The sequence below is a fragment of the Methylophilus sp. Leaf416 genome, from assembly GCF_001424665.1.
Classification (GTDB): Bacteria; Pseudomonadota; Gammaproteobacteria; order Burkholderiales; family Methylophilaceae; genus Methylophilus.
On sequence record NZ_LMQS01000002.1, the window covers coordinates 115,344 to 229,775 of the forward strand.

Here is a 114,432-nt window from a genome sequence, read left to right on the forward strand (position 1 = left end):
GCCTGCAGTCACGCTGCAGGCGTCTGGTAAAAAAACTTTTACCTCCACCTAAAGTTTTAAGCCAACCTGCCGTTAATCAAGTTAACTCCTGGTGTGTCTTTTTTTAGCATGGCCTGAGATTCAGTGCCGATAAGGGTTTACCAGGCCATCATTTGCAAATACAGATTGATTGGTATGGATAACCCACTCAAGAAAATCATTCAAACAATGTTGCTCAGCGCTATGCCATTCACCGGTCAGGCGACAGCAGCTACCCTTGCACCAGAAACGTCAGCCACCAACCCGGGGTTGTTTAGTCAGTTGGCAGTTGAAGCTGGCATAACAATACTTGCCCTGGCATGCATGCTGCTGGTGCATCAGCTCTGGCGTTTCTACCAGCGCGCGCAACGGCGTGAAGCCGAGGTACGTCAACAGATCTGACGGCAAGCCAATTATGATTACCTGACACAATTACCTAATCGTTATTTACTACAGGATTGCCTGGAGAAATCGATTCAGGAATGTCAGCAATCACAACAACAATTGGGCTTACTGCTGATTGACCTGGATGGATTCAAGGATGTGAATGATATTGCCGGACATGCAGTGGGTGACCGCCTGTTGCAGAATGCAGCATTACGCATTCAATCCTGCGTACGAGATGGCGACACCACCGCCAAATTGGGTGGCGATGAGTTTGTGGTGGTGATTCCCAAACTCAAAGATATCAAGGTGCTGCACGACATCGGCGCCAAAATTGTAGAGACTGTGCGCTCGCCTTTTCATATCGATGATAACCAGTATTTTGTCACCGCCAGTATTGGTATTGCGGTGTTCCCTGACCATAGCGACTCTGCCGAAACCCTGATGATGTACGCCGACCAGGCTTTGTACGCGGCCAAGCGTGCCGGTAAAAACCAATACCAGTTCTTTACCCAAACCATGCAGCAGGAAATCAGGGAACGCATTTCCCTGACGCATGACCTGCGTTCAGCCATTGAAAATAACGAGTTGCATCTGGTGTACCAGCCTATTTATCGCCTGCAGGATATTTCGCTGATTAAAGCCGAGGCGCTAATCCGCTGGCAACATCCAACGCGTGGCAACATTCCGCCAAGTGTGTTTATTCCAATTGCGGAAGAATCGGGCATTATTATCGAGATCGGCAAATGGATATTTAATGAAGTGCTGCATGACTTGTCGACCATAGACCCAATGCGTTTGCAGGGTATCCAGATCAGCCTCAACATTTCACCGATACAGTTTGCGCATCCGCAGCATTTAATGCCGTTTATCAAACGCCTTGAACGTTCGAGTATTCCTTGCGAACTGTTCTGTTTTGAAATTACAGAAGGGTTGTTGCTCGAGCCTTCAAAAGTGATTCAGGACACTTTAAAAACGCTTAAACAGGCGGGCATTAAATTATCGATTGATGACTTCGGCACCGGTTATTCTGCACTGGGTTACCTTAAAAAATACCATATTGATTACGTTAAGATTGATAAGTCCTTTATCAATAATCTGGGCGTGGATAACTATGACTTTATCCTGTGCCGCTCCATCATCCAGATGGCACATGAACTGAATATGCAACTGATTGCCGAAGGCGTGGAAAATGCGCAGCAGGAGAGCATACTCAAAGTTATCAATTGCGATTTTATACAGGGTTTTTTACATGGAAAACCGGCCATGTTCAGCTCATTACTCGAGCAGCTGGATTTGCAGATGCTGCAAGAAAAGGCATATCCTATGCTGGGCGCTGAAACAAAAATGGCAGCATTGCAACATGCTGCCACCAAAGCTAACTAACCACTTCAGGATTTAAACCAAATAGTGATCCAGCAATAGCGCCGCAAATATCAGGCTCAGGTAAAGAATAGAATATTTGAAAGTGGTTTTGGCCAGATCGTCAGAATAGCGACGATAGAGGCTGACTACATAGTAAAGAAATACCGCATTCAGGCATGCTGCCGACGCCAGATACAGCCAGCCACTCATGCCTAAGCCATAAGGCATTAAAGACACGACAATCAGGATCACGGTATATAGCAAAATATGCAGCAGCGTAAATTTCTCACCATGGGTTACCGGTAACATAGGCATGCCCACTTTGGCATATTCTTCTCGGCGATATAAAGCCAGTGCCCAGAAGTGTGGTGGCGTCCAGGCAAAAATAATCAGGAACATGACCAAAGCTTCTGGCGACACGGTGTTATTCACTGCTGCCCAGCCAAGTATTGGAGGCATTGCACCAGATGCGCCACCAATGACAATATTCATAGGCGTTGCCGGTTTCAGAAACACCGTGTAAATAACGGCATAACCGACAAACGTCCCCAGTGTCAGCCACATGGTCAGCGGGTTCACCCAGTAATACAAAATACTCAGGCCTATGCCACCGAGCACACTGGCGAATAACAGGGTTTCCATCTGCGATAACTGGCCGGTAGGAATAGGACGCGCACGCGTGCGGGCCATCATGGCATCGATCTTGTGTTCGATTAAACAGTTAAACGCCGCTGCAGCACCTGAGGCAAACGCAATACCCACAGTTGCCGCTAATAATATCTGTAAGGGCACCATGCCAGGCGTGGCCATAAACATGCCGATGATTGCGGTAAAAACAATTAATGCCGTGACGCGCGGTTTGCACAGCGCATAAAAATTGCGCAAGCTCATTTTTGCCGATGTCAGTTGTGTAACCCAAATACTTTGCATGACTAATCCCCCAACTTTTCTAATAAGACGTATTCATTAATCTCGCATTGACTGTCACCAGGCAGATGCCCAGCAACGCTGCGCCGGCGTTATGCAATACAGCCAGCACTAATGGCAGTTGCAGTAACAGATTGCCGATACCGACACCGATTTGTAACAGCAAAACCAGCAGTAGTGTCCACGCCAAGGTTCTGGCGTTTTGACGCTGTAACAAAATCTTGACGCTGACGATGCCCCAACCCAGCACGACCAGCGCGCCCAGTCTGTGTATCCATTGAATAGCGGTCAAAGCATCCAGGTGCAATTGCCCGCCATCCCGGCTTTCTCCCAGTGCCCGCGTCAGGTGGAATGCATCGTGCAAATCCATATCGGGCCACCACAACCCATGACAGGTGGGAAAGTCGGTACAAGCGAGCGCCGCATAATTACTGCTGGTCCAGCCACCCAGCATCACCTGCAAAAACCATACCACCAGCGCAAGGCGTAACCACCATTGCTGTGCTGATGGCAAAGCGATGGATGGTTGCGCATTATTGCGTACGGCGATCCAGCATAATAGTGCCAGGGTGGTCATCCCGCCCAGTAAATGTAAGGTCACAATTACCGGCTTAAGTAACAGTGTCACAGTCCACATACCCAGCAGTGCCTGTAAAAAAACCAGCACGACCAGGGCAACCGATAACTGCCATGAGGTTTTTATTTTTAGCCTGTTCACATACGCTAGCCAGGCAAGGCCTAAAATAACCAGGCCCAGACTTCCGGCCAGATAACGATGGGCCATTTCTTTCCAGGCTTTAGCGTGTTCTAGCGGCTTATCCGGAAATGCCTGCTGCGCAGAATGGATAGCTGACTCACTTTGCGGCACGGATAAGGCGCCATAACAGCCAGGCCAGTCTGGGCAACCCAATCCTGCATCAGATAATCGTACATATGACCCTAATACCACGACACAAAACGCCAGCAGCACAGCCACAACACTTAAAGACCTGAACATACTCAACCCGCCCACGAAGCCTTCAGCAGCTTCGTCAAATCTTTGCGTATCCATTTGGCTTCCTGCTCAAGCGGATACTGCATCATGATATTGCCTAGCGGATCAATGAAATATACCCGCTGCGCATCCAGTGTGTTCTGCCCGCCACCACTCAGCATGCGACCCAAGGCGGTTACCTGTGCAGACTCGCCATTGATAATCAACAGATCAGGGTACCGTTCACGAATCTTGCTGGTATCAGCCTGTTGTGTGATAAGCACGCGCTGCACACGGATCATGTCTTTATACAGCGATACATACACTTGTCTTAAGTCATGCAACCGCTGCATACAACGTGTATCGCATTCGCCTGCAATGAGGACAATATTCCATTTATCTTGCCAGAATGTTGGCATGGCCTGCTGTTGATCATTTACCCAATGCGTGCTGGAAGCCAGCGACACTGGCGGTTGAATCAACTGGCCATAACTTTTACCGCTAGGTCGCCAGTCAAATTTGATCATCGCCACGACTACCACCAATGGCACGGTAAAAAATACTGCCAACAGTAGAAAAATCATGCGCCCTTTGCGCTGTTGGGCGGCATTTACTGAAACTTTTGACTGTGAATTTTCTTGCACTACCGGGTTACCTTTTTCCTGACCGTTTACTGCCGTTTTTCCAGCATTTGATACACACCAATCAGTATGCTTGCCAAAGCAAATCCAAACCATTGATAGGCATAACTTAAGTGTTTTTCGACCTGCCCGGCCGGGACATCCCAATGGCGGATAAATCCATCTTGCGCTACGTCATGGTCCAGTTTGAGGATAGCATGCGGCACCATTGGGTAAGGCAAATGTTTTTGTAAATATTCAAAATCTATCACTTGCTGTACTTTATTCCATTGCTCATCTGTCTGGCCCAGTTGAAAGCCGGTTTTCTTTTGATGCCATAGCATCCCTGCCACAGTTTGCTGCCCTACAGTCGTCTTTATCACTGGCAATTGCTGGTGATCAGAAAATCCGGCTACCCACCCTCGATTCACCAAAATTACTGTCCGCTGATCACTGAGTAAAAATGGCGTTAACACGTGAAATCCAGCCTGCCCCTGCTCCACCTGATTATCCAGAAAGAAAGCGTATGCTGGCAGGTAATGTCCGGTGAGTTTTACAGCTCGGGTATGTAAAGCTTCTATGCCGTTCTCATCCAGCTTGGCATCAGTTACTAGCTCAACCACATTGAGTTTGCCCTCAGCCAGGGCAAGGGTAATCGCCTGCTTTTGTTCGGCTTTGTGCCACTGCCACATGCCTAATTTCAAACAGCCAAAAACCATGAGCGCCACCACCATCATTACCACTGGCCGCAGCCTCAAAACATAAGATCCCAAAGGTATTTGCATTTTCTTACTTACAGCCCATAATGTGCCTTCACTATTTACTTACACTTAGCGCAGGATCACACCATGCTTATAAAAATTGCTACTGTTCTTGTACTGCTAGTCATCATCGGCAGTTTGTTTTCTGCCCTGGTTTTTTTATTGAAAGACAAGCGTGGCTCAGATCGTACGGTAAAGGCATTAACCATGCGTATTGGCCTGTCTATCGTCCTGTTTCTGCTGTTGATTCTTGCTGCACACTTCGGCTATATCGGCCATACGCTGTAATAAATCCGATTGTTAAAAAGGGCGCTCCTGGCGCCCTTTTTTGATGCTAGAGCATGTAGACGAAAATATACAAACCCAACCACACCACATCCACAAAGTGCCAGTACCAGGCAACGCCTTCAAAACCAAAATGATGTTCCGGTGTGAAGTGACCTTTCATACTGCGCAGTAAAATCACAATCAGCATCAATGTACCAATCGTCACATGGAAACCGTGAAAGCCGGTCAACATAAAGAAGGTTGCGCCATAAGCACCTGACTTCAGCGTCAAACCCATTTCAGTGTAGGCATGATGATACTCAGCTGCCTGACAGATCAGGAAAGTAATACCTAAAGCCACTGTTAATGCCAACCCCACAATCAGTTGCTTGCGATTGTTTTTAATCAATCCCCAGTGCGCCCAGGTAATGGTTGCGCCTGAGCTCAGTAATAGCAGCGTGTTGATTAACGGCAAGCCACTCCAGGTCATCGGGTGGAAGTCTGGATTAGGTTTGAAAGTCTCACCGAGCACTACCCCACCCGGGCCTTGTGTCGGCCAGGTACTCAGGAAGTCTTTGTAGGGCGTGATATCCGGCGCATAAGAAGCAAGGTCAGGCACTGACAGTACCCGCATATAGAACAAGGCGCCAAAGAAAGCTGCAAAAAAAGCGACCTCTGAGCAGATAAACACAATCATGCCAATACGGAAAGATTTGTCCTCCCACTTTTTGTACTGGCCTGTCAGGCTTTCAGTGACTACGTCGCTCAACCATTTGAACATCATGAACAGAATGATGGCCAGGCCTAGATACATCATGTATTTGCCGGGTGTCGCCAGAAAGTCCAGGGAAGGATTCTTAAGTGAGCCATCACCACGGAGATCAGAGCCGGTGACATTAAACACAAACCCGCTGGCCATAGATAGCAGACCAACAGAAATCAGTGCAGGATAAATACTGCCGTGTGGTACGAAATAATGGTTATCTGAATGACTTGCCATGCCTAACTCCCAATCATTTGATTTTTATAATTTAAATCACAATCAATCATTAATTTGAATCATTTGCTTGCCGGAAAGAATGAGTAGGATAAGGTGAGCTCATTCACTTCTGGCGGTAGATCAGTACTAATAAAAAACCTGAGCGGCAGCTGTTTTACCTGGCCGGGATTAAGCGATTGCTTAACAAAGCAAAAACACTCAATCTTTTTCAAGTGAGCAGACGCCTTACCTGGTGTCACACTTGGAATAGCCTGCCCGGCAACTACTTCACTCGTTGTATTCTTTGCTTCAAACATCACTACGGTAACCTGGCCTGGATGGACCTTGATGCTATTTTGTTTGGCATAAAAATTCCAACCTAGACCAGGCATCACGGAAGAAACGAACTGCACAGTCACTTCACGCGATAAATCTACTTTCTGCTTTGCCGCGGTTTGCGCAACATTGCTTGTTTTGCCATTCAGGCCAGTCACAGAACAAATCACGTCATACAGAGGCACCAGTGCAAATGCAAATACCAGCGCACCTGCAAGAATCCACGCCAACTTGAATGCCAACTTTTTGTTGGCTTCTGATTTATCCTGGTTCAACATGACCTGGGTTCAACACTAGATACCTTCAAAAACTATTTCCACATGGTGAACATTGAGATTACGTACCATGCGATTGCCAGTCCAGCCAAAATCCAGGCAATCTTTTTATTGTTACTCTGCTTCGGTTTACTCAAAATCTTTTTCCTGTCACTTTCATGCCTGCATGAGGTTTATCACTGACCATCCATAGTTAAAATGGATGGCCGGTGATAACGATTACTTCACGACATGTTTATTTCACTACAGGTTGCTCAGTGAAACTGTGATATGGCGGTGGAGAAGGTAATGTCCACTCAAGACCAATCGCGCCTTCCCATACCTTGTCTGTCGCTTTTTGGCCGCCTCTGGCACAACTAATGATGTTGTAAACCAGCAGCAATTGTGACAAACCAAGGACGAACGCACCAATGGTAGAAATCATGTTGAATTCCGCAAATTGCAGTGCATAGTCAGGGATACGACGTGGCATACCTGCCAGACCGACAAAGAACTGTGGAATAAAGGTGACATTGAATGAAATGGCCGTTAACCAGAAGTGCAATTTACCCAATTTCTCGTTATACATATGGCCAGTCATTTTTGGCAGCCAGTAATAGACGCCCGCCATGATGCCCATAATGCCACCTGCAAACAGTGTGTAGTGGAAGTGTGCAACCACAAAATAGCTATTGTGGTATTGCGCATCGGCTGCCACATCGGCCAGTACCAGACCAGTCAAACCACCTACACCAAACAGGATAATCCAGCCTACGCTAAACAGCATAGGCGTTTCAAACGTCATTGCGCCTTTCCACATGGTGCGGATCCAGCAATAGAATAAAACGGCAAGCGGCAGAGAAATCGCCATGGTGCTATACATAAAGTACAGCAAGGCAGGCACTGGCATACCAGCTGTAAAGAAATGGTGCGCCCACACAACGACAGACAGAGCACCGATAGACCATAATGAATAAACTTGTGCTTTATAGCCATACATAGGTTTACGGCTGAATGTCTGCAAAATTTGTGGGATGAAACCCCAAACAGGCAACAGCAAAATATACACTTCAGGGTGACCAAAGAACCAGAATAAATGCTGGAACATGATCGGGTCACCACCACCGGCAGCATCAAAGAAATGGGTACCGAAATGGCGGTCTGTCAGCAACATGGTGACTGCTCCAGCCAATACAGGAATCGTCGCAATCAGCAGGAAAGCAGTGATCAGCCAGCCCCATGCAAACAATGGCATTTTCATCAGGGTCATACCTGGCGCACGCATATTGAAAATGGTGACGATGATGTTGATAGAACCCAATACTGAAGAAATACCCAGTAAGTGAACCGCGAAAATGGCGAAGTCTACGCCGATACCACCTTGCACCGAGAGTGGTGGGTAGAAGGTCCAGCCGGTTGCCAACGCGCCATCACCAATACCGAATAATGCCAAGGTAAATGGCAGTGTCAGCAGGATGGCAGAAGGTGGCAGAATCCAGAAACCCCAGTTATTTAACCGCGGTAATGCCATATCCGGCGCGCCCAGTTGTAACGGCAACATCCAGTTGGCGAAGCCGGTAGCAGCAGGCATCAGCGCCGCGAAAATCATGATCAGCGCATGCACGCCAATCAGCTGGTTAAAGAATTCCGGATTCATCAATTGCAAACCCGGCTTGAACAGCTCGGCACGGATGCCAAGAATCATACAGCCACCGACCAGAAACATGACCAGTGAAAATGTCAGGTACATGGTACCGATATCTTTATGGTTGGTGGTCGTCAACCAACGCATAATGCCGGTTGGATGTTCCTCATGCTCGTCGTGATGTGCTACGGAGGTGGTACTCATCGTTGCTCTCCTAAAAATCTTACAAAGTTATTCGCGTGCTGCTTTGACTTGTGGTGGCTGCACCAGCGCATCCACCGACGCTGTATTACCCAGGGCATTACGCTCATAAGTAATCACAGCAGCAATTTCAGTGTCATTCAGGGTCGCTTTCCATGCAGGCATAACTCCTTTGCCGTTCAGTACGCGATCCAGATGACTGTCTTTTTGGTATTTACCATCGGCACCGAAAATCGGGCCTGTCGCAATCTTACTGCCTGTCAACGCCGGGAAGGCTGGTGGCAAACCTGCACCACTCACCTGGTGGCAAACCGCACAGTTTTTCTCGTAAACAGTTTTACCTTGTGCCAGCAACTCTTCTTTGGTTAACTCTTTGACATCACCAGCGGCTTTTTGCTCCGCCTGTTTTTTACCAGCCCAGGCAGCAAACTCTTCTTTGGAGACTGCATTGACGACAACAGGCATGTAACCATGGCCCTTGCCGCATAATTCTTTACATTGACCACGATAGACACCGGCTTTTTCGACCTGTACCCATGTTTCACGAATAAAGCCAGGAACGGCCACACGTGAAGAACCGAATTGCGGCACCCACCAGTTGTGCAACACGTCAGAAGCAGTCATCAGAATACGGACTTTTTCACCGACCGGTAACACCAATGGATTATCGACTTCCAGCAGGTAGTGCTCGCCTTTTTCTTCTTTATTATTCAGCTGGTCATTGGTTGTGGCAAGGTTGCTGACGAACTTGATTCCCTGAGCATCGCCATCGAGATACTCATATTGCCAGCGCCATTGTGAACCTGTGATTTTGATGACCATGGTGGACTGGTCACGCGTATCCTCCATCATCACCACACTGTGATAAGCCGGAATACCCATGATCACAAAGTCAATCAACAGCAGGATCGCAAACGGGATCAGCGTCCAGAAAATCTCCATCGTGGTAGATGGTGGTTTATCAACAACGGCTTTGTAACCCTTATCGTGACGATGTTTGACGATGGAATAAATCATGATTGCCAGTACCACCACAAAAATCACGGCGGTAATCAGCATGAATTTATTATGTACATGCAGTGTATCCAGCGCCATCGGTGTGACCGGGTCTGGGAAATTGAAAGTGTAGTCAGCGCGTGCGCTTAATGAATAAAACAGTGCAAACGCACTAGCCCCAAGCTTCTTCATTCCTTGCATCTAATCTGCTCCAAAATCTAGTTATTTAGTTTTTTAGAAGTGTTCGTTTCAGATGCGATACCAGTTCAGCGCGTTGCGCGTTGTTCATGGTGTCGCGACCAAACTCAACTTCTTGATTACGGGACCCGATCCAAAGTGATGTTTTGCCATTCTCACTTTCCCTGAGCGTTATCCGGGTCCAATAGCGTTGAAAGCGGACGTGTTTTATTTTGCCTAAGACACTTTGCTCAATTTCAACATGATCCTCGACGATTGTGATTTTTTCGTAATCATCACTGTGCTTTAACACCCACACAAAAGCCAGAACCACTAACACTAATTCCAAACCAGCAAATGGCAATACCATCCAGGCACCGATATGCACAAAAGCCAGGGCGATCAGTCCAGTCAAAATGCCCAAACTCAGCAACAATCTGCAGACACTTTCAGCGGAAGCGGAAGCGTTTGGCTTTGCAATGCATTGCGTTTCGTATATGGATAACATGTTTGCCAACCCAGAACTGAATCTGTAGCAACTAAATTACGTTTAGTTACAAATTTGTTACACATTGAACGGTAGCATAAGACGACCTCAGTGACAAGAAAAAAGAATTTTGCTGAGGATTTAAATGTAGTTTTTTATGAACAAGGCTAAATTAAGGGATGACGTAAACAAAGGCTTGCGAGCCAGTAGGGAGGGCTGAAAAATTAAAATAAATCAATGAGATGTGTCATGAATATTTCATTTATTCAACGTAGCTTTCAATGACATTCACCATAGCTAAAATATACAAAATTTAATCAATATCGCGAGATGATTTCATTGAAAATCTTAATATAAAACTGCGGTCACACCCTGATGCGCAAATCTGGACCATGTAAATATGTTTGCTAGCGTTACAACTCCAGCAAACAATAAACATTACTTAAAACATCTCATCAAGAGATCTGCGAATATAAAACAGGTGAATAGCGAATTTTTATCGCTTTTATTTTGTACAAAAAAATCCCCTGTACTTACCGGAGGAATATGGCAAGCACAGGGGTTGGAGAGCAGAACTATCGTTAATGAAAGTGAGGGATAGCCTTTCCGATAATCCTGCCGCATGACACTGTTGTCATTGTTTTTATTCCAATTTAAAAGACACTGGGATAGTGATCTTAAAAGTCTTCTTCCTGAGGCTATCTTTCACACCTAGCTGGCCGATGGCTTTTTTCACCATACGCAATGCTTCGTCATCCAGTGGCGCATGCTTGCTACTATCCGCCAGCGATACTTGCACCAGTTCGCCGCGTACAAACTGTGCCAGGATAGTCACTTCACCCTCGAGATGCCTGCGTATCGCGATTGTTGGATACTGTTTGCTCTTGTTCACCAGCGAGCGCAACTGATCGCCGTAATCACCCCAGGCATCATTGTCACTGGGTGTTAACTCATCCGACTCACTGCTGACTGGTGCACTGACTGCGGGTGCAGCACGCGATTCCTTCGCAGGTGACTCAGCAGGTACATGGCTGGGAGCATCACTTGTACTTGCTGACGCTGGCGGACTCAACGTGGGCGCCGGCTCTGCTCGCGCAGGTAAAGCCTGCTCAGGTACCTGGTAACTCGCATCATTGCTGGCAGGTGCCGCGATAACCGATTTTTGGTTTTCGACTGGCGATGCTGTTTGCGGCTTGACAGTCGTCGGCGTTTTTTGTGGCTCAGGCGGAACTGAAGCAACCACTGCTGGCGCAACTTGCTGCTCACTGGGCTTGGAAGCCGGCATTTTCATGGTGAAGAATTCGATTTCCAGCCGATCCGGAATCTTGGGTAATTCAATATGCTTTAATGTGGGATAAATCGCGATGACTAGCGCATGCAGACTCAGTGACAGGATAACTGCCCGCCAGACCTTGGCCTGACTATCATCATCCATGTATACCAGGGCCGTCATGCTAGCTACTTTGCTTTGCAGAATCCGGTGACATCACAAAACTGAACTTGCTGATACCGGCACGCTGTATCGCCGCCAGCACTTTGGCGACGATGCCATATTCGGCATGCTCATCGGCATAGATCTCAATGGCTGGGTCTTGTTGCGCTTTCAGCGTGCCCAGGTTGCTGGTCAGGGTTTCCAATGCCAGTTTCTGCTGGTCGAGGAAAACATCACCCGCATCGGTGATACTGATATGCGCGGTCTTGGGTACGGTAATGGCGACTTCAGCACTGGCTTTCGGTAGCTTTACTTTCACTGCGTTCATCAGTAAAGGTGCAGTGACGATAAACACGGTCAGTAATACCAGCATGACATCCACCAGTGGCGTGACGTTGATCTCGCTTACCAGGTCTTCCTGTTCTGCATCGCCAAGGATTGCCATGACTTAGCCTTCTACTCCGGACTGGGTGAGTAAAGACTGGAAGCGGCTGGCGACTTGTTCCATATCGGCACGGTGTACTTTTTGCCTGCGCATAAAGTAGTTGTAGGCGAGTACTGCTGGTACAGCAGTGGCAATGCCAATCGCGGTGGCGATCAGCGCTTCGCCGATGGGGCCGGCAACCACATCCAGTCCGGCAGAGCCGGTGGCAGTGATGGTCTTGAGGGCGTTCATGATGCCCCAGACGGTGCCGAACAGGCCGATGAAGGGTGCAGTCGAGCCGATGCTGGCCAGTACCGCAACACCACCATCCATGCGCTTATGTTCGAGGTAGGCTTGTTGCTTGAGCGAGAGCAGGATCACTTCCTGGCGTTCATTGCGGCGTAACACTGAATTGGCCATGACTTCATTCATCGCATTCATACCGGCATTACACAGCCGGGCAAAGCTGCTTTCGCTTTGCGATATCAATTTAGGTAATTCATAGATGCTGCGCATCTGTTGCCATTCGGAGAGGAAATCCGTGGATTCACTTTGGGATTTGTACCAGGACCAGCTTTTGATAATGATGATGGCCCACACCACTACTGAGAGCACGCCCAGCAAATACAGCACTAAATCTACTATGTCAGGTACCAGGTCCACGAAAACACTCCCCAAGAAAAATCAATGCATCAATATAAAACAACATGTCAGGAAAAAACCCCCACCAACATCGGGAATATTTCCTCTTCACGTCCCTACATATATACATCGCTGGGAGCGGAAAAAACCTCATGTTTTTAACTTATTTTTACATTTTAGCTGGGAAATAATATATTCATGTCATATTTTTACGCATTAACTGACTTTTAAAGTCTTGGGGGAAACTTAGATTAAAGTAATCATTAAAGACTTATAGCGGGTTTCTGCCGGAAATAGTTGGCGGCACATAGACAAAATACCATTCGCCGTAATAACGCTTGTTGTTCAGGTGCTGTAGCTCTCCACGGTAGCCTTTGATTTTAAAAGGCGGCTTATCCGACAGACTGTAAATGCCCATGATGCCGCCACTCGGCGCCTCAACAATGCCCCAGCCTTCACGCTGGGTGATCGGGTCCAGATAGGGTTTTCGCAAATGGCGACGCGGCGTTGGAAAGCGTTCATCGCTGAGCAAGGCCTCAAACGTACGCGGAAAAGTTTTCACTACACCCGGTGTCTGGTTGTAATAGCGGCCAATGGCATCTCTGTATGCCAGCCCCACGTGGATCAACTCCTGTTCTCTTTCGCGCAAGACTTGTGTTTGCCAGCGCATGGCGGCCTGGGCCATCACCAGCCCGCTCAGCATCACCAGCATAAACATGCCGATCAGCACGAAACCTGTGCATAGGCGTTTACCAAACGGCATAAGGCGTACCATCACCGGAAACCTGGTTGGATCCGCTATGCACATCAAATACGCTGCCCTGCTCGTCTATATTCGGCGGTAAAGTGATGACCCAGGTATCACTGCGCTCTGTCATCGGGTCAGGCGGAATCGCTTTCAGGTATTGCCGCTCAACCAGCTCTTCGAGTACCTCCGGATAACGGTTTTTATCGCTGTAGAATTTGTCGATGGCATCTCGCATGGTCAGCAAATCATGACGCAACGTGGTCTCTTTAGACCGCTGTAACATATGCATGAATTTTGGTGAGACGATGGTCAGCAACATCGCCAGGATAGCCAGTACCACCAGCATTTCAATCAGGGTAAATCCGCGTTTCATCTGCTACCACTCACTATAAGGTTGCTGGTTGATGCCAAGCGCACCGGAGCGGGATGAAACGTCGTATACATCCTTGGCCATTTCATCCACCTCGCCGTCATATGCACGTATGCGCCAGGTCTGCATATTACTGAGCGTTACATCCGCGGCAAATGGATCACGCGGAATCCGCCGCAGAAAAAACAGCTTTTTCTTTTTCGGATCCTGTGCATTTTCCACTCCGCTGACCAAGATTCTCAGGTTTGGCGGATAGCCACTGCCATCGGCAGTTTTCTTGATCAACCCTTGATCCACCGCATCTTTATAAGCATCTAGCGCATCACGGATTTGCCATAATGCGCGCTTAAGCTCGCGCTCTTTTTCGCGTTTGCTGTTCAACTGCACCACAGGGCTGGCGGAGGTCACCAGCAACGCAAGCAGCGCCAGCGTCACCAGCAATTCCACCAGCGTAAATCCATTTCTGCGATGTGGCACCAACATCATCATGCTTTGCACACGCTTATGGCTGCACAGTGCCAGTATCAGTGCTGTTCATAATTTGTGCACCAAAGCCGCCATCACTCCGTGCATTATTGCTTTGCGTGGATTGCGGCGTCACTGCTTGTGGTGTGACAGGCTCTGCCGCTTGCACCGCACGGGCACCACCTGCACCCACCGGATTGGCAGTCGCCGCCACCCCGGAAGGAATCAGGCTATACACCGCATTGGCCGGGCTGATGTTATGCATGATGCGCGGCGTGATCAGCAGCACGATTTCATTTTTGCGCTTGTCCTGATTGCTGTTGCTGAACAGCTTGCCTATAAACGGCAGGTTACCAAGGCCTGGCACGCGGCGTTGTGTTTTCTGCTCATCATCGCGGAACAGCCCTGCCAGGATCTGCGTTTCGTTATTGCGTAACTGCAAGGTGGTATTGGCGTTGCGACTACCGATGGTATACGCCAGCACGCCGGTACTGGTCGTGACCTGGTCGGTAATGTTGCTGACTTCCATGGCGACCTTGATACTGACCTGGTCCTGCATCTGGATCACCGGCTCTACGTCGAGTTTGATACCCACCTCGATGTAGTTCACATTCTGGCTGACAAAGCCCTGGGCGCTGGCGACACTGGTCAATACCGGTATTTTATCGCCGACATGAATCTTGGCGCGATCACGGTTTTTCACACGTATCTTGGGGCTGGCCAGCAGGTTGGTGTCGGTATCCTGGTGCAGCAGGTTTAACACGATAGCGGGATCACTGATGGTAAATACACCGAGGTTGCCGTTAAAATTACGCAACTCTGAGAGCGTCAGTTCGCCGCCTTGTGGCTGGGTGCCGACATTCCCACGCGCATTGCCCTGTACGCCAACACCGATCTGGCTAGGGTACTGTATCCCCAGATTCTCCAGGTTGCGGCGGTTGATTTCCATCACTTCCACTTCGAGCATCACTTCCGGCTCATTGAGGTCCTGAGAGGAAATCAGTTTCTCGGCGACCTTGATCCTGTCCATGGTGTCGCGGATCACCAGTGTATTGAGTTTTTCATCGATATAGATATCGCTCGCCCGCAATACGGTTTTCATCATATTCAGTGCGCGCTTGGCATCCATATGCGTCAAATAGAAACTGCGCACAAACAGCTCCTCATATTGCGCTGCGCGTGAAATCGGATAAATCAGCAGGGTGTTGTCATTCAGTACTTTCTTGCCTAGCTGGTGACTGCTAAGGATGACGTCCAGCGCCTGTTCTATCGGCGTATCGCGCAAAAATACGCTGACACGTATGCCTTCGTTTAACTCCTGGTCAAACGAAAAATTCAGGTTCCCGGCTTTGCCCAGGTACTCGAATGCATTTTTAATCGGCGTATTTTTCAGTTCCAGCGTCACCTTCTTTTTCAGCGACGATTGCACAGGTCGCACGACGCCGACGCGTTCACTTTTTTTCTGTTCCAGTTGCTCAAACAGTTTGCGGCCTTCCACATGCGCTGGCTGCTCGGCCAGCACATTACGTAACAAGAACTCACCACCGGCAAAATCATCGGCTGCTATGGCGGTTTTGACCAATTCTATTTGTGCCGCATGTTTTTGCATCACTGCCACTTTATGCAAACCATCGCTGGCAGCGCGATTGGTGGGTGAAACCTGCAACACCTGCTGATAGATCACAGAAGCCGCCTCGTACTGTTGTGCATCCAGCAAACTGTCCGCCTGTTGCAGCTGTTTCTGCAGCTTTTTCTCTTGCAACAAAGCCAGCCAGTTCTTGTACTGCGGCTGTCGCGGATTAGCTTCTACCAGCGGTTGTAACAATTTGATCGCTTCATCATCCTGGCCACGCGCGGCATAAATCCGCGCTTGCTCGAGGGTGGCATCGCCGGGTGTAGCGGTGGGGAATACATTGCTACAACTGACCAACAGCACGGGACTCAACAACAGGAAAGGCCTGCTTCTTGCAAAAACGCGTTGCCAAAGATTTTTTCTGTTTTTTATTTGCTTATTCAAAACACCACCCCGTTATCCACCTTATCATCCAGCCTGATCTCGAAACGCTCAGCCGCATGTTGCAAAATGACTTTCTGTTGATCGAGAATTGCCACTTTCCAGCCTTCGGCAAAATGGTCGCCTTCATGTAAAACATACTGTTGCTGGCCGTCGGTCAAAAACACCGTCCAGCGCCCATCTTCCTGCAAACGGCCGGCATAGGTATACGGGCTCACCGGTACCGAAACGGCTTCCACGGCCGTATCCGCAGCCGGCATCACCATTGCACTGAATAAATTCACTCCGCTCGCATCATCGGCAACCACCACATCAGGTGGCACGATCGCAGGCTCATCAGCAATCGGCACCGGCATCACTTGCGCCAAAGGCAGACGCTGTTGCACGCGCGGAGAGTCTGCAGTTACTGTATCTGCAGGCTGTTCAGCCTGCTCTACCCACCAGCAAGCCAGCAAGGTGAGTCCCAGCGCGCCCAGCATTAGCCAACGCCGCATCATGCCGGTCTCCGCTTGCGGGTATACAAACTGAACTCAACATAAGCTTCTATCCCGGTTTGCATCACATCACTGCGCTGCAGTTTGAATTGGCTCAACGCCAGGCTGGGGTAAGTCTGTAATACATTGCTCAGGAAGTGCCGCACTTGTAGATAATCGCCTTTCAGCGGCAGTTTGATACGCTGTATCTGCAAAGTGGAATGTTCAATCGGCAGAGATTGAAACTCAGCCCGCTCGAAAATCATGCCCATGGCATCCGCCTGGGCCAGGATCTCGCCACTGATACGTTCAGCTTCATCTTCTGATGGCCACCGCTGCAGCGACTGGGCAGCATTTGACAATGCATTAGCGGTTGCAGAGGTTGCAGGCACATTGGCCGATTTTGAAGCTACAGGCAGTTGTTGCAGCGCTTTTTGAAGCTGGTGTTGCCTGAAAAATGCATGCCCTATCAGCGCGAAAAATATCAACACCACGACCAGCAAAGCCGTGAGCCATCGTTGACCCAAGGGACCTTGCTGCCAACGGAAAAGCAGGCGTTGTACAGGGTGGTTCAAAACTGCCATCCCGCCTCCAGATGCAAGGTTGTCATGATTAATCCGTTCACATCGGTTGATTCACTGGCATTCAATTTGACATCAGCCAGGCCTGCCTGCCGCTTGAGACGCTCGACCAGCGCCCAGCCTTGCCGGCGATGCGGTGCCAGCACCGTCATGCGTATATGTTTTCGCTTGGCATCCGGCGCCAACTGCATCCAGTACAGCTGCGGCTGCTGCACTTTTTCCAGTGTATTTAACAGCGGAATCCATGGTGTCTGGATTTTCAGTTCAGCTTCGGCCAATTCTGCGGCGAGCGCCTGATTAATGGCTAAAGATTGCGCGGTCTGAGTCTTGACCACTGGCGATGTCACAGCCTGACGCGCTGCCAACGCAAGCTTTAAAGCAGCATTCTCATCGGCCAGCCGGATGTAGAAAGCCAACAGCAGGCCTGACAGCACCAGCAATGCCACTCCCAGCAAGAGTGGGCCTAACCCAGGCGCCTTGCCGTGCGCATGATTCAATACCAACCGCCGCATTACGCCAATCTCCTACGTAATTGCTGGTGAAAAGCTTCACCTAACCAATGCACTGGCGCAACATCAATCAGTGAAAATGGCGCCAGGGATTTGGCGGTGACGCCGCTTAGTTGTGCCTGGGATAAAAATACCGGCAGCGCAGCGCGTTCGGAATGAATTATCTGTTCGCGCAGCAAAAACTGGCTCAGGCTTTCGCGCCAATGCGCATCCACCGGCAAGTAACTTATCTGTTGCCATTCCCCCTGCATCAGGCAACCGATTGTCAGGCTGTTGGATTCGCGACTGATGAACCAACCATCCTCAGCAAGCTTTTGCTGACGTATGGTATGTAGCGCCTGGTTAGCAGACAGCATCCACGCCGGTGCAATCACGCCCGGCGTCAAATTGAATTCTGCAAACACTTTCTCTAACTGTTCCGTGAGTCCCGGAGGCACGGCATTGACCAATGTATTCTGCCCAAAACCGCCAGCCTGTGAGCGCAGTTGCCAACCCTGCATTTCCAGGCCAAATGCCTGCTGCAGCCCATGGCTGTAATAAGCTTGTTTTTCAGCCTCGCTGCGAATTTCGGCTTGCCACGGCAGCACCAGCAAGCGCGTAAACTGGTTGGAAAGCACAATCACCACATGCCAGCGTTGCTCTTTAAACGGTGCAAGGTTGTCGCGTAGGGTTTGCCATAAAGCCTCCGGCGGTAATGTATCCTGAGGTTGTCCCGGCAGAGGAAACTGCTGATGGCTGATTAATACGCGCGACCTGCCCGGCCACCATTGGCGTTCAAACGTGAACAGTTCCAGCGCATCACAAGTCACGACTACCCGCAACTCTGGCGCTGTCATTGCCTGCCACCAGCGGCGGCTATCGGTGTAGCGGCAATCGGACCCGGGGTCAGGATAATGCTGTAACACGGTTAATCTCCTGCAAGGTGGTTTCGCCAGCCTGTACCAAAGCCATGCCCGCTTCACGCATGGAACGGGTGCCGGATTTGGCCGCCAGTGCCTTGATCTGGCTGATGGGTGCTTTGGCCACGATCAACTCGCGCATACCATCATCAAACAACAGCAATTCCGCAATGCCTTTACGCCCTTTATAGCCAGTGCCATGACATTGGCCACAGCCCTGGCCTTTTTTAAATTGGTAGTGAGTACTAGCCTTTGCATCCAAGCCCGACTTTGATAGCAATTCCTGATCAGGCTGATCATCTACTTTGCAAAACGGGCAGATCACCCGTATCAGTCGCTGCGCAAGAATAACGTTCACTGCCGACACAAAACTGTAGGCGTCTACTCCCATATTGGTAAAACGGCCGATCACGTCAAACACGTTATTGGCATGCACGGTAGTGAGCACCAGATGCCCGGTCAGGGCCGACTGCACGGCGATTTGCGCGGTCTCGCCATCACGGATTTCCCCGACCATAATCTTGTCCGGATCATGACGCAAAATTGAGCGCAGACCACGGGCAAAGGTGAGGCCTTTTTTCTCGTTGACCGGAATCTGCAATACGCCTGGCAGTTGATATTCCACCGGGTCTTCAATGGTGACAATCTTGTCCTGGCCGGTATTAATCTCGGAAATCATGCCGTATAAAGTGGTGGTTTTCCCGCTACCGGTGGGGCCGGTGACCAGAAACATGCCATAAGGCGCTTCTGCCTGTGTGCGTATCTGACTTAGCATGGCAGGTGCAAACCCGAGTACTTCCAGGCTGATGCCCTGCGCTTCACTCAGGGCTTTACGGTCCAGCACCCTTAACACTGCATCTTCGCCAATCACGCTCGGCATGATGGATACACGCAGATCAATTTCGCGCCCCAGCGCATGCACTTTGCAACGGCCATCCTGCGGGATTCTGCGCTCGGCAATATCCAGTTCCGACATCACTTTGATCCTGGAGATCGCCTGCTCTGCCTGCATCACGCCACTCAGGGCGCCGACTTCATTCAGCACGCCATCAATCCGGTATTTCACGCGCAAGCCATGTACGGTGGATTCCAGGTGAATATCGCTGGCACCTGCCTTTAAAGCATCATATAAAGTGGAGCGCACAAAACGCACCACCGGGCTGCTATCTTCGCTGATGGATTTGAGAGAAAGCTGTTCAACCGGCACCTCGTCTTCGTTAGCCAGCCCATCTTCGGTATGCATCTGGTCCAGCGCACGCATCTGCGATTCGTGAAACTGCAAACAGGTAGCGATATCATTGCGGTGCGCCAGACACCATTGCACTGGTAAGCGCACACTATTCTGCAAACGTAGTTGCAAGCTGTGATCAAAAGGATCTGCAATCACCAGCTTGACCTGCTGGCCTTCATTGTCATCCTGACGTTGATCGCGCATCAACACTGCCTGCATGGCAACTGCCTCGTTAAAACTCAAGCGGTCAAACAATGGCTGCATGGCATTCAGGTCAAGTGCGCTCACTGAGGGGTAATGCATCAAGCGCGCGAGTGCCTGCACAAATGCATCCGGCGATAATTCAGCCAACTCTTCCAGCACCTCGATCACAGGGCGCCCGCTCTGCGCAGCCAGCGTCCTGGCTTCAGACAACCTCTCGGCTGAAAGCGGCTGCGCCTCTGTTCCGGCCAAAGGTAAATCCTGCATATTCATTCAATGGCTCCTTTGGTGTTAGCTAGCCTCACTCGATGGCGCCTTTGGGTCAGGACAGTCATCATTCAATCGCTCCTGCCAGCTCAAAAATCGGCATATACATCAATACCACCACCAGCCCGACAATCAGGCCAATCAACACCATCAGCGTCGGCTCCAGCAACTTGCTCAGCCATTCGACGCGCCTTGCCGTATCTTCGTCATAAAATATGCCTATGCGGCCCAGCATTTCATCCAGCTGACCGGTACGTTCGCCGACACGCAACATACGGTTGGCAATAGAAGTAGTCAGGCCATGTGTTTCCATCGACGAGGATAATTGTTTGCCTTCACGCACTTCGCTAATAACCTTTTGCAGCACTTGCTGCAACTCTTGCGGTAGCAGAGACTGCACCATGCCCAGTGCGGTGAGCAAGGGAATTCCTCCCTGTAACAACATCCCCAGCGTGCGGTAAAAACGCGCCAGCTGGTATATGCGTAATGCTTCGCCGAGGCTGGGGATACTCCACACACGCTGCATGACCCAGATTTTGCTGGCCGGGCGCGAAAATATCAGCCATAGCAACACACTGATGCCTATGGTGCTCATGAATACCAGTTCACCATGGCCTTGCAGCAATTGGCCCCAGCGCAATAGCATGCGGCTGGCCCAAGGCAGGTTATCGCCGCCACTTTCATAAATGGTGCTGAAACGCGGCACCACATAGCCGAGCAAAAACAGCACCACCATTCCGCCAACTACAATCAGCAATACCGGGTAGATAGAGGCAGAAATGATTTTTTTACGGATGGCTTCCACTTGCGCCTGGTAAGCCACATGCCGCCGTAACGCCTGCGCCATATCGCCGGTGCGCTCACTTGCACGGATCAACGCCACGTACAGCGCACTGAACACTTCCGGCTGTAACGCCAGCGCCTGCGACAACGGCAGGCCTTCGTATAAAGAAGTGCTCAGCCGGGTCAACACATAGCGTGACTGGTCATGCTGTTCTTTCTCGGCCAGGCCTTCGATTGCTTCAATCAGGCTGAGACCGGATTCAAGCAAGGCCAGTAACTCCTGGCTGAACAAGCTCAGGTTAAAACTCTGCTTGTTGAATGGCCATTTCGGTAACCAGCCAGCAGCATCCGCCTGGCGAACCTGCAAAATGCCGTAGCCTTGTGACTGGGCCTGCTGACGTGCAGACTGCTGGTCCGGCGCGTCCAGTGACAGCCAGCTGACCTGTGTCCCTTGCATGACTTTTAACTCAAATTTCATGCCTGTTTAATTCCCTCAACCACACCCTATGATTAGCTATCGCTGCACAATAATTCCGGCAGGATCAGCGATGATCCGAACGCTTATGCCAGACCTGAATGCTTACCAGTTGCCGACATCACTATCCGCATCCTGGCCGCCGGTGACGCCATCACTGCCCAGGCTCCATACGTCATAGTCACCATGCTCACCAGGATAGCGGTATTGATATTGCCTTCCCCACGGGTCAGCCGGTACGCCTTTGGCAAGATAAGGGCCCTGCCATTTGGGCTCGTTGTCTGGGTTACGATTCAGCGCTGCCAGGCCTTGCTCACTGGTGGGGTAATGCCCGACATCCAGGCGATAGGTATCCAGCGCGCGTGACAGCGCTTCAATTTGCGCCTTGGCTGTTTTGGTTTCCGACTTACCGATCTGCGCAAAATACTTGGGACCGACATAGCCGGCCAGCAAACCGATAATCACCATCACCACCAGCAACTCCAGTAAGGTAAAGCCTGATTGTTTAATTATTTTCAACATATTTCCCCTTCTATGAATGCATTATTTCTTAGCGACAAATAACTGGCTGACCCGGCTCAATGCATCCAGCGTCAACAAACCACTGCTAAATTGCAGGTTCACCCAGTCACTGATCAGGCTGTAATAGGCCTTGGTCAGCGACAGTTGATTGGTAAATAATTTCTGCTGCGCATCCAGCACTTCATGATTGGTTTTAAACCCGGCCTGGAAACCTTTCTGCGTGCCATCCAAAGCTACTTTCGCAGATTGCACCGCCTGCTGGTAAGCGGTGATGGATTGTTGTTGCGCGATCATGTTCTGGTAATACTTGCGCACATTGAATTCGATCTCGCGCGACTTGGCAGTCATGGTTTCTTCACTGGCGGTGAGGCGGCTGGCACTCTGGCGCACATTGGCATTGACATAACCGCCGGCAAACAGCGGCACATTCATTTGTAAGGCGATAGTGGAAGTATCAAAGCGGGAACCCAGCGTATTGTTGCTATCGTTCTGGCTGTAAGAGCGCACGCCAACCAGGTCCAGCGTCGGATAATGTCCGGCCAGTTTCTTTTCAACATCTTTTCGGGCGACATCTATATCCAGCGTCGCCGCTAACAATTCCGGGTGATGCTGGCGCGCAGTGTCTATCCAGTGTTCCACGCTGTATTCAGAAGCAGTCAAGGTATTCAAACCACCTACCAGCAACTCAGCCGACAGCGCATGCGTCGCCCCTGTCAATATCTGCATACTTTGCTGATTGGAAAGTAAATCGTTGGCCGCCTGGATTTTCTCGACTTTGGCTATATCCAGATTGGATTGCGCTTCGTTGACTTCCACAATGGTGCCGCTGCCACGCTGATAGCGCTGCTCCGCCTGACGCAGTTGCTGGCCGACCGCATCCAGTTTGTTTTGCTGCAAATTCACGCGGTCCTGTGCATACAGCGTTTCCAGGTATACCGACACCAGTTTGAGGATCAGCTTGGCATTTTCCTGTTCAAGCAATGATTCCTGCGCGCTGACATAAGACTTGGCGCCGCCATAAATGGCAAAGGTTTCCTTGTTGTACAAAGGCTGGCGGACGGTGAGGCTGTAATTTTCCAGCTCATAATTCAGCTCAGAATTCAACGCGCCTATACTGGTCTGCGTGGTGCGGTCAGTGTTGCCGCGGCCGCGCATCAACCCCAGTTGCACTTTGGGGTAAAACAGCGCTTTTGCCTTGGTCAATTCTTCACGCTCGGCTTCGGTATTGGCGAGTGCTGCACGGAAATCCGCATTATGCATCGCAGCCAATTGATACAAACCATTGAGGTCATCTTGCGAATGTGCAGGCAGACAACACAGATACAAACTCCAGACAGCTAAAGCTTTTAATGCATACTTCTTAGGCATTATTCTTCCTTCATCGAAGCAGCCAACCGCTTGCTCAACGGATGCATCCAGTAGTCCCACAACGTGCGTTCACCAGTTTTAATGACGACCTGTACCGGCATACCCGGTTGTAACTGGCGACCTTGCAAGGCCTTGGTACCCTTTTCGGTCAGCACAATTCTGGCTAAATAGTAACTTTGGCTGCCTTCAGCCGTCGCCGCAGGTTTGCTCAGTAAATCTTTCGATACTGATTTCAATTTGCCTTCCGCCAGCAATTGCGGGCTATTGGCAAAAGTGGAGAAACGCACATCCGCTGCCTGTCCGGTATGGATCTTGTCGATTAAATGCGGAGGAATCTGCGCATCGACAATGAGCGATTCGCCGGACGGCACAATATCCATTAGCTTCTGCCCTGGCTGAATGATGGCGCCCAAGGTGTGCACCTGCAAACCCACCACCTGACCCGATGCCGGCGAACGGATTTCGGTACGGCCTAGCTCATCGCGCAACGCCAGTACCTTTTGCGCATCGGCTTCTACCTGCAATTTCACCTGCGCCATCTCGGCATCCATCTCTTTGCGCTCTAACTGGTTGCGCTGGTTGATCTGCTGTTGCAATTCCATGATCGCCCGTTGCGCGCGGATAATATTCGCTTGCGTATTGGCGCGTTCACCGTGCAAAGCCGCCACGCGCTGTTCAAGGTCATTCTGCTGGTTGCGTGGCGCATAGCCTTCGGCCGTCAGCCCGCGCACACCCTGCAACTGGTCTTCAAGCAAAGTGAGTTGTGATTCGTGGCTGGAAAGCATGCCTTTATATCCCTGCACCATGGCTTCGTAACCAGCGATAGATTCCCGTTTACCGGCAATATCAGCGGCTAAAGCTGACGTCCGCGCTGCCAGCAATTGGGACTGGTTACGCATTTGTTGCTGTATCAATGGGTCGTTCTGTTGCTTCAGCAAATCCGGATGGAACTCAATCACACTATGATGCAATTGCTCGGCACGCAGACGGTCTTCCTGGGCACGCAAGCCCGCGTAGCGTTGGCGCACTTCTTCATATCGCGCTTTGCTGGCCATATCATCCAGCTTGAATAACAGGTCGCCGGCTTTCACTTCCTGGCCTTCGTGCACCAGCAAGGCGCTGACGATACCGCCGGTAAAATGCTGCACCACTTTGTGGTTGCTCTCGATGCTGATTTGCCCTTCAGTCGGCACCCCTTCATCGAGCGGCGCATATGCTGCCCAGGCCACGAAACCAATGATGCCAGCAAGCAATATCAGCGCCCCTTTCCTGGTGTGGCATGTATGTTGAGCATAGCTTTCAATCGCATGCACATTATCGGGAACAACGGTGGCCATGGTTACAGACATAGGGTTTCCGGCAGGTAATTAGGGTTTAAAGATATGTGGTGTACATGCATAGCGCTAAACTCAGGCGGATTCCGTCGCAATATTCGTAGCAGCAGATTGCAGTTGATTCAGGTAGGCAATGCCGGCATCGCGCGGGCCATGATGAACCACTTCGCCGCGCTTGAGGATCAGCAGATCGTCAGTGACTTTGAGTACGCCCGAACGATGGGTCACCACCACAATGGTGGTATTGATCGTTTTTAAAGCTTGCAGCAATTCCATCAGCCGCGCTTCACCAAACTCATCCAGGCTGGCATTCGGCTCATCCAGCACTAATAAAGGCGGTTCCTTGTAAATGGCACGGGCCAGCCCCAGCAATTGGCGTTGACCACCGGATAGCGGCAAGCCCTGCTCATCGAGCCGGGTATCGTAACCCTGCGGCAGGCGCAGAATGGCTTCATGCAGGCCAACGCGCTGGCAAGCCAGGAGTATGTGCTGGCTTTCAAGCGCACCAAAACGGGCGACGTTTTCGGCAATCGTGCCTTCCAGCAGGGAGACTTGTTGTGGCAAATAACCTATGCCAGCCAGCAGGGTGCGGGCATTATTCGCCTGTATGGCTGACTGATTGATTTGATATTTCCCGGTATGTGGTGAAACGACCCCCACCAGCAACCGCGCCAAGGTGCTTTTACCGGAACCTGACGGGCCCATGATGCACAATAACCTTCCTGGCAAAATACTCAGGTTAAGGCTATTTAATATGCGCCGTGACTGGAGCTCTACCGTCACCGATTCCAGCTGTAAATGATAAGGGCGCTGTAACGGCTGTGTGGCTGGGAGTGCTCGCAGGTTTTCCTGGCGGCTTTTTAGGATCAAATGCAGATCGCTCGCCGCAGTATTGGCCTGCAACCACTGGCGCCAGCTATGCACAATCACATCAAACGGCTGCAAGGCGCGTGCGATCAGTACATTCGAGGCAATCATGGAACCGACACTGATCTGGCCTTTAATGGTCAACCAGGCGGCAATCGCCAGCATCAGCGATTGCATGGTGTAACGCACCCACTTATTCACAAACTGGCTGCGGTCACTGGCAGCCAGCCATACGCTTTCGGCTTGTGATTGTTCGGCCAGCAGTGCCTGCCAGCGCTCACGCAAAGTTTGCGACATGCCCAGCACATGGCTGGTTTGCAGATGGCGAATTTTCTGCTGGATAAAGTTTTCAGTGAATTGTTTGGTTTGCTGCGCTTGCTGTGCCGGACCGGCAATCACCTTCTGGTTCCAGAATGCTACCAGGCACTGGACCAGGCAAAACACAATCGCTGTCGCCCCAAGCACCGGATGCAGCACAAATAACACCGAGATATATACCACGCTCCACGGCATATCCAGCATGGCAAACAAGCCTTGCCCGGTCATAAACTGCCTGACGGTGGTGAGCTGCTGCAAAGACTGCACCGGCGACTGTGTTTGCGTGGTGCGAGTATCAAAAATGGCAGAGAAAATCTGTTTGCCATAAGTGAGATCAAACTGCACACCGGTTTTAATCGCATACAGGTTACGCAACCAGTCGGCGCCTGCCATCAATATCAGCAAACCGGCGGTCAGCGCAGTCACCGCTACCAGCGTCAAGGTATTCCGGCTCTGCATCACGCGGTCATACAACTGCAGCATATAAAGCGTAGGCACCAGCATCAACACATTGGTCAGCAGGCTGAGCCATGCCATCTGGATAAATTGCGCGCGGAACGGTTTGACCAGCGCCCATACTGAGTTTTTAATCGCCGTCTTCATGGTTGTGCTGCTTTCACTACTTGCGGCTTAGCAGTTTGCGGTTTGACGGCTCTTGCTTTAGCTTTTTCCGCTTTTGCAGCATCTTGTTGAAAACTCGCCATCACATCATGCGGCTTGCCGTAGCGGATCATTTGCCCCTGGCACATCACCAGCATAAAGTCCGCGATATTCAGGATGTGCTGCAAGTGGCTGATAATAATAAAGGTAGTACCCTGCTGTTTCAGGCGCGCAATCGCCTGCTGAAAGGTGCGCTCGGCAGCGGTGTCGAGGTTGGCATTCGGTTCATCCAGTACCACAATACGCGGGTTGCCATATAGCGCACGCGCAAGGCCAAGCAATTGCCGCTCACCGCCGGACAAAGGCACACCGGATTGACCAATCAGCGTATTCAATCCTTCCGGTAACTGGTTGATCCAGTCAGCCAATCGCAGCAGGGCTATCACTTCGGATAATGCCTGTTTGTCCGGGCTCTGGAAGCGACAAATATTATCGATCACCCGGCCATCAAACAGGTCTACCTCCTGTGCCAGGTATCCCACATATGGCCCTAATCTGTTTTTGTCCCAGCCGTGCACATCGACGCCGTCATAACGCACGCGGCCACTGGTTGGCGCGACCAGACCCACCAGTAATTTTGCCAGGGTGGTTTTACCGGATGCCGAAGCACCCGCGACCACTAGCACGTTTCCGGCAGGCAGGTTAAATTGCACCTGGCGGATAAACACTTCTGCCTGGGCTTTACCCGCTTGCGGCTGGGCATAAGCCAGTTGGTCAACGGAAATAGCGCCGGTTGGCGGAGGCAACACCAGCCCTTCGGCTTTTTGCGCAGCACCGGCAAACAGGCTTTCAATCCGCTGCCATGCAGTCCACGCCTGCTCATAGGTTTTCCAGTGACCCACGCATTGCACCAGTGGCGACAGCACCCTGGCTGCGAGAATAGAGGCCACAATCATCATCGCGCCGCCATTGAACAATTGACCTTCAATAAACAGGTAGCAGGCCAGGCCAAGGATCAGGCTGGTTTGCATGGTCTGCAACCAGCGCGAAGCCGCTGAATTTTTGCCTGCCAGCTCGGAAGCCTGTGCCTGTTGCCATAAAAAACCGTGCTGGCTTTGCAACCAGCGCTGCTCTAACGGTGCCATCATTTGCATGGCCTGCATCACGTCTGAATGACGGCTGATACTGGCAAAATAACGGTGGGATTCCATGGCATGCTGATTGGCCTGCTTCATCATGGGCGCAACGCGAGCCTGGTTTTGCACAGTTAACACTAACTGGATAAATAAACCCAAAAGCGTCAGCACGCCCAATGCAGGATGAATCAGGAACACCGCCATCAGGAAAATCAGGCAGAAAGGCGCATCCACCAGACCAAGCAAGGCAGAAGAATGCAATGTACTTTTGAGGGTAGAAAAATCGGAAAACACTTGCTGCGCCGGGAACTCCGGCATGGATAATTTGGCGGTAAACACACGCTCAAATAATCGTTGTTGCAGTGATTTTTCAAAATGATAAGAGGCAGATTGCAGAAGGCGGCGGCGTTGCCACTCCAGCGCTTCCATCACCAGGTAGGCAAATGCGGCCATCAAGGTCAGCATCAATAATGTAGACACATTACGGCTGTTAATGACACGGTCATACACCTCCAGCATATACCAGGAGGGTACTAAAATTAGCAGGTTTGTCACGACGCCAAACAGCCACACTTTGCGCCAGATAGGCCAAAGTGCAGACATGACTTGTTTCATGGTTTCAGATTGCGACAACATGTTCACCAAGTATTTCTATAAACAAAACTACGGACGGCAAGCCGCCCGTAGCTATCGCAATTAAACGATGATGAAGTCCGAAGTAGACAGTGTGTTCACACCAGTCAGAATCGCAATATCTACCTTCGCACCGCTACCATTACCATCAGCGTCATAGCTGAGTGTTTTAGTAGTAGTGTTGTAAACCAGGTAGTCATTGCTATCCTGTGCAGTACCGGTAGAGTTCACGCGCAGCATGCTGGCATTGAAACCTGCCAGGTTGCTGTACTGGTCAAGATGCAGTTCCAGCTTGTCAGTACCACGGGTGAAGTCAGTGATGGTATCCACACCGGTCAGGTTGAATGCAGTGTTGGTGTAAGTCTGCACAGAGGTGGCAGAGCCGGTAACTACTTGCTCATACACTTTACCGAATACAAACTTGTCAGCACCGCCACCACCAGTCAGCGTGTCGTTACCGCCATTGCCGACAAACACGTCAGCCTTGCTGGTACCGATAAATGTCTGCTGGTTGGCATTGCCTTCAAAACGCAGGCCATTGGTCGTCAGGCCGGAAGCATCAACCACTACATTGTTGATGGTGCCGCCGTTGTTACCCAGGGTGTTGGAAAGGTCAGCTACTGTGCCGTTGGCTTTGAAGTAGTAGTGGTCGTTGAGCAATTGCAGGTCTGTATTTTCAACATTCAAACGACCTACTGTACCGCCCACTTGTACGACTTCCATTGATTTGAAGTTGTCGTTGTTGAGCACAACAGTACCATTGGCTTTGGTGTTGGCACCGATACCAGTCGTGATGCGCAATGTATCCACGCCATCACCACCAACGATCACATCGTGTTTAGCGCCAGTAGCGATCCACTCTTTGTTACCGTCATCTGCTTTGGAAGTCGTGCCTTGCACACCGCTACCAAAACCGCCGATCACAAAAATGTCATCGCCTGTACCGCCATCGAGGTAGTCAGCACCGCCATGACCGATCAACAGGTCATTGCCGCCGTTACCGTAAACAGTGTCATCACCCAGACGCATGGTTGCGTAATCAACACCTTCGCTACCCTGTACGATTTCATGCGCGTCGCTGCCTTCGTTGGCACCGTCGATACGAGTGAAGCTACCAGCTACACCTTCAGAAGCGTCGTAAGTGACATCAACGTTGTGGTAAATGTGAGCAACAGAGAAGTCATCCACTTCAAATACCGCTTTATCGTAGGTGACTGGAGAGGCTCCAACGATGGAAGCGGCTGGTACAAACTCTTCTTCTTCAAACTCAAGTTCCACTGTGACGTTTTCAACATCGCCACCAGCTACGCCGTGAATTTGATAACCAGGGTTTATAAATTCGCGACCAAGCGACTCCCCGTTTTCTTCCAGTTGTTCATTAGTTAGGGTTATGCTTACGCCACTTGCAAGCTCAATCCGCTCAATACCTGCAAACTCAATTTCTTCAAACTCGCCTGACTTAGTAAACTCTAATGTATCAACAGCGTTGTAGCCGGCAATCGTTGTGGCAAATGTACTGATAGCTGATGAACCTGGACGCGTAACAATGTTAAGACGTACATCTGTTTCAGTTTCTAACGCTACTTCCAAATCCTCTATTTCGCTTCGAGTATCAGTGACCGTATCATAAACCGTGCCATCATCATCTTCTACGTCGGTATAGCGCGCTTCTTCACCTTGGTTATCTAAGTCAGATACCCCGCCGATAATGGTTACACCAGTGGCATTTTCTTCTTCACCAATTACAAAGGTATCATTACCTTCACCACCAAGAGCGGTATCGCTAGAAGTTACATAGATCAAATTACCAACAACCGTCTCATCTCCAGCGGTGGCACCACCAGCGGAAATCAAATCTTCGCCTTCACCACCATCAATGATATCATCGCCATCGCCGCTATCAATAATGTCATTGCCGGACCCACCAGAGATAATGTCATTACCAGATCCAGTATTTACATAATCATTACCGTCACCAGCGTCAATGTAGTTATTACCATCACCCGCATAAATTTGATCGTCGCCACTGCCACCAGAAATAACATCATTGCCAGACCCAGAGCCAATAAAATCGTTACCATCGCCACCGGACAAAACATTATTGCCTCCACCGGCGTCTATCACATCATCACCGGCACCGCCCGATATCACATCGTTTCCACTACCGGCATAAATTTGATCATTGCCGCCGCCACCAGAAACAATATTGTTACCTTCCCCAGCATCAATAAAATTATCTAAACTGTTACCGACGATATAATCGGAACTGGCCGTACCTGTATATTCGGTTTCTGTTGCATTAAATACTTTATATGCCATTTTTATATCCTTTAAAAAACATTAAATTGCTGAGTTACGCTATCTAACGTTACAATGGACAGGCATTTATGGCTGCCTGTAACACCAATTCACAACATCACCTTTAAGCACCTTAGCCGTCTTGAATGATGATTATTGTTGAATCCAATTGGCAGCTGTAAATGCACCTTCAGCAGGCCAAGTTCCTATCCCAATATTAGAATTTATCTACTGTTCCTTCTACGGGAACTAATCCCGACACAGAGATTTCTTTTGGCTCAAGCCCACTTTGCCCAGTGGTTCTTAATCGTATTGCGCCACTTTTAGGCACCGGATCTTGAGCATCGCAAGGATATTTAGTATAAAAAATTGATGAGTGCTCTCTGGTGACTCCATCTGCATCTTTAAAACTTACATCGGTCGTAAAGTCGACCCAATTCTCACTAAAACTTGCAGTATTTCTTTCGCTGATTGCAGTGTTTGCCGCAGGTGCATCTTTAACGGATGGCAACTGTGTGTTTAGCGGCGTAGTTTTTACGCTAGTAAATGTTCTTCCTGCCCTAAACAAAACTTCTGCGTTACCACCTATATCCGCGTGCGGCTGCTTATGAAAGTAGGCCACGGATATTTTTTTTCCAGCAAATCCCGCGCGTGCAATATCATTTACTTCCAAGTACTTTCCATTTGCCAAAGGTGCGTCCTTCATTTGCAAATGAGCTCCCAATATGCATTCTGTATTTTCTTTATTGCGCCATATAGCATCTGTCAGCACTGCTACATCAGGTCGATCGCCACCTTCGGGTTTTGGTATCTCCACATCGCTTACCATTATTCCCACCAACCTAAATCCATCTATTGGAGCGTAAGTAGGACTTTTTAATAAATCTTCACTACTTACTGCGCATGTATTGCGACTGTCTTCGTTAGGCACTGTAGACGCCGATAAACCGTAATCACCTGTTGGATTACACAATATATAAGCCGACTGAACATTTGCAGCGTTTGGTAATGCAACGAAACCTTTTTCCGCATTAACTCCAGTACTCATTGCAGCATAAAAAAAACCAACAAAGACGCAATCAATTAATCTCATTTATAACTCTCGAATCACAATCAAAACTGAGAAACATGCACAGCGGTAATACCGCTGTGCATCTAAACAATTTAATTGGCTATTTATTTATGGAGCTGTACTTGTACCAGGAGCACGAGAAGTTCCTGTCACAATGATCCATGGTTGTGTTTCTTGACCGGTTTGACGAATCTTGAAATTACCGGATGTTGCAGTTGTAGCACCTGTTGCGCAAGCCTGCTTGATGTACATGTTGGGAGATGATGGGTTGGTTGAACCATCCTCATCTACACCAGCAGTTACATCAGTGGTGAAATCCACCCAGTTGTGGGTTGTGCTAAATGGTGCATCTTGTTGACCTGCGGTAGGAACAACAGTACCTGGGGCTGGGCCAGAAGGTGTACCAGTAGGTCCGGCTGTTTGGCCTACACCGGTAATTTCAGTACCCAATGTTGCACTTGTTGTTGGCAAAGGTTTGAAACCAGTAGCAACAGAAGCGCCGCCAATCACGTTCGGTTGCATTTGCACAGATGTAAACGTACGCCCCGCACGGTACACTGATCCAAAGTTAGTTGCTTGCTTTGCATATGCAACCGACACAGTGCCTGTATAACCACCAAACGCAAAGTCATTTACTTCCAGCTTTTGAGTACCTGAGGCTTGTGGGTTGTAGTCAGTGGTTGATGAATTAGACATCAGCACTTGCTTGCCATAGATACACTCACCGGTAGTACTATTTCTCCACACACGCTCATTTAAAGTAGCTACAGGGTCAGAAAAGTAGCTAATAGAAGAAGTAACTGTACCTGCGGCAAAAACTGCAAAACCTGTTTCTGGCACAGCTGTAAACAAAAGTGTAGTGCCGATACCGTTTGGAGCAGCACATAAGCTATCGGTTGTTGGTGGAACTGAAGAATCCGATTGAGCACCAAAATTACTTGCAGTACGGCAAGTAGTATATGCACTGGTACCTGAAGTTGGCAGTGTCACAAAACCAGCTGCCGCTTGTGTAGAAATCATACCTAAAACGCTTAATACTGCTAAATTCAACTTAACGTTTTTCATGCTAGTTCCTTTTCACGTTACAATTAGCAGGCATTTGTGGCTGCCTGCAGCACCAATTCACCTTAATCTTTCTAGCGCCTTGTAAGTACTAATCTGATTACGGTCGAATGTATTAACTGGGCAGTTGCAAATGCCCAGTATTTTTTTAGCCAACCTTATAAAAAAATTGCCCACTTTGTGATTCTTAAGGGGCAATAGATGTACTTGGTGCCCGTGAGCGGGTCGTCACTACAACCCATGGCTGATAGGCGCGACCCGTTTGACGTAGTTTCATGCTATCCGCCACCAAACTTGTATTTGCATTAGCACAGGCTTGCTTTATATACATGTTAGGTGACGATGGTTTTAGAGGCATTCCTTCTGGGCTAGTACCAGCGCTAGCATAGGTAGTAAAGTCCACCCAATTAGCACTGAGAGGGGCTTCCTGCTGTGAAACAGTTGGTATAACTGAGCAGGGTGTAGCCACCCCTACACCATTGATTTCGGTTCCAGGCGCTCCACCGATGGAAGGCTTCTGCAAAAAACCCGAACATAGCGCACCATTAGGACCATGCTGTCTCTGAACAGAGGTAAAAGTGCGACCTATTCTAATAACCGAAGAATAATTAGAAGATGCTTTAGCATATGCAACGCTTACAGTTCCGGCATAGCCGCCAAAAGCAAAATCATTCACTTCAAGAGCGTCAACGCCTGGATCGTAAGGGTTGTAATCATTTACGGATGAGAGCGACATTAACACTTGCTTTCCATAGATACACTCTCCAGTACTAGAATTTCTCCATACCCGTTCATTTAAAGTAGCTAACGGGTCTGAGAAATAAGAAATAGGGGAGCTAAAGGTTTGTGCGGCAAATAACGAAAAACCTGCTTCTGGAATATTTCCGAATAAAAGTGAAGTATTCACCCCATTAGGCGAAACACATGCACTATCGGCAGCAGGGGGATAGCTGTTTTCCCACATTCCATTTCCCGAGCGGCAACTAACATAAACACTAGCGCCGGAGATAGGTAGCGTTTCAAAACCAGCAGCCTTCAATTCCTGGGTAATCAAACTTGCCAATACCGCTGATAAAACCCACAACAAAGACTTTTCAAATTTCATCTTATTTCTCCGTTTTAATCGCGCAAACCTTCGGTTGACAGCCTACTTCGTCTTTTTTATCTTTTATCCGGCTGGAACTCATAACTCAAAGTGATAAATGCAGACCTAGGTGCACCTATGCCAAGGAAACTAGACCCTTGCCAGTCAGCACTATTGTAGTTAAAGCCACTTTCTCCAATGACCCCTCGAATAGACGGGGAAAATGCGTTTAAGCCTAAACGACCCGCACTGGCATATTCTTTGTCGAATAAGTTATTAATACGCAGCCCTAAAGTCCACTCAGGTGAGATTTTGTAACTGGTTTGAAAATTGAACACGGTATAACCAGCCGTTTCACCAGGTCCAAAACCGGCTCGATCAATAATGCAGGGTTGCCCTGCTGGGGTGATAAGGCATAAATCTAATGGGCTGGCAGCGCCTGCTCTGTGCTGATTGTTCTCGTTACCACGAATAAATGATTTTGAGTGCATCACCATGTTCAGGCCTACGATCCAATTTGGGGTGACTTCATATCTGAAATTGGCATTCAGGTTATGCAGGGGAATTCCAGGCATGCGGTTGCCGGGTTTGATAAAGATTTGCTGGTAATTTCCATCTAGTCCATTTCGCAAGTCATATACATTACCTGCGCTGCTATTATTGGGACTAGCTAGTTTAATATTTGACTGAAAAGTGGCATCCGTTAGAGCATAGTTCAAACCGAAACTGGCTTTCCCATAGCTGCCTTTAATACCCATCTCTAAACCTTGGCGGCGAGTATCACCAATATTCTGGAAAAAACTATCTGTTGCATTCACTGCGACGAAGTAAATGTCATCGGTTAGGTCAGTGCGATAGACAGCAGCATTCCACTCAAGGGTATCGGTTAATTTACCACGGGCACCCACTTCATAACTGGTAGATCGCACTTGCTTTAGATAGGGGTCACCTGACATTGCTCCAGGCAGAGTGCAGGTGCGTTGCTCTTCGATGGAGCGGGGAATGGTACTGCCAGGCAATGGCCTTGGGTCAAATGCACAACCTAATTCAATAACGGTCGGGGTTCGTGCGCCTCGACCAACGTTTCCATAAACATTTAATTCCTCAGTAGCTTGCCATGTAGCACCCAGCGATGGATTGAATGAGCGGTATTTAAATTTGTCTGTTTCTGGTGGCCTGAAATCACCAATATTTTGACCTTGCGCTGTTTGAGGCAGCACCGCTGGATTGAACGGGACTATAGCGCCAGCTAGACCAGAGGGACATTCAGTTGCAGGGTCTATGGTGCCATCATTATTAGTATCGGTGCAGACCCTCACAAGATTGAGGAAATTCAAGATTGAGTTGACATCACCAAATGAAGTCAATGCATTGACTGCAAGTTTATTGTTAACCGCATTATGGTTAAACCGGGCGGCCGCAGTAATACTTAAACTTTTGATAGGTGTCCATGTTTCGCTGGCGTAAATGCTTTTGGTAATTGAGTTTCCACTAAAATCATTTAATCCGACACCATTGGCAGGGCTATTTGTGTAATATTCCCAACCCAATAATTCTGGCGCAACAAAAGCGCGACGATTCGCGTCCAGCAAGCCGAGATATTGTTTACTATCGTAAATGCTGTCGGATTTATCTACTGATGCGCCAACCATGAATTTGTGTTGCTCCAAATTCCAGTTTAGCTGCAAAGCACCGCCAATCCCTTTTTGGTCGATCTGCGTGTCAGTGATTAAAGCGGTAGGCGTTCCTTCGATATATCCTGTATTAGCTAAAACACTTCCATCGGCACCATATCTACCATCACGGGGTATTGATTGACCATTTGCATCAAGAATGACCGGTCCAGTACTACCAGACCCTAATCCTCCAACCGTACCTATAGGATTAGCGGGAGTGCTAATAGGAGGCAACTCAATATATTGGTGAGAAAACCCTGCATCGTCGGTGTAGAAGCCTTGCACCCCACCAACACCCAATGCATTGAAAATATTATAGTTATATGTATCAAATCCTGTACCGGGATGCAGTTTGGTATTTTGAAGGATAGCAGCGAACCCTCCCACTGAACCACTTGCCACCAAAAGGCCGTAGTTGGCTAAAGCATAACGCACGACTTGATCAAATTGTGCAGAAGCAATTGGCTGGTTATAAACCCCTGAAGTGCTAGCAGGGAATGCAGTTGGATCTGGTTCAATGTTAATCCCTGGATTGTAAGTCCAATTTAACACATTACCTGAACCATCCGCTGCAGCGACAGTACCTTGTGCTGCTCTTACAGCTGCACTCAAATCTGCGTTCGAACCAAAATTGGTCCCTACCGCAAGATCATTCAAACAAGGGTCGGTAAAATCTACTGGAGCACAAATTGCGCCACTATTTGTAAGGGGATTGCCATTCGCATCAGCGGCTACATTTACAGCAAAATCATTGTAATCCGGCTTGCCATCTCGATTTACATCAGCAAAACCATACAGGTATTGTTGATTGGGATTAATTCTTGGCGTTGCACGATTGGCTCTTGCATCAGTACCCCCAAAGTTTTCATTGATATCTGAAGTCTTGGCTTTACGTTTACTATTCCGTTTATAAATTTGACCAGTAATATTGAATGTATCCGTCACATCCCAAATACCACTCAGTTGGAACTGGAACAAATCGTTTTTACTTTCATCTGGCGAGGTGTAAACCTGCTTTGGGTTTTGATCTACCATTTGCTGGGGTAATAAGCCATTACCGGTCAATTTATTACCTGCATAAAGCATAGAGAACCCCAACCGAGCACGATCATTCTGCCATTCGGCTTTACCAAACACCTGATTCACCTTACTCGGGGAGTTATCTCGCCAGCCATCTTCAAGAAAGAAGTTACCTGAAAGAAAACCAGCAACAACGCCATTATTATTGCCTGCTGAAATCTGCAGCTGTTTGCGTCCAAATGAACCAGTTAGCACTTCCGCATCAAGGCTTTTACCATCAAAACCACTTTTAGTGCGCATTGACAACGCACCACCTAAAGTTCCAAGACCATAAATCGGGTTTGAGCCTGGAATCATTTCCAATGATGACAAGGCATTCATGGGAATCATGTCCCAGTTCACCACATCACCAAAAGGCTCATTAACACGGATGCCATCCAGAAATACAGAAATACCTTGTGCGGTACCTAATTGAGGGGATGCTGTGAAACCCCGATATTGCAGATCCATTTGGAATGGATTGCTTTGATAGTCATTGACCGTGACCGATTGAAGCTTTTGGTTCATCAGGTCAGTGATGGTCAGGGTATGTGCCTCTTTAATGTCTTTAGCTGAAAGTGATTGCACATTGCCTGGAATTTCTTCTTTGGTAAGTGCCAGCCCTGGCATAGGTCCGACTTCATAGAATTTCTTGGCACGGACTTCAACCTTATCAAGATTCAAACTTGTGTTTTCTTCACGCTTTTGGATACCCGCTTTAGGAGCAGGTTGAATATAAATTGAATTCTCTTCGATTTTTCCTTGCAGCCCGCTACCTTCAAGCACGCGACGTAAAGCTTCTTTACGTGACATGCGACCATGCACCTCTGGTGCATTTTTGCCAGAAACGAGATCGTTCGAGAAAGAGATGCTCATGCCGGTGGCTTTACCTAAGGCATGCAACGAGTTTGCCAATGGCTGTTTTGGAATATCAATATTAACTGGAACACTGAACGTCTCCTCTTGCTGTTTAGGCACTTGTGTATTCAATGCTTCAGCACAGGCAAACTGCACTGAAATTACCCCCCAGACTGCGAACAATGTGTACATTGCACATCGTTCAAATTTGTTGATTCGCATGACCTAAATCTCCCTCTGTATAGACTCATCTTTGGGAGAGATAAAAACCTGACGTCGTTTACCTATCTTTACATTTTCGGTAATTAAAGATCATCTTGGTCGCGGATATACATTCCCAAATTTATTGAGATAGAGAATTGATTAATTAAGATTTAATCAAGAATTGGATGAAGATGTGAGGGATGCAACCGAGAGGTGTATTGCAAATAAAAGCAACCTAACTTACTTGCGCAAATTAATTAAAAAGGAAAGTAATACAGGTGAATGTAGAGGTGTTGCGGAGAAGTGCCCGAAAAGGCACCTGAACTGAATTAATGTTTACTGCTAATCAATGTGTATTGTGGAGTTTCTTTGATAGACACTTTTGCAATATTGGGTAATCCACGCAGGAACTGCTCAATATCCCGGATATTGATATCGGCTGAAATATTACGAATATCCTTGCCGACTGCACGCACAGGTTTTTGTCGGTAGCGTGAAACTGTCGTCGCGATTTCATCGATATCGGCACGATCAAATACCAGCCTGCCATCGAGGAAGGCAAAGGCATCAGATGCCGGGCGGTTAACCAGCACGGTCGCACGATTCGGATAGACTTCGACCACTTGACCATTGGTGATGATGCGGGTTTCGCTGACAACCTCTTGCTCACTTTCTTCTACTTTTGGTTCTACTTTCACAGTGCCGTGATCAACACTCACACGCACCAATTGATCCAGGCGATTCACAGCGAAACGAGTCCCTAATACCGTAACTTTTGCAGTGTCTGTTTCTACAATAAACGGGCGGTCAGGGTCTTTAGTGACTTCAAAGATAGCTTCGCCCTCCCTGAGTAACACATGGCGTTCATGCCGATAGTATGTGACTTCCATATCGCTTTTGGCGCTGAGTGTGACGCGAGTGCCGTCATCCAGTGTTTTATGGGCAATCTGCCCGACCGGGTTTTGTGCAGCTAGCTGCATGACAGGCGTTGCTTGCCAATCAAGGTATTGTTGGTGGAAGACAAAGCTCATGATGCACAGCAAAGCAACCATGAACAACTGGCCTACACGGCGCTGCTTGTTTTTCCGTTTGGCTTCCTGCGCCAGGAAGGCATGCTGCTCTGCTTCATCTGCAAGTGAGGACAATGAGTCTGGCGAACTCATTCTCTGCATGGCACGCGTGATACTTTCATACTCGGAAGCATGCCGAGGATCATCGGCCAGCCATCGCTCAAAGTCTTCACGCTCTGGTGCGCCTTGTGAATGCTCGCGCATCCGCAAGTACCATTGTGCTGCAACTTCGCTGACTGTCATTTGTTTAAGCATTAGGTGAGTATTTAATGTGCCATTTTTTGTTGAAACGCCCGAATGTCGAGCATAGCACGAATAAGATGTTTTTCTACCATGCTAGTGCTGATCCCCAGGTGGGTAGAAATGTCGCTTTGTTTCATTTCATCCACATGGTAAAGCCAGAACACTTGGCGGCATTTTTTTGGCAGCAAATCCACAATGCGTTGCAGGTTGTAAAGCATCTGCCGTGTTTCATAAATATGCTCTGGCGAACACTCCAGGATCAGCGCAGTTTCATCTATCTGGTCTTCTTCAACAAACCGGGTCCTGTAACGGTATTCATCAACCATCAAATGGTTAACAATGCCATTCAGGTAAGCTTGTGGCGACTCATCCCTTGCCGGATGGCTCGAAACGGCAAAATATACTAAAGCATCATGCAATATATCTTTTGCACGTTGTACACAAGCTGTGCGCCTGCCGATGCGCCGCAGCACATCCGTGTATGCCCATTGCAAATCAATCCCAGACCATGCCAACGTATCGCTCATATTTCCACCCACCACAATTTTTATTTCAGTGAATTAAGTGCAAAACACGTGCCATTACATTTGGTTGCATTAAGAGATTGATTCTCAATTAGAAAAATTATTGCTAGGGAATTTTTCCCGATTAAATTCAGGCTGAAAACAACCACATTTATACAAATTGGCTATTTATAACCACAATAAGGCAAAAATGGTTGTTCGGTAAAAAAGATTAACAGACTCCGCCGACACCAATTTAAGCTTTACATTGTAGTAGCTACAAACGTAAAAAAGCCTTAAATCAATGATTTAAGTCTTTCTCAGTGTTGCTTATAAATCTTATGGGGAAGCCTGTACCGAATGTTGCGTTTAACACTAATATTAAAGCCATTCTAGGTAATTAGAAATATTTGTTACCCCCAAAGTTACCCCACTTTAATTAAAGTCACTATCAAAAGCATTATTAAAAAAGCGCTCTATGGCAGACCGGTGAATTCGAAAATAAGAAGGTCTCATGCTCTTTATTTTTAAAGTAAATAAATTAATATCCAATCATTAACCCATTTGGCTATTGCCAAATTATTATTTTTCAATATGATTTCTCAACAATTTCAAATAAACAAACAGGAAAAAATAATGAAAAAAATATCATTACTCTTCGCTCTCATTTTGGTTTCAGTAAATGCAAGCGCAGCAAGTTCAGCTGGGGCTTCTTTAAGTAACTTTAAGCTCGAGATTATCTCTGGGGATGCTGTAATTCCTTATCTTGATACATTAACCATTAGTTTAAATAACAATGTTAGCAATCAATTTTTGACTAGTGCGTATGAACACACTTACTCAGCAGGGCTGCCCTTTTCCTTAAATTTGACTACCAATGACGGGTTAAGCTCAAGTACTAGCGCTGCAGTTGGAACCTCGCAAACACAATCACTTTCAGCAAATGCTTATACACCAGGGGGCAGAGCTTCTTCTGATATTTTTGGCAACATGCAATTGGATTACAAAGCATTCACCTTACTATCCTTTAGTGCTGATGCTAGTGTTTATGGCTCTGCAGATAAAAGCAATGGAATTGATAGCTCCGACGCCTTTGTTCAAATTTTATTATCCTCACTTTCATTTGATGGTGGATTTTCGAGCATTCGCATCTCTTCAGACTTAACCTCAGGAAGCGGATTATTTGACTCAGGAGAGTACTCGGTGTCAAAACGTATTAAATTCTTCTTCTACGATGATAAAGACAGTGTCTTACAGTTGCAGGCCTACGTTAATGCGTCTGCCCTTGCCATACCTGCAATAACTCCAGTTCCTGAACCTGAGAGCATGGCAATGTTGCTTGCTGGCTTAGGCTTATTAGGCATTGCTGTACGCCGCAACAAACTAGCTTAACTGAAGCTTGATAAAACAGAGGCCGGGATAACCGGCCTTTGTTACTTGTAGTTATGAGAGTTAGAGTGTTTCGAGTCAGGTGGATTAATGCCAAAGACGAATTTACTTGTGAAATCAATTGCACAAACTATTCACTCAAACATTCAGCGTTAGGATTTTCGATGTCATAAACACGTCTTTCCAAATCTTCGATGTATCTCGCAAGACCGAATGCGGTATTCAAGATCGGAAATATACTTGATCAGATATAAGCTCAAAATAACAAAACAAATAATTGTTATTGTTTCCATGTCTATCTAACACTATCCCGAATAATATTGTTCAGGTTATCGCCTTCAGCCTTGCACTTCGCAAAGCCGTCATCCCAGCCAGTTTTATAGTTTTGGTTATTCACATACAAATCATCATTCTTTGTGAATGACGTACCCCAGGCGCCACTAGCATTACGGCCGGCGTTGCAGCCCTCTCTAGACCCTAGCTGATATTTTTGTTCGTTTGGGCGCTGATCACGTTGCCGGGCTTCTTGTGCAAGATGCTCACCGCCTTTGCTGCTGCTCTTGAGATATGGGTCGCTTCTAGTGACGCATCCGTTCAACATTAAGGCTAAGATTAGAGTTAATAAGTTATAAGGCATTAAGTGCTTGGTAGAAGTGAATCTGAAATTCCTGCCATAAGACTGTATCACCTCTGAGTCCTTATTTAATGGCAGTGATATTCGCCGGTTTTCTTATTGTGGTGACAGCCGTTTTTATCGGTACCACCCGAATGCGCAAAGCAATTGACTGAAGAAATAAAGATGACAGCAGCGAACAAAAGACACTTCATTTGCCTCTCCTTTCAACCACAATAAATTATAGTCCTAATAAAATATATTGCTTTCCATGTAGCTTACTTTGCAAATGCAAGTTTATCAATCCCATGGAACGATGACTTTGGACTGCTTTGGACACAAAAAAGCCCGTAAATCATTGATTTATGGGCTAAATTTGACTGCTTCGGACTTCTTTGTGCTATTACATGGTGCGGGAGCCTGAACCGAATGTTGCGTTTAACACTAATATCTAAGCCACTCTAATGATTCAAGTAATTTTAGTTATACACAATGTTATACACTTTTCATAAAGTCACCCTCTTTTAGGGACTAAAGAAACTCCTTTTTTATGGACTGAAGAAACTATCGTTCATGAAGTGCAGAAACTTAATGCGCGCCCTTTTGTATGGACTCCGAAAACCCATGCGCTTCATGAGAATGTATTTTCTAGTCTTTCATCGAATCTATTACTTACCACACCTGCAGCGTAATCTACAAGTGCAGCCGCTTTGACTTTACCAATGCCTTTAATTGATAACAGAACACTCAAATCTGTTTTTGATAGTTTATCAGCAGTTGTAATACCTAACTCTCTAAGCTCATCTTTTACTGTAGCGGTTGTGCCTGGCAGAGTATCAATGAAATAAGGAAAGAACTCATTAGTAATCCCATCCATGCCTTGATGCCTTGCTACAAAATCAGCCCACTCTTGCTTTTGTAATTCGATGTGTAGTTTTTCAATGCGCGTGTTTATATCGCCCTCACTCTCAACCTGCTTTCTTACTGCTATCAGAAAAGGCAGATAGGCGCTTCGGTAGGTATAACCAATATTGCTGGCTGATGTTGATTCATTAGCTTCGCTAATGTCGAAACCTAGTTCGCGCCATGACTTCAGGATTGGTACCCATGCACCATGCTTCTCATCCACGCCCAAGTCTTGGGTGGGTAAATTGGGATTGGAATGTATCTTCCCATCAAGCATCAAAACTCTCAATGGGGTTCTAAATTGAAGGGTCGCATGAAACTCCAAACGACTGATTAGACTCTCATTATCTTCAAAAGCTGAAACAGGTTCATTGGATGTGATGATGATTGGGTTCGGTTCCTCGCTTTTATTGGGAGGCGAAAAGAAATCTAATAAGCTTTGCAAAATCCTCATGTCTAAGCGCCCCTTTTATGGACTAAAGCAACTCTTTTTTATGGACTCAAGAAACCCCGCTACAGCCCTTTTACCGAGTCAGAAAACTACATGATGCGCTTTTTTATCGAGTCGGTAAATTATCATCAATTCACACAACAAACCGCCAATTAAGGCGGTTAATAATTTGCGGGATTTCAATCAAAGGTTGGCTCGTAAACACTCATCGACCGATTGAGAAAGATTACCCGTCCAAGCAGCCACGGGCAATGCCTGAAAAACAATAAGCCTATCATCTTCATCAATGTGGTTATTCAGATGATTACGAATTTCTTTCACACTCAAGTTTGATTTGATAAGCCATAAAGATTCAAGCACTTTGCAGCTTGAATAGGTTTCGATTGCATCAGTTAATTTCTGGTAATCCTTATGTTTGATAAGGTCGTAACTCACTATAAAGATGGTCATATATTCATTCCCTGTACAGTTAAAAGAAGCCACCACGAGGGTTCAATTCCATTGGTGACTTCTTAAATTTTTGCACACGATATACAAATCCATGCGATATTACAGTTCGATAGAAGTGCGCGAACCTTAGTGCAATCTTAGTGTGAAACTTGCCGTGATCTTGCCGTTCCAGTAATGCGGACTTACCGTAATCTTACCGTTTAGTTTGATTCAATCTTGTAGTGATCTTGTAGTTCCACCTTAGGGTAATCTTAGGGCGAATATTGATGTAATCTTGATGTAGTAGCCAGCATAATCTTGTTGCAATCTTGTTGTTGTACCTTGCGGTAATCTTGTGGTGATCAAGTAGCTATATCTTAGGCAATCTAAAGGATGTATCACGGCGCGATAAGCCTAACTCCTTGATTCTATTAATCACCAGGTCACTATCTAGCTCAGTCCATTTCCCATCAAGCCACATTTGGAAACACAAGTCTTCCAGAGGTATAGGATCTAGCGACGTAAACCATTTGGTAGCATCGGAGCCAATTTTGCGCTGTTTCTTAACATGAGCCTTTCTGAGCCGGCGTTCTTCCCTGTTCACACCTGCCGCATTGCAAGACTCTTCCCAATTGAGCAGACGGGAATCACATGCTTGTAAACCGAACCTAATTGCACAATCTTGCGCTGCTATTTGTTGCCATGTGTGCCATCTCACGCCTGCAAGCTGAACGGCTGAAAATTCCCAGTTCTGATTTGATGAAAACCATATCATAGGCACAATACTAACCGCACCCCCCTTCCTAGCTCCGATCTTGTTTGATTCAGCTTCTGACTTTGGAATCAATGCACCCGATTCCTTGATAAGTGGCAAATACTCTGCCTTTGTGTAGTGCCAGACATATTTGAGAGTTTCTTTGTCGATTGTCATTTTCAAGCTTTCATTGAAACGCTATACACAGGATAGCGTTTGGTCATTTTTAAGGTTAATTCGCTATATAGCGTTTATGTCAGAAAAGCACCCTTGCCTTTGCTTCGTTTAATGTCCACGAAGTGCCTTTCTTTCTTTGGCGCAGGTGATACAGCAACCCCAAGCATTTGGGCGCATGGCTCTGGATCTTTCATGATTGCATCACGTACCCAAGCCCATATTGCCGATGCTTGCACGCTATCGCCTCTTAAGCGGTTCAAAACACTACGCCCCAACCTTTCCCTTTCGGACTGATTCAAATGCTTCTTATCGCGCCTACTCAGGCCATGTTTTACACCGACTGAACGATGGAACAAATTGATTAAGCGATAAAGATTCCCTGAATTGCCAATCAGGTCCCGCCCTTGCATTTTTCCGTCTATTAAAGGCAGTATGAGAGCGTGGCCATGGGGCGCACTTTCATCCAAGTGAACATCGAAACTAAGCAGCTCTCCTGCAAACGTCTGCTTCGTCCACTCATAACAATCACTGAAAAAAGGCCTTGTGTCTTGGCTGTGTCGGTCTATCGGTAAACTGAAAATAATCTCTACAGCCATTACGCAGTTTGAACGAGGCGTTTCAATACCAGCCTTGAGCATTTGCACTTTTGAATGTGTAGCGATGTCTTGTGCTGTCAAATCACCATGTAAGGCGTAGTTCAAATGTGACCTGGAAGCGATAATATGCGATTGAGTACCGCGCTCATTTTGCAATTCACGCTTGTTATGCTTTAACGCTTCCAGTACACCGTTTTTACCTTTTACCCTGCCAAGTCTTAGTAAATGGCTGCTGGCCATAATTAAGTACCTAGCAAACGTATTAGATAGCTTATTAAGCCAGTTAGCTGCAGACAGTCCATGCCGGCCAAGTCAGGCATGATTTCATAGCGGCCAGATTGTAAGCAGAGGTCATAGCCGCGTTTTTGTAAGCTGGTGATAGTCATACTGCCACCTCGCTATAAATTCACGTCTACTGGTTTTTTTTGCATCAGTACGTAACGAGCTATACGGTGTTTAATCCCATACTCACTGGTCCAGTTATCCCAGACGGTATTTATTTCATACCCTGCAGCTCTCAACTCTAAAATTCGTGGAGCTGGTGACATAACATCCAACATTTCACGCGCCTGGGCGGTGGTAATGCTGTTTTTCTCGAATAACCAATCTAGCAATTTAAGACGTTGATTGTGTGCACTGTTATTAGTAAACTTAGGTTTGTCTGTTCGGCCTGCCTCTGTGTGGGCTGTTTTTTTATCCATGATTAAGCCCCTACTCTGCTAGCGATAAATGCGCGAAGGTCGCCAGCCCGGGTGGAGGTTGTTCTTTCAGTTAGCTTGATAGCCTTAAGTTGTTTCTTAGAAACCAGGCGCCAATATGAGGCAATAGAAATACCTAATAACTGAGCGCAGTCTTTAGGTCGTAGGTGGGCGTTATCTGGAAGATGGTCGAAATTGGCCAGTGAAGGGTTTAGTGCTGTTTTATTCATAATTACCTCATATCAATTAAAGTCGCTAGGCGTCATGCCGTTGCGTATGAGGCAATATAGTTTCCTAGGTTAGTAGGCAGTCAATCTGGGCATCTGTGCAATTTACTGCCTACCCTCTTCCAGAGAATTTATCATGGTCATGCAGTCTAAATAACCCTCGGTCCAACCCTTCTTGCCATGCACGGACAAAACCATTCTCTGTGAATAGTTTGGGGTTGTTCGAGATGCAGTAAGTTTTAGCAGTGGTCTTAGCGCCTAAAGGTAGGTCATGCAACTCCCATTTTTGTTGTGTGATGAAGTTTTGAATGAAGCTAATCTGCTTCTCTCTTCTGCCTTTTTCCTTGTTATACGCCGGCTCAAAGCCGCTCAAATAATTCAACGTCTCGCCATTAATAAACAGGTTATCTTTGGTTATTCTTATGCTTTTAGAAACTCCTTTTAAAAGCGTGAACATTGCATCTTCTTGGAAGTTTGTGAGCATATCCACGTTACAACTTCCATTTGCGACTAATTCAGCGTAGAAACGTGGCAAAGGTACTAACCAACCATAATAATCAATGATTTTCTCTCCGCTATCCCCGATGTGTTGTACCTTGCCGTCATAAAGTACAAGAAGCTTTATCTTTCGATTAAATGCAAGATTTATGAAAATTGACTCAGTTATTTTTTTCCCTGTGATTTGCTCGTATCTTATGCAAGCATCAGGTAGGGATATTTCCGTAAGTTCGATCATAAACGCCCCTTGCGTTACCCTAATTAAGGAAACCACACCAGCCAGGCCAGGGTTGCCCGGTTTTCGCATCAGTTAATTAGGCTGATGCTAGGTGTGGTTAAGACGGTCAATCGTAGAAACTAATACACACTATCGTTTGCTGCTTTATCTAGCCTCCTGGCAGACCAGGTGCGAATCTTAACTAAAGCATTTGCCCACTCTGCAGGCTCGATTTGACGCCATAGTTTTTCAGGTCTTGGCCATAACCTTTTGACCCTGAATTGCGATATGTCTGGCATCAATGGATTTGCTGGGTTTGGATCATTAGCGCAGGTATAGAGAACGCAATAACATGGCAGCCCGGACATTTTTGCAAGGTTCATCACAACAGTAGCGGTCTTATATTGCTGGCCGACATCAATTGCCGTTTCTATGAGTGCCACAGGCCTTTTAGAGCCATCGTCATACTCAATGTATAGCGCACCATCCAAATCAATCATTGCTAGTGATTGAGCCTTCTCAATACCAACAAAACGACGAGTAGAAAGCCGTCGGTGCCAAGCAGAGTAAGTCAAGTCGCGGGTATTAAAGCGTTCTTCTTGCATGTTAATTTCCCAAGAAAATACGATTTACATGCTTAAAGTCTGCAAGTAGGCCATTTTTAACCATATTAAGTGAATTGATGCCTTTAACTCTTTTCCTTACATAGTTTTCAAATGCCGCCTTTTCTTCATCAGTCATAAGCCCGAACTCATAAGCAGTAAAGGCTCGATCCAATAAATTTTCCGCCATAGATACACTTCCTCTATGACCCTCGAAATCATTTAGTCTGCTTAAAACCTCTTCCAGTCCAATGCTTAGCCAGTTTCCTTCGTCGTCAATGACATCCTCACTAATCGGGTAGTCAAAAGCTAGGTTTCCACCTAACCATTTGAGCTTCCCCGCGGATGGTAATCGAATAGTCTTACCTGTAAAAATTGGATGAGGAACTGATGAAATATTATCCATTTGCCACCTCTCCTTCTAATGCATCGCATAGCGCATCAACCATAACGCACAATGTCATATGATTGCTCCGCCTACGCTTTTCATTAACTGAACCATGCGAATAAAGTGAGTCGTAACCATCATCTAAAATCTGGTTACGAAATGAGACTATGCGATTTAATGCTGCTTGCGCCGCAATATTGTTTGATGCTGTAAAATCATTATCAGCCATGATGTAATACTCCTCAATAGTGTTACGTTGTGGTTAGGCTGTGCTGGTGATCCGGCAAGATTGAACCAGCATGGCCGTTATGCCTGGTTAACCCTCAAGGCTGGGCTTACTTCAAAAAATCGATTCTGCGTTGTTTCTGTGCGTCCTATGCTTGTTTAAATGGCAATACCTTTGCACCCGCTTTTAATTCATCCAGATAATCCGCCCAGCGTTGCATCATCACTTTACGGTCTTTCAGGAATTGTGCGCGCTCATAAGCGGTACCAAGTGGATTAGCTACAGAGTGTGCAAGTTGACGCTCAATGTGTTTAGGGTCTAAACCTAACTCCTGCTCACCTAGTGTCTGTGCAATTGCTCTAAAGCCATGGCCGGTGATTTCTGCTTGAGTGTCATACCCCATATTTCGCAGTGCTGCATTGATAGCGTTTTCACTCATTGGGCGTTCATGTGTGCGGCCGCCAGGGAAAACATACATGCCATTGCTTGAGAATGAGCGCATAGCCTCAATGATTGCTAATGCCTGGCGGGATAAAGGCACAATGTGCTGTGTTTTGGTTTTAGTAACCAGATAACGCCACTCGTTATTTTCAAAATCCAGATCCGCCCATTTCATGTGTCTTAACTCACCGATACGTTGAAATAACAAAGGCGCAAGCTTCAGCGCACATTGAACAGTAAGAGTACCGTTGTAACCATCAATATTGCGTAACAGGTCGGCAAAGTCTTTAGGCTCGATCATAGCGGCCATGTTTTTAACTACTGGTGGCGGCAGTGCCCCTTTTAGATCCGGAGCTGGATTGTATGAGGCAAACCCTTTTTGGATTGCATAACGGAAAACTTGGCCGGCTGTTTGTATTACCCGATGCGCAGTTTCTAACTTACCTTGCTTTTGCAATATGCTGGTGGTGTCCAGCACCATAGGCGCAGTTATGCTTGAAACTGCCTTATGCCCGAGGGTTGGGTATAGGTAAAACTCTAACCAGCGTTTAACGCGCTGCTGGTGACGTTCTGATTTACTTTTATTGTGGAGTGCATGCCATTCAGTGGCCACTGCTTGAAATGTATTTAAAGATTCGAGCTTAGCTTTCTGCTTCTGCTCTTTTCTATCCTGCCCGGGATCAATGTCTTTTGCCACCAGCGCACGTGCTTCATCACGTCTTGCTCTCGCTTGCTGCAGTGTAACTTCTGGATAAGTACCAAACGACATTAGCTTGGGTTTGCCAAGATAACGATAGCGAAAACGCCAGCCTTTCGCCCCTTTGCTCGTTATGAGTATGGATAAGCCTTGACCGTCTGTGATTGTGTAATCCTTATCGGCTGGTTTGGCATTGCGGAGCTGCGTATCAGTGAGCGCCATGTGTATAACACTTTCGTGCGTGTAAGAATGTTATACACAAAGTTATACATGAAAAATGTATATGTCAAGCGACGTTATGATATGAAAAAAGGCCTAGATTCTCATCTAAGCCTTTGATTTTTATTCGTTTTGAGTCTTTTTTATACTTCTTGATACTATAACATGGTGCCGGGAGCCGGAATCGAACCGGCACGCCTTGCGGCGCTGGATTTTGAGTCCAGTGCGTCTACCAGTTCCGCCATCCCGGCATGGGATATAATGTTGGACAACAAAGAAGCTATTATAACCATATTTTTGATTTATGAGAACTCTAGATTTCGATTTTCATCTCCCGCAGCACCTGATTGCACAACATCCTTTACCCAATCGTACACAAAGCCGCCTGCTGGAAGTAGACGCAATTGCAAACACCATCCGGGACAATTTTTTTCGCCAGATCAGCGATTATTTTGAAGCTGGCGATGTGTTGGTGCTTAACGATACCAAGGTGATAAAAGCGCGTTTGTTTGGGCAAAAAGCCACCGGCGGAAATATCGAGGTGATGATAGATCGCGTACTCAATACCCAGGAGGCTTACGCGCAAATCAAAGCTTCCCGCTCACCAAAAGCTGGCAGCCTGTTGCATTTGGCTAATGGCTACCAGGCAGAGGTGTTAGGACGTCATGCCGATATGTTTCATATCCGGCTGCTTGGCAATGAATCGTGGTATGACTTTCTGGAGCAGCATGGTCAACTGCCATTACCGCCTTACATTGAACATGCAGCTGATACGGCTGATGACACCCGCTACCAGACGGTATTTGCCAAACATGAAGGCGCAGTAGCTGCGCCAACAGCAGGCCTGCATTTCGATGACGAGATGTTGAGTGCACTGAGCAACAAGGGTGTGCATGTATGCTATGTCACCTTGCATGTAGGCGCAGGCACTTTCCAGCCGGTGAAAGTGGAGAATATTGCCGAGCATCACATGCATAGCGAGATATATCACCTGCCTGAAGAAACCATCGCTGCAATTCTGCAGGCAAGGGAAGCCGGCAAGCGCGTGACTGCAGTTGGCACGACTTCATTACGCACGCTGGAAAGTGCGGCGCGTGCGGATAAACTTTTTGCCCACCATGGCGAAACCGATATTTTCATCACACCTGGATTTGAGTTTCAGTTGGTCGACCGCTTGATCACTAACTTTCACCTGCCGAAAAGCACATTAATGATGCTGGTTTCTGCCTTTGGCGGTTATGATTTACTGCGTCGCGCTTATACGCATGCCATTCAGGAATCTTACCGATTTTTCAGTTATGGCGATGCCATGCTGATTACGCGTGCACCACATAATAAAAAGAAGCGTTAATCAAAGCTGCATTAAACTTGACGCTTAAAATAGCGTCTATCTAACACCCATAAACAGGATCACGGAGATATGCAATTGAATAAAAAATTACTCAGCGGTTTGGCACTGCTATGCCTGTCGCTTATCAGCCAGGCGGAAATTCTGCCTGAAGCAGAAGTCGGTATTAAAATCCCGCTCAGCAAAAAACCAACCACACGCCCGATGACTGTCGCTTATCTGCCCGGCAACCAACACTACTACATTGCGGATGGTGGCCTAGCGCCTATGGGTAGCGAGTTTGAAGCGCCCATTTCAAAATCAGAAGTGCATGCTTATACCGCTAATGGCCAATACGTGAATTCTGCCAAGCCGGGGTTTGATAACCGTTCGCTGTATTACAACGCAAACTCCAACAAGCTTGAAACCATCACTTACAACATCTCCACCGCCGCAGGTTTTTCACCTAACACCGGTATCTTTAGCCTAGACGTGGACGACAAGGGTGAAGTGCTCACGAGCTCTAATGAGCTTTACCAGTTCAATCCTGCGTTTGGTGACGCAGGCACGATGCCGAGCTACGACCCGGCAACCAATCACTATTATGCCAAACAGGAACATGGCAACCTGGTGTTTGTGGTGGATGCGAAGCAGCGCGAGAAGCTAAAAGAAATCAAGCTGGACTACAGCAAAGCGCAGGTGGTTTACGATGACGTCAGCGACCATTATGTTGCGTTTACCGGTGTTGCGGGTAACGAACTGGCCTTGCTTGATGTTGACCATAAAGCAGTGTTGATCTTTGACCTGAATGGGCAGTATGTCGGTAAAAGTGCGTTGCCTAAAACCATGAAGCTGCGTTCACACAACCATTTCAATGGCGCCGGTTACAGCAACGGCATGCTGTTTGTATATCATGAAAACGAAGGCGAGTTTGGCACTTATTACGGATTCAAAGTCGTAAAATAAAAATAGGTAAGTAAAAAAAATGTATATAAAAAACCGCGCACTAGCGCGGTTTTTTAAATCAGTCAGGGCTTTATTGGCTGGCAATATTCATTTTTAGCGGAGAGTCATAATGCCAGTGGTTACGCCAGGCACCTACCACCAGGTTAGGGTATTCCGGTTTGCCCAGGCTGCCGTTGTAACGGCCTAACGCACGGTAATAATCACCGCGCTCTATATCCAGGTAGTGACGTAAAATCGTACAGCCGTAACGCAGGTTCAAGCGCATATCAAACAGATTATGTTCGTTGGCGCCTATGCTTTTCACCCAGAACGGCATCACCTGCATATAGCCACGGGCACCTACGCTGGAAACAGCATATTTCTTGAAACCGCTTTCAACCTGTATCAAGCCCAGCACCAGTTGCGGATCCAGGCCCGCACGCGTTGCTTCATAATGCACAGACTTTAAAAAATCTTCGCGGTATTGTGTATCCGGCATGCGTTTTGTTAACCGCACTGACATTTCCTGCAACCATTGCTGTGCGGTTTGCTCGGTGTCAAACATCAAGCGAGGTGCTGCCACATCGCTGACTGACTTTTGCATCACCGACTTGACACTGTTAGCTAACGGCTCTTCTTTCTGGTTACCGGCCAGCGTGACTGACGACCAGAACAACAGTCCGGTCAATATCATGGCAGCAGGTAAAAAGCGTGGTTTATTCATCTTGCCTATTCTATGCAATAGAGAAGCGATCAAGGCGCAGAACAGAAGCAATAAAGCCTACTAGTTAATGCCCAAGTTTGTCACGTAAAAACGCAACACTGTCAGTCACTTGCAAGTTCTGGGCCTCGGCATCGGTACGGCCTTTGTATTCCACTTTACCTTCGGCCAGGCCACGGTCACCAATCACGATACGATGCGGGACGCCCATCAGGTCACTTTCAGCAAACATCACGCCCGGACGCTCACCGCGGTCATCCAGCAACACATCCATGCCTGCCTGCTGCAATTGCTTATACAAATCAAACGCAGTTTGTTTCACTACATCACTTTTATCCAGGCCAATCGGGCAGATCACCACATCAAACGGCGCCATGCTGCGAGGAAAAATAATGCCTTTGTCATCATGGCCCTGTTCAATCGCTGCGCCGACAATCCGTGACACACCAATACCGTAACAGCCCATTTCCATCACTTGCGACTGACCGTTTTCGTCCAGGTAAGTCGCCTGCATGGCCTCGGAATATTTAGTACGTAACTGGAAAATATGCCCGACTTCAATGCCGCGACACAAACTCAGCGTCCCTTTGCCATCCGGGCTGGCATCACCTTCAACTACATTGCGGATATCAGCCACAATCACCGGTTCTGGCAAATCGCGGCCAAAATTGACACCCGCCAAATGGAATTTAGGCTTATTGGCGCCGCAGACAAAATCGCTTAACACTGCCACTGCCCTGTCGGCAATCACGCGCACATTGCCATTGACGCCGACCGGGCCGATAAAGCCTGGCGGGCAGCTTAAATTAGCGCGAATTTCTTCTTCAGTCGCCAGGCGAAAATTTTGCACGCCCTCCACTTTGCCGAATTTCACTTCGTTCAACTGGTGGTCGCCACGCAGTAAAGCCAGTGTGAATACTTCATCAACCATTAAAGCGACAGACTTGACCGTTTTAGCCACTGGTACTTCCAGCAGTTTAGCCACGTCTTCACAGGTGGTTTGCTTAGGGGTATCGACTTCACACATGGTTTCAGTGGCGGCCGGGCGGCTGGTATCCGATACCGCTTCAGCCATCTCGACGTTAGCCGCATAATCAGAGTCCTCACAGTAAGCCAGGGCATCTTCGCCGCTGTCGGCCAGCACATGAAACTCTTGTGAGCCATCGCCACCAATCGCGCCGGAGTCAGCTTTTACTGCACGAAACTTGAGCCCTAAACGGGTAAATACATTGCTGTAAGCGGTGTGCATGCTGTTATAAGTTTCCACCAGGCAATCAACGCTGGTATGGAAAGAGTAAGCATCTTTCATCAGGAATTCACGGGCACGCATCACGCCGAACCGCGGACGGATCTCGTCACGGAATTTGGTCTGGATCTGGTAGAAATTCAGCGGTAATTGTTTGTAGCTGCTGATTTCCTTACGCGCGATGTCAGTAATCACTTCTTCGTGTGTCGGGCCAAAACAGAAGTCACGTTCGTGCCTGTCCTGGATTTTGAGCATCTGCGGGCCAAACACTGCCCAGCGACCGGTCTCTTCCCATAATTCTTTAGGTTGCACGGCTGGCATCAGCAATTCCAGTGCGCCTGCCTTGTTCATTTCGTCACGCACGATGTTTTCTACTTTACGTAACACGCGCAAACCTAGTGGCATCCAGCTATAGAGACCGCTACCTAACTTTTTGATAAGCCCGGCCCTGACCATCAGTTTATGGCTGATCAGTTCAGCATCTGAAGGTGCTTCTTTTTGGGTAGCAATGAAAAATTGTGATGCGCGCATAAGAATGGAGTTCTAACAGAATTCTAAAGGCCGAATTCTAGCCTTAAATGCGGCGCTAGTCAGCAAGTAAACAAGTCAGCAAATAAGCCGGGTTTATTCTCGATGGTGAATCGGGCTGTCTTCAGGAATATAGCCATCTTTCCATTGCGCCATCGGCACAACGGTCGCGGCATGACCATTATCGTAAAACCAGCTGTCAACCGCAAACTCAGCCTGGGTATCATTCTCGCGAATAACCGCAGTGCTATGTGGCCAGCCGGTAAAGAAGAATTTGCGGGTGCGGGTATCCTGAATGGTATGGAAGCGTATCAAGCCCGCCTGCTGCATCAAGCGCATGTAAGTGGTGCTATTAATGGCCTCATCATTACAGTCTTGCTGGTGCTGGTAATCGCTATTGCCAAAGGTACCGGCGCGATCAGCAGCAGTGCCGGTTTTGGTGCCTACGATATCTTCCAGCATGCCGATGGCTTCGGCTATCTGGATGCGTTCTTGTTCAGCGGTTTCGGGGAAGGGCGAGAAAATTCGTAGTACATGATCCCACTCGGATTCAGCCAGTTTCAATGTATCTGAATGGGTGCAGCCACCTCCCTGGCAGATTTCGAATGCCGTCAGGCTGGGCTGGGTGTGGTAGATGCGATAAATATCTTTTAAGTCAGCCTGCGCTGTGCCTGCCGCAATCAGTAATAAACCGCCCGACAAAATACTAGAGCACCAATACGTGATTGCAAAGCTCGTTGCGCGGAGTCGCTTGAGGCGGGAAGTATTCTGCAAGATGATCGCCAATTGCGGTAATGCCGTGTGTAACGCCTTGTTCAAACTGCCCACTTCTAAACATCCCTTCCATTTGCTGGCAAATATGCTGCCAGCCCTGCGCTTGCACGTGCCTGTGTATGCCACGGTCAGCGATAATCTCTACATCCTTGTCCGCCAGCATCAGGTAAATCAGCACTCCGTTGTTCTGTTCAGTATCCCAGATATTCAGTTGGCCGAACAGTTGTATCGCCCGTTGCCGTGGCGACACGCCTTGCATGATGGCAGAAAGCGGCAGGCCGGACTCAATCACGACACGGATTTCACCGGCATGCAGATGCTCATTCGCTGCAATTGCGTGTTCGATATGTCGCAACGCAGCCTCAGAGAAATGGCGTTTGACCTGCCATGGATGGCTGGTGAGATGACGGAAGAAACGTCTGAATGGATGTACGGGTTTCATTACCAATCTCCTGACGCGCCACCGCCACCAAAACCGCCACCGCCGCCGCTGAATATATCTCGGCCGCCGCCTCCACCGCCGAAGCCGCCCGGGAATCCGCCTATCGGCAAACCACCCTGACCGCCGCCCATGGCCAGCGTGAAGATAAATGCGGCAAGGCCGACCAGCCCCATGACCAAAAGCGTTGCGCCCAAGAAACCAGCGAGTACAGCTAAAGCACCACCAGTGAGGGCACTACCAAAAAACGAGCCAAGCATGCCGCGCAAAATAGCGCCAATAAAAATGGCGGCAAACATCAGGATAGGCAGCCAGTGCATCAAGCCCTGTTGCCCTGCCGCCGCTTGCCCTTTGGCAGGTGCCGGCAATTGTTCGCCCTGGATTAGTTTGATCAGGGTATCTGTCGCCACATGCAGGCCCTGGTAAAATTGGCCTTGTTTGAATGCAGGGCTGAGCTGTTCAGAAACAATGCGCTTGGCGACCGCATCCGGGATAGCGCCTTCAAGCCCATAACCGACCTCAATCCGCATTTTACGGTCTTGTTTGGCGACAATGACGATGACGCCATCATCCTGTTTTTCGCGGCCGATTTTCCAGGCATCAGCCAGGCGGATGCCAAATTGCGCGATATCTTCCGGTTGTGTGGTCGGCAATATCAGCACGGCAATTTGCGAACCGCTCTGTTGAGAAAACTGCGACAGTTTTTCGTTGAGCGCTGTCTGCTCCTCTGCCGACAGCGTCTGCGTCAAATCAGTGACAGCGGCGCTTAGCGGCGGAATGTCGACCAGACCTTTGGCGGCATGTGCGCTGGCACCTGTCAGTAACAGGCTGCAAACCAGCAGCACACGCAACCAAACCGACAGCATCAACTTCACAGCCATCAACAATTACTTATCGCCAAAATCTACTTTTGGTGCAGATGAAATCGCTTTTTCATTCTCTACCGTAAAGGATGGTTTAGGCTGGTAGCCAAACATCATCGCAGTCAGGTTGTTGGGGAAACTACGCACCGTCACATTGTATTGCTTCACCGCCTCAATATAACGGTTGCGCGCCACAGTCACACGGTTTTCGGTACCTTCCAGTTGCGCCTGCAAATCACGGAAGCTGGCATCGGCTTTCAGGTTAGGGTAATTTTCAGATACCACCATCAGGCGTGACAACGCACTTGTTAACTGGCCTTGTGCGGCCTGGAATTTGGCAAACGCTTCCGGGTCATTCAGCAATTCCGGCGTCACCTGCATGCTGCCTACTTTGGCGCGCGCTTCAGTGACTTCAGTCAGCACTTTTTCCTCATGACTGGCGTAGCCTTTCACGGTAGACACCAGGTTAGGCACCAGATCGGCACGGCGCTGATATTGGTTTAATACTTCAGACCAGCTTGCCTTGGTTTCTTCATCCAGCGATTGAAACTGGTTATAACCACAGCCAGAAAGCATTAACACTCCGGCTAACAATACAACCTTAAATATTTGACGCATCGTGATTTTCCTCATTAATAGTTTTGATTTATATGGGGGCCAGATCCCTGGCTACAACTAGCCCGGCCCGGTTTATTTTTTCTGCAAGATTGATTGTGTCTGCTTCGCAACCAGCTTACTTTTCGGCGAGTAGCAGACACAAATCATGCCAGACTTCTTTTTTTAGCAAAGGATTGGCTAGCATGGCATCCGGATGATGCGTAATGACGTAGCGCATATCATCGTGCGTGAATAACTGGCCACGTATAGAAACGAGATCCAAGTGATTGGTTCCCAAAAAGGCATTGGCGGCTTCCAGGCCAAACAAAACAGCAAACCGGCTTTGTACTTGCGCAACTTTAAACGGCTGGTGAGAAACGTGTAATTCTTCAGGAGCCAGCTTCAAGGCACGCACGATATTTTGCAGTAAAGCTTGCGCAGCAGCGTCATCAACTTTTGGGCACATTAAACACCAGGAGGATTGAATCAGTGGCGCAGGCGCAATTTCAGGTTGCTTGTTTTCAGGAATCTCCGCTATCGGCGCAGGCTCACTGTCAGTCCTCAGTTCAATGACTGGATCAGCGCCTATGGTTTCAATCAAAACCTGACTGCTTTGTTCAATGAGCGATTCTGTAGAAACTTCGGGGGAAGCTCTTACTGTAATCGCCGGCAATGCGCTTTCCGCTACTGGCGTGCGCAACCGCCAGACAGGCAACAACTCCAATTCCCGCAATATATCTTCGCGCCCCAGACTCACGGCATGCTCCTGTTTTGAATATCTCTCGTCAACCTTAAGCCCTTATAAGGCGAGCCCCATCAGCACGGCATCTTCACGTCCTGATTTGGTCGGATAATAGTGGCGACGAATGCCCATTTCACAAAAACCCATCGTCTCGTATAAAGCAATCGCTTTGGTATTGCTTTCACGCACTTCAAGAAACATATTAGCCGCAAGCCGATGCCTGGAAATTTCTATCATATGCGCAAGCAATGCTCTCCCCAACCCCTGCCCCTGATGCGTTTGTCCGACACTGATATTTAACAGGTGCGCTTCATCCAGCACCATCATCACCAATGCATAACCTATGATTTCCCCGGACATCTCCATTACCCATGCGCAATAGCCTGAGTCCAGTGAGTCCTTGAAATTACCGTAGGTCCACGGGTGACTGTAAATTGTCGGCTCTATGCGGCAAACCGCGATCAGGTCTTCGTAAGACATGAGCCGGAATTGTGGCTGGTATTGAGGTAATGCACTCATTGATCTACCCTACAGTGTTTGCCCTTGTGCGCGCTCATCAGCGGTTAATGCGACACGGTTACGTATATAAAGCGGTGCGGCCTGTTGCGCAGACTGGGTATCTCCCGCAATAAATCCGGGGGTTGCAATCATTAGCATGGCCTTGGCCGTAGGCATGATTTCCGCGTGAATGTGGCTTATCTGTTGAGTATATTGTGCTGAGAGCACTTCACCAAATACAGCCCAGCCAGAACCTGCCGCCAACCAGCCATCACCCGCAATCGCTGGCACCTCCTGCGGCTTGCACACTACCGGCGGCGAAACTTCTATCCAGCCATGCTGTTGTTTGATTAACGCTGCATGGTATACCTCGCCCATCCGGGCATCCAGACACACCAGCACTTTTTCAGCCCCGGTTTCCAGCCAGGCTGCCTGCGCCACCGCCTGCACAGAGCTCACCCCAACCACAGGCAGGTCAGCCCCAAAAGCCAGACCCTGGGTGACGCCTACCGCTACCCGTACGCCTGTGAAAGCGCCAGGACCGGTGCCATAGACAATACCATCCAGTTCGGCCAGTTTTGCACCGGCTTTTGCCAGCAAGCGCTGAATTTCTGGCAGGATACGTTGTGAAGCTGCAGGACCTGTCGCTTCATGGAAAGAAGTAAGGCCAGCTTCGGTTTGCAAGGCCAGTGAGAGGAATTCGGTAGAAGATTCGATGGCGAGTAATTTCATGATAATGATTGTTGATCAAACACGATTTGACATCATCGGTAGAATCAATGAATTCTTTTAATAGCTATGCTGCACGGCCGGAAACTCACCGCATTTCACAGCTTGAACGTAATTTATGATCGCTTTCTCTATGTTACCAGTCTGGCCCAGGAAATTTTGTGCAAACCTGGGCGCTTTATAATCTTGAGGATTTTTTTCTGCCGGCCCTGTATAAATACCCAATAAATCCTGCAACACCAGCACTTGGCCACTACAGCCTGCACCAGCGCCTATGCCTATAGTAGGGATGGAAATAGTCTCTGTAATGTGGGTTGCCAATGCTGCCGGCACCATTTCAAACAGCACCATGCTTGCTCCAGCCGCCGCCATCTCTTGCGCATCTTTTAATATCACCTGGCCTGCTGCTTCAGTTTTTCCCTGGATTTTATACCCACCGAGTTTTTCTACCGATTGCGGTGTGAATCCCAGGTGCGCACATACAGGCACACCGTTTTCAACCAGGTAGCGGGCGGTTTCCACCATGTGACCACCCCCTTCAATCTTGACGATATGTGCACCAGCCTCAATCAAGGCCTGTGCATTTTGCAGGGCATCTGCGAGGTCATGCTCGTAACTATCAACCGGCATATCGCTCATAATCACGGCACCAGGCGCTCCCTTAGCCACAATACGGGTGTGATACAGCATATCTTGCATGGTGACGCCCAGAGTACTGTCACCCCCTTGTATGACCATCCCTAATGAGTCACCTACCAGCAGCATGTCCACACCGGCCAAATGCATCAACTTGGCAAAAGTAGCGTCATAACATGTCAACATGGCGATTTTCTCGCCGGACATTGCACGTGATAAGAGAGCGTTTAGCATCATTGGAAGAGACTTTTAAATGCTTGTACCGGATAAAATCCAGAACCAGCGGAACATGTATTACATGAGGATGTTGAGCACCGCGCAATACAGGAGTTTGCACGCAGATGCATTTAATTAAAAGTTAGGATTAAAGTATTCGCGGCTGCTCTTGATCTGGTTGATCCGCTCAATCAGCAAATTGAAAGCTTCCGCATCTTTAATAATATTGAGCTTTTCATTGTTGACGATCAGCAAGGGCGAGGCGTCATAGGTATGAAAAAACTCACTGTAGGCTTCTGCCAGCCGGGCAATATATTCGCGCGGCATATCCTGTTCGTAACTGATGTTGCGTTCTTCTATCCGGTCAACCAGCGCATCGATAGGTGTTTGCAAATACACCACGAGATCAGGCTTGGGCGCTTTGAGTTGCAAGTGCTGGTAAATCTGGTGATACAGAGAGTACTCTTCATCATCCAGATTCAGGCGTGCAAACAGCGGGTCTTTTTCGAGGAAGAAATCAGATACGGTTGGCTGGCCAAACATATCACGTTGCGCCATGTCTTCAATCTGGCGTGAACGCTGGAACAGGAAAAACAGCTGCGTCGGTAAGGCGTAACGCTGGGCATCCTGGTAAAAACGGGTCAGGAAAGGATTGGACTCAGCTTTTTCAGATAGTAGTTCTACCGAGAACTTGTCTGCCAGCATGCGTGCCAGCGTAGTCTTGCCACTGCCTATCGGGCCTTCGATTACAACATAAGGAAAACGGGTAAACATTGTTATTGCTCGTTCAGCTAAATTAATCAGTGATCCAGTTTTTGTGCGTCCAGTTTTCGCACATCATCATGCGGGAACTCTGCTGCCCATTCTACAACAGTCTGTCCGTCTGGCAGTACAAAGTCGGGCACAATTTCAGCCAGCGGCAAAATAACAAAGCCACGTTCGTGCATGCGTGGATGTGGCAATGTGAGAAGGAAAGTCTGCATGCGCATACCGGCATAATCGAGCAGATCGAGGTCTAGAATCCGCGGTGCATTGGGGAAAGGCCGCTCACGCCCGAATGTTTGTTCAATCGTTAGCAGTAACTGCATCAGTTCTGGCGCTGGGATTTCGGTAGCCACCTGAATGACTGCATTGATAAAGTCAGGCTGGTTATCGTAGCCTACCGGCGCCGTGGCATACAGGCTGGAAGCTTTCACTAAGCTCAAACCTGGCGTTTGTGATAACACCTGGATGGCGTTGGCTACCTGCACCTGCGGCTGCTGCAAATTGCTGCCGAGCGCAATCAAGGCCAGGGCCATTACGCCGACTCACCATTCGTAGCTGCCGGTTTTTTCTTGCGTGGACGGCGACGGCGCTTTTGCAAGCCGCTGTCAGGTAACAGCATACTGGTGCGCTCTTCGGTGCCGGCGTCGGCAAATCTCGTCCACCATTCACCAAGCTCTTCAGGCAACTCACCAGAGGCACAGCGCAATAACAGGAAGTCGTAACCTGCCCGATATTTCGGGTTGGTCAGCAAGGCATATGGACGTTTGCCGGAGCGCTGTTCAAAGCGTGGCTGCATGGCCCAGATTTCTTTCATGGTGGCAGTGTAGCGATTATGGATCGCCATTTTCTCACCCTGTTTATCAATGATTTCATTCATTGCCAGGTGCAAGGCCGGAATCAAAGGCTCGCCGCGTTTCTGATTTTCCAGCCAGGCTTGCAGCACTTCATGCCATAGCAAGGTCGCAAACAAGAAACTCGGATTGGAAGACTTGCCTGCCAGAATGCGATCATCGGTATTTTTCAGGGCCAGCATGACGAATTTTTCGCCTAGCGGTTGTTCCAGCACCACGTCCAGCAAAGGCAATAATCCATGATGCAAATGCTGCGCCCGTAGCGCACCGATGCTCTCAATCGCATGTCCGGATAAAAACAGCTTCAGCATTTCATCAAACAGGCGGCTAGGCGGTACATCTTCCAGCAAGTCTGCCAGTTTTCGTATCGGGGCTTCGGTGGTGTGCTCGAGTTTTAACCCCAGCTTGGCCGACAGACGAACGGCACGTAACATACGCACCGGATCTTCCTGATAGCGCTTGACCGGGTCGCCAATAATACGCAAGGTTTTGGCACGGATATCCGCCACACCATTGTGGAAGTCCAGCACTTCATGGCGTTTGGGATCGTAGTAAAGCGCGTTGGCGGTAAAATCGCGCCTGACGGCATCTTCTTCAATCGAGCCAAAAATATTGTCACGGATAATGCGGCCACTGTCATTGGTCTCACCATCGCCTTCGCTTTGGTGGTGGCCGCGGAAAGTGGATACTTCTATCGTTTCCTGCCCCCATAACACGTGCACCAGGCGAAAACGGCGGCCAATAATACGCGAACGGCGGAATGTCTTATTCACCTGCTCCGGCGTGGCATTGGTGGCAATATCAAAGTCTTTTGGCGGGTGGTTAAGCAGCAAATCGCGTACAGCACCACCAACGATATAGGCCTCAAATCCGGCTTTTTGCAGGCCGTCACAAGTTTTCAGTGCGGCCTGGCTAATCAGCTTGGGATTGATCTTGTGTTTGCTGGCCGAAATCACCTGCATCGCAGATGATTTACCTTTTTTTGAAGTTTGGCCAGGCTCGGAGATTTGACCTGGTGGCAGACCGCGTTTGCCAAATACTTTTTGCAGAAATTGTTTAATCATTACTCAGTGAACATCAGCGCATCATGCGCATTAAAGTTTATGTTGGTTATTCCAAAGCACATCCGGCACACCGGCATGCCGATTCAAGGTACGACATAATACAAACAACAGGTCCGACAAGCGATTCAGGTATTGCAGATTGACTGCCGTGACTGGTGATTGCGCATGCAAGGCATGCAACACGCGCTCGGCACGGCGGCACACAGTACGTGCCAGATGACACACTGCCGAAGCACGGCTACCACCCGGCAATATAAACTCTTTCAGTGGGCTCAACTCGGCATTCCAGCGATCCAGAACCTGTTCCAGGATAGCAACGCGCCCGGCCTGCATAAAGGTATGTCCAGGCATACTGAGCTCGCCACCCATATCAAACAAATCATGCTGGATCGCTTCCAGCTGCTCGCGGACGTCGGCGTGCAACTCCTCCACCAGCAACATTCCCAGCACGGCATTCAGCTCATCGACTTCGCCCATCGCCTGCACGCGCAGGTCAAACTTGGCAACCCGCGAGCCATCGCCAAGGCCAGTGGTGCCACTGTCTCCGGTACGTGTGTAAATCTTGCTCAGCCGATTGGCCATTCCTGAAACCTGACTAAAATCCTATATAATCCGCTCATTATAAATCAACCCGTGCCATTTCGATGTGCCCAGCGATTGCAGTCAGTGCCCCGGTTGGCGTAATGGATTCAGGCGTGGGCGGACTTACCGTCCTGAAGCACCTGACACGCCAGCTTCCGCACGAGCATTTCATCTATTTTGCCGATAGTGCCTATGCGCCTTATGGCAACCAATCTGCGGTAAAAATTCAACAACGGTGCTTTACCATCGCCGAAACCTTGATTGCTCAAGGTGCCAAAGCCCTGGTTGTCGCCTGCAATACTGCCACCGCCGCAGCCATCACCCCGATGCGTGAGCATTTTCCCTTACCGATTATCGGAATGGAACCCGCGGTCAAACCGGCAGCTGCCGCCAGTAAAAACAATGTCATCGGCGTACTCGCCACCACGGGCACTTTACAGAGCGCACAGTTTGCGGCTTTGCTCGAGCATTACGGACATGGTGTGCAAGTGGTAACACAAGCGTGTGTCGGCCTGGTTGAACGCATAGAACAAGGTTTACTCGACCAGCCTGAAACAATCACCCTGTTAAACACTTATTGCCAGCCCCTGATCAATGCCGGTGCCGATACCATCGTACTGGGCTGTACCCACTATCCCTTTGTGCGTACCCACATTCAAAAAATTGTCGGGCCTGATGTGACATTGATTGATACCGGTGCGGCGGTTGCCAAGCGTTTACAACAGGTATTGGCCCAACAAGATTTACTGAACACAGCCAGTGATCAAGGCCAACTGCAATTTTTAACCAGTGGTAAAGAAGAGACGCAAGCTATCATGCGGCAGCTCTGGCAAATGCTTTAAGTGAAATAAATAAAACCCACGCATTGCGTGGGTTTTGTTTAAGTTAAAGACTCAGTGGTGGTGCACATGTGTGCCAGGTTTAAGCTTGAATCTGGTGCCGCAATAAGGGCAGGCTACTTGCCCTGTTTTCGCCACATCCAGAAACACACGCGGGTGTGAAGCCCACAAAGCGACTTCCTTGGTTGGGCAATGCAGTGGCAAATCGTTACCGTCTACTTCAAACTCTTTTACATCAGACATTCAGCTTCTCCCGCACATAGCCATTTAGTGACTTGAAACCTTTAAGAACTTAAACCAAGGTAAGCCAATGTTCATATTTGGCATTTTTACCTTTAACCACATCAAAGTACAGGCTTTGCAGTTTTTCGGTGATTGGGCCACGTGTGCCTTCACCAATGGCGCGGTTATCCAGTTCACGGATAGGCGTCACTTCAGCTGCCGTACCGGTAAAGAATGCTTCATCAGCACTATAAACCTCATCGCGGGTAATACGTTTTTCAATCACTTCCAGGCCAAGCTCATCTTTAGCCAATGTGATGATGGTGTCGCGGGTGATGCCTTCCAGCGCAGAGGTTAAATCCGGGGTGTACAGCTTGCCGTTACGGATAATGAAAATGTTCTCGCCGGAACCTTCAGCCACAAAACCATCCACGTCCAGCAATAACGCTTCCTGGTAACCATCTTGTGCGGCCTCCTGATGTGCCAGGATGCTGTTCATATAGTTGCCGTTCGCTTTAGCCTTACACATGGTGATATTCACGTGGTGACGTGCAAAAGAAGAAGTCTTCACGCGGATACCTTTGGTAATTGCTTCTTCACCCATATAGGCACCCCAGCTCCAGGCACCGACAATCACGTGGGTCGATAAAGTTTTGGCAGAAATACCCATCGCCTCGGCACCATAAAATGCCATCGGGCGCATATAAGCAGATTCAAGATTGTTTTCGCGCACGGCTGCTCGCTGCGCTTCAATCAGGGTCGCTTTATCAAACGGCATTTTCATGCCCAGGATATGCGCACTGCGGAATAAGCGGTCGGTGTGCTCTTTCAAACGGAAAATAGCCGTGCCTTTATCTGTTTTGTAAGCGCGCACGCCTTCAAACACGCCCATGCCGTAATGCAAAGTGTGGGTTAATACATGGGTAGTGGCATCACGCCAGTTGACCATTTTGCCGTCGTACCAGATAACGCCGTCACGGTCTGCCATCGAACTCGGTATTGCCATTTAAACTCGCCCTTAATCCGTCTATCGTCAAAAACCAGTATTGTAAACCAATCTGCGCGCTTTTCGCCTATGCTAAAATCCATTTCAATGATGATTTACAAGGATTTTTGTATGCGCACTCGTTTCACGTGGCTTTGGTTAATCGCAGCATTAGTGACTGGCCTGCTCGCCGGGTGCCAACCTGACAAAACGGCCACCTTTATCGGCACTGACCTCACCGGCACCCAGTTTGGCAAACCTTTGAGCCTGACTGATCATACCGGCAAGTTACGCAGTATCAATGATTTTAAAGGCAAGATAGTGGTACTGTTTTTCGGCTATACCCACTGTCCGGATGTGTGCCCGACCACCATGAGCGACCTCAAGCAAACCATGAAATTGCTGGGAGACAAGGCTAATGATGTGCAGGTGCTGTTTGTGACTGTAGACCCGGAGCGCGACACACAGGAAGTGCTGGCGCAATTTGTACCCGGCTTTGATGCACGTTTTATTGGCCTGCGGGGCACACCCGAGGAAGTCGCCGCCAACCTGGCCGAATATAAAGTCTATGCTGCTAAAGTGAGTGAGGCAGGCCAGGACGGCTACACCATGGACCATAGTGCAGGGTTATATGTATTTGATAAAACAGGCGCACCGCGCATTTACCTGGGGTATGGGGAAAAACCGGCCAATATCGCGCATGACTTGCAGCTGCTAATCTAGTATTGAGCAGACTTTCGATAATTCTGAGAAATACTGGATCAAGAACGATTTTCATTTATATTAGTGTTTAAAAACTCATTTTAAATCAATAAGTTACATCATATTTTTTATTGCATACTTTTCATTTTCCTGTATCATGCATTTCATTGAAAATGCATACAGGAGCCGGTCATGAAAGGCGATAAAAAAATTATTGATATTCTGAATGATTTACTGGCAGGAGAGCTTACTGCTACCGACCAGTATTTGATTCACGGCGAAATGTATGCCGACATGGGTCTGGGTGTGATTTCCCAACGCATCCTCCACGAATCACTGCATGAACGTGAACATGCCCGCGCGCTGATTCAGCGTATCCTGTTTCTTGAAGGCACCCCTAACCTGACCAAGCGTGACCCAATCCATATTGGGAAAGATGTGAAATCCATGCTGGAATCTGACCTGGATCTGGAATATGCCGTAGTCAAGCACCTGAAAAAAGCCATGCAAGCCTGTGAAGAAGCTCAGGATTTTGTGACGCGTGAAATGTTGCTGGTGCAACTGGAAGATACCGAAATGGATCATGCTTACTGGCTGGAAAAACAGTTAAGCCTGATCAAACTGATCGGCATTGAAAACTATTGCCAAAGCCAGATGGGCGACGGCCCTGCTGTTGCAGTTTAAGGAGCCCGCATGAAAGGCGAAAAACACATTATCAGCACGTTGAACAAAGTGCTTAAAAACCAGCTGACTTCTATCAACCAGTATTTCCTGCATGCGCGCATGTTCAGGAAATGGGGCCTGGAAAGACTCAACGACTACCAATACAAACAATCCATCCGTGTGATGAAAGAAGCGGATGAAGTGATTGAGCGCATCCTGTTTCTGGACGGCCTGCCTAACCTGCAAAACCTTGGTAAATTGCTGATTGGTGAAGAGGTGGTGGAATGCCTGCAAGGTGACCTGAGTTTTGAGAAGGACGTACAGCGCCCGCAGTTGATTGAAGCGATTGCCGAAGCTGAAAAATTGCAAGACTACGTGACGCGTGATTTACTGACTGAGTTACTGGAAGCCTGCGAAGAAGCCATTGACTGGCTGGAAACCCAGCAACGACTGATTGTCGATGTCACTTTACCTAACTATCTGCAAACACAAATAGAATCTGAATAATCACTGATTTTCAGATTTCCTGAATTAAGCCGCTTTTGCGGCTTTTTTCACGCCTTGCCGGAACCAAACTACGCTTGACAAACTCTCAATAAATGATAATAATTATCATTAGTAACCTAATAGAGAACATATGTACGTTTGCGTTTGTAATGCAGTGACCGAGCGCCAGGTTCATCAGGCAGTCAGGGACGGCGCTAAAACCGTTAAGCATTTGAAAGAGCAGCTCGGCGTCGGTGCCGACTGTGGAAAATGTGTCAGTTGCGCAAAAGCCTGCCTGAAAGAGGCACATGCTGAACAACATCCGGGCCTGGTCAAAAAACTGATTCAGTTGACACCAGTGCAATTAGGCGCGGCTTAATTAATACCGGCGTATGATATTCAAAAAAGGGGCTTTCGGCCCCTTTTTGCATGTATGCTTCAGGCTTTGCAGGTATCCCAATGCTCCATACAATTCCAGTATCTTAATCTAGCTTATTTACTCATTGTCAGACAACCAGTCACCAACCTTAAACTGGCGCATTCTATTGTTGCTACTATTGCCGCCTTTATTATGGGCAGGTAACTTTATCGCCGGGCGCGCTATTAACACTTCAGTGCCGCCAGTGACTTTGTCACTTATCCGCTGGAGCATTGCTTTCGCCTGCTTGTTGCCTTTTGCCCTGCGGCCATTTTTGCGTGACCGCATCTATTATTACGCTTACCGCTGGCCTATTTTTGGTACCGCGATCACGGGCGTGGCAGCCTTTAACTTACTGGTGTATTGGGGTTTGCATACGACCAGTGCTACCAACGGCATTATCCTCAATTCGTTTATTCCATTCCTGGTCGCTATCTTCGGCTTTGTGTTTTACCGGAAAAAATTACCAGCCAGCCAGTTAATCGGCTTACTGGTGTCGCTGACTGGGGTATTGATTGTCGTCTCACACGGCGATTTGCAAATACTGCTAACGCTGGCTTTTGCAGAAGGAGATGTGATTATCTTACTTGCGATGGTGTTCTGGGCCTTATATACCCTGTGGCTGAAAGACATTCCGGCATCTATCAACCGAACCGGGCTGATGTTATGCCAGGTGATGATTGCCTTAATTTTCCTGTTACCACTTTGCGTTTGGGAACTGCAGACCACAACCATATACCTGCAAAACCCGCAAACGTTGTGGATACTGGCCTATATCGGCATTTTCCCGTCTGTGATTGCGCTGCTGGCATATTCAAAAGCGGTGACGCTGGTGGGCTCGGTACGCGCGAGTGTCTTTATCCATGCCATGCCGATTTTTGGTTCAGTGCTTTCCACGCTGCTGTTGCACGAAGCTTTTCACTTGTACCAATTCCTGGGGATGCTCACCATCTTCACAGGGATATGGCTTGCGAATAGAATAAACTAATCAGCATCAGGGCGACCAAGAGGTAACCGTTATGCCCAATTGCCAAATTAAAGGAGAGTGCGTATGGCAATAGCAATCAACCCGGAACTGGATTTGGTACTGGAAAAAGAAGTCGATGTATTACCGGAAGAAATTTGGCATGCATGGACGACACCGGAACATCTCAAACAATGGTTCTGTCCACTGCCATGGAAAACGATAGATTGTGAAATTGACCTGAAACCAGGCGGCCTTTTCCGCACCATCATGCAATCACCAGAAGGCCAGCAGTTTCCCAATAGTGGCTGTTACCTTGAAGTCATCTCCGGCAAGAAACTGACATGGACCAATGCGCTGGAACCCGGATTCAGGCCAGCCAAAAGCCCTGAACAGTCTCCCGGCCATGAATGCGCAGAATTCATGATGACGGCCAGTATCGTACTGGAAGCAATCACTAATGGAACTCGCTATACCGCTTATGCCTTGCATGCCGACGCAGCTTCTAAACAGCGGCATGAGGCGATGGGTTTTCAGGAAGGCTGGAGCGCGGTACTTGATCAGTTGGTGGCAGTCATCAAACAGTCGCGCTAGCGGGTTTAGTGCTCACCAAGTTTGATCAGGCCATGCGATGCAAAATGGCAGACAAGGCTTTCAGTTCTTTTTCGGCTTGTACATGATTGGGAAACAGACTAGCCTGCACCGCATAAAACCTTGCCGAATGGTTCATCTCTTTCAGATGCGCCATCTCATGGCAAATCACATATTGGATAATATGCGGCGGCGCTTGTATCAACCGCCAGTTGAGGCGTATCTGCCTGCGGCTATTACAACTCCCCCAGCGTGAGCGGGCATTTGAAAGTGCTACGCCAGTCACCTTTTCACCCATCTGGGCCGCTAGCAGTTCTACCCGCCGTTTAAAGTCCGGCAATGCCTGCTGTGCAAACCATTGCAATACTTTGCGGGCAACAAACGCCTGCTGATCTATTTGTGGCGACCTCACCAGTAACTGGTTGCCTTGCAGCACAACCGCTTTATTCGTCGCGTGATGCTGCAGCGACAGCACGATATCCTGCCCCATAAACATCAGCGGCTCGCCATCAACCCACTGCATCGGGCTCACATGGTTATTTTCACGCAATGCGAGTTTTTGCTGGATCCAGCTGGCTTTTTGCAATAATACTTGCTGTAGCTGGCTGGCGTTAATGCGTTTGGGGGCATGCACTACCAGGCCTTCAGCAGTAATTTTGAGGCCTATGGTTCTGCGCACCCGCAGATCGAGTTGATAAGCAATGGTTTGCCCGTCAGGCAATTGCAACACTTGTTCTATCATGTTGCCGTGATCACAGGGATTGCATTTCGGTTTCTATCCAGTCTTCCACCAGTTTATTCACCGCATCCGGCTTCAGGCCAGTAGTATCAATCGGCTGACCAATCACTACCTGAATGACACCAGGATATTTAAGGATAGAACTCTTGCGCCAAAACCGGCCGGCATTGTGTGCGACCGGAACAACGGTGCTGTTACTGTGCGACGCCAGCCAGGCGCCACCGATATGGTATTTGCCACGTGCACCCGGCGCAGTACGCGTGCCTTCAGGGAAAATAACCACCCATAACCCACGCTTGAGACGGTCTTTGCCATGATTGACCAGTTTCTTCAAAGCCTCACGGCCCGAACTGCGATCAATGGGAATAGAACCTACCGCCCACAGAGCCCAGCCAAGAAATGGCAGCATCAGTAACTCTCTTTTAAGCACCCACACCTGTGGTGGAAAGATAGATTGTAAAGCGATGGTTTCCCAGGCGGATTGATGCTTGCACAAAATCACTGAAGCCGAATCAGGAATATGTTCACGGCCTTTCACTTCATAGCTTAAGTTGCAGGTGATTTTCAGCCACCACAACACGCAGTCCGCCCATCGACTTACCCAGCGCGAGCGCGTGACCGCTGATGGCATGGGGATCAATATCAATGCAAATATTGAAAAAGGAATAGTTAATGCAAACAGCCCGACATAAAACAACAGCGCCCGCATATACAACACGGCATTACCCATTATCTATCCCCTGCAATAATGTCTTGCACGGCAGCGGCCAGGTCAGCCACCACAATGGTATTTGCAGGCACTTCGGCCAGGTTGTAGGTTTCTTCGCCTTTGCCGGTTCTCACCAGATAAGGCTGGCAACCGGCATCAGCAAACGCTTGCAGATCGCGCAAGGCATCCCCAACGCCATAGACTTTACTAAGTTCCAGATTAAAACGCAGCCCGATTTCTTTTATCATGCCAGTTTTTGGTTTGCGGCACGCGCAATTGTCACCGGCAGCATGCGGGCAATAAAACACCGCATCTATCCTGCCACCGGCTTGCGCGACGGCTTTATGCATTTTCTCATGTATGGCATTCAAGGTCGCCATATCAAAATAACCGCGCGCTATTCCTGACTGGTTGGTCGCGACAGCGACGCGGTAACCACGCTGGTTTAATAAGGCAATCGCTTCCAGGCTACCGGGAATCGGGATCCACTCGTTAGGATTTTTAATAAAGGTCGCGCTGTCCTGGTTAATGACACCATCACGATCTAATATAACGAGTTTCATCAACTTTCTCCGGCATTCCTGAACAACAGGAATGTCTTACATTAACTGGCTAATTTCGATAAATCTGCTACGCGGTTCATGGCCTGGTGCAACGTTGCCAGCAGGCCTAAACGGTTCGCCTTCAATGCAGGGTCTTCAGCATTGACCATGACATCCTCAAAAAATGTATCCACCGGTGCTTTAAGCGCAGCCAAGGCTTGCAATGAAGCGGCATAATCACCGGTTTCAAACAGCTGGTCAGCCTTTGGTTTGGTATTTGCCAGCGCCTGGTGCAACGCTTTTTCGGCCGGCTCCTGCAGCAAGCTGGCGTTCACTTCCGCCGTGACTTCGCCTTCGACTTTTTTCAGGATATTGCTGACGCGCTTGTTAGCGGCTGCCAACGCTGGCGCTTCCGGCAAGTTAGCGAAAGCCTGTACCGCAGCTAAACGACGCGGCACTTCTGCCAGCTGGTTGGGTGACAACGACAGCACGGCATCTACTTCCAGCGCGCTGGCGCCCTGATCGCGCAGGTTGACGGCCAGGCGGTCAAAACAGAATGCCTGGATCGCTTCCGCCACATCAGGATTGCCGTTAAATACGCTTAATGTTTGCGCAATCAGCTTGTCGAATGCCAATGGTAAATCTGTTTCCATCAGCATGCGCAAAATGCCCAGCGCCTGACGACGCAAGGCAAATGGATCTTTATCGCCGGTTGGTTTTTCGCCTATGCTGAATAAGCCGACTAAGGTTTCCAGTTTATCTGCCAGGGCAACCACTACACCGACCTGGCTGCGTGGCAGATCATCACCGGCAAAGCGTGGACGGTAATGGTCTTCAATCGCATAGGCGACATCATCGGCCAGCCCTTCATGCTGCGCATAGTAGCGGCCCATGATACCTTGCAGCTCAGGGAATTCACCGACCATATCTGTCAGCAAATCGACTTTGGATAAACGTGCCGCTTGCGCGACTTTTGCCACAAATCCATCACCTCCGATTTGCTGCGCGATCACAGAGGCAATCATCACCACACGCTCGTTCCGCTCACCCTGTGAACCTAGCTTGTTGTGGTACACCACTTTAGCCAGGCCAGCCAAACGGCTGTCCAGTGTCTTTTTCCTATCCTGGTCAAAGAAGAACTTGGCATCTGCCAGGCGCGGACGCACCACACGCTCATTACCACCAATCACTTTGCTGGCATCAGCCGGGTTGATATTGGAAACGATTAAAAACTTGTTGGTCAGTTTCCCGTTGGCGTCCAACAATGGAAAGTATTTCTGGTTCGCCTTCATGGTCAGTATCAGGCATTCTTGCGGTACAGCCAGAAATTCTTCTTCAAACTGGCCGAGCAACACATTGGGACGCTCCACCAGCGCAGTCACTTCATCCAGCAAGGCATCATCTTCAATCGGCTTGAGGTTTTCTTTGGCAGCAGCGGCTTGCAGTTGCTTTACAATTTCAGCACGACGGTCTGCAAAACTGGCAATCACAGCACCTTCGTCGGCTAATTGTTGCGCATAAGTGTCAGCAGAGCTGAGTGTCACCACTGGATTCTTCGCTTCAAAACGGTGGCCTAGCGTGGTATTGCTTGCGGTCAAACCCAAAGTGGAAACAGGGATAATCTCATCGCCATGCAATGCAACCAGTCCATGCGCCGGACGCACAAAGTTGACACTTTGCCAGCCGTCATTGATCTGGTAAGTCATCACTTTAGGGATAGGCAACTTGGCCAGCGTTTCATCAAGGGCTTTTTGCAGGCCTTTCTGCAAATTGGCCCCTGATTGCGTCGCATCCAGGAACAGGATATCCGCTTTGCCATCATTTTCTTTGCGCAATCTGGCAACCGCAGATTCGTTTTCACCCAGCGCCTGCAGTTTCTTCAGTAACGCAGGTGTTGCATTGCCGCTGGCATCCAGACCTACAGTCGCTGGCATCAGTTTTTGCGCGACTTGTTTGTCGGCAGCTTTGGCAGCCACATCCGTAATATGCGCGGCCAAGCGGCGAGGGGAAGCGAACGTAGTCACTGCACTGCTATCGGCCAGCAAACCGGAAGCTTTCAGGCTTTCGGCCAATACACCACTGAATGCCTCACCTAATTTATTTAGCGCTTTAGGCGGCAGTTCTTCTACAAACAATTCAACTAACAGATTGCGGGTACTCATGCGGAGGCTTTCTTATTTTGTTCTGCTTTATCGCTTTCCAGTTTGGCGATGACTTCGTCGGCCCATTCTTTAGGTGCCATCGGGAAACCCATACGCGCGCGGCTATCGAGATAGCTGGCAGCGACTGCACGGGCCAGGTTGCGAATACGGCCAATGTAGGCTGCACGCTCGGTGACTGAAATGGCGCCACGTGCATCCAGCAAATTAAAAGTATGCCCGGCCTTGAGCACCTGCTCGTATGCAGGCAAGGCCAGTTGTACTTCCATCAAATGCTTGGCCTGTTTTTCGTGTGCATTGAAGGCGGTGAACAGGAAATCAACATCGGAATGTTCAAAGTTATAGGTAGATTGCTCAACTTCATTCTGGTGGAACACATCGCCGTATTTAACCCCCGGTGAGTACTCAAGGTCATAGACGTTTTCCACGCCTTGCAGATACATCGCCAGGCGTTCCAGGCCGTAGGTGATTTCACCGGTGATCGGTTTGCAATTGATGCCGCCGACCTGCTGGAAGTAAGTGAATTGTGTGACTTCCATGCCATTGAGCCAGACTTCCCAGCCCAGGCCCCATGCACCCAGGGTCGGGTTTTCCCAGTCATCCTCCACAAAGCGGATATCGTTTTCTTTCAGGTTAAAGCCCAAGGCTTCGAGTGAGCCCAGATACAGTTCGAGAATATTAGCCGGTGCCGGTTTCAGCACTACCTGGTACTGGTAGTAATGTTGCAAACGATTGGGGTTTTCGCCATACCGGCCATCTTTGGGGCGACGACTAGGTTGTACATAGGCGGCTTTCCACGGTTCAGGACCTAATGCACGCAGAAAGGTGGCAGTGTGGCTGGTGCCTGCACCGACTTCCATGTCATAGGGTTGCAGCAAGGTACAACCCTGTTTATCCCAGTATTCTTGTAGTTTTAAAATGATTTGTTGAAAGGTCAGCACCATTTTGCCTGATCCGATGAAATGCAAAAGGCAGATTTTACCTGATTTACAGGTAGCCACGAAATGATTCGCCGTGCGGAAAGACTGGCAGAGTACTAGGAAATGATTCTTTAACGGAAAGATCGGTCAGGTAGTCACAGTGACTGGCTGGACATGATGCTGGTAATCCACATACGCAGGGATAGCAATGGCCGCCACAATGCCTAATCCGGCAATACCGACAACAAGCACCACACCCCAGAATGACCACTTTTTCTGCACCTCATTAAAGTGGGCAACACTATTCCAGCGCTTGTTCCGCCAGGCCCATTCGCGGCCTTTGGCGCCGAGAAAGAAAGACATGACAAATCCCAGGTAAGGGATCAGGCATAACAAGCCTATCCAGGTTCTGTTGCGGATTGCCCAAATCCAGTTCAGGAAAAACGCGCCCCAGCTCCAGCCTTTCACGCCATCAGGGATGACTGCATCTTTACCCATACCAGAGGTATTAACGAATGCTGCATCGTTACTTTTAACATCGTCTTTAGTAAAGTCTTGCATGGTTTTATCCCTCAATCACTAAGCATTGATTCAGTGAGTTCGTCATTGCTCAGGCTGAACGTCCAGTGTATCGATGACTTATCAGCAAACCCAGCGCACTCAATATAATAAACAAGTAATTTCCCCACCAGACATATGGGGTGCTACCTTGATAGCTTTGCGCCTTGCCTACCAGAATCAGACCCTCGTCATGCGGTGCATGCTGCCTGATCTGCCCATCGTGACCAATAATGGCAGTGGCGCCGGTATTGGTACTGCGTAACACCATACGCCCGGTTTCAAGCGCTCTCACCTGGCTAAATTGCATATGCTGCTCTGCCGCAAATGACCGGCCATACCAGGCGTCATTACTGATATTCACCAGCAATTCTGCTTCCGGCAGTTGTTGTGCAATCTCTTCACCGAATACATCCTCATAGCAAATATTCACGCCTATTTTTTGCCCGGCAATGTGCAGTGGTTTTCTGGAAGTACCACGTGACAAATCACTGAGCGGCATATGTAACAAGTCCTCATATATCCAGCCGAATACGCCTTTTAATGGGATGTATTCGCCGAATGGTACCAAATGACTTTTGGCATAGGATTGCGCAGGCGAAGTGCCGACACTGATGGCGCTGTTGTAATAATTATTATTTTTTGCTTCAACCACGCCGAGCAGGATATCGCCTTGCTGGCTGACGGCATGCTGTTTGAGTGCGGCAAGATACGATGGATCAATCTGTTCGGCCAGCATGGGTAATGCGGTTTCCGGCAAAACAATCAGTTTCGCTTCCGCCATGCGTACCATATCCAGATATTGCCGCAAGGTACGCTGCGCCTGCTCGGGTGACCATTTAATGGTCTGGCTGATATTGCCCTGCAAAAGGGCGACGGTGACAGGTTGCCCGACAGGATGGCTCCACGCGATTACTGCCAACACACTGCCAACTGCCAAAAGTGCAACCGTTAATATGCATGCACGTAAACGATTTGCGTTATTCAGCCATGCATAAGCCAGACTGGCAGCGATGCCTGCCGTCAATGCCGAAACACCATATACGCCGATGATCGGCAAATATCCCACCAACGGACTCGATGGTGCTTGTGAATAGCCTAAAGTGAGCCATGGGAAACCGGTAAAAATCCAGCTGCGAACCCAGTCTGAAAGTGCCCATAAAAGTGGCGCCATCCACAACAGGTTGCCAGATTTTTTCGCAAGATAACCAGACAGTGCCGGAAACAATGCCATAAATGCACACAGGCAAAACGTACTGAATCCGGCAAACCACCAGGGCATACCGCCAAAGTCATGCAGGCTGATATAAATCCAGTAAATGCCAACGCAATATAAACCGATGCCGAACACGAGGCCCAGTTTGAATACCTGACCTGAGGTACTGGCTTGCTGCCAGAGGAATAACAAAATAGCTAAAGACAACCAAGGCAACCAGAACAGGTAATACGGTGCGAAACCTAATACGGTGAGCGCGCCCAAAGCTAATGCCAATAAAGCGCGTTGCCAGAGTGGCGCTTGCTGCGCCCAATGCTTGAACCTACTCAATGCGACCCTTTCACAGGTTGGATATCGGTTTTAGAAAGCCAGGTAGAAAAATCAGGTGACTGCATGACTTGCCATTCAATAATACGCGCCAATGCAATCGGGTCGCTTTCATCAGCTTTATCGAATGGCATGGCCGGATGACACATTAATACCGGCGGCAGATTATGTGGGGTTGACGTTGAGTATTGCTTGAGTTGCCTTGCCCAGGTTAACCAATGCGCCTGGTAATCCGCGGCATCACCCTCAAAATCATATACCCCGAGCAAGCAAGGCGACACCCTGAATCCGGCTTGCAAAGCAGCAGTTTGCAATGCTTTTGCACCAAGCCAATGAATCATCCGCGCCTTAAAACCGCTATCCGCTGGCGGGCTGGAAATCCTTAACCATGGCCGTGCATAGGCTGATAATTTTCCATAACGCTGTTGCATTTCCGCTAACAACTCATCACGGATAATGGGCAACTGATGCACATGCAAATGGCCATCTACATAATCTGGCGCGGTGCCGGTTGCCTGTTCAAAGGCATTTAACTGCTGCTGGATATTGGCGCGCACTGCATGTTGATCCAGCAAACCAAGCAGGCTGCGTAACACTAGCACGGGGTGAGATAAGCGCAACGTCCGCGAAAACTGGGTAAAATCCAGATGCAAGCCGATATCGGCTTTCGCGCGAATTTCCGGGCTTAACTGATTAGCGCTTTTAGCCCAGGTCGGACTGAGGGTCATACACGAAGTGGCCGTGAGTATGCCGCGTTGAATCAAATCAAGAATCGCGGCATCAATCGCTGCAGATTGTGCAAAATCATCCGCACATACAATGACTTTAACTTTAGCCATGCTTAAAAGCCCAGAAGCGGCTAAGCAACCAGGTGCTCATCGCAATAACCACCATTACCACACCCAACACAAACCAGAACGGTAATGGCGTGTAAGTAAGTGCCAACCAAACCAAGGCCTGATTGCCTAAAAATCCTGTTAATGCGACCGCTAAAAATTTGGGAAATGCTTGCTGGTGCCTGGCCTGTGTGCCGCGAAAAGACCACCATCGGTGACCGATGTAACTGACCGGGAATGCGGCAAGAAACCCCAGCCAGTTCGCGTCAGATGGCATCCAGCCTAGCGCATGTGCCAGCAAGGCGACTACATAATGCACCGCTGCAGCCACTGCACCGACACTGACAAAGCCTAATACTGAAGCGCGCATGAGTAACTAAGCGTCAACCTTAGGTTTTCGACGACGCGGAGGTTTTACTGCTGCTTGCGGTTTAAACGTTAGCGGTTCCACCACTTCGGCAACAATATAGGGTGGACGGCCTTTGACTTCGTCATACACCCGAGCCAGGTATTCACCGAGCACGCCAATAAACAACAATTGCACACCTGCAAAAAACATCATGCTGGCGACCACCGTTGGCCACCCTGGAATGGATTCATGAAAGAATAAAGCATCAATCACGACCACTGCGCCATAGGCAAACGCTATCAGCGCCAGTACCACACCGGTCAAACTGGCCAACCGTAAAGGTAATACGGAAAAACTGGTAATGCCTGTCCACGCCAGTGCAATCAATTTGAGTTTTGAATAAGCACTTTCGCCATGTAACCTTGGTAAAGGCGTATAGGGGATACCAATCGATTTATAGCCAACCCAGGCATAAATGCCTTTCATGAAGCGGTTACGCTCCGGCAGCGCACACAGGGCATCCACCACTTTCCTATCCATCAATCGAAAATCACCGGCATCACGCGGAATATCGATATGGCTGCTGGAACTCATCATGCGGTAAAACAGGCGCGAACCCCATTGCTTGAACGAGGACTCCTGTTCGCGGTCCTGGCGGACGGCATAGACCATGTCGTAGCCTTCGCGCCATTTTTCCAGCATGGTAAACATCAGGTCTGAAGCGTGCTGGCCATCAGCATCCATACAAATCACCAGCTCGCCTTTGGCAAATCCTAAGCCAGCACTGATGGCGTTTTCCTTACCAAAGTTACGCGAGAATCTGACCAGGGTAACATGATGAACATCTATCAGGCTTTGCACGACCTGCGCCGTTTGGTCGCGACTGCCGTCATCCACCACGACAATGTCCCAATACGGCGACATTTGCTGCAAGACGCTGCTGATATTTTGCAGGGTACTGGCGATGTTTTTTTCTTCATTGTAAGCCGGCACCATGACCGTAATATGCGGCTGGGCAGTCGGACGGGCAGAATCTGTGATTGTCATGGCATTACATTCTGGTAATGAACTGATTGGGATTGTAGCGGATTCAGTCTAGTTTTTGGCAGGTGTTGCTGAACGATCATTCGCCTGCAGATTACGCCTGTCTTTCACTACCGCTAGTGACATACCCTGGCGCTCAATATTAACGATAACTTTGCCCTTCATTACTTCGTGGCAATGCATATTGGTGGTTGAAATATAAAAGTCAGCTTCTTCCCATCTTCGTGTCACCTTAAAGCGGTGATCAAGATAAGGTTCAATTTGCGGTGTATCTACACAAGCACCGATCCAATATGGTTGCGAGCGCTCAGGCAGCTTCATCGCCTGCAACTGATCCGTGGCCTCTCGCAAAGCACTAGACCAGTAATCGCCTTCCCAATTGAATTGCGCCTGCTTTTGATCGCCAACCAGCAGGTTAAGTCGTACATATTCAAATGGATGTAACTGCACAATATCGATAAATGTAACCAGCATTAACCCAGCCACGACCCCAGCCCAGAGTGATTGATAAACTACGCGGCCGGACCAGCGGCTGTTTGCAAAAGCGTCGTACACGGTCATTACCGCCCATGCACCAAGAATCGCCAGCAATGGCAGCAAGAAAGTGAAGTGGCGGACACCGTTATAAAGTGCCGGCTTGTCGTTTAGCACAAACATTAAAGGTAATAGAATAGCGGCCAGCAGGGTATGCATAGTAATCCGCGTATTCATGTCGGCGGCCTGTACAGCGTTTCTGCATGCCAGCCATAGCAGCGGAATTGTGGCTAACCCGAGCAATGCGGCTTCCGGCAATTTCACCGCCAGATACTGGAACAGGTAACTGCGCGGCACATCACTGATGTTGTACATAACCCCATTGGCCATGGTCTGCATATTGAAATCAAAATGTGAGAATGATTCAGCGGCTTCGAGAATGTTATCGACATCGATCACGCTCCATGGCCAGCAGATGGCCATAAATACAAACGCCAATACAGCAGCAGGCAACAACACCAGCACCATGCGTAACAAGCGTGACAGCACGGGTGATCCATTCGCTTTATGATCCAGCCATGCACGCCAGATTACCAGCAAGATAAGATAGATCACAGCGAATGCACCGCCTACGCGCAAGCCTAGCGCGCCACCGACGGCAAAGCCCAACAATACGATGGCTTTGCCACTGACATTTTCCATATCACGCACCACCAGTGCCGTAGCGTAAAGCGCCCACAACATACAAGCAGCGAATGGAATGTCTTTGGTATGGGTAAACATGGCACCTGACCAAGATACGGTCAGTAGCAGCATCAGCATGGAGACTAAGGCCAGGCGCTGGCCGCCTAATAAATAGGCAAACCGTGAAACACCGTAAAAACCCAGCAGGCCGAACAAGGCGGAGAGTAAATGGCGGATGTCCCAAATCATAATGGGCACATAGGGGTCTAGCGCAGCCGCAATAATGTCGAACAAACCGCCATACAGGTAAAGGTTGCGGTAGTGAAAAGCATCCTGGTCGGTAAAACCTGAACTGTACCAATCCAGCAACATCTGGCCGTATGTATGTTGTACATACTCGTCATTGCTGATGCCATGCTGCCTGAAAGTCAAGGCGACCCAGACAATTAACCCTAACCAGAATAGACGTGTTAACCAGGTCAGCGTTGAAGCAGACGACAAGTGGGCAGGCGCAGGTTTCATAGGCATTGCGAACATGAAAAACGAACTCGCAAGCGTATCATGCCGCAAACGCTTATGATAGTGTGCTCCCCGCCCCGCACACAAAAAAGCCTGCAGGCATGCAGGCTTTAGGCAAAATAACTATTGACCGGGGTCAGTATGTACCGAAAAACGGTAGCCGGAACCACGTACGGTTTGAATCATATCCTGATGGTTAGATGCCACCAGTGCATTGCGTAAACGGCGAATATGCACATCCACGGTTCTGTCTTCAACAAATACACGGTCACCCCAGACTTTATCCAGCAGCTGTGTGCGGCTGTGCACACGCTCAGGATTAGTCATGAAAAAGTGCAGCAACTTGAATTCGGTTGGGCCTAGTGGAATATGCACATTATGACCGGTGACGCGGTGGGTGGTAGGGTCGAGATGCAGGCCCGCGATTTCAATCGGGTCATCTGTCATCTGAGGCGCACGGCGACGCAAGACTGCCTTGATACGTGCATTTAATTCGCGAGGGCTAAACGGCTTGGTCACGTAGTCATCGGCACCAACTTCAAGGCCACGCACTTTATCAAATTCATCACCACGCGCGGTCAGCATAATAATCGGTACCTCTTTGGTTAAACCATCTGACTTCAGGCGACGGGCAAACTCGATACCGCTCATACCAGGCAGCATCCAATCCAGCAGAATCAGGTCAGGCATGGTTTCACGTAATAGCATCTGCGCATGTTCTACACTGGTAGCACGAATCGCATGATGTCCGGCTTGTTTGATATTCAATGCAAGCAATTCCTGGATTGCCGGCTCATCTTCTACGACCAAAATATTAGCTGCTGCCATGACGCTCCCTTTTAGGATTTCCAACAAAATGTACTTCTTTAATTGCTCGCCAGTTTATGAATGTATTGTGACATTTTAATGACAACCTCACATAATTTTAAATTTGCGCGGATTGCCTTTTAGGTGAAATTGTAACAAGATGTTACCGGGAGAAATTTAAGGGGTATTACATGTTGTTCAATCTGTCAAAAGAACATATTACGGCAGGCAAAGGCTTTAACCGCTGGCTGGTTCCACCAGCCGCACTGGCAGTACATTTGTCGATTGGCATGGCTTATGGATTCAGTGTGTTCTGGAAACCACTTGGAACAGCTTTGACCGGGCCAGATGGCGCACCACTGGCTGCATGTGCAGCTGGCGCGAGCACTTTTTCAGACAAGCTTGCAGGCACGGCTGAGGCCTTATTTGCGACTGATTGCAACTGGACACAGTTCGACCTGGGCTGGATGTACACCCTGTTTTTTGTACTGCTTGGTTGCTCTGCTGCATTATGGGGTGGCTGGCTGGAACGTGCAGGACCGCGCAAGGCTGGTCTGGTGGCTACACTCTGCTGGTGCGGTGGCTTGTTGATCTCGGCTTGTGGTGTCTATCACCATCAGTTATGGATGATGTGGCTGGGTAGTGGCGTGATAGGCGGCATAGGTCTTGGCCTTGGCTACATATCTCCCGTGTCGACGCTGATCAAATGGTTTCCTGACCGCAGAGGCATGGCGACCGGCATGGCGATCATGGGCTTTGGTGGCGGCGCCATGATAGGCTCACCCCTCGCAACCAAGCTGATGAGCCTGTTTGCAACGCCTACTGAACCTGGTGTCTGGCAAACCTTTGTCGTTCTGGCCATTGTTTATTTTATCTTCATGACCTGTGGTTCTTTAGGCTATCGTATTCCGGCCTCCAACTGGAAACCGGAAGGATGGACACCACCAGACCAGCAGCATAAACGTATGGTAGTGAACAAACATGTACACCTGAAAAATGCACATAAAACGCCGCAATTCTGGCTACTGTGGCTGATCTTGTGCATGAACGTGTCAGCAGCGATTGGTATTATTGGCGCCGCGGCACCAATGCTCCAGGAAACTTTTGGCGGCAAACTGATCGCACAACCATCGCTAACTTTTGCCGATATCAAAGCGGATGAGTCATTGACTGCAGCGGCAGCCGCTGTAGGTGCCGGTTTTGTCGGACTGATTTCGGTATTTAATATCTTCGGCCGGATTGGCTGGGCAACATCCTCAGACAAACTGGGACGGCGTAATACCTATTTCATCTTTTTTGTACTCGGCGCATTCATGTATATCACCGCCACCTATGCTGCCAACCATCACCAGCTCGCACTGTTTTTGATCGCATTCTGCGTGATTGCTTCCATGTATGGTGGCGGTTTTGCTACCATTCCCGCCTATCTTGCTGATCTGTTTGGCACCCAGTTTGTAGGGGCAATTCACGGCCGTTTGCTCACGGCATGGTCCACAGCAGGCATCGTTGGGCCTGTCATCGTCAACTACATGCATGATGTGCGTCTGGAAGCGAAAGTACCGTTTGCAGACATCTATGCACCGATTTTCCTGACACTTGCAGCGCTATTAGGCATTGGTTTTGTTGCTAATCTTCTGGTGAGGCCGGTGGACAGTAAATACTTCATGACCGATGCCGAACTTGCTGTTGAACAATCCCTTGGTAAATCCAAAGAAACTGGCGCAACAAACGTTAAGCCTATCAGTGATGGCAAGCCTAGCTCGCCATGGCTGGTCAGACTGGCCTGGCTGGCAGTTTTAATTCCAATCACCTACGGCATCTCGATGACGGTACAAAAGGCTTGGGCGCTGTTTGCCTAGGCTAATTCGCCGGCAATAAAACCTCATAAGGCAAGACTGGAAACAGGCTAAAAAGTAGCCCAACAAACACTTTTGAGCCTGCTCACCATTCAATCAAACGCGATAGCTGCAGTTTGGGTTAAAATACACGTTTTAAGTATTAGCCTACGGATTCCCAAGTGAATAAAATCTCCCCAAATCTGGACGGTACCGGCAAAAAAATCGGTATCGTTCTTTCACGTTTTAATGAAAACATCGGTGCAGGCCTGCTGCACGCTTGTGAACAGGAGTTGTTGAAACTGGGCGTTAAAGCCGAAGACATCACCCTGGCAACCGTACCTGGCGCCCTGGAAAGCCCGCTGGTGCTGCAGCATATGGCATTGACTGAAACCTATGATGCATTGATAGCGCTAGGCGCCATTATCCGAGGTGAAACCTACCACTTCGAAGTGGTTTCCAATGAATCCGCACGAGGCATTTCTGAAGTGCAACGTGATACCGGCGTGCCGGTGGCGAATGCGATTCTCACTACTGAAAACGACGAGCAGGCAGAAGAACGCGTTGCGGTTAAAGGCGCCGAAGCAGCGCAGGTAGCCATCGAAATGGCCAACCTGGTAAATGCACTATGAGTCAGGAAAAGACCCCAGGGAGTCGGGAGAACGCCTCAGGCAATCAAGACCCGTCAAGCAAGTCATCTGATAAGCCGCAGGGCTCTTCAGCAAGAAGCAGAGGCACCAAAAATCGTCGTAAATCACGCGAACTGGCATTAAAAGCGCTGTATCGCAACCGTATGAATGCCAGCGATGTAAAACAGTTACGGTTTGATAGTTTGGATGACCCGGATTACACCAAAGCGGACGAAGGCTACTTCAAACAATTACTGACAGGCGTGCTTGAGCATACGGCTGATATTGATGCCATGATCAGCCAGTTTATTGACCGTCAACTGGAAGAACTTAGCCCTATCGAACACGCAGTATTGCGTATTTCCGGCTACGAATTAATGTTTGACATGAGCATTCCATACCGCGTAGCAATCAATGAAGGCGTGGAACTGGCCAAATCGTACGGTGGCATTGATGGGCACAAATACATCAATGGCGTACTGGATAAAATTGCAGCGCAAGTCAGGCCGCAAGAGTTCGGAAATCAGATCAAAAAGTAATTCAATGGATCATTTTGAGGCTTACAAAACCGCTCCCCCAAAAAAAGCGCTCAATTTAAATGAGCGCTTTTTTGTATTGATATCCCAGAAACTAAATTCAGGGATTTAATTGCAATGTGACTAGTTCAATCCTGTCGCCATCCATTCGACAGACGACAGCTGTGTCATGCCAATCCCCTAGCACCCATCGTTCACACTTATGGCCATCAAACACTATAGTGTGCATATCCGGCCTGTGTGTGTGCCCATGCAATAAAACCTCTGGATATTCAAATTCATTTAAAAGTTGCTCAACCGCGGACTGGTTAACATCCATGATATCTATGGACTGCATAACTTTGTTCTGTGCGCTTTGGCTACGCGCTTGTTCGGCAAAGACGATCCGCTCCGCTAACGGCTGTGCCAGAAAGGCGTGTTGCCACTGCGGGCTGCGCACCTGGCTACGGAATTGCTGATAAGCCGTATCATCCGTGCATAACGCATCGCCATGCGACAAAAGAATGCGTTTGTTTCCCATCTTGATTAGTGTGGGATCTGCAAGCAATTGCAACCCTGATGCATTGGCAAAATCGTCACCGATTAAGAAATCACGGTTGCCATGCATGAAATACAGTTTGACGCCGCTATCAGACAATTGGCGCAAGGCCTTCACAATAGGTAAAAATTCGGCACCCTGCCGAGGGTGTTTCAAAACATCATCACCGACCCACACCTCAAAAAAATCACCGAGAATATAGAGCGCTTCTGCGTGAGCGACTTCTGCTTTCAGCCAATGCAAAAAAGCCTGCGTTACCGCAGGCCTTTGCGCACTCAAGTGCAGATCAGAAATGATCCAGGTGGTCATGCCTTAAGCAACTACAACTGCTTTTTCGATAATCACTGGCTCTACAGGCACATCCTGGTGACCGGCACGGTTACCTGTCGCGACCGCTTTGATTTTATCTACAACATCCGTACCTTCAACTACTTTACCAAATACACAGTAGCCCCAGCCCTGAGTTGTCGCAGAAGTGAAGTTCAAAAAGTCATTGTCTTTTACGTTGATGAAGAACTGTGCTGACGCGGAGTCAGGCACCATGGTGCGCGCCATTGCCAGTGTGTATTTATCATTAGATAAACCATTGTCGGCTTCATTTTTGATGGTGGCATCAGTAGCTTTTTGTTTCATATTGACATCAAAGCCACCACCTTGAATCATAAAATCCTTAATCACGCGGTGAAAAATCACCCCATCGTAAAAACCTTTTTCAACATAGCTGATAAAGTTAGCTACTGTGATAGGTGCTTTTTCAGCATAAAGTTCGATAGTGATATCGCCAAAGTTGGTAGTGAGTTTTACCAAAACATTCTCCGTTTATTGATTTAAAGGCTGAAAAAAATTACTTGCCGCTGACGATGGTCGCGCGCTTGATAATGACAGTACGAATCGGAACGTCGGAAAAACCGCGTTGATTACCGGTAGGCAAATTACTGATTTTGAACACTACGTCCATGCCGGAAACCACTTTACCAAACACGCAATAGCCGATCATGCTTGCTTCCGGGCTGGTGTAATTGAGGAACTGGTTATCCGCCACATTCACAAAAAATTGTGCCGTCGCAGAATTAGGATCCTGGGTACGCGCCATGGCGATGGTACCGGTCTGGTTTAGCAGGCCATTATTGGATTCATTAATAATCGGTGCGCGTGTCGGTTTCTCGGTTAATTCACGATCAAAACCGCCGCCCTGGATCATAAAGCGGCTAATCACGCGGTGAAAAACAGTATTGGTGTAAAAACCATCTTTCACGTATTGCAGAAAATTTTCCACCGTTTTTGGGGCTTTATCGGCATACACTTCAACGGTAAAGTTGCCCTGGTTAGTTTCAAAGGTGACTTGTGTGGCCGCATTTACAGACGAAACGACGGTCATCATGCATAAAAAAGAGAGCGCTAACAGTTTACGCATTAAGCTGATCCTTCATATAAAATTTTCCATTGCCCATTTTCTTGCACCCAGTACTGGCGTTTCTTCATCACTTCACGAAGTGCAGGGCTGATATATTCCTGCTCAAAATCCACCACCACCATATTCTTGGTTGAATTAGGATAGGTAAACATGCTGACTTCTGACAAATTAATACTCACTTTAGGTTTAGACGCCTGAATCTGACGCTTGTAGCCAGACCATTTTGATAAGCCACCTTCTGAATAAAAGAAATCGCCGGCGTAATGCCCCAAATAGGCGTCCGTGTTCTGCGATACCCAGTCTCTACGCCAATCCTCCAGCGCAACCTTTAACGCAGATTTTGTCTTCTCCTGCTGTTTCAGAGATTCAGGGCTGATCCACTCAAAGTTCACCCCGATCACCACTGGTGTACTGCCTACTTGCAGTATGTCCTGCAACGCTTTTACATCAGGGTTAGAAAGCACTACGCAACCATCGCTGGCACGCGGCGGACGACTATAAGTATCGCGAGGAGTACCATGAATCCAGATGCCTGAACCGGTCTTGCGTTCATAGCTATCCATCTCATTCGGATAATTCAGCGGGTAGGCTGCGTCACCATATAGATCAGGCAGAGGTCGATTTAGTTTCTTCGACGCAAAGTAAACACCGATTGGCGTTCTTTTATCGCCTTGGTCTTTTTTGCCAGTGCCGTTTTTTCCGATGGTCACATAATAGTCTGCGACATACTTCAACGTATCATTCTGGCTTTTTTCATATACGTAAAGCCTGGACCGCGCCGTATCCACGAATAGAACGTGACTTTGTTTTTCTGAGAGCTCTACCAGCAGATTTGGCTGGGTCAACCCACGGTTGCGATCAAAGTAATTACGGATACGGATTTCAGCTTCATCTTTGAGATCCTGGATGCGGTTTAAATTGGCGGGATTCACATCGCCAAAACCATTGAGGATACGCGCCTTGGCAGATAGCAGGTCACCATGAATCAGATGAGCCAATGCGAAATTAGGGGAAATTGCGAGGAGCTGGTCTACATAGTCCAGCGCCTGTTGCAAGCGCCCTTCTTTGATAGACTGCAAAGTCTGCACCAGCATGCGTTCGACAGTACCGGTGTTTTTATTTTGTATAAACAGGCGTGCGGTTAACGCCTCGTGATTCACCGCTGTGGCATTCCATGGCAGTAGCGCTGCGCTCACAAATGCGATACAGCAATATTTTCTCAAACTTCTCATGCCAATATTATACATTCGTTAATTCAAAACTGCGCGCTAACTCGCTGAATTTGCTCGTTATTCACGAGTTTACTACCAAATTCAGCGCAATACATCCATTAGAACTTGCCTACGCGCTCCTGCTTGATCAGCCAGCGTGAACCTTCTTTGACCAGATTCAAGGTTTTATTGGAGTTAGCATCCAGGCCAGTTGCCTTGTAAATCTGCCTGAATGTGACTTTCGCAGAGGTCTGGCTTTCCATTTTCACAGCAATATTTTGCAGATTCACTGAAATTTTTGCCGGACGGCTAACACGATCACGACGTTTAGCTTCCCATTGTTTGCGTGTTTCACCACCTGGTGTCTTAAAGTCTTTTGCGTAACTATCGAGGTAACGATCAACATTTTGCGCTGCCCAGGCATCCGCCCAGGCATTGACTGCATCAATTACCACTTGTTCCTGATTATCAACCACTGGCTTGGTTTCTACCGGTTTGGCTTCAACAGGTTTAGTTTCTACCACTACCGGTTTTTTGGTTTCTGCGACAGGCGGTGTTGCTGCTGTAGGCGCCGGTGTCGCTGGCGGCGTCACCGTGGGTGCATTGCTGTTAGGAGGCATAACTGTAGAAGCAGGTGCAGATGGCGGTACAGTCGTCGCAGGACGCGCAACTGCCCGTTTGCCACCAAATAAATCGGTGATCATGGCCAGTTTATTTTGTGCACGGCTATTCGAAGTATCCAGCTTCAATGCCTTGTCATAAGCTTCGGAAGCCATACGCGCATAAATATCACCCAGGTTTTCATGCGCTGTGGCGTAGCTTGGGTGGGTTTTAATCGCAGATTCCAGCGCTTTGCGGGCTTTATCATACTGACCCTGGTCAGCATATAACACAGCAAGGTTATTGTATGGCTCTGGCAGGTTTGGATACTTCTCAGACAAATCAGTAAATGCTTTAATCGCCTCATCACGCTTACCGAGCTCAACCAGAATGACGCCACGCATGAACATCGCTTCGGCATTTTTAGGATTAGACGACAAATAAGTGTTCACTTTATCCAGCGCCGCTGCCTGATTGCCCTGCTCTGAAAGCTGATTAATTTCGCGAAGTTCTACGTTTGTTTGACCGGCCATCACACTATTGGATAGTGCCGCCTGACTGAAAATGATCCCTACTACCAGCAAATATTTTTTTAATGTTGCATTCATGAGTTAATTACCTGAGCAATCGTTGATTTTTAGCAGTATGTTATACTTTAATTGTACAAGAGACAGTGCAAATATAGGTGAATAATACGCAATGATTTCCAGATCAATTCGCGTTTTAATCATTTGCCTGACAAGATAACAACTTGAATTATTACCAATGTTCAGCTGGCCTACACAAAGGCTATCTTCTTAACATTTTAGAGCATTCCCTTACTGCTGCTAATTTTATCACGCATTAATCCACATTACATTTGTTAGCATGTTAAAACTACACAACACCATTACCCGCAGCAAACAAGATTTCAAGCCAATCCAACCTAATAAAGTACGCATGTATGTCTGCGGAATGACAGTCTATGACTTTTGCCATCTGGGACATGCCCGTGTGATGGTGGTATTTGACATGGTCGCACGCTGGCTCCGCGCCAGTGGTTACGAAGTCACATACGTACGCAACATCACCGATATTGATGACAAAATCATCAAACGTGCAAACGAAAACAACGAATCCATCCAAAGCCTTACTCAGCGCTTTATTACCGCAATGGACGAAGACTCGGCCAAACTAGGCATTATTCGCCCGGATATCGAGCCGCGTGCCACAGAGCATGTACAAGGCATGCTGGACATGATCAGCAAACTGATTGAAAAAGGGTTTGCCTACCAGGCAAATAATGGCGACGTATTTTATAAAGTGCGTAGCTTTAACGATTACGGCAAATTATCCGGCAAAACCCTGGATGACCTGCGCGCCGGTGAACGCGTGGATGTGGATGGTCACAAACAGGACCCGCTGGATTTCGTGTTGTGGAAATCAGCCAAGCAGGGCGAGCCTTTTTGGGAATCGCCATGGGGCAACGGCCGCCCTGGCTGGCATATTGAATGCTCAGCCATGAGCGCAGAGCTTCTTGGCGAACACTTTGACATCCATGGCGGCGGTCAGGATTTGCAGTTTCCGCACCATGAAAACGAGATTGCACAATCCGAAGCGACACACGGCTGCACCATGGCGAACTATTGGATGCATAATGGATTTGTACGCGTTGATGATGAGAAAATGTCCAAATCGTTGGGCAACTTTTTCACTATCCGTGAAGTGCTGGAAAAGTACGATCCCGAAGTCGTGCGCTTTTTTATCCTGCGCGCGCATTACCGCAGCCCGCTCAATTATTCCGACAAGCATCTGGATGATGCGAAAGCTTCACTGACGCGCTTATACACTGCATTGCGTGGTGTAAATGTGCCCGACAGCGAAATTGACTGGCAGCAGCCGCAAGCGGCTAAATTCAAATCAGCCATGGACGATGACTTCAATACGCCCGAAGCGATAGCCATACTGTTTGAGCTGGCAAATGATTTGAACAAAGACAAATCCCAGCAAACTGCCGCATTATTGAAACAATTGGCAAGTATTGTCGGCCTGTTGCAACGTGACCCGGAAGCTTTTATGCAAGGCGAAGACCTTGGCGGCGAACTGGATATCGACAACCTTATCACGGCCCGTATCGCTGCGAAAAAAGGCAAAGACTTTGCTGAGGCTGACCGTATCCGCAAACTATTGTCTGATGCAGGCATTGTGGTGGAAGATACTGCACAAGGTACAACCTGGCGTCGTGCCTAACCACCAATCTATTCTTTTGAAATTCTCAAGGAAAACGGATGCCCGTTAAATTAAACGCCCCTCTCGCCAAAGATTTATTGCCCGTTAACGGCGTACAACTTGGCTTCGCTCAAGCGCATATCCGCAAACCCAATCGTAAAGACGTGCTGGTGATGACATTGCCTGAAGGCAGCAGCGTAGCCGGCGTATTTACCTTGAATCGTTTTTGCGCTGCACCAGTGACCGTGTGCAAAGACCACCTGGAGAAAAACAAAGGTATTCGCGCCCTGTTGGTAAATACCGGCTGTGCCAATGCTGGTACAGGTCAGCAAGGATTAGATGACGCGCATGCTAGTTGCATAGCCGTCGCGCAGGAATTAAATATCAGCCCGGAGCAGGTATTACCATTCTCTACTGGCGTAATCCTGGAAACACTTCCGATGGAAAGACTGCTGGCAGGCATTCCAAATGCAGTCGCCAACTTGCAAACAGATAGCTGGCTCAATGCTGCAGAAGCGATTATGACAACAGATATTGTTGCTAAAGGGACTTCACGCACGCTAAGCATTGAGGGAAAAACCGTGACGATTACCGGCATCAGCAAAGGCTCAGGTATGATTCACCCTAATATGGCGACCATGCTGGGCTACATTGCAACTGATGCCGCGATTAGTCAAAGCGCGTTAGATAAAATCATTCAACACGCAGTGAACAAATCGTTTAACTGTATCACTGTGGATGGCGACACCAGCACCAATGACAGCCTGATTCTGATGGCGACCGGCCAGGCCGGAAATGCTGCAGTCACTGAAGAAAATGCTGAATTTATCACCTTGCGTGATGCGCTGACAGATGTAGCCACAGAGCTGGCGCAAGCCATCGTGCGCGATGGTGAAGGCGCAACCAAGTTTATGACCATTCAGGTTGAAGCTGGTAAAGATGAGGAAGAGTGCCGCAAGGTTGCCTACGCGATTGCGCATTCACCGCTGATTAAAACTGCATTTTTTGCTTCTGACCCTAACCTTGGACGTATTCTGGCAGCGATTGGATATGCGGGGATTGATGACCTTGATGTCAACACAATGCAGCTGTATCTTGGCGATGTGCTTGTTGCGGAAAAAGGTGGACGAGCTGCTAGCTATGTCGAAGAGCAAGGGGCAGCGGTCATGAAGGAAAGTGATATTTTAGTGCGGGTAGTGCTTAATCGCGGATTGGCCGACGCTACGGTATGGACATGCGATTTTTCATATGATTATGTGAAGATTAATGCGGATTATAGATCGTAGGATCAACCAGTATCTTCGTTAGTAACAAAGCCAAACATCTACCTCGCCCAGATTCTGGCCTACGCCAGAATGACTGTCAGTTGCAGGTAGTTAAGTATCTGCATACCAAACTACGGGGATACAGCTCATTCAAAAACAGCGCGCGCTGTATTTAACTGTATTTAAGAGTCTCATTCCTAATGATCCTCAACCACTCGCCCCCGCCCCTGCTTAATCACTCCCCGCTGAATCTTCCCCGCCACCCTGCGCTTCTGCGAAGCCCGGGTCGGCCTTGTCGCATATCGCGTCGCATGCACATGACTAGCCGCTTCTACAATTGCCTGCAATCTGGCAATTGCATCTCTTTTATTCGCTTCTTGTGTACGATATTGTTGCGCTTTAATAATGAGTACGCCCTCAGCAGTAATGCGCTGGTCTTTACTACTTAGCAATCGGGATTTCACAGCCTCATTCAGGCTTGAGGCCTGGATATCGAAACGCAGATGAATGGCAGAAGAGACTTTATTCACGTTCTGCCCACCAGCCCCTTGCGCGCGGATAGCGGTCAAGGTGTATTCATTTGCAGGAACAATTACCATGTTGATTAGCTACCCTGGACTGGCTCTGGCTTTTCATCCACACGCTCGAAAAACGCCTGCACATCATCCAGTTTCCGCGTGCGCTTAAATGGCGGCAGACTTTGCCAGATGCGCCGTCCATAAGGTTTATCTACTAATCGAGGATCACAAATGACCAATACACCTGAATCACTCTCATCGCGGATCAAACGACCTGCGCCCTGCTTGAGTGTGATCACGGCATACGGTAACTGATATTCCATAAAGGCATTTTTGCCTTCGGTATTCATTTTGTCGATGCGCGCCGCAAGTACCGGATCATCCGGTGGCGCAAATGGTAGCTTGTCAATAATCACACAGGAAAGCGCTTCTCCACGCACATCCACGCCCTCCCAAAAACTTTGCGAGCCTACAAGCACCGCATTGCCATGCGCGCGGAATCTATCCAGCAATTCGGTACGGTTGCTTTCACCTTGCATCAGCAATGGGTACTCCATGCCCTGCTCTTCAAATGCCTGCTTTAACAAGGCATGTACTTCGCGCATAGCTCTCAGTGAAGTGCACAGCACAAAAGCCCGCCCCTTACTGGCTTGCAATACCGGCAAGGCGATGGCAGCTACGGCTGCCGGGTAAGCAATGCTATTCGGCTCTGGCATGCCTTCTGGCACATACAGCAACGCTTGCTGGTCATAATCGAACGGGCTTTGCCAATGCCGGGTTTGTGCGGCCAGCAGGCCCATTTGTCCCTGGTAGTGATTGAAATCACTTTTCACTGCCAAAGTGGCGGAAGTGAAAATCCAGGCCCTTGGCTGTGCATTCAACTGTTTGCCGAAGCCATCGGCCACACTGAGCGGGGTCGCATGTAATTGGACACTTTGCGTAAATACTTCCACCCAGCGCACCAGGTTGGCGTGATTTCCTTTTTGCCACGCTTCCAGCAAGGCGAGTAAGGCCTCGCCGCGTTGCCAGCATTTTTCCAGCAATGGATCGCGCGCGGCCTGTGTCTCCAGCACTTTGGTCAGTGCCGCCAGGGTTTCCAGCATGCGTTGATAGGCATCAGCAAAATTCTTTAATGATTGTGCCTTTTGCACCGGCATGCGCGCGCCTTCATACTGAAATACCAGGCGGAAATCACGGCAGGCCTTTTCCAGTGGAGTCACGGCTTCAGCCAGTGCGACACAGTCTTTAGCTATTGTGAGATAAGCCATTTGACTATCTCTGGCCAGGTCCATTAATTGCGAGGTAGAAATATCTTCACCAAAAAACAGACCGGCGACTTCAGGTAACTGGTGCGCTTCATCAAACACTATCGTGTTGGCGCTAGGCAACAGTTCAGCCACACCTTCGTCTCGAAGCATCACATCGGCAAAGAAAAGGTGATGATTCACAACCACTACATCGGCCGCCAGTGCCTGCTTGCGTGCTTCCATCACAAAGCATTGTTTGTAATACTGGCAATCCTGGCCGACGCAGTTATCTCGGGTCGAAGTGACTTGCTGCCAGACGGTTGCCTGCTCTGGTACTTCTATGAGTTCGGCCTTGTCACCGGTTTGGCTGTTTTCGGCAAAGCTTTGCAGGATGGGGATATATTGCGCGTCTTCACGTGACTGGAAACGACCTTCCTGGCTGGCACGCTGCAAATGGTAATGGCAAATGTAGTTTGCGCGGCCTTTGAGCATAGCTACGGACACTGGCACTTTCAGTGCTTCGCGCACAGCAGGTAAATCACGCTGGTAAAGCTGGTCTTGCAGGGTTTTGGTGCCGGTTGAAATAATGACTTTTCCGCCAGACAAAAGCGCCGGCACCAGGTAGGCGTAAGTTTTGCCAGTGCCTGTTCCCGCTTCGGCTACCAATTGCTGCTGGTTATCGATGGCATCGGCAATTGCCTGTGCCATTTCCTGTTGTTGCGGGCGGCTTCTGAAACCGGGCATGGTTTGTACCAGACAACCGCTTTCTGAAAATGCTGACGTGACTTGTTGCATTAAAGACATCCGTCAATTATCCCACGGACCACTAAAAATAATGCAGTTTTTTGCTGATTTCAATTTAAGCTGCATGCTTAAATTTTCATGAAAACTTGCATCTGCCATTGAAGTATGGCAAGGTTTAGGCCGTTATACTTATTTCTGACACAACAAGAATGATAACCAAGCTTTGATTGTGATGAATAATCTAGTTCTTCGACTCGCTGCACTACTTATCAGTGCACCTCTGATCAGCACCCTTTGCATCTCCCAAGGCCACGCCGCCCCAGGTGAGGACAAGCGCTGGCAGAACGCCTACAGCTATTCGCAAGAAGAGGTGTTAGACAGCCAAACCGGACTTTCCGGTTCGTGGTCAGAAAAAGTTGAAGAGATCATGATTCGGGCGCTGAGTCTGACCGGTGTAGGTTACAAATACGGTGGGCGGTCTCCTGAAACCGGTTTTGATTGCAGCGGGTTTGTACAATACGTGTTCAAGCACGCAGCACAAATTTCCCTGCCGCCATCCGCTCGCACCATCAGTGAGTTGGGTGATACTGTTAAGCGCGATGATTTGCAGCCAGGCGATTTGGTATTTTTCAACACACTTAAGTCAGCCTTCTCTCATGTCGGCATTTACGTTGGCAACAATCAGTTTATACATGCCCCGCGAGCGGGCGCTAAAGTACGTGTTGAAAACATGGATGAGCGCTACTGGCGTACCCGTTACAACGGCGCCAAACGCATAGAAGTGGAAACCGGGAATTAAAGCTTAGACGTAAAAACAAGCTTCCTACTACTCAGCACTTTTTACCGGACTATCACTGTGTCCAAGTGAGCGCTCCGGATCAATCAAATCCCTTATCAGCTGTTTTAATTCTTTTGCTTCAGGAAACCGCCCTGCTTCTTTACGTGAAAAAATCACTTTTCCATCACAGCTAATGTCCAGAATACCTCCGGTGCCGGGCACCAGATTGACCGATCCCAGATCAGTATCAAATGTGGTAAGCAGCTCTTGCGCCAACCAGGCTGCGCGTAATAGCCAACGACACTGTGTACAAAACTCGATTTCTACGATAGGCTTTTGCATATTGCACTCTAATAAACTATTTGCGTGAAGAGTATAGTCAATTTTATTGAAATAGCGGAAAATGAACTTAACGTGATTGTTTCCACTCTCTCAAAACAGGCTGACATCACTGATGTCACTTGAATCTTTTATTACAGTAATCTTCATACAATAGTATTCTTCGCTTAATTGATCATACAAGGCTGGTATGCGTTCCAAATTTGAAAAATTTAGCTTGCTTGGTGCAGGCGTTTTTGTAGGTATTCTGGTAAGTATCAATATTTCTGCCTGGGCGGATAGAACCTCTGTTTCGCAATTGCCGATCGACGAGCTGCGAGTCTTTGCCGAAGTATTCGCAAAAGTCAAATCTGACTATGTCGAACCGGTTGAAGATAAAAAACTGATCAACGAAGCATTGGCCGGCATGTTGCAAGGCCTCGACCCTCACTCAACCTTTATGGATGCAGATGCCTACAAAGAGTTGCAGGCTGGCACCCAAGGTGAATTTGGCGGGCTGGGTATTGAAGTCGCCATGGAAGACGGCCTGGTGAAAGTAGTGACACCGATTGAAGACAGCCCTGCTTATAAAGCTGGCTTGAAATCCGGTGACTTGATTATGAAACTCGATGACACGCAAGTGCGTGGTTTGACCCTGAACGATGCCGTGAAACGCATGCGCGGTGTACCGGATACTAAAATCACGCTAACCGTTGTGCGTAAAGGCGAAGACAAACCGCTTACCTTTACCCTGACCCGTGCCATCATCAAGGCGCAAAGCGTTAAGAGCAAATTGATTGAGCCAGGCTATGCTTATGTACGTATTACTCAGTTCCAGGAGCGTACTGGTGAAGACCTTGCCAAGGCCCTGAAAACCTTACGTGCTGATAACAAAGGCGCGTTTAAAGGCTTGGTGTTGGATTTGCGTAACAACCCGGGCGGCTTGCTGGATGCCGCGGTTGGCGTCTCTGCCGCTTTCCTGCCAAAAGATGACTTGGTGGTTTATACCGAAGGCCGTGTAGCGGACTCTAAAATGCGCCTGAATGCGACACCCATGGATTATGCCCGCCGTGGTAAATCTGACTACCTGAAAGATTTGCCCGAAGAGTATAAAACAGTGCCAATCGTGGTATTGATCAATGCAGGCTCTGCATCTGCTTCTGAAATTGTGGCCGGGGCATTGCAGGATCATAAACGTGCCACCATCATGGGCATCCAGAGCTTTGGTAAGGGTTCAGTACAAACAATCCTGCCTATGAACAACGGTAGTGCGATTAAATTGACTACTGCACGTTATTTCACGCCTAATGGTCGCTCAATTCAGGCGAAAGGCATTGTGCCGGACACGATTGTGGATGATGGTTCAGACCCAAGCCTGAGCTTGCATGAGGCGGATTTGAAGCGCCATTTATCCAACCCTAGCGACATTGCTAAAGCCAACGCTGAAAAAGCTGAAGAAGTGAAAGCCCGCGTTGGTGGTGATAAACCTAAGGATGAAAAATTTGCTGAAACCCGCGGCCCTATTGAACCCGCCAGCAAAGATGACTTCCAGTTTGTACAAGCGTTGAATCAACTTAAAGGCTTGCCAGTGCAAAAAGCACCTGAAGCGGTGAAAGCTGCAACAGACAAGCCAGCCAGCACTGAAAAACCAGCCGGCGCTGAGAAACCAGTGAAGAAATAATGATCATGCCATTGTCTGCAAGCCTCACAGCCAGCAGGCAATGGTGCTTTACAGGGAGTAATCAATGACTCTGCCGAGATTGACATTGGATAAGGCTATTGCCGTCATCGACATGGGCTTACGTACGGTATTTAGCCAACCGAGTCCTAGCCGCCCTTATCCAAAAGCAGAAGCGTCTAACGATAACTCTTTATCTGATAAAGAGCGCAAGCATGCCGCAGCCCTGATGCGCGTCAATCATGTGGGCGAAGTCTGTGCACAGGCCTTATATAGCGGCCAGGCGTTAGTATCCCGTAATCCGGCCAATGTTGAAGCACTCAAAGAAGCCTCCCGTGAAGAAGTCGATCACCTTGCATGGTGTGAACGACGAATCGACGAACTTGGTGGCCGCAAAAGCCTGCTTAACCCATTATGGTTTGGTGCGAGTTTTGGCCTGGGCGTCACAGCAGGTTTACTTGGTGACAAATGGAACCTTGGATTTTTGGCCGAAACCGAGCACCAGGTGTCGTCTCACTTAGGGAGCCATCTGCAGCAATTACCGGCGCAAGATCTCGCTTCACGCGCAATAGTGACGCAAATGAAGCAAGATGAAGAACAGCATGCGCAGACTGCAGAGCATCTTGGCGGTGCTACGCTGCCCGCCCCGGTGAAACTGGCCATGCGCCTGGCTTCCAAAGTGATGACGCGAACCGCGTATCACTTATAGTATTCGTATTAACCTAGAGTCAACCATGCAAAAATTTAGTGACAACTTACTCACCCTGGACAATGCGGATCATGTGAAACGCATTGAGCTCTTCGATGAGCAAAGCCGGCCGGCCGGCCAGATTGAAAATAAACCCGGCACCCAGGGCTCGATTAAGGTTTATCATCATTTATTCAAAATATATGGTGAAATCAACAGCGATGCTGCCGTAGAGGGATTGGCGCTGTACGCAGAACATACAGAAGATGCCGAGAATCACCCAGGCAAACATCCGAACATAGACCGTTTGCTGACTGTGCTGGATAAAGAGCAAACATTGTCGATCAAAGTCGTAAGCGAATAGCTAGCTTTAAATCCTCTTAACAAATAAAGCCTCCAACAAGGAGGCTTTATGCTTTTGAAAAAGGTATCCAAATTTAGTTACCCGACATGCCTTTAACATGACGGCTAATTGGCGGATGGTAAATAAACTCAAGCAAATGACCGACGCTGTCCAGGCAATAAAAGCCCCGTGAGCCATCTCTGTGTGTTTTAGGCGCTTCGGTAATGCGTACGCCTTGCTCCACCATATGCGAATACCAGCCATCTACTGCCGCCTCATCCGTCAATGCAAACCCGATGTGGTCAAGACGCTGTAGCGGATCAGCCTTGTAATCAACCCGATGCAAGGCAAATACATCGCCATGATTAGTCAGGTAAACATTGTCCGGGTCTGGCTGCCATTCGATCTGCATGCCAACAATGCGCGTGTAGAAGTCTATCGCCGACTCCAGTTCTTTGATAAAGAGTGCCACGTGGCGAATACCTAACATGCCGACAGGAGTTGTCATCATTTACTCAGTAGTTGGCGTTCTGATTTCAAAATCATGCGTAATTTCACAAGCTTTTTGCAGCATGATACTGGCTGAACAATATTTTTCAGCAGAAAGGCTTATCGCACGCGAGACTTGTTGCTCGTTCAGGTTTTCACCGGTCACTACAAAGTGCACGTGAATCTTGGTGAATACTTTCGGGATAGTGTCGGCGCGTTCAGCTGCAATTTCTGCCACGCAATCCACAATCGGCTGGCGTGCTTTTTTGAGGATAGTCACTACATCAAATGCCGTGCATGAACCCATGCCGATCAGCAGCATTTCCATTGGGCGCATGCCGATATTACGGCCGCCATTCTCAGGCGCGCCATCCAGTACAACTGCGTGACCGGTTTCAGACTCGCCAACAAAACTGACGCCGTCTATCCATTTCACTTTGACTTGCATTGCTGATTTTTCCAATCGTTTTTAATTTGTGACCAACATCAATCACTTGAGGGCGGAGCTGGCACATTGCAAGAATGCCTAGCTTCCGTCACCATGGTGCTTAATTAAGATCACCATACACCCTAAGAATCTCTTTCTATTTGACGCCGAGCAATTCAACGTCAAATACCAGTGTCGCATTTGGCGGAATCACGCCACCGGCACCGCGTGCGCCGTAACCCAGTTCAGAAGGGATAATCAGCGTACGTTTGCCGCCAATCCTCATACCTTGCACACCTTCGTCCCAGCCCTGGATGACTTGGCCACCGCCCAGGAAAAAGTTGAACGGGGAATTACGGTCCAGGCTGCTATCAAACTTTTTGCCTTTAAAGTCTTTGGAATTGGCATCGTACAACCAGCCGGTGTAATGCACGGTCACGTTGAAACCGATTTCGGCTTCGCGGCCATCGCCGACCACGGTATCAATTTTTTGCAGCTCAGTCACATTGGCAGTCATTTGGGTATTTTCCTTTGAATTGGGTGAGTTGGATTGCGCCTGGCAACCCGCTATCGATAACAGTAACACCATGCCCAAGCTTAATTTTTTCATTCCTGATTTCACATTTGCTCCTTGAAAACGACCATTATCATACGCGGTTTTTATTAAAAATTCTCAGTTGCCGGCTGGCTAGCGGCCTTCAATCAACGCTTTAATCAGGCCATCCTGGATGGAACGTGCTGCCGAAGCATTGTTGTGATTGACCAGCATGACCAGCACATAGCGTTTACCCTGAACATCCTGCACATAACCGGCAATGCTGCTGACACCTTCCAGAGACCCCGTTTTCAAGTAAGCCATGCCCCGGCTGGGAGCCTCAGGCAAGCGCTTTTTGAGCGTACCATCTAACCCAAGGATCGGCAGGGAAGCCATCAGTACAGGCATCACCGGCCGCTGATAGGCTGTGACGAGTAATTGTGCAAGATGTTCCGCACTGATACGCTCGTTGCGTGACAGCCCGGACCCATTTTCCAGCACCAGTTCAGTAAAAGACAGCCCGCTTTTGCTTAATAATTCCCTTACCGCCAACGCACTGCTATTTTCGTCAGCTGGGATCTGCCCTGCTTCCACGCCTATGGTCAGCATCAACTGCCGCGCCATGACATTATTGCTCGATTTGTTTACATCGCGAATCACCTCATCCAGCGGCGCAGACCACCAGGTGGTGACCAATCTTGCGGAGGCTGGCAACACGGCAGCGACGGCCTGGCCATCCAGCCGCCCGCCCAATTGCGCCCATATTTTTTTGAAGGTATTCACCGCGTACTGATGCTGGCTAAGCGCGCTTAATTCAAGGTAGCGCTCCTCGCATTGTTCAGGTAATGTGCCGCTAAACGTCACCGTTGCGCCTTCTGGTGTCGCAGACACTCCATAACCCAGGTTACTACGCCAGTCCCCGCAAGCGCCTTTGCTGACCTGCATGGCATTCAGCACTTTAATCTGTGGCAACTCAAACTCTTGTGTGACACTCACCACAGGCTTGCCGCCTTCTCTGGATACGCCAAACCTGAAACTGGTATGACCGCCATTCACCAGCAATGCATACGGATTGACGTTGTAAGCGCGCCATGGCTCGTCATCCAGTATCGGACGTTGAGTGACTTCCGGCGTATAAATGGAAGCATCCAGCACCAGGTTACCTTTGATATGTTTAATCCCCTGTTGCTGGATCTGTTGCAACAAACGCCAAAGCTCGGCATTGTTCAGGGCCGGGTCACCGTAGCCTTTGATTATGAGATCACCATCAAGCACACCCTGATTCACTGGCCCGTTTTTATAGACTTCTGTTTTCCAGCGATAAGCGGGCGTAAGGGCTTCCAGTGCGGCGTAAGCGGTCACCACTTTCATGACACTGGCCGGGTTCATGGCCTTGGTCTGGTTATGGCTGATGAGCGGCGAAACACCATCAAGGGGTTGCACCACAATCGCAACGCTATCCAGCGGTAATTTCGCTTTAGTGAGCGCTTCTTGCAATGAAACGGGCAAAGCCGACTGCGCAACGCCGGTCCACAAACAACAAAAGAACAGGCACCAGCGCATAGTTAGCTGCATGCCATACTTTCGAGAATCGTGGTTTGTGTCGCCTGTACCAGATGATCAATCTCTGCCGCATTCAGACAATATGGCGGCATCCAGTACACTGTATTAGCTATCGGGCGCAGCAATAAGCCATGCCGCAACGCTGCCGCATAACAATCGCGGGCAAATTGTGGATTTTTGTTATCAACCTCAAACGCAGTGATCATGCCCCGCTGGCGGACATGCTGTAGCGGCAAGTCATATGCCTTCACTGCTGTCCAAAGTTGCTGTGCGGTCTTCTGGTTATTGCCCAACACGTCAGAGGTTTCGAACAATTTCAGCGTTGCCAGTGCCGCACTGCACGCTAACGGGTTGCCGGTGTAACTATGGCTGTGCAAAAAACCCTTGGAAGTTTGGTCATGGTAAAAAGCCTGATAAACATCATCGGTCGTGAGTACCACAGATAACGGCAAATAACCGCCGGTAATGCCTTTGGAAAGACACACAAAATCAGCGATATCACGGACTGTTTCGCCCGCCTGCTCACAGGCAAACAAGGTGCCGGTGCGGCCAAAACCGACAGCAATTTCATCTGCAATCAAGTGGATATCATAGCGACTGCAAATCTCGCGTGCACGACGCAGATAGGCAACATGGTACATCGCCATCCCAGCCGCACCTTGCACCAATGGCTCAATAATAAAGGCTGCCAATTCAGCGTGGTGCTCGGCTACATACGCTTCCAGCGCCTCGGCGCAACGCATGGCAAAATTTTCTTCAGATTCGCCCGCTTCTGCCAATCGACTATCCGGACTTGGCATTTGTGCCGACTGTAAAATCAACGGCGCATAAGTGTCTTTAAAAATGGCGACATCGGTCACGCTTAAGGCACCCAGTGTTTCTCCGTGATAGCTGTTTTGCAGGCTGATAAATTTCGTTTTTTTAAATTGCCCAATATTGCGCCAGTAATGAAAGCTCATCTTAAGCGCGATCTCGGTAGCACTGGCACCATCCGAGCCATAGAATGCATGACCCAAGCCAGTCAAGGAGGAAAGTTTCTCTGATAACTCCACCACCGGCGCATGGGTAAACCCTGCCAGCATCACATGCTCAAGCTGGTCTAACTGGGCTTTAATGGCGTCTTTAATTGCAGGCTGATTATGCCCAAACAGATTGACCCACCAACTACTGACGGCATCCAGGTAGTCTTTGCCATCGGTATCAAATAGCCAGGCGCCCTCACCTCGGGCAATCGGAACAAGCGGTGTGCGTTCGTGATGCTTCATCTGCGTACATGGATGCCACACGTGATTGTGGCTGCGTTGTAATAAATCCTGATTTCCACTCATGACGCTATTTTAAACCAAGCGCAAAATGCATGCTTCGTTTAAAATAGCGTCTTAAATCAAGTCGTTACACTGTAGATACATCCCGCATGCAAAAAACCCGCAAACATCTGGAACTGCTTTCACCTGCCAAAAACGCCGATTTTGGCATTGAAGCCATTAATCACGGGGCTGATGCCGTGTATATTGGTGGCCCGGCATTTGGTGCGCGCGCCAAAGCGCCGAATACCGTACAGGATATTGCCAGGCTGGTGCAGCATGCGCACAAGTTTCATGCCGAAGTGTTTGTCGCGCTGAATACGATTTTTCATGACAATGAGCTTGAAGGCGTACGCCAGTTGGTGCATCAGCTGTATGACTCAGGCGTAGATGCACTGATCGTGCAGGACATGGGCTTGCTAGAACTGGATTTACCACCGATACAGTTGCATGCCAGTACGCAAACCGATATACGCACTGTGCAAAAAGCGCAGTTTTTGGACCAGGTCGGGTTCAGCCAGATTGTACTGGCGCGCGAGCTGGATATAGCGACGGTGAAAAAGATTGCTGATGCCACGACGGCCAACCTGGAATATTTTATCCATGGCGCCTTATGTGTTGCTTTTAGCGGGCAATGTTTTATCAGCCACGCACACACAGGCCGCAGTGCCAACCGGGGTGAGTGCTCACAGGAGTGCCGGTTGCCCTATACGCTGGAAGACCAGAAAGGTCGCATCCTGGGTAAAGACAAACATTACTTATCGATGAAAGATAACGACCAGAGTGCCAACCTGCGTGCGCTGATTGCTGCCGGTGTCAGCAGTTTTAAAATCGAAGGCCGTTACAAAGACCTGCCTTATGTGAAAAACGCCACTGCCCATTACCGTCAGCTGCTGGATGAGATTCTGGAAGAGATGCCGGATTACGCTAAATCCTCAGCCGGGCATGCCAGCTACACATTTACGCCACAGCCTGAAAAAACCTTTAACCGCAGTGCCACCGACTATTTTGCCAATGGCCGCCAGGCCGATATCGGCGCCTTTGATACGCCCAAATTTTCAGGTGAAGAACTGGGTAAAGTCCGTAAAGTCGGTAAGGACTTTATCGATGTGGCGACAGAAGTTGTATTACACAATGGCGATGGCGTGTGCTTTTTTGATGTACATAAAGAGCTGGTCGGCCTGCGTGTGAACACGGTGCAAGCGCTGGATAACCATACGCAACGCCTGTTCCCGAATGAAATGCCTGCGGATATCCGCAACAACACCCAACTCTACCGCAATCGTGACCACGCTTTTATGCGTTTGCTGGAAAAGGATTCAGCCACAAGAAAAATAGTGCTCGATGTTGTACTTTACGAAACGGCAGATGGCTTTGCACTGACACTGACGGATGAACAAGGCTTTAGCGCTACCACCCAATGCACTGCCGAAAAGCAGCCTGCAAACGATGCAGAAAAGGCTGAGATATCACTAAGGGAGAATCTGGCGAAAATGGGAAATACCGATTTTTCAGCCCGAGATATCGGCCTGGAATTGACCCAGCCTTGGTTCCTGCCCGCTTCTGTTGTGAACCAGCTACGCCGTGATGCCGTGGAAGAATTAATTGCCATCAGAACATTAGGCTATAACCGCCCGCCATTGCGTGCGGCTGCCGAGCCACCCGCTATTTATCCCGAAGATACTTTGAGCTACCTGGCAAATGTCTATAACCAGAAAGCTCGCGATTTCTATCACAAGCACGGCGTGAAGCTGATTGCCAGCGCTTATGAATCCAATGAAGAACTGGATGAAGTGCCGGTGATGATCACCAAACATTGCTTGCGTTTCAGCCACGGTTTGTGTCCGAAAGAAGCCAAAGGCGTGATAGGTGTGCAAGGCACGGTGACGGCCGAACCTATGACGCTAATCAGCGGCAATGACAGGTACACACTCAAATTTGATTGTAAGCCCTGTGAAATGCATGTGATGGGCAAAGTGCGCAAACATATCTTGCAGATGGCACCGCCACAACCGATTGCGTTTTTTGACAAGCGTCCTGCATAAATAAAATGACCTTGGCAATTTGCCTACACCATTTTTTTCAGGCAAGCTTGACGACAAAATCCGATGCCAAAAAGTAACCGCCATGAACGAATATACCTACCTGCTTAAAGTCGCGATTGCCTTGCTGGCGATTGTGAATCCTATCGGCAGCCTGCCAATCTTCATCAGTGCCACCAGTGGCTGGAGCAAAAAGGAACGTGCCCGTACCGCACGCACGGTCGGCATGACCGTGATGATTGTGCTGTGCGTCTCGGCTTTTATAGGCGACAAAGTACTAGACTTTTTTGGCATCGACATCCCTTCATTCCAGGTCGGTGGTGGTATTTTGCTGCTACTGATTTCTATCTCAATGATGCATGGCAAGCAAAGTGGCACTCGCCAAACAGCCGAAGAAGCGCAAGACTTGGCGGAGCGTGAAGTGATTGCGATTGTGCCATTGAGTATCCCGCTACTTGCCGGACCAGGCGCGATTTCCAGCATGATTATCACTGCGCAACAGCATCCTGGTTTTTGGGGGCATTTAAGCCTGATAATACCGGTGGCTTTAATTTCACTGTTTATCTGGGGCCTGTTATTACTTTCTGATGCCATCACTGATTACCTGGGCCCTATCGGGATTAATATCGTGACCCGCCTGATGGGACTGATTTTAGCGGCCATGTCAGTAGAGTTTATTGCGCATGGATTGACTGGTTTGTTTCCGCAGTTGGCGGGTTGATGACCACATATCGACAGCGCATGGTAGTAGTCAAGGCTTTAAGATAATTACCCTAATCAATCACTTAGCGTTAAAATAGCGCTTTTAACGAAACCCGCGTATTTTGAATTCACCTGCCTCTTCCAAGTCCTCCCAGCAGTGGAAACCCAACGTCACCGTGGCGGCAATTATCGAACAACACGGCAAGTTTTTGCTGGTTGAAGAAACCACTGACCGTGGTAACCGCTTTAACCAGCCTGCCGGTCACCTCGAAGAAAACGAAACGATTATTGAGGCCACCATCCGCGAAACGCTGGAAGAAACTGCCTACGACTTTACACCAGAAGCCCTGGTAGGCATTTACCACTGGCAGCATCCGGTTAATGGCATCACTTATTTGCGTTTTGCATTTACCGGCAAGCTGGGAGCACATTACCAGGAGCGTGCATTAGATGACGGCATCCTCCGCACCGTATGGAAAACTGAAGCCGAGATTGCTGCCGATGGCGAGTTGATGCGCAGTCCGCAGGTGCTGTTATGCGTGCAGGATTACCTTGCGGGCAAACGTTATTCTTTAGATATTTTGAAACATTTGGGACAGGCATTATGAGTAAGCCACATGTAATCGTCGGCCTGTCCGGCGGCGTTGACTCTTCCGTTACCGCTTTGTTGTTAAAGCAGCAAGGCTACCATGTCACCGGTTTGTTTATGAAAAACTGGGAAGACGATGACACTGATGAATACTGTTCTTCAAAGCAGGATTTGATCGACGCCGTGTCTGTCGCTGACAAGATAGGTATTGACATTGAAGCCGTGAATTTTAGTGAGGAATACAAAGAGCGAGTATTCACTAACTTTCTGGAAGAGTACCAGGCTGGCCGTACGCCTAACCCTGACATCCTGTGTAATGCCGAGATCAAATTCAAGGCATTTTTAGACCATGCGATGAGCCTGGGAGCAGATTTGATTGCCACTGGTCATTATGCCCAGGTACGTGAGAACCCGATTCAACCGGGCAACTATCAGCTGCTGAAAGCAGATGACGGCAGCAAGGATCAAAGCTATTTCCTGTCACGCTTAAACCAGGCACAGTTATCTAAAACATTATTTCCTTTGGGTAAATACTTAAAGCGTGAAGTGCGTGAGATCGCGCGTGAGCATGGGCTGATCAATGCCGAAAAAAAGGACTCCACCGGCATTTGTTTTATCGGCGAACGCCCGTTCCAGGAATTTTTGCAACGCTACCTGCCAAGACAACCCGGCATCATGCGTACGCCTGAAGGTAAAGTAGTCGGTGAACATGAAGGCTTGATGTATTACACGCTCGGGCAGCGTCAGGGCCTGAAAATTGGTGGCAGCCGCGACAGTAACGGCGAACCCTGGTTTGTAGCAGGCAAAGACATGGTCAGCAATGAACTGATTGTAGTGCAAGGACACGATCACCCACTGCTGCAAAGTGACGGCCTGACTGCCGGGCAATTGCATTGGATCAGCGGCGAACAGCCACGTACCAACTGGGTTTATGCGGCCAAAACCCGCTATCGCCAGCCGGATGCGCCATGCGAAGTCGATGCGGTGAATGACGAGGAGGCGACCATCCGCTTTGGTCAGCATCAATGGGCGATTACGCCAGGGCAAAGTGTAGTCGTTTATGAAAGTAATGTCTGCCTGGGTGGTGGCATTATTAATGGCGCGATTTAAGCAATCAAAAGGCATGCTTATTGCTTCTGCTTTCCTGATAGACAATAACTCACACCTAAAGTGACAAGGAATGACACCTGATGGCCTATATACTTAAAAATAAAGAAGGTGCAATTATTGCCGCAAGTCCGGATACTCAGGTTTCGGCTGACTGGGTACAGTTAGAAAACTCAGATGCCGATTATTTGAATTTTCTGGATGAAGAACTTAAGAAACACCACACCTTCCGTGAAAGCGATATCCAGCTGGCGCGCGTACTTGAAGACTTGATCGGCATTCTGATCGAGCGCAGCCTGATCAGTTATACCGACTTCCCGAGTGCAGCGCAAAAACGCCTTAACGAGCGTCAGACATTACGCCATAAAAATAATCTGCATACTCTGCTCGGTGACGATGATGTTGCGCCGCTTTAAACAAATACATCATCTAAATATAGAAAAGCCTCAGAGATTCTGAGGCTTTTTAATTTCATTCAATACATTAACTCGACAAAGAATTTAACGTTTTTCCCCGGAGCAAAAATTCCTAATCCACCCATAGCAGCGTCGAGCCGATACTCTCTATTGGTCAAATTTTCTCCTATCAGTCGCATTCCCAATTGTGGAGTAGCTTGCCAATGTACCCCGGCATTCCAGATTTCATAGCCGTCCTGCGTGCCAAAAACATAATCAGTGGTAGTACCGCCACCGACAATTATATTTCTATCTGAAATCTTCCTGTAAGTGACATTAAAGTCCAAAGTCTTAGTTAACGACGCCCCCAAATTAATATTCAAGGTATTGCCAGGAATGGTATACAGCGGAACAAAACGCCCTCCGTCAAAAAGATTTCCATTTATTCGTGAATATGCGCCGCGCATATATATACCATGGTATTGAACAAAACCTTCTACCTCTATTCCATTTCTTCTTTCCCAACCTTTTTGTGTGATGCTCCTGTCATCGCTCTCACGCAAGGATGAAAGTAAATGCGAAGTATAGATGTGATAAAAGTTAATTTTGCTGGTAAGGGCAATATCAGTCCCCATTAGATGAGGATCTTGATAGCTCATGCCGACTTCGGTGGACTCAGAAGTCTGAGATTGATAAAGATCACCACAAATACCAGAGGGTGGGCCGTCTGGCATTGAAACTCCAGGAATCAAAAGTGCGCCTAATCGTCGGCATCTGCTGAATGTGCCTTGTGTAAACGACTCATCTATTAATGCTGGACGAAATCCTTGACCGTAATTGCTATAGACTGTCAATTGCTTGGGACTGGCACGAGGGAAGAAATCGTAAGCTAAGCCCAAGCTCCAGGTTTCTTCAGTAAATTCATTTTTACTGGCTTGTTTAAAAGGAGCAAGCAAGTCCAGAGTGCCACCGTCTGCTTCAATCTTATAATCATCCCTTCGATACCCTGGTTTGATACTTACTTGTCCAATCTGAAAATGTGGTTGAATATAAAATGCATTGTAAGAACGTTTGCCTGGGGGTGCAGAAGGATTGAAGCCATTGGGATAACCACTTGCCAAAGGGCTGGCGGGATTTTCAAGAAAGCGTTCTACGTCTCTTTCACTTTCATTGTATTGATAACCGGTTAACACTGCTATTAACATTGAATCAGCTTTAAAAATCGTGGAGATATTACTTAAATCCACAGTCTTTGTTTTGTAATCATAATAATCATTCATGTTTGTGCAAGTGCTGACATTGCACGGATTTATCGATGATTTGCCAGGCTGCAGCAGATCATGTAACTTTGTATGCCCTCCGCCCAATACAGCTTTCAGATTAACCCAAGGATGATCAGGCGTATAAAGCATGGTTTGAGCCCAGCTAAAATCATCAATACTTCGTATCACTGTGCCGAAGGTACCTGGTTGCCCGCCAGTTGCGTCATAAGGTTGCAACCCGCTATCATCAAAGGTGACTAATGAAGTGCTAAGTTCCAAATCTTCCAGTGGAAAAATGGAAACTTTGAGCAATTGGGAGATAGACTGGATTGCAGAACTATCTAATTTATCTCCATTTGCAAGCGTGATGTTATTCGCCTGGCGATTAGAGTAGTTGAATAAAATATCTATCCTTTCCTCGGGTCGGGCATACATCATATAAGAACGAGAGTATTCATCATTGTTATTGCCATAACCGAACTTGGCTTTAGCACCAAATTTCTGGCCGGGCTTTAACAAATCAGCCGCATTTTTTGTTTGGGCGATAATCGTGCCCCCTAAAGAACCTGAACCGCTGGTAATTTGTGGACCACGTTGGATTTCAATACTTTTTAATAACTCGGGCTCTACAAAAGTACCCCCCATTCGATACTTTTCAAATCCTTTAGGCGCCCCATCAACTTTCACCATTACATCTTCATTATCCGTATAACCCCGAATACTAAAAGCCATACCACTTGGTCTTGGGCCACCTGTAATTGATACACCTGGCGCAGATTTTACAGCCTCAAAAATGTTGCTCGGCTGCGTGCGTTGCAACTGCTCACTTGTGATTGTGGTAATCGGCAATGTAGGATTGATGCCAGACTCCTCTTTAACCCTGGTATCAGTGACGGACACCTCGGGCAATGTATCAACACTCTCCGATTTGTTTATCGGCTGATCATCCTGATCATTTTTAGACTGGGTATTTTCCTGGTTGGAGGTGTTCTCATCGTAGCTTATTTGATCTGCAGCAAAATTAATATGGCTGAATGAAACAAGTAGCATACAAATAAATAACTGAAACGCACCCATCATTGAAGAATAATGGTTATTAATTTTATTTTTACGTTGCCGTTGATCTAGGCATTCCATCATGAGCGCTTTAGAAGTATTAATTGAAACAAAGGGGCTGAATCAGCCCCTTTGTGTAGTTGCACAAATCTAAATCAGGTATTGCTTGTGCTAGTGCGACGTCTTGCTATCACACCTACCAGGCCAAGCCCGAGCGCCATCATGCCGTAGGTTTCTGGTTCAGGCACTGGCGTCACTGTTGGGACAGAAACAGTGGCTAAAGCAAGTTGATCCAAACTCATGCTTGATGAAGAGGCTCCGAAATTAAAGGTATACAGGTTTGAGCCTGTTACACCAGTCCATTTCCAGTACAACTCTTGCTCATAAGATGTACCAAATCCGCCAAAGTCACCTTGCGACTCAGTCTTTTGCACTACCACTTGACTTGCTGCCTGGCCATTCAAGAACGCAGATGCTTGAGATGCTGTATTACCTACCGTACCTATACGCAAATAAACATCATACAATCCACCTGCTGTGCCGCTTAAAGTTGCAGTAAATTGTGTAGCTACAGCGAAACTATATACATTGCCGCCCACTAAGAATGCGCCGCCAGTTGTTTCTTTTAGAGATGCTGTCGTTCCTGCTGATAAAGCTATTTCAGGGGTGGTATCACCTGTACTAAGTGCTGTGCTTTCAAATGTGTTCCATTCGGCATATTGGGTTGTTGTGCTCCAAGGTGCTGCCGTATCCCAAACACCTGCTGTTGCAAATGCTGATCCACTAAAGGCAAAACCAAATGCTAAAGCCAAAGCTGATAATTTCATTTTATAAATCTCCTCTTACAGCGCATAAGCCCCTTCCTCTTGAAGGTGATGCACCATTTACCTCAAAATAAGCCTCACGGACTCACTCCGTTGAGTATTTAATTTCCATGTAAAAAACATGGACAAACACCTTTAACACTTAGCGGAGCGCCCGGCGGGTTTCCGAGGTTGCCTGGAGCGACGAAAGACCTGCAAGTATTGACAGGGCCTTTATGACTACGCATAGGCTTAAGTGTTTAAACCTGACGGCGACGGCGTGCTACCAAACCGATCAAGCCTAATCCGGCAAGGATCATGGCATATGACTCTGGCTCAGGAACCGGCACAGCGACCACCTGATTGAAAGTGTCGCTCTGCGTGAGGCGGGCTGCATAAGTTTGGCTGTGTGCGACGACATCGAAAGTCACATTGAATGATGAAACATTGCTGTAGCCACTTAAATCCCACTGGAATGCATAGAGATTGATGTAGATCGGCTCTTCTGTACCGCCAGCACTTGTTGTACCGTTCTCGCCTTTGGTGCTCAGTTCAGCCCAGTTGGCAGATAACTGAGTTGTTGTGTTATCACCAAAGGTCAGGTTGAGTGTAGGGAAGTAGTTGGTCACGGCTAAAGCACCTGCCGCATGCGTTGAAGCGCCACCAATTGTGGTTGTATTGCCCACAGAAGGCTGGTAGAAATCGTAACCATTGGCACCGCCAATTTCGACCTGGAACACCACATTGGCCAGATTGTCCACTGGCGCAGTTTCAAACACACCCAGCTTGCCACCGTTAACATTGAAAGCACCGCTGAAAGAGCCTGTATAGAGGCTGTCACTCGAAGGAAAGGCCCCACCTGTTGCGCCATTACTCACTTTTCTGAAGGTTGCTGAACTATCATTATCAGAGCTGACTTGCGAGATCACGTTTGGCAATGGAGCCATGCCTGGAAAGCCGCCACCAGGGATACCAGCAATCGTGACCGAAGTACCATCCACTGTTTTGGTTTTGGAAGAAGCGCTCAGGTTATACCAGCCGTCATCCTTTTTAATACCATTCAGCGATTTAGATATAGGAATCGCATCCTGAATACCGGTGGGTGTCGCAGCGAATGCAGGGGCGATATTCAGGCTAAATGCAGTCAATGCAACGATTGAGAGGGGTTTGAAACTTAGTTGATTCATCATTTTTTCTTCTCCATAGTCATACGGGCACAAGCCCATTAAACCGGCTACCCCTCTTCTCCTAGTTAGAGGTAGCTGGCATGCTCGTTTGCAGCATATGCTGCTCTACAAGACATAAGTCCTGCAGATAAACGAATCTTTTAATGTCTTGTTGAGTATGTAATCAGAGGCGAGATGATGCTTATGAACATAAGCATGCAATACCACGTAGAAACCTAGGTAGAAACCCAAGTAGAAACAAGGTGCCATGGATAATGCCGTTGACCCTTCCTCATGAAGGCGCTTGCGGGCGAACTACTCAACTCAACATTTCCACGGCCCCATGCCATCGGAACTTTTGGGGAAATATCCCCGATTTAATTCTACTAACTAGCGAGCTATTTGCTGTCAGCTAGTTCTGCAGCAGGCTGAAAATCCACCACAAATCGATATTGCTTTCCGCAATCAATAATCACTTCCTTCTGACCGCGCTTTAAAAGACGAATATCTACCTTAATGCTGCCAAAACCATCATGCGCAATTAGCTCATCGACTAATTCAAGCAATCTTTTTTTTAGTGGCATGCTGGCATCCATCACAAAGTTTTTAACCGTTACTTAATACTATATTCTCAAATGATAACAATTATCATTTGTATTATCAATGCCAAATTAATGACTTATAGTGATCAATGGAACTTTTTACAACATTTAACGTGATCGATGGCTAGCGGCTTACTAGACGGCTAAATTGAAATGACAATTCAACTTAGCTAAATGTGATTGCAGTCTTACTGCAATAGAAAAGATAACAGCTCGAAGAGTGCTATTGATTGGAAGCTGTTTTTCTAGGGTTGTGGCATGGTCTGTTTGAAGCTTGGGCGCTTGACCAGCACGCCATAATGCTTGGCAAGGTTAGGAAATTTCTCCTGCCAGTATTTACCCTCCAATTGGGTACTCTTGAAACGCAAATCGATGTAACCCAGCGTAGTACCCAAGGCAATATCGGCGAGGCTGAATGTTTCATTGACACACCACTTTTTCTTGAGGAGATCGTTATCTAATGCCGTCAGGCCGGCGACTACTTTAGCCATTTGCTTCTCTATCCAGGCGCTTGTTTGCTGCGCTTCAGGTTTGCGCTGTTCCTGCATCACCGCAACCGCTGCATCACAGACACCATCAGCTAGGGCCTCCCAGCGACGCACTTTGATTTTGGCCAGATGATCCTGTGGAATCAAATGAGCCACTGGCGTACGGTGATCCAGGTATTCGACGATGACACGCGAGTCATAAAGGCTTTCACCATCATCCAGCACCAGCACCGGCACTTTGCCCAGCGGGTTGAATTGACTGACAGGACAGTCAGGCTCAGCCAGCACGACACTGGTTAATGTGAGATCAATGTGTTTTTCGATGGCAACGATGCGAACCTTGCGTGCATAAGGACTGTTAACCGTATATAAAAGCTGCATAGTGTGTTTGCCAATGAAAGGTGCTGTTTAAGAAAAAAAGCCGGTCACAAAAACTGATGTCCCGGGTCGCTATTTATTATAATAGCTTTTGGCATGGGCTTAAAATTGTCCCATGCATAATTTTCAATCATGCAGATACCCTCATGACACAATCTTCGATCTACCAAACCTTGCCACCTTACCTGAATGCAGTGTTAATTGCTGAGCAGGTTAAAGCGATTTTGCAGGAAGACATAGGCAAAGGTGATATTACTGCACACCTCATTCCTTCAGGCACACGTGCTTCAGCAACAATCATCAGCCGTGAACAGGCTGTAATTTGTGGATGCGCCTGGGTAGAGCAATGTTTTACGCAGTTGGACTCGGCAGTCAGCTTCGATTGGCACGTTAAGGATGGCGACCTCGTGCAGCCCAACCAGACGCTGGTAACAATAGAGGGCGATGCCCGCGCCATGCTGAGTGCCGAGCGCCCGGCGTTAAACTTCCTGCAAACATTATCTGCGGTTGCTACCCACACCCGGCAATATGCCGAACTCATTGCGGGTTTGCCTGCCAAGGTATTGGATACGCGCAAGACCTTGCCCGGTCTGCGGCTGGCGCAAAAATATGCAGTACTCACAGGCGGCGGTGCCAACCAGCGACTCGCGCTCTACGATGGCATATTAATCAAAGAAAATCATATTACTGCCGCAGGCTCCATCGCGTCTGTGCTGAAAGCCGCATTTGATATCTGCGAGACCGAGAATATCCAGATTGAGGTCGAGACACTGGATGAACTGCAACAAGCACTGGATGCCGGAGCGAAAAGTATTCTTCTGGATAATTTTACGCTGAATGATTTGCGTAAAGCGGTCACAACGACCCAGAAACGTGCCTTGCTGGAAGCGTCTGGCAATGTGGATCTGACTACAGTGCGCGCTATTGCAGAAACTGGCGTTGACCGGATTTCAATTGGCGGGCTGACCAAGCATATTCAGGCTGTTGATTTGAGTATGCGTATTCAGATGCAGATCTGAGTCAGCCCAGGAAAGTGACCAATCTTGCCATATTTCAGTGGCATGCTTTTTGCACCATAGGCTAATACTTAAGCCTAGAAGTGTCATGAATACTCCAGCCCCATTTTCATTACCTAAATCCCTAGAAAGTCTGCGTCTGGGTGATTTGCTGCGCATGCTGGTCTCAGATGGACGCATCGAGAAGGTGATGGCAGAAAAACTGCATCAAGACCGCAAGCGCGATAGCTCAAAGACCCACCCGATTGTCGTCGTTGCCGAACAAAAGTGGCAAGACCACCGGGAGCCCGCACAAATACTCACTGTGGATAACCTTAGCCGCTATGTCGCTTATAAGGCTAAAGTACCTTTCTATCAGATAGATCCCCTGAAACTCGACTTTAGTTCGGCTACCCAAATCGTGTCTCAGGCTTACGCCGAGCGTTTGCGCATCATGCCGATTTCGGTCAAGGACGGAGTGGCTAAAATTGCGACTGCCGATCCTTTCCACCAGAATTGGGTGTTTGACCTTGAACGCATACACAATCTGCGGATTGAAGTGGTCATGGTCAACCCACTGGATTTGCAGCGATACCTGCCCGAACTATATAAGTTGTCTTCCGCCATCCAGTCGGCCAATGTTGCTAAAGCTGGCCAAATTGTCGGCGTACAGAATTTTGAGCAACTGATCGAGCTAGGCAAAGACCGCCAGCTGGATGCCAATGAACAGCATGTAGTGAATATCGTTGACTGGTTATTTAAATATGCGTTTGAACAGCGCGCCAGTGATATCCATCTTGAACCGCGCCGAAATCTAGGCTTGATGCGTTTACGTATCGACGGCGTATTGCACCAGGTTTACCAGTTGCCCAGCAACATCATGAACGCGATTACCAGTCGCATCAAATTGCTGGGCCGTATGGACATGGTAGAAAAACGCCGCCCCCAGGATGGGCGCGTTAAAACAGTGGACACCGATGGCAAGGAAATCGAATTACGTTTATCGACCATGCCTACCGCTTTCGGCGAAAAACTGGTGATGCGGATTTTCAAACCGGATGTGCTGGTACAGGATTTTCAGATGTTGGGATTTTCCAAACGTCAGGGTGAACAATGGGCGCAATGGACAAGCCATCCCAATGGGATTATTTTGGTTACAGGTCCGACCGGCTCGGGCAAAACCACCACGCTGTACACCACACTCAAGCAACTGGCCACAGATGAAGTGAATGTGTGCACGGTGGAAGACCCGATCGAGATGATAGAACCCGCATTCAACCAGATGCAGGTGACTCAGAATATAGGACTGGGTTTTGCCGAAGGCATACGCACGCTGATGCGCCAGGACCCGGACATTATCATGG

General features: G+C 48.5%; 121 protein-coding genes, 1 tRNA gene and 1 pseudogene (1 of these 123 cut by a window edge). 29 read left to right on the forward strand and 94 right to left on the reverse strand.

The window, feature by feature from the left end:
- Window positions 1-174: 174 nt before the first annotated feature.
- Together ASG34_RS14150 and ASG34_RS14285 are read left to right on the forward strand one after the other, a co-directional pair.
- Window positions 175-420, forward strand: a complete 246-nt coding sequence (locus ASG34_RS14150) for a hypothetical protein (protein WP_235559671.1) — start codon at window positions 175-177, stop codon at window positions 418-420.
- Between the two features lie 15 nt (window positions 421-435).
- Window positions 436-1,788 (forward strand): annotated as a pseudogene (locus ASG34_RS14285) (putative bifunctional diguanylate cyclase/phosphodiesterase); the annotation flags it as partial.
- Between the two features lie 12 nt (window positions 1,789-1,800).
- Here ASG34_RS14285 and cyoE read toward each other — a convergent pair.
- The 4 genes from cyoE to ASG34_RS05400 are packed head-to-tail and all read right to left on the reverse strand — an operon-like array spanning window position 1,801 to window position 5,072.
- Window positions 1,801-2,697 (reverse strand): heme o synthase, encoded by an 897-nt coding sequence (cyoE, locus tag ASG34_RS05385; protein WP_055827710.1) that lies wholly within the window; start codon window positions 2,695-2,697, stop codon window positions 1,801-1,803.
- Between the two features lie 19 nt (window positions 2,698-2,716).
- A complete protein-coding gene (locus ASG34_RS05390; protein WP_055829061.1) occupies window positions 2,717-3,691 on the reverse strand; it encodes a COX15/CtaA family protein in 975 nt (324 codons plus the stop codon).
- 2 nt (window positions 3,692-3,693) lie between these two features.
- Window positions 3,694-4,311 carry an SCO family protein gene (locus ASG34_RS05395; RefSeq protein WP_055827712.1) on the reverse strand — a complete coding sequence of 206 codons (618 nt, stop codon included), beginning with the start codon at window positions 4,309-4,311 and terminating at the stop codon, window positions 3,694-3,696.
- A gap of 26 nt (window positions 4,312-4,337) precedes the next feature.
- A complete protein-coding gene (locus ASG34_RS05400; RefSeq protein WP_055827714.1) occupies window positions 4,338-5,072 on the reverse strand; it encodes an SURF1 family protein in 735 nt (244 codons plus the stop codon).
- A gap of 63 nt (window positions 5,073-5,135) precedes the next feature.
- Between ASG34_RS05400 and ASG34_RS05405 the strand changes: the two genes are divergently transcribed.
- On the forward strand, window positions 5,136-5,336 hold the full coding sequence (locus tag ASG34_RS05405) for a twin transmembrane helix small protein (protein ID WP_055827717.1): 201 nt from the start codon (window positions 5,136-5,138) through the stop codon (window positions 5,334-5,336).
- Window positions 5,337-5,382: 46 nt separating this feature from the next.
- Here the strand turns inward: ASG34_RS05405 and ASG34_RS05410 are convergent, their stop codons facing one another.
- From ASG34_RS05410 to ASG34_RS05555, 30 genes are all read right to left on the reverse strand, one after another.
- On the reverse strand, window positions 5,383-6,315 hold the full coding sequence (locus tag ASG34_RS05410) for a cytochrome c oxidase subunit 3 (RefSeq protein ID WP_055827720.1): 933 nt from the start codon (window positions 6,313-6,315) through the stop codon (window positions 5,383-5,385).
- Between the two features lie 59 nt (window positions 6,316-6,374).
- Window positions 6,375-6,908 carry a cytochrome c oxidase assembly protein gene (locus tag ASG34_RS05415; RefSeq protein ID WP_055827722.1) on the reverse strand — a complete coding sequence of 178 codons (534 nt, stop codon included), beginning with the start codon at window positions 6,906-6,908 and terminating at the stop codon, window positions 6,375-6,377.
- 232 nt (window positions 6,909-7,140) lie between these two features.
- Window positions 7,141-8,733 carry a cytochrome c oxidase subunit I gene (gene ctaD, locus ASG34_RS05420; protein WP_055827726.1) on the reverse strand — a complete coding sequence of 531 codons (1,593 nt, stop codon included), beginning with the start codon at window positions 8,731-8,733 and terminating at the stop codon, window positions 7,141-7,143.
- A 27-nt stretch (window positions 8,734-8,760) separates the two neighbouring features.
- Complete coding sequence (gene coxB, locus ASG34_RS05425; protein WP_055827729.1) at window positions 8,761-9,927, reverse strand: cytochrome c oxidase subunit II; 1,167 nt, start codon at window positions 9,925-9,927, stop codon at window positions 8,761-8,763.
- A gap of 25 nt (window positions 9,928-9,952) precedes the next feature.
- A complete protein-coding gene (locus tag ASG34_RS05430) occupies window positions 9,953-10,411 on the reverse strand; it encodes a DUF2244 domain-containing protein (protein ID WP_082488039.1) in 459 nt (152 codons plus the stop codon).
- 622 nt (window positions 10,412-11,033) lie between these two features.
- On the reverse strand, window positions 11,034-11,843 hold the full coding sequence (locus ASG34_RS05435; protein WP_055827732.1) for a TonB family protein: 810 nt from the start codon (window positions 11,841-11,843) through the stop codon (window positions 11,034-11,036).
- Between the two features lies 1 nt (window position 11,844).
- Window positions 11,845-12,267 carry an ExbD/TolR family protein gene (locus ASG34_RS05440; protein WP_055827734.1) on the reverse strand — a complete coding sequence of 141 codons (423 nt, stop codon included), beginning with the start codon at window positions 12,265-12,267 and terminating at the stop codon, window positions 11,845-11,847.
- Between the two features lie 3 nt (window positions 12,268-12,270).
- Window positions 12,271-12,909: a MotA/TolQ/ExbB proton channel family protein gene (locus ASG34_RS05445; RefSeq protein ID WP_088178532.1), complete on the reverse strand. Its 639-nt coding sequence runs from the start codon at window positions 12,907-12,909 to the stop codon at window positions 12,271-12,273.
- Between the two features lie 250 nt (window positions 12,910-13,159).
- Complete coding sequence (locus tag ASG34_RS05450; RefSeq protein WP_235559673.1) at window positions 13,160-13,663, reverse strand: type II secretion system protein; 504 nt, start codon at window positions 13,661-13,663, stop codon at window positions 13,160-13,162.
- The gene (locus tag ASG34_RS05455; protein WP_055827742.1) at window positions 13,638-14,009 is read right to left on the reverse strand and encodes a type II secretion system protein; all 372 of its coding nucleotides are present in this window, start codon (window positions 14,007-14,009) and stop codon (window positions 13,638-13,640) included. Before ASG34_RS05455 ends, ASG34_RS05450 begins: the two co-directional genes overlap by 26 nt.
- Before the next feature lie 3 nt (window positions 14,010-14,012).
- A complete protein-coding gene (locus tag ASG34_RS05460; protein ID WP_200934465.1) occupies window positions 14,013-14,492 on the reverse strand; it encodes a prepilin-type N-terminal cleavage/methylation domain-containing protein in 480 nt (159 codons plus the stop codon).
- Between the two features lie 16 nt (window positions 14,493-14,508).
- Window positions 14,509-16,488, reverse strand: a complete 1,980-nt coding sequence (locus ASG34_RS05465; RefSeq protein ID WP_082504815.1) for a type II and III secretion system protein — start codon at window positions 16,486-16,488, stop codon at window positions 14,509-14,511.
- Window positions 16,485-16,982, reverse strand: coding sequence for a hypothetical protein (locus ASG34_RS05470; RefSeq protein WP_055827748.1), 498 nt, complete (start codon window positions 16,980-16,982; stop codon window positions 16,485-16,487). Before ASG34_RS05470 ends, ASG34_RS05465 begins: the two co-directional genes overlap by 4 nt.
- Window positions 16,979-17,542 carry a hypothetical protein gene (locus ASG34_RS05475; RefSeq protein WP_055827750.1) on the reverse strand — a complete coding sequence of 188 codons (564 nt, stop codon included), beginning with the start codon at window positions 17,540-17,542 and terminating at the stop codon, window positions 16,979-16,981. The genes ASG34_RS05470 and ASG34_RS05475 overlap by 4 nt, the downstream gene beginning before the upstream one ends.
- On the reverse strand, window positions 17,530-18,051 hold the full coding sequence (locus ASG34_RS05480; RefSeq protein WP_055827754.1) for a hypothetical protein: 522 nt from the start codon (window positions 18,049-18,051) through the stop codon (window positions 17,530-17,532). Before ASG34_RS05480 ends, ASG34_RS05475 begins: the two co-directional genes overlap by 13 nt.
- Window positions 18,051-18,953, reverse strand: a complete 903-nt coding sequence (locus tag ASG34_RS05485; RefSeq protein WP_055827757.1) for a hypothetical protein — start codon at window positions 18,951-18,953, stop codon at window positions 18,051-18,053. The genes ASG34_RS05480 and ASG34_RS05485 overlap by 1 nt, the downstream gene beginning before the upstream one ends.
- Window positions 18,934-20,652, reverse strand: coding sequence for a GspE/PulE family protein (locus tag ASG34_RS05490; protein ID WP_055827760.1), 1,719 nt, complete (start codon window positions 20,650-20,652; stop codon window positions 18,934-18,936). The genes ASG34_RS05485 and ASG34_RS05490 overlap by 20 nt, the downstream gene beginning before the upstream one ends.
- A gap of 61 nt (window positions 20,653-20,713) precedes the next feature.
- Window positions 20,714-21,907: a type II secretion system F family protein gene (locus ASG34_RS05495; protein WP_055827763.1), complete on the reverse strand. Its 1,194-nt coding sequence runs from the start codon at window positions 21,905-21,907 to the stop codon at window positions 20,714-20,716.
- Window positions 21,908-22,009: 102 nt separating this feature from the next.
- Window positions 22,010-22,426: a type II secretion system major pseudopilin GspG gene (gspG, locus tag ASG34_RS05500; RefSeq protein WP_055827766.1), complete on the reverse strand. Its 417-nt coding sequence runs from the start codon at window positions 22,424-22,426 to the stop codon at window positions 22,010-22,012.
- Between the two features lie 21 nt (window positions 22,427-22,447).
- Window positions 22,448-23,794, reverse strand: a complete 1,347-nt coding sequence (locus ASG34_RS05505) for a TolC family outer membrane protein (protein ID WP_055827769.1) — start codon at window positions 23,792-23,794, stop codon at window positions 22,448-22,450.
- Window positions 23,794-25,143, reverse strand: coding sequence for an HlyD family type I secretion periplasmic adaptor subunit (locus ASG34_RS05510; RefSeq protein ID WP_235559675.1), 1,350 nt, complete (start codon window positions 25,141-25,143; stop codon window positions 23,794-23,796). Before ASG34_RS05510 ends, ASG34_RS05505 begins: the two co-directional genes overlap by 1 nt.
- 60 nt (window positions 25,144-25,203) lie before the next feature.
- Window positions 25,204-26,916 (reverse strand): type I secretion system permease/ATPase, encoded by a 1,713-nt coding sequence (locus ASG34_RS05515; protein ID WP_055827773.1) that lies wholly within the window; start codon window positions 26,914-26,916, stop codon window positions 25,204-25,206.
- Entirely contained in the window at window positions 26,913-28,652 is a 1,740-nt protein-coding gene (locus ASG34_RS05520; protein ID WP_235559676.1) for a type I secretion system permease/ATPase, read from the reverse strand. The genes ASG34_RS05515 and ASG34_RS05520 overlap by 4 nt, the downstream gene beginning before the upstream one ends.
- 93 nt (window positions 28,653-28,745) lie before the next feature.
- Window positions 28,746-31,001: a calcium-binding protein gene (locus ASG34_RS05525; protein ID WP_055827779.1), complete on the reverse strand. Its 2,256-nt coding sequence runs from the start codon at window positions 30,999-31,001 to the stop codon at window positions 28,746-28,748.
- 196 nt (window positions 31,002-31,197) lie between these two features.
- On the reverse strand, window positions 31,198-32,073 hold the full coding sequence (locus tag ASG34_RS05530) for a hypothetical protein (RefSeq protein WP_056301976.1): 876 nt from the start codon (window positions 32,071-32,073) through the stop codon (window positions 31,198-31,200).
- A gap of 87 nt (window positions 32,074-32,160) precedes the next feature.
- Window positions 32,161-33,117 carry a hypothetical protein gene (locus ASG34_RS05535; protein ID WP_055827783.1) on the reverse strand — a complete coding sequence of 319 codons (957 nt, stop codon included), beginning with the start codon at window positions 33,115-33,117 and terminating at the stop codon, window positions 32,161-32,163.
- 184 nt (window positions 33,118-33,301) lie between these two features.
- Entirely contained in the window at window positions 33,302-34,219 is a 918-nt protein-coding gene (locus tag ASG34_RS05540) for a hypothetical protein (protein ID WP_055827785.1), read from the reverse strand.
- A gap of 56 nt (window positions 34,220-34,275) precedes the next feature.
- On the reverse strand, window positions 34,276-37,983 hold the full coding sequence (locus ASG34_RS05545; protein ID WP_055827787.1) for a TonB-dependent receptor domain-containing protein: 3,708 nt from the start codon (window positions 37,981-37,983) through the stop codon (window positions 34,276-34,278).
- 341 nt (window positions 37,984-38,324) lie between these two features.
- Window positions 38,325-39,308: a FecR family protein gene (locus ASG34_RS05550; RefSeq protein WP_055829074.1), complete on the reverse strand. Its 984-nt coding sequence runs from the start codon at window positions 39,306-39,308 to the stop codon at window positions 38,325-38,327.
- A gap of 23 nt (window positions 39,309-39,331) precedes the next feature.
- Window positions 39,332-39,835, reverse strand: coding sequence for an RNA polymerase sigma factor (locus ASG34_RS05555; protein ID WP_055829076.1), 504 nt, complete (start codon window positions 39,833-39,835; stop codon window positions 39,332-39,334).
- 540 nt (window positions 39,836-40,375) lie between these two features.
- On the opposite strand from ASG34_RS05555, the gene ASG34_RS05560 reads away from it, so the two are divergent.
- Window positions 40,376-41,203, forward strand: coding sequence for a PEP-CTERM sorting domain-containing protein (locus ASG34_RS05560; RefSeq protein WP_156376454.1), 828 nt, complete (start codon window positions 40,376-40,378; stop codon window positions 41,201-41,203).
- A gap of 292 nt (window positions 41,204-41,495) precedes the next feature.
- Here the strand turns inward: ASG34_RS05560 and ASG34_RS05565 are convergent, their stop codons facing one another.
- The 14 genes from ASG34_RS05565 to ASG34_RS05625 form a co-directional block, all read right to left on the reverse strand.
- A complete protein-coding gene (locus tag ASG34_RS05565) occupies window positions 41,496-41,801 on the reverse strand; it encodes a hypothetical protein (protein WP_156376455.1) in 306 nt (101 codons plus the stop codon).
- Window positions 41,802-41,902: 101 nt separating this feature from the next.
- A complete protein-coding gene (locus ASG34_RS13960; protein WP_156376456.1) occupies window positions 41,903-42,028 on the reverse strand; it encodes a YHYH domain-containing protein in 126 nt (41 codons plus the stop codon).
- A gap of 416 nt (window positions 42,029-42,444) precedes the next feature.
- Window positions 42,445-43,173: a hypothetical protein gene (locus ASG34_RS05570; protein ID WP_055827796.1), complete on the reverse strand. Its 729-nt coding sequence runs from the start codon at window positions 43,171-43,173 to the stop codon at window positions 42,445-42,447.
- 180 nt (window positions 43,174-43,353) lie between these two features.
- A complete protein-coding gene (locus ASG34_RS05575; protein ID WP_055827797.1) occupies window positions 43,354-43,620 on the reverse strand; it encodes a hypothetical protein in 267 nt (88 codons plus the stop codon).
- A gap of 349 nt (window positions 43,621-43,969) precedes the next feature.
- Window positions 43,970-44,530, reverse strand: coding sequence for a hypothetical protein (locus ASG34_RS05580; protein WP_055827801.1), 561 nt, complete (start codon window positions 44,528-44,530; stop codon window positions 43,970-43,972).
- Window positions 44,531-44,604: 74 nt separating this feature from the next.
- Complete coding sequence (locus ASG34_RS05585; protein ID WP_055827807.1) at window positions 44,605-45,366, reverse strand: plasmid recombination protein; 762 nt, start codon at window positions 45,364-45,366, stop codon at window positions 44,605-44,607.
- A 158-nt stretch (window positions 45,367-45,524) separates the two neighbouring features.
- Complete coding sequence (locus ASG34_RS05590; RefSeq protein WP_055827812.1) at window positions 45,525-45,827, reverse strand: helix-turn-helix domain-containing protein; 303 nt, start codon at window positions 45,825-45,827, stop codon at window positions 45,525-45,527.
- A 2-nt stretch (window positions 45,828-45,829) separates the two neighbouring features.
- A complete protein-coding gene (locus ASG34_RS14060) occupies window positions 45,830-46,054 on the reverse strand; it encodes a helix-turn-helix transcriptional regulator (protein WP_055827815.1) in 225 nt (74 codons plus the stop codon).
- A 109-nt stretch (window positions 46,055-46,163) separates the two neighbouring features.
- Entirely contained in the window at window positions 46,164-46,787 is a 624-nt protein-coding gene (locus ASG34_RS05600) for a hypothetical protein (RefSeq protein WP_156376457.1), read from the reverse strand.
- A gap of 119 nt (window positions 46,788-46,906) precedes the next feature.
- Window positions 46,907-47,371 (reverse strand): hypothetical protein, encoded by a 465-nt coding sequence (locus ASG34_RS05605; RefSeq protein ID WP_055827821.1) that lies wholly within the window; start codon window positions 47,369-47,371, stop codon window positions 46,907-46,909.
- A 1-nt stretch (window position 47,372) separates the two neighbouring features.
- A complete protein-coding gene (locus ASG34_RS05610) occupies window positions 47,373-47,774 on the reverse strand; it encodes a hypothetical protein (RefSeq protein WP_055827825.1) in 402 nt (133 codons plus the stop codon).
- On the reverse strand, window positions 47,767-47,985 hold the full coding sequence (locus ASG34_RS05615; RefSeq protein WP_055827827.1) for a hypothetical protein: 219 nt from the start codon (window positions 47,983-47,985) through the stop codon (window positions 47,767-47,769). Before ASG34_RS05615 ends, ASG34_RS05610 begins: the two co-directional genes overlap by 8 nt.
- Window positions 47,986-48,130: 145 nt before the next feature.
- Window positions 48,131-49,342, reverse strand: a complete 1,212-nt coding sequence (locus ASG34_RS05620; protein WP_055827829.1) for a tyrosine-type recombinase/integrase — start codon at window positions 49,340-49,342, stop codon at window positions 48,131-48,133.
- A gap of 163 nt (window positions 49,343-49,505) precedes the next feature.
- Window positions 49,506-49,590 (reverse strand) — tRNA-Leu (locus tag ASG34_RS05625).
- A 53-nt stretch (window positions 49,591-49,643) separates the two neighbouring features.
- Here ASG34_RS05625 and queA point away from each other — a divergent pair.
- Window positions 49,644-50,690: a tRNA preQ1(34) S-adenosylmethionine ribosyltransferase-isomerase QueA gene (gene queA, locus ASG34_RS05630; RefSeq protein WP_055827832.1), complete on the forward strand. Its 1,047-nt coding sequence runs from the start codon at window positions 49,644-49,646 to the stop codon at window positions 50,688-50,690.
- A gap of 69 nt (window positions 50,691-50,759) precedes the next feature.
- On the forward strand, window positions 50,760-51,632 hold the full coding sequence (locus ASG34_RS05635) for a hypothetical protein (RefSeq protein ID WP_055827835.1): 873 nt from the start codon (window positions 50,760-50,762) through the stop codon (window positions 51,630-51,632).
- 70 nt (window positions 51,633-51,702) lie between these two features.
- Here ASG34_RS05635 and ASG34_RS05640 read toward each other — a convergent pair whose 3' ends face one another.
- From ASG34_RS05640 to ASG34_RS05705, 14 genes are all read right to left on the reverse strand, one after another.
- The gene (locus tag ASG34_RS05640; RefSeq protein WP_235559708.1) at window positions 51,703-52,305 is read right to left on the reverse strand and encodes a lytic transglycosylase domain-containing protein; all 603 of its coding nucleotides are present in this window, start codon (window positions 52,303-52,305) and stop codon (window positions 51,703-51,705) included.
- A 94-nt stretch (window positions 52,306-52,399) separates the two neighbouring features.
- Window positions 52,400-54,109, reverse strand: coding sequence for a proline--tRNA ligase (locus ASG34_RS05645; RefSeq protein ID WP_055827841.1), 1,710 nt, complete (start codon window positions 54,107-54,109; stop codon window positions 52,400-52,402).
- Between the two features lie 93 nt (window positions 54,110-54,202).
- A complete protein-coding gene (locus ASG34_RS05650; protein ID WP_235559677.1) occupies window positions 54,203-54,808 on the reverse strand; it encodes a hypothetical protein in 606 nt (201 codons plus the stop codon).
- A gap of 4 nt (window positions 54,809-54,812) precedes the next feature.
- Window positions 54,813-55,322 (reverse strand): TPM domain-containing protein, encoded by a 510-nt coding sequence (locus ASG34_RS05655; protein WP_055827845.1) that lies wholly within the window; start codon window positions 55,320-55,322, stop codon window positions 54,813-54,815.
- Window positions 55,322-56,185: a TPM domain-containing protein gene (locus tag ASG34_RS05660; RefSeq protein WP_200934468.1), complete on the reverse strand. Its 864-nt coding sequence runs from the start codon at window positions 56,183-56,185 to the stop codon at window positions 55,322-55,324. The genes ASG34_RS05655 and ASG34_RS05660 overlap by 1 nt, the downstream gene beginning before the upstream one ends.
- A gap of 21 nt (window positions 56,186-56,206) precedes the next feature.
- The gene (locus ASG34_RS05665) at window positions 56,207-56,800 is read right to left on the reverse strand and encodes a LemA family protein (protein ID WP_088178535.1); all 594 of its coding nucleotides are present in this window, start codon (window positions 56,798-56,800) and stop codon (window positions 56,207-56,209) included.
- Between the two features lie 115 nt (window positions 56,801-56,915).
- Window positions 56,916-57,536 carry a hypothetical protein gene (locus tag ASG34_RS05670; RefSeq protein WP_055827851.1) on the reverse strand — a complete coding sequence of 207 codons (621 nt, stop codon included), beginning with the start codon at window positions 57,534-57,536 and terminating at the stop codon, window positions 56,916-56,918.
- A 42-nt stretch (window positions 57,537-57,578) separates the two neighbouring features.
- Window positions 57,579-58,040: a ribosomal protein S18-alanine N-acetyltransferase gene (gene rimI / locus ASG34_RS05675; protein WP_235559678.1), complete on the reverse strand. Its 462-nt coding sequence runs from the start codon at window positions 58,038-58,040 to the stop codon at window positions 57,579-57,581.
- A 9-nt stretch (window positions 58,041-58,049) separates the two neighbouring features.
- On the reverse strand, window positions 58,050-58,751 hold the full coding sequence (gene tsaB, locus ASG34_RS05680) for a tRNA (adenosine(37)-N6)-threonylcarbamoyltransferase complex dimerization subunit type 1 TsaB (RefSeq protein WP_055827858.1): 702 nt from the start codon (window positions 58,749-58,751) through the stop codon (window positions 58,050-58,052).
- 57 nt (window positions 58,752-58,808) lie between these two features.
- Window positions 58,809-59,621 carry a 3-methyl-2-oxobutanoate hydroxymethyltransferase gene (panB, locus tag ASG34_RS05685; protein WP_055827861.1) on the reverse strand — a complete coding sequence of 271 codons (813 nt, stop codon included), beginning with the start codon at window positions 59,619-59,621 and terminating at the stop codon, window positions 58,809-58,811.
- A 114-nt stretch (window positions 59,622-59,735) separates the two neighbouring features.
- On the reverse strand, window positions 59,736-60,374 hold the full coding sequence (locus tag ASG34_RS05690) for a deoxynucleoside kinase (RefSeq protein ID WP_082488035.1): 639 nt from the start codon (window positions 60,372-60,374) through the stop codon (window positions 59,736-59,738).
- Between the two features lie 26 nt (window positions 60,375-60,400).
- Entirely contained in the window at window positions 60,401-60,898 is a 498-nt protein-coding gene (gene folK, locus ASG34_RS05695; protein WP_055827867.1) for a 2-amino-4-hydroxy-6-hydroxymethyldihydropteridine diphosphokinase, read from the reverse strand.
- Window positions 60,898-62,280 carry a polynucleotide adenylyltransferase PcnB gene (pcnB, locus tag ASG34_RS05700; protein ID WP_055827870.1) on the reverse strand — a complete coding sequence of 461 codons (1,383 nt, stop codon included), beginning with the start codon at window positions 62,278-62,280 and terminating at the stop codon, window positions 60,898-60,900. Before pcnB ends, folK begins: the two co-directional genes overlap by 1 nt.
- Before the next feature lie 30 nt (window positions 62,281-62,310).
- The gene (locus ASG34_RS05705; protein WP_055827873.1) at window positions 62,311-62,862 is read right to left on the reverse strand and encodes a cob(I)yrinic acid a,c-diamide adenosyltransferase; all 552 of its coding nucleotides are present in this window, start codon (window positions 62,860-62,862) and stop codon (window positions 62,311-62,313) included.
- A 62-nt stretch (window positions 62,863-62,924) separates the two neighbouring features.
- On the opposite strand from ASG34_RS05705, the gene murI reads away from it, so the two are divergent.
- The gene (gene murI / locus ASG34_RS05710) at window positions 62,925-63,704 is read left to right on the forward strand and encodes a glutamate racemase (RefSeq protein WP_055827876.1); all 780 of its coding nucleotides are present in this window, start codon (window positions 62,925-62,927) and stop codon (window positions 63,702-63,704) included.
- A 51-nt stretch (window positions 63,705-63,755) separates the two neighbouring features.
- Here the strand turns inward: murI and ASG34_RS05715 are convergent, their stop codons facing one another.
- Both ASG34_RS05715 and ASG34_RS05720 read right to left on the reverse strand, forming a co-directional pair.
- Window positions 63,756-63,944, reverse strand: coding sequence for a zinc-finger domain-containing protein (locus tag ASG34_RS05715; RefSeq protein ID WP_055827879.1), 189 nt, complete (start codon window positions 63,942-63,944; stop codon window positions 63,756-63,758).
- A gap of 49 nt (window positions 63,945-63,993) precedes the next feature.
- Window positions 63,994-64,911, reverse strand: a complete 918-nt coding sequence (locus tag ASG34_RS05720; RefSeq protein WP_055827881.1) for a branched-chain amino acid transaminase — start codon at window positions 64,909-64,911, stop codon at window positions 63,994-63,996.
- Between the two features lie 129 nt (window positions 64,912-65,040).
- Between ASG34_RS05720 and ASG34_RS05725 the strand changes: the two genes are divergently transcribed.
- From ASG34_RS05725 to ASG34_RS05750, 6 genes are all read left to right on the forward strand, one after another.
- The gene (locus ASG34_RS05725) at window positions 65,041-65,631 is read left to right on the forward strand and encodes an SCO family protein (RefSeq protein ID WP_055827883.1); all 591 of its coding nucleotides are present in this window, start codon (window positions 65,041-65,043) and stop codon (window positions 65,629-65,631) included.
- 171 nt (window positions 65,632-65,802) lie between these two features.
- Window positions 65,803-66,294, forward strand: coding sequence for a bacterioferritin (gene bfr / locus ASG34_RS05730; protein WP_055827884.1), 492 nt, complete (start codon window positions 65,803-65,805; stop codon window positions 66,292-66,294).
- A gap of 9 nt (window positions 66,295-66,303) precedes the next feature.
- On the forward strand, window positions 66,304-66,780 hold the full coding sequence (gene bfr, locus ASG34_RS05735; protein WP_055827886.1) for a bacterioferritin: 477 nt from the start codon (window positions 66,304-66,306) through the stop codon (window positions 66,778-66,780).
- 130 nt (window positions 66,781-66,910) lie between these two features.
- A complete protein-coding gene (locus ASG34_RS05740) occupies window positions 66,911-67,138 on the forward strand; it encodes a (2Fe-2S)-binding protein (RefSeq protein ID WP_055827890.1) in 228 nt (75 codons plus the stop codon).
- Between the two features lie 166 nt (window positions 67,139-67,304).
- The gene (locus tag ASG34_RS05745; RefSeq protein ID WP_235559679.1) at window positions 67,305-68,165 is read left to right on the forward strand and encodes a DMT family transporter; all 861 of its coding nucleotides are present in this window, start codon (window positions 67,305-67,307) and stop codon (window positions 68,163-68,165) included.
- Between the two features lie 63 nt (window positions 68,166-68,228).
- Complete coding sequence (locus tag ASG34_RS05750; protein ID WP_055827896.1) at window positions 68,229-68,735, forward strand: SRPBCC family protein; 507 nt, start codon at window positions 68,229-68,231, stop codon at window positions 68,733-68,735.
- A gap of 25 nt (window positions 68,736-68,760) precedes the next feature.
- Here the strand turns inward: ASG34_RS05750 and ASG34_RS05755 are convergent, their stop codons facing one another.
- The 12 genes from ASG34_RS05755 to phoB form a co-directional block, all read right to left on the reverse strand.
- Window positions 68,761-69,474, reverse strand: coding sequence for a M48 family metallopeptidase (locus ASG34_RS05755; protein WP_055827899.1), 714 nt, complete (start codon window positions 69,472-69,474; stop codon window positions 68,761-68,763).
- A 10-nt stretch (window positions 69,475-69,484) separates the two neighbouring features.
- Window positions 69,485-70,201, reverse strand: a complete 717-nt coding sequence (locus ASG34_RS05760; protein ID WP_055827902.1) for a lysophospholipid acyltransferase family protein — start codon at window positions 70,199-70,201, stop codon at window positions 69,485-69,487.
- Window positions 70,201-70,743, reverse strand: a complete 543-nt coding sequence (gmhB, locus tag ASG34_RS05765; RefSeq protein WP_055827907.1) for a D-glycero-beta-D-manno-heptose 1,7-bisphosphate 7-phosphatase — start codon at window positions 70,741-70,743, stop codon at window positions 70,201-70,203. The genes ASG34_RS05760 and gmhB overlap by 1 nt, the downstream gene beginning before the upstream one ends.
- 41 nt (window positions 70,744-70,784) lie before the next feature.
- Window positions 70,785-72,884: a glycine--tRNA ligase subunit beta gene (gene glyS, locus ASG34_RS05770; protein WP_055827910.1), complete on the reverse strand. Its 2,100-nt coding sequence runs from the start codon at window positions 72,882-72,884 to the stop codon at window positions 70,785-70,787.
- Complete coding sequence (glyQ, locus tag ASG34_RS05775) at window positions 72,881-73,822, reverse strand: glycine--tRNA ligase subunit alpha (RefSeq protein ID WP_200934469.1); 942 nt, start codon at window positions 73,820-73,822, stop codon at window positions 72,881-72,883. The genes glyS and glyQ overlap by 4 nt, the downstream gene beginning before the upstream one ends.
- A 126-nt stretch (window positions 73,823-73,948) precedes the next feature.
- Window positions 73,949-74,362 carry a hypothetical protein gene (locus tag ASG34_RS05780; RefSeq protein WP_055827917.1) on the reverse strand — a complete coding sequence of 138 codons (414 nt, stop codon included), beginning with the start codon at window positions 74,360-74,362 and terminating at the stop codon, window positions 73,949-73,951.
- 49 nt (window positions 74,363-74,411) lie between these two features.
- Complete coding sequence (gene lnt / locus ASG34_RS05785; protein WP_055827920.1) at window positions 74,412-75,905, reverse strand: apolipoprotein N-acyltransferase; 1,494 nt, start codon at window positions 75,903-75,905, stop codon at window positions 74,412-74,414.
- On the reverse strand, window positions 75,902-76,741 hold the full coding sequence (locus ASG34_RS05790) for a ChbG/HpnK family deacetylase (RefSeq protein ID WP_055827922.1): 840 nt from the start codon (window positions 76,739-76,741) through the stop codon (window positions 75,902-75,904). Before ASG34_RS05790 ends, lnt begins: the two co-directional genes overlap by 4 nt.
- Window positions 76,734-77,108 carry a GtrA family protein gene (locus tag ASG34_RS05795; protein WP_055827927.1) on the reverse strand — a complete coding sequence of 125 codons (375 nt, stop codon included), beginning with the start codon at window positions 77,106-77,108 and terminating at the stop codon, window positions 76,734-76,736. The genes ASG34_RS05790 and ASG34_RS05795 overlap by 8 nt, the downstream gene beginning before the upstream one ends.
- Before the next feature lie 6 nt (window positions 77,109-77,114).
- Window positions 77,115-78,134, reverse strand: a complete 1,020-nt coding sequence (locus ASG34_RS05800) for a glycosyltransferase family 2 protein (protein ID WP_055827930.1) — start codon at window positions 78,132-78,134, stop codon at window positions 77,115-77,117.
- A 48-nt stretch (window positions 78,135-78,182) separates the two neighbouring features.
- The gene (locus ASG34_RS05805) at window positions 78,183-79,811 is read right to left on the reverse strand and encodes an ArnT family glycosyltransferase (protein WP_055829084.1); all 1,629 of its coding nucleotides are present in this window, start codon (window positions 79,809-79,811) and stop codon (window positions 78,183-78,185) included.
- A 120-nt stretch (window positions 79,812-79,931) separates the two neighbouring features.
- A complete protein-coding gene (phoB, locus tag ASG34_RS05810) occupies window positions 79,932-80,636 on the reverse strand; it encodes a phosphate regulon transcriptional regulator PhoB (RefSeq protein ID WP_055827933.1) in 705 nt (234 codons plus the stop codon).
- A gap of 170 nt (window positions 80,637-80,806) precedes the next feature.
- Between phoB and ASG34_RS05815 the strand changes: the two genes are divergently transcribed.
- The 3 genes from ASG34_RS05815 (at window position 80,807) to nusB (ending at window position 83,618) form a co-directional block, all read left to right on the forward strand.
- A complete protein-coding gene (locus ASG34_RS05815) occupies window positions 80,807-82,474 on the forward strand; it encodes an OFA family MFS transporter (RefSeq protein WP_055827935.1) in 1,668 nt (555 codons plus the stop codon).
- Window positions 82,475-82,632: 158 nt separating this feature from the next.
- Window positions 82,633-83,082, forward strand: coding sequence for a 6,7-dimethyl-8-ribityllumazine synthase (ribH, locus tag ASG34_RS05820; RefSeq protein ID WP_055827938.1), 450 nt, complete (start codon window positions 82,633-82,635; stop codon window positions 83,080-83,082).
- On the forward strand, window positions 83,079-83,618 hold the full coding sequence (nusB, locus tag ASG34_RS05825) for a transcription antitermination factor NusB (RefSeq protein WP_055827941.1): 540 nt from the start codon (window positions 83,079-83,081) through the stop codon (window positions 83,616-83,618). Before ribH ends, nusB begins: the two co-directional genes overlap by 4 nt.
- A gap of 97 nt (window positions 83,619-83,715) precedes the next feature.
- On the opposite strand, the gene ASG34_RS05830 is transcribed toward nusB, so the two are convergent.
- From ASG34_RS05830 to ASG34_RS05850, 5 genes are all read right to left on the reverse strand, one after another.
- Window positions 83,716-84,462: a UDP-2,3-diacylglucosamine diphosphatase gene (locus tag ASG34_RS05830; RefSeq protein WP_055827944.1), complete on the reverse strand. Its 747-nt coding sequence runs from the start codon at window positions 84,460-84,462 to the stop codon at window positions 83,716-83,718.
- A gap of 3 nt (window positions 84,463-84,465) precedes the next feature.
- Window positions 84,466-84,960 carry a peptidylprolyl isomerase gene (locus tag ASG34_RS05835; RefSeq protein ID WP_055827947.1) on the reverse strand — a complete coding sequence of 165 codons (495 nt, stop codon included), beginning with the start codon at window positions 84,958-84,960 and terminating at the stop codon, window positions 84,466-84,468.
- Between the two features lie 37 nt (window positions 84,961-84,997).
- Window positions 84,998-85,567 carry a peptidylprolyl isomerase gene (locus tag ASG34_RS05840; protein ID WP_055827951.1) on the reverse strand — a complete coding sequence of 190 codons (570 nt, stop codon included), beginning with the start codon at window positions 85,565-85,567 and terminating at the stop codon, window positions 84,998-85,000.
- The gene (locus ASG34_RS05845) at window positions 85,567-86,814 is read right to left on the reverse strand and encodes a L,D-transpeptidase family protein (protein WP_055827952.1); all 1,248 of its coding nucleotides are present in this window, start codon (window positions 86,812-86,814) and stop codon (window positions 85,567-85,569) included. Before ASG34_RS05845 ends, ASG34_RS05840 begins: the two co-directional genes overlap by 1 nt.
- A gap of 83 nt (window positions 86,815-86,897) precedes the next feature.
- Window positions 86,898-87,986: a tetratricopeptide repeat protein gene (locus ASG34_RS05850; protein WP_055827955.1), complete on the reverse strand. Its 1,089-nt coding sequence runs from the start codon at window positions 87,984-87,986 to the stop codon at window positions 86,898-86,900.
- 259 nt (window positions 87,987-88,245) lie between these two features.
- Between ASG34_RS05850 and cysS the strand changes: the two genes are divergently transcribed.
- Together cysS and argJ are read left to right on the forward strand one after the other, a co-directional pair.
- Window positions 88,246-89,607 (forward strand): cysteine--tRNA ligase, encoded by a 1,362-nt coding sequence (cysS, locus tag ASG34_RS05855; RefSeq protein ID WP_082504818.1) that lies wholly within the window; start codon window positions 88,246-88,248, stop codon window positions 89,605-89,607.
- A 38-nt stretch (window positions 89,608-89,645) separates the two neighbouring features.
- The gene (gene argJ / locus ASG34_RS05860) at window positions 89,646-90,872 is read left to right on the forward strand and encodes a bifunctional glutamate N-acetyltransferase/amino-acid acetyltransferase ArgJ (RefSeq protein WP_055827959.1); all 1,227 of its coding nucleotides are present in this window, start codon (window positions 89,646-89,648) and stop codon (window positions 90,870-90,872) included.
- A gap of 176 nt (window positions 90,873-91,048) precedes the next feature.
- On the opposite strand, the gene arfB is transcribed toward argJ, so the two are convergent.
- Entirely contained in the window at window positions 91,049-91,450 is a 402-nt protein-coding gene (arfB, locus tag ASG34_RS05865; protein ID WP_055827962.1) for an alternative ribosome rescue aminoacyl-tRNA hydrolase ArfB, read from the reverse strand.
- A gap of 5 nt (window positions 91,451-91,455) precedes the next feature.
- Window positions 91,456-93,411 carry an ATP-dependent DNA helicase gene (locus tag ASG34_RS05870; RefSeq protein WP_369814567.1) on the reverse strand — a complete coding sequence of 652 codons (1,956 nt, stop codon included), beginning with the start codon at window positions 93,409-93,411 and terminating at the stop codon, window positions 91,456-91,458.
- A gap of 181 nt (window positions 93,412-93,592) precedes the next feature.
- Here ASG34_RS05870 and ASG34_RS05875 point away from each other — a divergent pair, with 181 nt between their 5' ends.
- Window positions 93,593-94,159, forward strand: a complete 567-nt coding sequence (locus ASG34_RS05875; protein WP_055827969.1) for a C40 family peptidase — start codon at window positions 93,593-93,595, stop codon at window positions 94,157-94,159.
- Window positions 94,160-94,186: 27 nt separating this feature from the next.
- Here ASG34_RS05875 and ASG34_RS05880 read toward each other — a convergent pair whose 3' ends face one another.
- Window positions 94,187-94,480, reverse strand: coding sequence for a SelT/SelW/SelH family protein (locus ASG34_RS05880; protein WP_055827970.1), 294 nt, complete (start codon window positions 94,478-94,480; stop codon window positions 94,187-94,189).
- 187 nt (window positions 94,481-94,667) lie between these two features.
- Between ASG34_RS05880 and ASG34_RS05885 the strand changes: the two genes are divergently transcribed.
- The 3 genes from ASG34_RS05885 to ASG34_RS05895 all read left to right on the forward strand — a co-directional run bounded on the left by ASG34_RS05885 (window position 94,668) and on the right by ASG34_RS05895 (window position 97,186).
- Entirely contained in the window at window positions 94,668-96,137 is a 1,470-nt protein-coding gene (locus tag ASG34_RS05885) for a S41 family peptidase (RefSeq protein ID WP_055827973.1), read from the forward strand.
- 64 nt (window positions 96,138-96,201) lie between these two features.
- A complete protein-coding gene (coq7, locus tag ASG34_RS05890) occupies window positions 96,202-96,843 on the forward strand; it encodes a 2-polyprenyl-3-methyl-6-methoxy-1,4-benzoquinone monooxygenase (protein ID WP_055827975.1) in 642 nt (213 codons plus the stop codon).
- A 25-nt stretch (window positions 96,844-96,868) separates the two neighbouring features.
- Entirely contained in the window at window positions 96,869-97,186 is a 318-nt protein-coding gene (locus ASG34_RS05895) for a DUF2322 family protein (RefSeq protein ID WP_055827978.1), read from the forward strand.
- A 73-nt stretch (window positions 97,187-97,259) separates the two neighbouring features.
- Here the strand turns inward: ASG34_RS05895 and ASG34_RS05900 are convergent, their stop codons facing one another.
- The 5 genes from ASG34_RS05900 to bioA form a co-directional block, all read right to left on the reverse strand.
- Window positions 97,260-97,673, reverse strand: a complete 414-nt coding sequence (locus ASG34_RS05900; protein WP_055829090.1) for a VOC family protein — start codon at window positions 97,671-97,673, stop codon at window positions 97,260-97,262.
- A 3-nt stretch (window positions 97,674-97,676) separates the two neighbouring features.
- Window positions 97,677-98,102 (reverse strand): OsmC family protein, encoded by a 426-nt coding sequence (locus tag ASG34_RS05905; protein WP_055827981.1) that lies wholly within the window; start codon window positions 98,100-98,102, stop codon window positions 97,677-97,679.
- Between the two features lie 136 nt (window positions 98,103-98,238).
- Window positions 98,239-98,691: an FKBP-type peptidyl-prolyl cis-trans isomerase gene (locus tag ASG34_RS05910; RefSeq protein ID WP_200934460.1), complete on the reverse strand. Its 453-nt coding sequence runs from the start codon at window positions 98,689-98,691 to the stop codon at window positions 98,239-98,241.
- A gap of 78 nt (window positions 98,692-98,769) precedes the next feature.
- Window positions 98,770-100,191: a D-alanyl-D-alanine carboxypeptidase/D-alanyl-D-alanine endopeptidase gene (gene dacB, locus ASG34_RS05915; RefSeq protein ID WP_235559680.1), complete on the reverse strand. Its 1,422-nt coding sequence runs from the start codon at window positions 100,189-100,191 to the stop codon at window positions 98,770-98,772.
- A complete protein-coding gene (gene bioA / locus ASG34_RS05920; protein WP_082504819.1) occupies window positions 100,182-101,507 on the reverse strand; it encodes an adenosylmethionine--8-amino-7-oxononanoate transaminase in 1,326 nt (441 codons plus the stop codon). Before bioA ends, dacB begins: the two co-directional genes overlap by 10 nt.
- An 86-nt stretch (window positions 101,508-101,593) precedes the next feature.
- On the opposite strand from bioA, the gene ASG34_RS05925 reads away from it, so the two are divergent.
- From ASG34_RS05925 to ASG34_RS05945, 5 genes are all read left to right on the forward strand, one after another.
- Window positions 101,594-103,528, forward strand: coding sequence for a peptidase U32 family protein (locus ASG34_RS05925; protein WP_055827988.1), 1,935 nt, complete (start codon window positions 101,594-101,596; stop codon window positions 103,526-103,528).
- Window positions 103,529-103,610: 82 nt separating this feature from the next.
- On the forward strand, window positions 103,611-104,246 hold the full coding sequence (locus tag ASG34_RS05930; protein WP_055827991.1) for a YchE family NAAT transporter: 636 nt from the start codon (window positions 103,611-103,613) through the stop codon (window positions 104,244-104,246).
- Window positions 104,247-104,403: 157 nt separating this feature from the next.
- A complete protein-coding gene (locus ASG34_RS05935) occupies window positions 104,404-104,835 on the forward strand; it encodes an NUDIX hydrolase (protein ID WP_055827994.1) in 432 nt (143 codons plus the stop codon).
- Window positions 104,832-105,926 carry a tRNA 2-thiouridine(34) synthase MnmA gene (gene mnmA / locus ASG34_RS05940; RefSeq protein WP_055827997.1) on the forward strand — a complete coding sequence of 365 codons (1,095 nt, stop codon included), beginning with the start codon at window positions 104,832-104,834 and terminating at the stop codon, window positions 105,924-105,926. Before ASG34_RS05935 ends, mnmA begins: the two co-directional genes overlap by 4 nt.
- An 80-nt stretch (window positions 105,927-106,006) precedes the next feature.
- Window positions 106,007-106,339, forward strand: a complete 333-nt coding sequence (locus ASG34_RS05945; RefSeq protein WP_055828000.1) for a hypothetical protein — start codon at window positions 106,007-106,009, stop codon at window positions 106,337-106,339.
- 59 nt (window positions 106,340-106,398) lie between these two features.
- Here the strand turns inward: ASG34_RS05945 and ASG34_RS05950 are convergent, their stop codons facing one another.
- The 5 genes from ASG34_RS05950 to ASG34_RS05970 all read right to left on the reverse strand — a co-directional run bounded on the left by ASG34_RS05950 (window position 106,399) and on the right by ASG34_RS05970 (window position 112,076).
- Window positions 106,399-108,720 carry a TonB-dependent receptor domain-containing protein gene (locus tag ASG34_RS05950; RefSeq protein WP_235559681.1) on the reverse strand — a complete coding sequence of 774 codons (2,322 nt, stop codon included), beginning with the start codon at window positions 108,718-108,720 and terminating at the stop codon, window positions 106,399-106,401.
- 71 nt (window positions 108,721-108,791) lie between these two features.
- A complete protein-coding gene (locus ASG34_RS05955) occupies window positions 108,792-109,463 on the reverse strand; it encodes a PEP-CTERM sorting domain-containing protein (protein ID WP_055828003.1) in 672 nt (223 codons plus the stop codon).
- Between the two features lie 236 nt (window positions 109,464-109,699).
- Window positions 109,700-110,629 (reverse strand): PEP-CTERM sorting domain-containing protein, encoded by a 930-nt coding sequence (locus tag ASG34_RS13965; protein WP_055828006.1) that lies wholly within the window; start codon window positions 110,627-110,629, stop codon window positions 109,700-109,702.
- Between the two features lie 374 nt (window positions 110,630-111,003).
- Window positions 111,004-111,189 (reverse strand): hypothetical protein, encoded by a 186-nt coding sequence (locus ASG34_RS05965; protein ID WP_235559682.1) that lies wholly within the window; start codon window positions 111,187-111,189, stop codon window positions 111,004-111,006.
- 263 nt (window positions 111,190-111,452) lie between these two features.
- Window positions 111,453-112,076 carry a glutathione S-transferase N-terminal domain-containing protein gene (locus tag ASG34_RS05970; protein ID WP_055828011.1) on the reverse strand — a complete coding sequence of 208 codons (624 nt, stop codon included), beginning with the start codon at window positions 112,074-112,076 and terminating at the stop codon, window positions 111,453-111,455.
- 143 nt (window positions 112,077-112,219) lie between these two features.
- On the opposite strand from ASG34_RS05970, the gene nadC reads away from it, so the two are divergent.
- Together nadC and ASG34_RS05980 are read left to right on the forward strand one after the other, a co-directional pair.
- Complete coding sequence (gene nadC / locus ASG34_RS05975) at window positions 112,220-113,092, forward strand: carboxylating nicotinate-nucleotide diphosphorylase (RefSeq protein ID WP_055828014.1); 873 nt, start codon at window positions 112,220-112,222, stop codon at window positions 113,090-113,092.
- Between the two features lie 85 nt (window positions 113,093-113,177).
- Window positions 113,178-114,432 carry the 5' portion of a GspE/PulE family protein gene (locus tag ASG34_RS05980; protein WP_055828017.1) on the forward strand. Its footprint extends 536 nt past the window's final position, so the window shows 1,255 of its 1,791 coding nt (coding positions 1-1,255); the start codon lies at window positions 113,178-113,180; the stop codon falls past the right edge of the window.

What these genes read in the sequence shown, in the direction of transcription:
- ASG34_RS14150 (WP_235559671.1), top strand. Translation starts at nt 175, where the DNA reads ATGGATAACCCACTCAAGAAAATCATTCAAACAATGTTGCTCAGCGCT.
- cyoE (WP_055827710.1), bottom strand. Translation starts at nt 2,697, where the DNA reads ATGCAAAGTATTTGGGTTACACAACTGACATCGGCAAAAATGAGCTTG.
- ASG34_RS05390 (WP_055829061.1), bottom strand. Translation starts at nt 3,691, where the DNA reads ATGTTCAGGTCTTTAAGTGTTGTGGCTGTGCTGCTGGCGTTTTGTGTC.
- ASG34_RS05400 (WP_055827714.1), bottom strand. Translation starts at nt 5,072, where the DNA reads ATGCAAATACCTTTGGGATCTTATGTTTTGAGGCTGCGGCCAGTGGTA.
- ASG34_RS05405 (WP_055827717.1), top strand. Translation starts at nt 5,136, where the DNA reads ATGCTTATAAAAATTGCTACTGTTCTTGTACTGCTAGTCATCATCGGC.
- ASG34_RS05410 (WP_055827720.1), bottom strand. Translation starts at nt 6,315, where the DNA reads ATGGCAAGTCATTCAGATAACCATTATTTCGTACCACACGGCAGTATT.
- ASG34_RS05415 (WP_055827722.1), bottom strand. Translation starts at nt 6,908, where the DNA reads ATGTTGAACCAGGATAAATCAGAAGCCAACAAAAAGTTGGCATTCAAG.
- ctaD (WP_055827726.1), bottom strand. Translation starts at nt 8,733, where the DNA reads ATGAGTACCACCTCCGTAGCACATCACGACGAGCATGAGGAACATCCA.
- coxB (WP_055827729.1), bottom strand. Translation starts at nt 9,927, where the DNA reads ATGCAAGGAATGAAGAAGCTTGGGGCTAGTGCGTTTGCACTGTTTTAT.
- ASG34_RS05430 (WP_082488039.1), bottom strand. Translation starts at nt 10,411, where the DNA reads ATGTTATCCATATACGAAACGCAATGCATTGCAAAGCCAAACGCTTCC.
- ASG34_RS05435 (WP_055827732.1), bottom strand. Translation starts at nt 11,843, where the DNA reads ATGACGGCCCTGGTATACATGGATGATGATAGTCAGGCCAAGGTCTGG.
- ASG34_RS05440 (WP_055827734.1), bottom strand. Translation starts at nt 12,267, where the DNA reads ATGGCAATCCTTGGCGATGCAGAACAGGAAGACCTGGTAAGCGAGATC.
- ASG34_RS05450 (WP_235559673.1), bottom strand. Translation starts at nt 13,663, where the DNA reads ATGGTACGCCTTATGCCGTTTGGTAAACGCCTATGCACAGGTTTCGTG.
- ASG34_RS05455 (WP_055827742.1), bottom strand. Translation starts at nt 14,009, where the DNA reads ATGAAACGCGGATTTACCCTGATTGAAATGCTGGTGGTACTGGCTATC.
- ASG34_RS05460 (WP_200934465.1), bottom strand. Translation starts at nt 14,492, where the DNA reads ATGATGTTGGTGCCACATCGCAGAAATGGATTTACGCTGGTGGAATTG.
- ASG34_RS05470 (WP_055827748.1), bottom strand. Translation starts at nt 16,982, where the DNA reads ATGATGCGGCGTTGGCTAATGCTGGGCGCGCTGGGACTCACCTTGCTG.
- ASG34_RS05475 (WP_055827750.1), bottom strand. Translation starts at nt 17,542, where the DNA reads ATGGCAGTTTTGAACCACCCTGTACAACGCCTGCTTTTCCGTTGGCAG.
- ASG34_RS05480 (WP_055827754.1), bottom strand. Translation starts at nt 18,051, where the DNA reads ATGCGGCGGTTGGTATTGAATCATGCGCACGGCAAGGCGCCTGGGTTA.
- ASG34_RS05490 (WP_055827760.1), bottom strand. Translation starts at nt 20,652, where the DNA reads ATGAATATGCAGGATTTACCTTTGGCCGGAACAGAGGCGCAGCCGCTT.
- ASG34_RS05495 (WP_055827763.1), bottom strand. Translation starts at nt 21,907, where the DNA reads ATGAAATTTGAGTTAAAAGTCATGCAAGGGACACAGGTCAGCTGGCTG.
- gspG (WP_055827766.1), bottom strand. Translation starts at nt 22,426, where the DNA reads ATGTTGAAAATAATTAAACAATCAGGCTTTACCTTACTGGAGTTGCTG.
- ASG34_RS05505 (WP_055827769.1), bottom strand. Translation starts at nt 23,794, where the DNA reads ATGCCTAAGAAGTATGCATTAAAAGCTTTAGCTGTCTGGAGTTTGTAT.
- ASG34_RS05510 (WP_235559675.1), bottom strand. Translation starts at nt 25,143, where the DNA reads ATGTCTGTAACCATGGCCACCGTTGTTCCCGATAATGTGCATGCGATT.
- ASG34_RS05515 (WP_055827773.1), bottom strand. Translation starts at nt 26,916, where the DNA reads ATGAAGACGGCGATTAAAAACTCAGTATGGGCGCTGGTCAAACCGTTC.
- ASG34_RS05520 (WP_235559676.1), bottom strand. Translation starts at nt 28,652, where the DNA reads ATGTCTGCACTTTGGCCTATCTGGCGCAAAGTGTGGCTGTTTGGCGTC.
- ASG34_RS05525 (WP_055827779.1), bottom strand. Translation starts at nt 31,001, where the DNA reads ATGGCATATAAAGTATTTAATGCAACAGAAACCGAATATACAGGTACG.
- ASG34_RS05530 (WP_056301976.1), bottom strand. Translation starts at nt 32,073, where the DNA reads ATGAGATTAATTGATTGCGTCTTTGTTGGTTTTTTTTATGCTGCAATG.
- ASG34_RS05535 (WP_055827783.1), bottom strand. Translation starts at nt 33,117, where the DNA reads ATGAAAAACGTTAAGTTGAATTTAGCAGTATTAAGCGTTTTAGGTATG.
- ASG34_RS05540 (WP_055827785.1), bottom strand. Translation starts at nt 34,219, where the DNA reads ATGAAATTTGAAAAGTCTTTGTTGTGGGTTTTATCAGCGGTATTGGCA.
- ASG34_RS05545 (WP_055827787.1), bottom strand. Translation starts at nt 37,983, where the DNA reads ATGTACACATTGTTCGCAGTCTGGGGGGTAATTTCAGTGCAGTTTGCC.
- ASG34_RS05550 (WP_055829074.1), bottom strand. Translation starts at nt 39,308, where the DNA reads ATGACAGTCAGCGAAGTTGCAGCACAATGGTACTTGCGGATGCGCGAG.
- ASG34_RS05555 (WP_055829076.1), bottom strand. Translation starts at nt 39,835, where the DNA reads ATGAGCGATACGTTGGCATGGTCTGGGATTGATTTGCAATGGGCATAC.
- ASG34_RS05565 (WP_156376455.1), bottom strand. Translation starts at nt 41,801, where the DNA reads ATGTTGAACGGATGCGTCACTAGAAGCGACCCATATCTCAAGAGCAGC.
- ASG34_RS13960 (WP_156376456.1), bottom strand. Translation starts at nt 42,028, where the DNA reads ATGAAGTGTCTTTTGTTCGCTGCTGTCATCTTTATTTCTTCAGTCAAT.
- ASG34_RS05570 (WP_055827796.1), bottom strand. Translation starts at nt 43,173, where the DNA reads ATGAGGATTTTGCAAAGCTTATTAGATTTCTTTTCGCCTCCCAATAAA.
- ASG34_RS05575 (WP_055827797.1), bottom strand. Translation starts at nt 43,620, where the DNA reads ATGACCATCTTTATAGTGAGTTACGACCTTATCAAACATAAGGATTAC.
- ASG34_RS05580 (WP_055827801.1), bottom strand. Translation starts at nt 44,530, where the DNA reads ATGACAATCGACAAAGAAACTCTCAAATATGTCTGGCACTACACAAAG.
- ASG34_RS05585 (WP_055827807.1), bottom strand. Translation starts at nt 45,366, where the DNA reads ATGGCCAGCAGCCATTTACTAAGACTTGGCAGGGTAAAAGGTAAAAAC.
- ASG34_RS05590 (WP_055827812.1), bottom strand. Translation starts at nt 45,827, where the DNA reads ATGGATAAAAAAACAGCCCACACAGAGGCAGGCCGAACAGACAAACCT.
- ASG34_RS14060 (WP_055827815.1), bottom strand. Translation starts at nt 46,054, where the DNA reads ATGAATAAAACAGCACTAAACCCTTCACTGGCCAATTTCGACCATCTT.
- ASG34_RS05600 (WP_156376457.1), bottom strand. Translation starts at nt 46,787, where the DNA reads ATGATCGAACTTACGGAAATATCCCTACCTGATGCTTGCATAAGATAC.
- ASG34_RS05605 (WP_055827821.1), bottom strand. Translation starts at nt 47,371, where the DNA reads ATGCAAGAAGAACGCTTTAATACCCGCGACTTGACTTACTCTGCTTGG.
- ASG34_RS05610 (WP_055827825.1), bottom strand. Translation starts at nt 47,774, where the DNA reads ATGGATAATATTTCATCAGTTCCTCATCCAATTTTTACAGGTAAGACT.
- ASG34_RS05615 (WP_055827827.1), bottom strand. Translation starts at nt 47,985, where the DNA reads ATGGCTGATAATGATTTTACAGCATCAAACAATATTGCGGCGCAAGCA.
- ASG34_RS05620 (WP_055827829.1), bottom strand. Translation starts at nt 49,342, where the DNA reads ATGGCGCTCACTGATACGCAGCTCCGCAATGCCAAACCAGCCGATAAG.
- queA (WP_055827832.1), top strand. Translation starts at nt 49,644, where the DNA reads ATGAGAACTCTAGATTTCGATTTTCATCTCCCGCAGCACCTGATTGCA.
- ASG34_RS05635 (WP_055827835.1), top strand. Translation starts at nt 50,760, where the DNA reads ATGCAATTGAATAAAAAATTACTCAGCGGTTTGGCACTGCTATGCCTG.
- ASG34_RS05640 (WP_235559708.1), bottom strand. Translation starts at nt 52,305, where the DNA reads ATGATATTGACCGGACTGTTGTTCTGGTCGTCAGTCACGCTGGCCGGT.
- ASG34_RS05645 (WP_055827841.1), bottom strand. Translation starts at nt 54,109, where the DNA reads ATGCGCGCATCACAATTTTTCATTGCTACCCAAAAAGAAGCACCTTCA.
- ASG34_RS05655 (WP_055827845.1), bottom strand. Translation starts at nt 55,322, where the DNA reads ATGAAACCCGTACATCCATTCAGACGTTTCTTCCGTCATCTCACCAGC.
- ASG34_RS05660 (WP_200934468.1), bottom strand. Translation starts at nt 56,185, where the DNA reads ATGCTGTCGGTTTGGTTGCGTGTGCTGCTGGTTTGCAGCCTGTTACTG.
- ASG34_RS05665 (WP_088178535.1), bottom strand. Translation starts at nt 56,800, where the DNA reads ATGCGTCAAATATTTAAGGTTGTATTGTTAGCCGGAGTGTTAATGCTT.
- rimI (WP_235559678.1), bottom strand. Translation starts at nt 58,040, where the DNA reads ATGAGTGCATTACCTCAATACCAGCCACAATTCCGGCTCATGTCTTAC.
- tsaB (WP_055827858.1), bottom strand. Translation starts at nt 58,751, where the DNA reads ATGAAATTACTCGCCATCGAATCTTCTACCGAATTCCTCTCACTGGCC.
- panB (WP_055827861.1), bottom strand. Translation starts at nt 59,621, where the DNA reads ATGATGCTAAACGCTCTCTTATCACGTGCAATGTCCGGCGAGAAAATC.
- ASG34_RS05690 (WP_082488035.1), bottom strand. Translation starts at nt 60,374, where the DNA reads ATGTTTACCCGTTTTCCTTATGTTGTAATCGAAGGCCCGATAGGCAGT.
- folK (WP_055827867.1), bottom strand. Translation starts at nt 60,898, where the DNA reads ATGGCCCTGGCCTTGATTGCGCTCGGCAGCAATTTGCAGCAGCCGCAG.
- pcnB (WP_055827870.1), bottom strand. Translation starts at nt 62,280, where the DNA reads ATGATTAAACAATTTCTGCAAAAAGTATTTGGCAAACGCGGTCTGCCA.
- ASG34_RS05705 (WP_055827873.1), bottom strand. Translation starts at nt 62,862, where the DNA reads ATGGCCAATCGGCTGAGCAAGATTTACACACGTACCGGAGACAGTGGC.
- murI (WP_055827876.1), top strand. Translation starts at nt 62,925, where the DNA reads ATGTGCCCAGCGATTGCAGTCAGTGCCCCGGTTGGCGTAATGGATTCA.
- ASG34_RS05715 (WP_055827879.1), bottom strand. Translation starts at nt 63,944, where the DNA reads ATGTCTGATGTAAAAGAGTTTGAAGTAGACGGTAACGATTTGCCACTG.
- ASG34_RS05720 (WP_055827881.1), bottom strand. Translation starts at nt 64,911, where the DNA reads ATGGCAGACCGTGACGGCGTTATCTGGTACGACGGCAAAATGGTCAAC.
- ASG34_RS05725 (WP_055827883.1), top strand. Translation starts at nt 65,041, where the DNA reads ATGCGCACTCGTTTCACGTGGCTTTGGTTAATCGCAGCATTAGTGACT.
- bfr (WP_055827884.1), top strand. Translation starts at nt 65,803, where the DNA reads ATGAAAGGCGATAAAAAAATTATTGATATTCTGAATGATTTACTGGCA.
- bfr (WP_055827886.1), top strand. Translation starts at nt 66,304, where the DNA reads ATGAAAGGCGAAAAACACATTATCAGCACGTTGAACAAAGTGCTTAAA.
- ASG34_RS05740 (WP_055827890.1), top strand. Translation starts at nt 66,911, where the DNA reads ATGTACGTTTGCGTTTGTAATGCAGTGACCGAGCGCCAGGTTCATCAG.
- ASG34_RS05750 (WP_055827896.1), top strand. Translation starts at nt 68,229, where the DNA reads ATGGCAATAGCAATCAACCCGGAACTGGATTTGGTACTGGAAAAAGAA.
- ASG34_RS05755 (WP_055827899.1), bottom strand. Translation starts at nt 69,474, where the DNA reads ATGATAGAACAAGTGTTGCAATTGCCTGACGGGCAAACCATTGCTTAT.
- ASG34_RS05760 (WP_055827902.1), bottom strand. Translation starts at nt 70,201, where the DNA reads ATGGGTAATGCCGTGTTGTATATGCGGGCGCTGTTGTTTTATGTCGGG.
- gmhB (WP_055827907.1), bottom strand. Translation starts at nt 70,743, where the DNA reads ATGAAACTCGTTATATTAGATCGTGATGGTGTCATTAACCAGGACAGC.
- glyS (WP_055827910.1), bottom strand. Translation starts at nt 72,884, where the DNA reads ATGAGTACCCGCAATCTGTTAGTTGAATTGTTTGTAGAAGAACTGCCG.
- ASG34_RS05780 (WP_055827917.1), bottom strand. Translation starts at nt 74,362, where the DNA reads ATGCAAGACTTTACTAAAGACGATGTTAAAAGTAACGATGCAGCATTC.
- ASG34_RS05790 (WP_055827922.1), bottom strand. Translation starts at nt 76,741, where the DNA reads ATGGCTAAAGTTAAAGTCATTGTATGTGCGGATGATTTTGCACAATCT.
- ASG34_RS05795 (WP_055827927.1), bottom strand. Translation starts at nt 77,108, where the DNA reads ATGCGCGCTTCAGTATTAGGCTTTGTCAGTGTCGGTGCAGTGGCTGCA.
- ASG34_RS05800 (WP_055827930.1), bottom strand. Translation starts at nt 78,134, where the DNA reads ATGACAATCACAGATTCTGCCCGTCCGACTGCCCAGCCGCATATTACG.
- ASG34_RS05805 (WP_055829084.1), bottom strand. Translation starts at nt 79,811, where the DNA reads ATGAAACCTGCGCCTGCCCACTTGTCGTCTGCTTCAACGCTGACCTGG.
- phoB (WP_055827933.1), bottom strand. Translation starts at nt 80,636, where the DNA reads ATGGCAGCAGCTAATATTTTGGTCGTAGAAGATGAGCCGGCAATCCAG.
- ASG34_RS05815 (WP_055827935.1), top strand. Translation starts at nt 80,807, where the DNA reads ATGTTGTTCAATCTGTCAAAAGAACATATTACGGCAGGCAAAGGCTTT.
- nusB (WP_055827941.1), top strand. Translation starts at nt 83,079, where the DNA reads ATGAGTCAGGAAAAGACCCCAGGGAGTCGGGAGAACGCCTCAGGCAAT.
- ASG34_RS05830 (WP_055827944.1), bottom strand. Translation starts at nt 84,462, where the DNA reads ATGACCACCTGGATCATTTCTGATCTGCACTTGAGTGCGCAAAGGCCT.
- ASG34_RS05840 (WP_055827951.1), bottom strand. Translation starts at nt 85,567, where the DNA reads ATGCGTAAACTGTTAGCGCTCTCTTTTTTATGCATGATGACCGTCGTT.
- ASG34_RS05845 (WP_055827952.1), bottom strand. Translation starts at nt 86,814, where the DNA reads ATGTATAATATTGGCATGAGAAGTTTGAGAAAATATTGCTGTATCGCA.
- ASG34_RS05850 (WP_055827955.1), bottom strand. Translation starts at nt 87,986, where the DNA reads ATGAATGCAACATTAAAAAAATATTTGCTGGTAGTAGGGATCATTTTC.
- cysS (WP_082504818.1), top strand. Translation starts at nt 88,246, where the DNA reads ATGTTAAAACTACACAACACCATTACCCGCAGCAAACAAGATTTCAAG.
- argJ (WP_055827959.1), top strand. Translation starts at nt 89,646, where the DNA reads ATGCCCGTTAAATTAAACGCCCCTCTCGCCAAAGATTTATTGCCCGTT.
- arfB (WP_055827962.1), bottom strand. Translation starts at nt 91,450, where the DNA reads ATGGTAATTGTTCCTGCAAATGAATACACCTTGACCGCTATCCGCGCG.
- ASG34_RS05870 (WP_369814567.1), bottom strand. Translation starts at nt 93,411, where the DNA reads ATGCAACAAGTCACGTCAGCATTTTCAGAAAGCGGTTGTCTGGTACAA.
- ASG34_RS05875 (WP_055827969.1), top strand. Translation starts at nt 93,593, where the DNA reads ATGAATAATCTAGTTCTTCGACTCGCTGCACTACTTATCAGTGCACCT.
- ASG34_RS05880 (WP_055827970.1), bottom strand. Translation starts at nt 94,480, where the DNA reads ATGCAAAAGCCTATCGTAGAAATCGAGTTTTGTACACAGTGTCGTTGG.
- ASG34_RS05885 (WP_055827973.1), top strand. Translation starts at nt 94,668, where the DNA reads ATGCGTTCCAAATTTGAAAAATTTAGCTTGCTTGGTGCAGGCGTTTTT.
- coq7 (WP_055827975.1), top strand. Translation starts at nt 96,202, where the DNA reads ATGACTCTGCCGAGATTGACATTGGATAAGGCTATTGCCGTCATCGAC.
- ASG34_RS05895 (WP_055827978.1), top strand. Translation starts at nt 96,869, where the DNA reads ATGCAAAAATTTAGTGACAACTTACTCACCCTGGACAATGCGGATCAT.
- ASG34_RS05900 (WP_055829090.1), bottom strand. Translation starts at nt 97,673, where the DNA reads ATGACAACTCCTGTCGGCATGTTAGGTATTCGCCACGTGGCACTCTTT.
- ASG34_RS05905 (WP_055827981.1), bottom strand. Translation starts at nt 98,102, where the DNA reads ATGCAAGTCAAAGTGAAATGGATAGACGGCGTCAGTTTTGTTGGCGAG.
- ASG34_RS05910 (WP_200934460.1), bottom strand. Translation starts at nt 98,691, where the DNA reads ATGAAAAAATTAAGCTTGGGCATGGTGTTACTGTTATCGATAGCGGGT.
- dacB (WP_235559680.1), bottom strand. Translation starts at nt 100,191, where the DNA reads ATGCAGCTAACTATGCGCTGGTGCCTGTTCTTTTGTTGTTTGTGGACC.
- bioA (WP_082504819.1), bottom strand. Translation starts at nt 101,507, where the DNA reads ATGAGTGGAAATCAGGATTTATTACAACGCAGCCACAATCACGTGTGG.
- ASG34_RS05925 (WP_055827988.1), top strand. Translation starts at nt 101,594, where the DNA reads ATGCAAAAAACCCGCAAACATCTGGAACTGCTTTCACCTGCCAAAAAC.
- ASG34_RS05930 (WP_055827991.1), top strand. Translation starts at nt 103,611, where the DNA reads ATGAACGAATATACCTACCTGCTTAAAGTCGCGATTGCCTTGCTGGCG.
- mnmA (WP_055827997.1), top strand. Translation starts at nt 104,832, where the DNA reads ATGAGTAAGCCACATGTAATCGTCGGCCTGTCCGGCGGCGTTGACTCT.
- ASG34_RS05945 (WP_055828000.1), top strand. Translation starts at nt 106,007, where the DNA reads ATGGCCTATATACTTAAAAATAAAGAAGGTGCAATTATTGCCGCAAGT.
- ASG34_RS05950 (WP_235559681.1), bottom strand. Translation starts at nt 108,720, where the DNA reads ATGATGGAATGCCTAGATCAACGGCAACGTAAAAATAAAATTAATAAC.
- ASG34_RS05955 (WP_055828003.1), bottom strand. Translation starts at nt 109,463, where the DNA reads ATGAAATTATCAGCTTTGGCTTTAGCATTTGGTTTTGCCTTTAGTGGA.
- ASG34_RS13965 (WP_055828006.1), bottom strand. Translation starts at nt 110,629, where the DNA reads ATGATGAATCAACTAAGTTTCAAACCCCTCTCAATCGTTGCATTGACT.
- ASG34_RS05965 (WP_235559682.1), bottom strand. Translation starts at nt 111,189, where the DNA reads ATGCCACTAAAAAAAAGATTGCTTGAATTAGTCGATGAGCTAATTGCG.
- ASG34_RS05970 (WP_055828011.1), bottom strand. Translation starts at nt 112,076, where the DNA reads ATGCAGCTTTTATATACGGTTAACAGTCCTTATGCACGCAAGGTTCGC.
- nadC (WP_055828014.1), top strand. Translation starts at nt 112,220, where the DNA reads ATGACACAATCTTCGATCTACCAAACCTTGCCACCTTACCTGAATGCA.